Source organism: Ottowia sp. (assembly GCF_047601385.1).
In the GTDB taxonomy this organism is placed as follows: Bacteria; Pseudomonadota; Gammaproteobacteria; order Burkholderiales; family Burkholderiaceae_C; genus Ottowia.
Window position 1 is genome coordinate 2,182,756 of sequence record NZ_JASGJP010000001.1, and the last position, 110,234, is coordinate 2,292,989.

Genomic DNA, 110,234 nt, shown 5'->3' on the forward strand with positions numbered 1-110,234 from the left:
GGTATTTGTTGAGCGCCCGCAAGCAGAGGCAAATCGGCGCTGAGGAGGAAGTATATCAACCCCACCCGAGCAGGGCGGCCAGCCCGAGCGCCAGGAAGATCAGCGCCGACACCACGTGCACCGCGCGGATCGGCACCCGCTTGACCAGCCGGTCGCCGAACCACACCACCGGTGCGTTGGCCAGCATCATGCCCAGCGTGGTGCCGGCCACCACGGCCGTCCACTGCGGGTACTGCGCGGCCAGCGCCACGGTGGCGATCTGCGTCTTGTCGCCCATCTCGGCCAGGAAGAAAGCCACCAGCGTGGTGCCGAACACGCCCAGGCGGGAGGTGGCGGCGGGCGCCTCGTCCTCGTCCAGCTTGTCGGGCACCAGCATCCACGCCGCCATGGCGACGAACGAGCCGCCCAGCACCCAGCGCAGCACGTCCGGGCCCAGCACCCGCGTCACCCAGCTGCCGACGGCGCCGGCCAGCGCATGGTTGACCAGCGTGGCCGCCAGAATGCCCCAGGCGATGGGCCAGGGCCGCCGGAACCGGGCCGCCAGCAGCAGCGAGAGCAGTTGCGTCTTGTCGCCCATTTCGGCCAGCGCGACGATGCCGGTGGACAGGAGGAAGGCTTCCATGCGCCGGTACTGCGAGGGAGGTTTGGGGGGAGCGCGCGGCGCCCCGGACTGGCGGGAAAATAGCCGACTGATTTTATCGGAAACAGCGCCCATGCTTGACTTTGGGCGATCTGACGCATAATCGCGCGGGTGTGCGTGCTGCACACATGCGGTTTTGCGGTGATCATAGTCAGTTGCCCTTTATGGCCCGGGATCAGGGCCCGCCAAAGGCGTTTTGCGGACTCCATCGCTTTCACTTTTTTGTCTTTCAGGAGTCCCTTTTAATGGGTAACAAACTTTACGTCGGCAACCTGCCCTACTCGGTGCGCGACGGCGATCTGGAGCAGGCGTTCGGGCAGTTCGGCTCGGTCACCAGCGCCAAGGTCATGATGGAGCGCGACACCGGTCGTTCCAAAGGCTTCGGCTTCGTCGAGATGGGCAGCGACGCCGAGGCGCAGGCCGCCATCGGTGGCATGAACGGCCAATCGCTCGGCGGCCGCAACGTGGTCGTCAACGAAGCGCGTCCGATGGAAGCGCGCCCGCCCCGCTCCGGCGGCTACGGCGGCGGCGGTGGTGGCTACGGCGGCGGTGGTGGCGGCGGCTACGGTGGTGGCGGTGGCGGCTACGGCGGCGGCCGTCGCGAAGGCGGCGGCGGCGGTGGTGGTTATGGCGGCGGCGGCGGCGGCGGTGGTGGCGGCTACGGTGGTGGCCGTCGCGAAGGCGGCGGTGGCGGCGGCTATGGCGGCGGCAACGACGGCAGCTTCCGCAGCCCCTACGGCTCGGGCCCGCGCGGCGGCGGTGGCCGACGTGACGGCGGTGGCGGCGGCCGGCGCGACGGCGGCGGCGGCGGTTACGACAGCGGCGGCCGCGACGACGACAGCTATTGATTAAATAGCACTCAGCGCTTACCCAGCAAGCGCCAGAGGCCAAAAAGGCTCCGATTTTCGGAGCCTTTTCTCATTCGAGCGGCCCGTCTTGTCGCGCCTTGCGCGGCCGGCCGGCCAGCAAGCGATCGAACAGCGCGTTGGGCAGCACGCGCAGCAGCTTGGCCGCCACGCCCATCTGCCACGGGATCACGCGGTAGCTGCGGCCGGCCTGGATGACGCGCAACGCCCGGTCGGCGAAGCGCGCAGGCGTCATCAGGAACGGCATCGGGTAGCGGTTGCGGCGCGTGAGCGGCGTATCGACGTAGCCGGGCAGGATGGTCACCACGCGCACGCCGCTGCCGCGCAGTTCGCCGCGCAGGCTTTCGCAGTAGCTGACCACGCCGGCCTTGCTGGCGCAATAGGCGCCGTGGCCGGGCAGCCCACGGATGGCCGCCACGCTGGCGATGCCCACCAGCCGGCCGCTGCCGCGCCGGCGCATGGGTTCGACGAAGGGGTGGAAGGTGGCCGCCAGGCCGAGGTTGTTGGTGGCGAAGGTGCGCGCCATCACATCCAGGTCCGCCCGCACCGCCGTGTCCATGCCGACGCTGATGCCGGCGTTGGCGACCACCACGTCGGGCAGGCCCTGCGCCGCCAGGCAGGCCTGGCCGGCGGCGACGATGCTGGCGGGGTCGGCCACGTCGGCGCCGTACACGCGCCAGTGCTCGGCCGGCCAGCCCTGGGCCTGTGCCCAGGCGGTGAGCTGGTCAGCGCGCCGCGCCACCAGGGCCAGGCGCCAGCCGGCGGCCGCGCAGCGCAGCGCCAGCGCCTGGCCGATGCCGCTGGAGGCGCCGGTGATGAAGGCCAGCCGGCGCTCTTCGCCTTCGGGCGGCCGGGCGGCGTTCACGACGGATCCTGGCCTGGCGCCTTGCCCTTGGGCAAGAGCGTGCCCCGCACGCGGCCTTGCAGGTTGGCCACGCCGCTCTTGTCGCTGTAGTCGAACACGTCGCCGGTGAAGACGTCGCTGCCGCGCCGCAGCTCCACGGGCTGGTCGGAGCTGACGCGCTGCTCGTCCACGAAGGCGTGCAGGAACTCGCCGCGGAACTCCAGCCGGGGGATCACCTCGCCGCTGGCCTTGGCCACCGGGTCGCGCACGACGAGGGCGTCGCCGTAGAGCTTGATCTCGGAGGCGTCGGCGTTGGAGATGCCGCGCCGCGCGGTGGCCACCGTGGGGTGGCCCTGCGTGTCGTAGGAACGCATGCGCGGCTGGGTGACCTCCAGCGTGTCGTCGGCCGGGAAGTGGCGGCCGTGGACGCCCGTCAGCTCGGACTTCAGGCGGCCGTTGGGCTCGAAGGTGCGCACGGAGAAGTCGCGCATGAAGTAGTCCGGCTCGGGCGACACCCGCGCATCGCCGGCGGCGTCGACGATGTGCGGCGCGCTGCGCACCAGCCACCAGGTGCCCAGCGCGAACAGCACCATCAGCAGCGCCGGCAGCCAGGCCGAGAGCTGGTCCCGGCCGTAGCGCAGCAGGCGGCCGCGGTCGATCACGCGGCGGCCTCCGCGGGAGCGCCGCAGGCCTCGTCGAACAGGCGGCGGTAGTGGCCGCCGGCGGCCAGCAGCAGGTCGCAGAACTCGCGCGCCGCGCCTTCGCCCGCGCGCGCGGCGGTGACGTGGTGAGCCATGGCGCGCACCTCGGCGTGCGCCTGCGGCGGCGCGCAGGCGAAGGCGGCGCGCCGCAGCACGGGCAGGTCGGGCCAGTCGTCGCCGATGGCGGCGGCCTGCGCCCAGTCCAGGCCCAGCCCGGCCAGCAGCGCCTCGGCTGCCGGAAGCTTGTCCTCGGTGCCCAGGCGCAGGTGCCGCACGCCCAGCGCTTGCAGGCGCAGGCGCAGCGGCGCCGAGTCGCGCCCCGAGACCACGCAGGGCGCGATGCCGGCGCGCGCCAGCAGCTTCAGGCCGTGGCCGTCCAGCGTGTGGAAGCGCTTGAGCGTCTCGCCCTCGGCGCTGAAGTACAGGCCGCCGTCGGTCAGCACGCCGTCGACGTCGAAGAAGGCGGCGCGCACACCCTGCGCGCGCAGCAGCAGCTCGGGGGGCCAGTTGAGGACGGGGGCTGGTGTCATCAGATAACCTTCGCACGCATCAGGTCGTTGCTGCTGACGGCGCCCACCAGCCGGCCGGCCGCGTCCAGCACCAGCAGCACGGTGATGCGGTGCTGCTCCATCAGCTCGGCGGCCTCGGCGGCCAGCGCGTCGTCGCGCACGGTGCGCGGGCTGGGGTGCAGCACGTCGCGCGCGGTCAGCGCGCGCAGGTCGCGCCCGGTCTCGACCAGGCGGCGCAGGTCGCCATCGGTGAAGATGCCGAGCACCCGGCCCTCGTCGTCGGCCACGGCGGTGGCGCCCAGGCCCTTGCGGGTGACCTCGCGCATCAGCGCGCTGAAGTCGGCGCCGGGGCCGACGCGCGGCACGGCGTCGCCGCCGCGCATGACGTCGGCCACGCGCGTGAGCAGGCGCCGCCCCAGCGCGCCGCCGGGGTGCGAGCGGGCGAAGTCCTCGGCACGGAAGCCGCGCGCGTCCAGCAGCGCCACGGCCAGCGCGTCGCCCAGCGCGAGCTGCGCGGTGGTGCTGGCGGTGGGCGCCAGGTTGAGCGGGCAGGCTTCCTTCTCGACGCCGCTGTCCAGCACCACGTCGGCATGGCGCGCCAGGGTGGACGCGGTGCCGCCGGTGATGGCCACCAGCGGCACGCCCAGGCGCTTGACCAGGGGCAGGATGGCCGTCAGCTCCTCGCTCTCGCCGCTGTTGGAAATGGCCAGCACCGCGTCCTGCGGCTGGATCATGCCCAGGTCGCCGTGGCTGGCCTCGGCGGGGTGCACGAACATCGCCGGCGTGCCGGTGGAAGCCAGCGTGGCGGCGATCTTGCGGCCGACGTGGCCGCTCTTGCCCATGCCCATCACCACCACGCGGCCGCTCACGGCCAGCAGCAGCGCCACCGCGCGGGCGAAGCCGCCCGCCAGCCGGCCCTTCAGGCCCAGCAGCGCGGCGGCCTCGATGTCCAGCGTCTCGTGGGCCAGGCGCAGCGCGCGGGCGGGGTCGAAATTCATGCGCGGATTCTATCGACGGCACTGCTAGCATCGACGCATGACCGCCCTGGAGCTGACGCTGCTGTACCTGCTGGCCGCCGTGATGGCGGTGGCGGCCTGCCGCTGGTTGAAGCTGCCGGCCATCCTGGGCTACCTGACGGCCGGCGTGCTGATGGAGCCGCACACGCTGGGCCTGGCGTTCGGGCAGGACGCCGAGAGCATCAAGTACCTGGCCGAGTTCGGCGTGGTGTTCCTGATGTTCGTGATCGGGCTGGAGTTCAACCTGCCCAAGCTGCGCGCCATGCGGCGCCACGTGTTCGGCCTGGGCCTGGCGCAGGTGGCGCTGACGATGGCGCTGGTCACCGCCGGCTCGGTGCTGCTGGCCTGGCTGGCGCCCACCGCCTGGCCGCTCGGCTGGCAGACCTCGCTGGCGCTCTCGGGCGCCATGGCGATGAGCAGCACCGCCATCGTCGTCAAGATGATCGCCGACCGGCTTGAGCTGGATTCGGAGCACGGCCAGCGCGTGATGGGCGTGCTGCTGTTCCAGGACTTGGCGGTGGTGCCGCTGCTGGTGCTGATCCCGGCGCTGGGCAGCCCGCCGGAGGCGCTGTTCGGCGCGCTGGCGCTGGCCGGCCTGAAGGCGGCGCTGCTGATCACCGTGCTGCTGTGGGGCGGCCAGCGCGTGATGCGCTGGTGGCTGACGGTGGTGGCGCGGCGGCGCAGCGAGGAGCTGTTCGTCCTCAACATGCTGCTGATGACGCTGGGCCTGGCCTGGCTGACCGAGCACGCCGGCCTGAGCCTGGCGCTGGGCGCCTTCATCTGCGGCGTGCTGATCTCCGAGACCGAGTTCCGCGTGCAGGTGGAGGCCGAGATCCGCCCCTTCCACGACGTACTGCTGGGCCTGTTCTTCATGACCATCGGCATGCTGCTGGACTGGCGGCAGGTGGTGCTGCAATGGCCGCTGGTGCTGGCGCTCACCACGCTGCCGGTGCTGTTCAAGCTGGGGCTGGTGACGGCGCTGGCCCGGCTGCTGGGCGCCAGCAGCGGCGTGGCGCTGCGCACCGGGCTATACCTGGCGCAGGCGGGCGAGTTCGGCTTCGTGCTGCTCACCCTGAGCCGGCGCGAGGGCCTGCTGCCGCCCGAGCTGTTCAACCCGGTGCTGGCCGCCATGGTGCTGTCGATGCTGGCCACGCCCTTCATCGTCATGGCCAGCAACCGCATCGTGATGCGGCTGGTGGCCGGCGAGTGGCTGCAGCAGTCGCTGCAGATGACGCGCATCGCCAGCCAGTCGATCAACACGCGCGGGCACGTCGTCATCTGCGGCTACGGGCGCAGCGGCCAGACCATGGCGCGCCTGCTGGAGCACGAGGACATCCCCACCATGGCGCTCGACCTCGACCCCGACCGCGTGCGCCAGGCGCAGGCGGCCGGGCAGTCGGTGGCCTTCGGCGACGCCGCCAAGTCTCAGGCGCTGGTGGCCGCCGGCATCAAGCGCGCCAGCGCGGTGGTCATCACCTACCTGGAGCTGCCCAGCGTGCTGAAGGCGCTGGCGGTGATCCGCGAGCTGGCGCCGCACCTGCCCGTGCTGGTGCGCACCCAGACCGACCGCGACCTCGACAAGCTGCGCGCCGCCGGCGCCACCGAGGTGGTGCCCGAATCGCAGGAAGGCTCGCTGATGCTGGCCAGCCACGCGCTGGCCCTGGTGGGCGTGCCCATGCGGCGCGTGATCCGCGTGGTGCAGGAGCAGCGCGAGCAGCGCTACGGCCTGCTGCGCGGCTTCTTCCACGGCGCCGACGACGCCAGCGACGACGAGATGGCCGAGGAACGCCTGCAGACCTTCGTGCTGCCCGACACCGCCGCCGGCCGCACGCTGGCCGAGTTGCTGGCCGGCGCCGGCGAGCTGCGCGCCATCCGCCTGCGCCGGCGCAACGGCCAGCCCGTGCCGCCTGACGACGGCGCGCCGCTGCAGGGCGGCGAGACGCTGGTGCTGTCCGGCAAGGCCGAGGCGCTGGCGCGCGCCCAGAAAGTCATCGGCGCCTGAGCCAAAGGAAACCCCCGATGAGCACACCTTTTGCCGTCGCCGACTACCTGCGCCAGCACATCCGCGCCGTGCATGCGGGCCAGCGCGTGCTGCTGGTCGACGACCTGATCGCCACCGGCGGCACCATGCTGGCCGGCAAGAAGCTGCTGGAGAAGCTGAGCGCCAGCGTGACCGAAGGCGCCGCCATCGTCGATCTGCCCGGACTGGGCGGCTCGGCGCGGCTGCGCGAGGCGGGGTTGAAGCTGTTCACGCTGATGGACTTCGGCAGGCACTGAGGCGCCGATGACTACTGTTTTTATAGCTGCCAGCGCTTGATGGTCGGGCGCCAGAGGCCGATTTGGCTTAGAAAACGACCTACTTCCCTATACAGAACCGCGCGAAGATCACCCCCAGCAGATCGTCCGCGCTGAAGGCGCCGGTGATCTCGTTCAGGGCGTTCTGCGCCAGGCGCAGTTCCTCGGCCAGCAGGTCGAGCATGGGCTGATCGCCTTCCAGCTGCGCCGTCGCCGCGTCCAGGTGCTCGGCCGCGCGGGCCAGCGCTTGCAGGTGGCGCTCGCGGGCGATGAACTGACCTTCGCCCGCGCCGGCCTGCCAGCCGGCCAGGTCCAGCAGACGCTGGCGCAGCGTGTCCAGGCCCTCGCCGGTCCTGGCGGACAGGGCGATGCCGTCGTCGCCGGGCAGCGGGCCGGGCGCAGCATCGTGCTTGTTCCACACGTGCAGCACGGGCACGCCGCGCGGCAGGCGGGCGGCCAATTCGGTGGCGATGCGGGCGTCCTCGGCGGCGTGGGCGGGCTCGTGCCGGCGCGTCAAATCATGCAGCAGCAGCACGGCGTCGGCCGATTCGATGTGCGCCCAGGCGCGCGCGATGCCGATGCGCTCCACCTCGTCGCCGCTCTCGCGCAGGCCGGCGGTGTCGAGCACGTGCAAGGGCACGCCATGGATCTGGATGGTCTGCTGCACCACGTCGCGCGTGGTGCCGGCGACGGGGGTGACGATGGCCAGCTCGGCCCCGGCCAGCGCGTTCAGCAGGCTGCTCTTGCCGGCGTTGGGCTGGCCGGCGATGACCACCTTGATGCCTTCGCGCAGCAGCGCGCCCTGGCGCGCGCGCGCCTGCACGCCGCGCAGGTGCTGCTGCAACTTCGATAGCTGCCCGCGCACGTCCTGCTTGCGCAGGACGTCGATTTCTTCCTCAGGAAAGTCGAGCGTGGCCTCGATCAGCATGCGCAGGTGGATCAGGCCGTCGACCAGCGCGTGCACCTCCTGCGAGAAGGCGCCCGCGAGCGAGCGGCTGGCCGAACGCGCGGCGGCGGAGGTAGAGGCGTCGATCAGGTCCATCACCGCCTCGGCCTGCGCCAGGTCGAGCTTGTCGTTGAGGAAAGCGCGCTCGGTGAATTCGCCCGGCCGCGCCAGCCGCAGGCGGGGCAGGCGCGGCGCGCCGGTGGCGGGGTCGGCTTCGGCGGCCGCTTGCAGGCAGCGCGCCAGCAGCAGTTGCAGCACCACGGGGCCGCCGTGCGCCTGCAGCTCCAGCACGTCCTCGCCGGTGTAGGAATGCGGCGCCGGGAAGTGCAGCGCCAGGCCGTGGTCGATGGCGCTGCCGTCGGCATCGCGCAGCGGGCCATAGGTGGCCATGCGCGGCGCCAGGTCGCGCCCGGTGAGCGCGCGCGCCAGCGCCCGCAGGTCGGGGCCGGACACGCGCACGATGCCGACGGCGCCGCGCCCGGGCGCGGTGGCGATGGCGACGATGGGGTCGCGCGGCGAGAGCGTCATGGCATGATTGTCCGCGACCCCGTGCTGCCCCACGCGCGCCATGAGCCTGACCCTGTTCAGCAACGTCCACGTGCTCGACGTGCGCGCCGGCCGGCGGCTGGAGGACCACCACGTGCGGGTGGAAGGCAACACGGTCCGCGAAGTGTCGGACCGGCCGATCGCCACCACGGCCGCCCGCGTCATCGACGGCCGCGGCCGCACGCTGATGCCGGGGCTGATCGACTGCCACGTGCACGTCACCTTCTCGCAGACCAACCTGGGCCTGCTGGCGGACATGCCCGACACCACGCTGGAGGTGCTGCAAAGCGCCTCGCTGATCGGTGCCGAACTGCTGGGCCAGGGCGAGCGCATCGCGCTGGTGATGCAGGGCGGCGTGGTGCGGGTGGACCGGCGCGGCGCCTGAGGGTGCCGCGCCGCCGTTCTTAGGCCAAAATAGCCCGCAGCGCGCACGGATATTGCGCTGATAGCTATCTATAGGATAGCAACCCGCGCGGCAGCCGCAGGCCCGGGCCACCGCCCTGCCCGCTCGGGTTCAGGCCGCTGCCGCGGCACGCCGGTTGCGGCTGTCGTTCTGGATGCCGGCGGCCAGCTCGTCCAGCAGGGCTTTGCGCGCCTTGAGCTTGGTGTTGCGGTGCGCGGCCATGTTGAGCTTCCTCAGCCGCTCAGCGGCGGCGCGCGCGGCGGCCATCAGGTCGTCGGGCGCGGCCAGGGCATCGAGGAAGCCGGCGGCCAGCGCGCCGGCCGGGTCGAACATCTCGCCGCAGACCACCGAGCGCTCGAAAGCCGGGCGGTGCAGGCGGTGGCGGGCCAGCGCGATGCCGGCGTCGTGCATGGTCATGCCGATGGCGACTTCGTTGAGGCCGATCTTGTAGGGGCCTTCGACGCCGATGCGGTAGTCGGCCGACAGCAGCAGGAACGCCCCCTTGGCGACGGCGTGGCCGGGGCAGGCGACGATGACCGGGTAAGGGTGGGCGAGCATGCGCAGGGAGAGCGAGGAGCCGCCCGTGACCAGCGCGTCGATGGCCGCGGCGCCGGCCTTCATGACCGAGAGGTCGTAGCCGCCCGACAGCATGCCGGGCTGCCCGGTGAGGATGACGACGGCCTGGTCCGCGATGGCGCGGTCGAGGCCGGCGTTGAGCCCCTCCAGCACGGCATGGGACACGGCATTGGCCTTGCCGTTGTTCAGGGTGAGGGTGGCGACGCCCTCGTCGAGCTGGTAGCCGACGACGCCGTTCATCCGAGCACCTTGCCGGCGCGCAGTTGGGCGATCTCGTCGGCGCCGTAGCCGGCCTCGCGCAGGACCTCTTCGGTGTGCTGGCCGATGGCGGGCGCCTTGCGCGGCGCGACCTTCGGCTGGCCATCCACGTGCAGCGGGCTGGTGATGGTCATCAGCGTGTCGTTCTCGAACGGCACCAGCACGCCGGCGTCGATGGCCTGCTGGTCCACGGCGCAGTCCTGCGGGCTGGCGACGATCTCGAACACCAGGCCCGCGTCGGTGAGGATCTGGCGCCATTCGCTGCGGTCGCGCTCGGCGAAGGCGGCGTCCAGCGTGGCGATCAGCTCGCCCGCGTGCTTGAAGCGGTCGGCCTGCTTGAGGAAGCGCGGGTCGCTCACCAGCGCCTCGCGGCCCAGGCACTTGGCCAGCACGGGCCATTGGCGCTCTTCGTTGAGGATGGTCAGGATCAGCCACTTGTCGTCGCGGCACTTGTAGTAGGCGGTGAGGGCGTTGAACAGCTTCTCGCGCGGCGGCCGGGGGTAGAAGGTGGCGTCGCACAGCGCGGCCTGCACGTTGAAGCCGTTGGCCCAGAAGCCGTTGGCGATGAGCGAGGAGCCCACCTGCGAGCCGCGCCCGGTGCGCTCGCGCTGGTACAGCCCGAGCATGACGGCGCCGAACAGCGAGATCGCCGACGGGTGGTCGCCCATGCCGACAAGCGCGCGCGCCGGCGGCAGGCTGGCGTCGGGGCGGCAGCCGTCCATCAGGCCGGAGCGCGCCCAGTAGGCGGTCATGTCGAAGCCGGGCTTGGACGCCTCGGCGCCGCGCTCGCCGTAGCCCGTGAAGGAGCCGTAGACCAGGCGCTCGTTCAGCTTGGACAGCGTTTCGTAGCCCAGGTTGAGCTTCTTGCGCACGGCCAGCGGGTAGTTGGTGATGAACACGTCGGCCGTGCCGGCCAGGCGGTGCAGCACGGCCTGGCCCTCGGGCAGGGCCAGGTCGAGGACCATGCCGCGCTTGTTGCGGTTGTCCAGCAGCCAGCCGTAGGTCTGGTCGGTCTTGGGGTTGCCGGGCAGGCGCGAGAGGTTGCGGCCGGCGTCGCCGGCGCCGGGCGGCTCGATCTTGATGACGTCGGCGCCGAAGTCGGACAGCACGGCGGCCGCGCCGGGCGCGGCGATGAAACTGCTGCAGTCGATGACCCGCAGGCCCTCAAAAAGTCTGGTCATGGTTTGTCTCGCTGGTTGTACTGGTTGTGTCGGCTTGGCTTGAAGGAAACCCGGCGCCGGAACCGGGTTTCAGATGAAACAGGTCTCCAGCCGGCGCCTAGCTTGCGCCGGCAGCTCTTTATTTGATAGTGGCCCAGATGGCCGCCGGGCGGTCGTCGGCGCGGTGCACGGTGGTCACGCCCTTGCGCATGGCCCAGGGGCGGATCTGGTCGTGCAGGGGCAGGTAGTTGTAGTTGTCCTTCGCGGTCTGCAACGCTTCGTGGATCATGGCGTCGCGCTTCCTGGCGTCCATCTCGGTCTTGATCTGCTGGATCAGGCCGTCCCCCTTCGGGTCGCTCATGCGGCCGCTGTTGAAGTTGCCGGCCGCGCCGCCCTGGGGATCGACGGTGCCGATGAGCGAGTACAGCGCGTCGAACGTGGCCACGCCCCAGCCCGGCAGGTAGGCGCTGACCTCAAGCTTCTCGTTGTAGCGCACCAGGCCCTCGTCCACCATCCGCTGGTAGGCCCGCGTGGTCTGGTGGTTCTGCGCGTGGGGGTCGAAGGTGAGGATGTCGTTGGCGCCGACGATGCGCAGCGTCGCCGCCTGCGACAGCCCGGCCGCCGCCAGAACGGCCAGTGCCAGCGCGCCGCGGACGAAGGAAGGTCGTGCCATGAGAGATCCCTTTGCAACGGAGGTCGTGAAGGGATGCATGCTACATCGGGCCGGCGCATATGCCGCGCCCGATATACCCTCAGGGAGTAATATCCTCCAGCGCTTATAAGACGGGCGCCAGAGCATCATACTCTCGGGGAGTATCGGAAGGCCGCGGAGCAGGCCACCCCAGTGCACCCGCGGCCGGGGCTCCCCCGGTCTCCGGGTGCGTCCCCCTGGGGGGAAGGCGCGCCAGCGCCTCAGGGGGTCAGAATTTCGGCAGGTTGAACTGCGGCGGCACGCCCATGCGCGTGTTGATGAGCCACTGCTGCGCGATGGTCAGGATGTTGTTCGTGATCCAGTACAGCACCAGGCCGGACGGGAAGAAGAAGAACATCACGCTGAAGGCCAGCGGCATGATCCACATCAGCTTGGCCTGCATCGGGTCGGGCGGCGCGGGGTTGAGCGCGGTCTGCAGCAGCGTGGTCAGCGTCATCACCACCGGCAGGATGAAGTACGGGTCTTTCGCCGCCAGGTCGTGGATCCACAGGATCCAGGGCGCGCCGCGCATCTCCACGCTGGACAGCAGCACCCAGTACAGCGCGATGAACACCGGGATCTGCACCATGATGGGCAGGCAGCCGCCCATGGGGTTGACCTTCTCCTCGCGGTAGACGCGCATCATCTCCATCTGCATCTGCTGCGGGTTGTCCTTGTGGCGCTCGCGCAGCTCCATCACGCGCGGGTTGATGGCCTTCATCTTGGCCATGCTGGCGTAGGCCTTGGCGTTGAGCGGGTAGAACAGGATCTTCAGCAGGAACACCAGCGCCACGATCGCCCAGCCCCAGTTGCCCAGCACGCCGTGCAGCTTGTCGAGCAGCCAGTACAGCGGCTTGGACAGGATGGTGAAGAAGCCGTAGTCCTTGACCAGCTCCAGCCCGGGGGCGATGCTCTCCAGCACCTTCTCCTCCTGCGGGCCGACGAACAGGCGCGCGTCGGCGCTGTGCGTGGCGCCGGGCGCCACCGTGCCGGCCGGGGCGATCATGCCGGCGGCGTACAGGTTGGCGTCCACCTTGCGCGCGAAGTTCTCGTGGCCCTGGCCCGGCGCCAGCAGCCAGGCGCTGGCGAAGTAGTGCTGCACCATCGCCACCCAGCCGTCGGGCGAGGAGGCGGCGAACTCGGCCTTGCCCTTCTCGATGTCGGTGAACTCGACCTTCTGGAACTTCTTGGTGTCGGTGTAGAAGGCCGGCCCGGTGAAGGTGGAATAGAACGACGACTCGCCCGGCGGCTTGTTGCCGTCGCGCACCAGCTGCACGTAGAGCTGCGGACTGACCGGCTGGCCGCCGGCGTTGACCACCTCGTGCCTCACGTCGACCAGGTACGAGCCGCGCTTGAGCGTGTAGATCTTGTTCAGCCGCACGCCGCCCAGCTCGGGCGACTCGAAGCGCAGCACCAGCTCGCCCGCGCCGTCGGCCAGCGCGCGCTCGCCGACGAACCTCATCGGCGTCTTGTGGTTGGGGAACGGCCCGCCGATCAGGCCCGACTGCGCCTGATAGACGCGCGCGGCACTGGTGTCCAGCAGCACGAAGGGCTGCTCGGGATGATCCTGTTCGGGGTACTTGAGGAACTCGCTCTTGACGATCGAGCCGCCCTCGGTGTCGAACACCAGCTTGAGCACGTCGGTGCGCACCTCGATGCGCTCGCGCGCGACGGCAGCGGTGTCGGGCGCGGCGGCAGCCGGCCCGCCGGTGGGCGGCGCCGCCGTCGCCACGGCGGAACCAGGCGTGGCGGCGGGCACCGCGGCGGCCGGCGCGCTGGCCGTTTTCGCCGGCGCCGAGGCGCTGGGGAAGAAAGTGGCCTTGCGGCCGTTGTGCACCTGCCACTGGTCCCACAGCATGACCAGCGAGAAAGCGAAGACCACCAGGAGGATGGCGCGGCGAATGTCGTTCATGACGGGCGGTGAGGCTGGTCCGGCGCGGTGCGCGCGGCGCCCGCCAGGGGGGTGAATAAACGGGGCTTGCCGGCCGGCACCGGATCGCAGCCGCCCGCGCACCATGGGTGGCAGCGCGCCAGCCGGCGCAGCGTCAGGTAGCTGCCGGCCGCCGCGCCGTGGCGCTCCAGCGCCTCGATGCCGTAGCGCGAGCAGGTCGGCTCGAAGCGGCAGGCCGAGCCCAGCCAGGGCGAGAGCAGCAGGCGGTAGCCCTTGAGCAGGCCGATCAGCAGGCCGCGGATCATGCGCTGCCCCGCTCGAACAACTGCTGCAGTTCGGCCCGCACGGCGCGCCGCAGCGCGTCGGAGCGCGCGCTGGGGAACTGCGCCGGCGCGAACGCCGACCGCAGGCGCACCAGGTGGGCGCCCGCGCCGAGCGGAGGAATCAGGGCATCGCCCACGGCGTAGATCTGTCTGCGGATGGCGTTGCGCGTCACGGCCCGCCGCGCCCAGCGCTTGGGCGCCATGGCGCCCAGCCAGGCCGCGTCGGCCGGGGCGAACAGCGCCGGGCCACCGCCAGCGGCCGACGGCAGCCGATGCAGGGCGAAATGGGCCGTGCGCGCGACCGCCGGCGTGCCGAGCAGGGCCTGGAACTGGGCCCGCGTGCGCAGGTGCCGGGCGTGCATGCGGGCTGGGTCACGCGCGTGGCGGGCAGCGCGGGCGGGCCGATCAGACGGCCAGGCGCTTGCGGCCCTTGGCGCGGCGCGCCTTGATGACCGCGCGACCGCCGCGGGTCTTCATGCGGACCAGAAAGCCGTGCGTGCGGGCGCGGCGCGTCTTGGAAGGCTGGTAAGTGCGTTTCATGATGAGAAGCGTCCTGGAGGGAAGGCGGACCGGGCGCGCGGGCGCGGTCGTGGCTTGCTTGCCGGAGCCCGCAGCCAGCCGATGCCCGGCCGCGAGAAGGAAAACCCCGCATTATCGCAGAGAACGCCGCCGCCTCAAAGCGGCGGGCATCGCACCGGGGGCCGCCCCGCGATCCCGGGTTGTGGATAAGCCGGCCGCCCCGTAGAATCGCCACAGCCTCTCGCCCGATCTTGTCCACAATTCCCGCCTTCCCGTATGCATGAGCAACTCGCCGCCCCGCCGGCGGCCGGCGCCAGCGCCGCGCTGTGGCCGGCCTGCCTCGACCGGCTGGCCCAGGAGCTGCCCGAGCAGCAGTTCAACACCTGGATCAAGCCGCTGGCGGCGCAGCTCGCGCCCGACGCCTCCCGGCTGACCCTGTTCGTCGCCAACCGCTTCACGATGGACTGGATGCGCGCGCAGTACACCCAGCGCATCGCCGGCATCCTGGAGCAGCTGCAAGGCCACCCGGTGCAAATTGAGTTAGTGCTCGCTCCCAAAAAATCAACCGTAAAACAAGGGTTTTCAGATTCCGTTCGCGCGCCGAGCACCTCGGCGGAGCCCGCCCCGGCCGAGCCCGCGCCGGCCGCCGACGACGGCCGTGACGCCGGCGCGCCGCGCAGCCGGCTGAACACGGGCCTGAGCTTCGGCACCCTGGTCGAAGGCTCGGCCAACCGCATGGCGCGCGCGGCGGCGCTGCACGTGGCCGGGGCGCCGGGGCAGCTCTACAACCCGCTGTTCATCTACGGCGGCGTCGGCCTGGGCAAGACGCACCTGATGCACGCCGTGGGCAACAAGCTGCTGGAAGACCGGCCGGGCGCCAAGGTTCTCTACATCCACGCCGAGCAGTTCGTCTCGGATGTGGTCAAGGCCTACCAGCGCAAGACGTTCGACGAGTTCAAGGAGCGCTACCACTCGCTCGACCTGCTGCTGATCGACGACGTGCAGTTCTTCGCCAACAAGGAGCGCACGCAGGAGGAGTTCTTCAACGCCTTCGAGGCCCTGCTGGCCAAGAAGTCGCACATCGTGATGACCAGCGACACCTACCCCAAGGGCCTGGCGGACATCCACGAGCGCCTGGTGTCGCGCTTCGACTCGGGCCTGACGGTGGCGCTGGAGCCGCCCGAGCTGGAGATGCGCGTGGCCATCCTGATCAGCAAGGCCGCCGCCGAAGGCGCCGAGATGCCGGAGGAAGTGGCCTTCTTCGTCGCCAAGAACGTGCGCAGCAACGTGCGCGAGCTGGAGGGCGCGCTGCGCAAGATCCTCGCGTACTCGCGCTTCAACCAGAAGGAGATCTCCATCCCGCTGGCGCGCGAGGCGCTGCGCGACCTGCTCTCCATCCAGAACCGCCAGATCAGCGTCGAGAACATCCAGAAGACCGTGGCCGACTACTACAAGATCAAGGTCTCGGACATGTACAGCAAGAAGCGCCCGGCCAGCATCGCCCGGCCGCGCCAGATCGCCATGTACCTGGCCAAGGAGCTGACGCAGAAGAGCCTGCCCGAGATCGGCGAGCTGTTCGGCGGGCGCGACCACACCACCGTGCTGCACGCCGTACGCAAGATCGCCGCCGAGCGCCAGCAGCTGACCGAGCTGAACCAGCAATTGCACGTGCTGGAACAGACCCTGAAGGGTTGATCGGTGCGGCTCCGGCGCCCGAACCATTTGCGGCGACAATGCAGGGTTGCCCATCGCGCGCGCGACGTGGCGGAAAACTAGAGGGAAGACATGATCGTTCTGAAGACCACCCAACACCAGTTGCTGTCGGCGCTGCAGTCGGTCGCCGGCATCGTCGAGCGGCGCCACACGCTGCCGGTGCTGGCCAACGTGCTGATCCGCAAGAACGGCGGTGCGCTACAGCTCACCACCAGCGACCTCGAAATCCAGATCCGCACCGTCGCCGAGCTGGGCGGCGACAGCGGCCACTTCAGCACCACGGTGGGGGCGCGCAAGCTGATCGACATCCTGCGCACCATGCCGGCCGACCAGACGGTGAGCCTGGAGTCGCAGCAGTCCAAGCTGATCCTCAAGGGCGGCAAGAGCAAGTTCACGCTGCAAACCCTGCCGGCGGAAGACTTCCCGCTGGTGCAGGAGGCGCCCAGCTTCGGCCCCGCCTTCCAGGTGCCCCAGAAGACGCTGAAGAACCTGCTGGACCAGGTGGCCTTCGCCATGGCGGTGCACGACATCCGCTATTACCTGAACGGCATCTTGTTCGTGGCCGAGGGCAGGCAGCTCAGCCTGGTGGCCACCGACGGCCACCGCCTGGCCTTCACCAGCGCCACGCTGGACGTCGAGGTGCCCAAGCAGGAGGTGATCCTGCCGCGCAAGACCGTGATCGAGCTGCAGCGCCTGCTGTCCGACACCACGGCGCCCGAGGGGCAGGAAGCGCCCATGATCGAGATGCAGTTCGCCGCCAACCAGGCCAAGTTCAGCTTCGGGGGCATGGAGTTCGTCACCAAGCTGGTCGAGGGCAAGTTCCCCGACTACAACCGCGTCATCCCCAAGAACCACAAGAACAGCGTCACCCTGGGCCGCGCGCCGCTGCTGGCCAGCCTGCAGCGCACCGCCATCCTGACCAGCGAGAAGTTCAAGGGCGTGCGCCTGAACTTCGAGCCCGGCGCGCTGCGCGTGGCCTCCAGCAACGCCGAGCAGGAAGAGGCGGTGGACGAGCTCGACATCGACTACGGCGGCGACGCGATCGAGATCGGCTTCAACGTCACCTACCTGATCGACGCGCTGGCCAACATGAACCAGCAGGAGATGGTAACGGTCGAGCTGCAGGACGCCAACAGCTCGGCCCTGATCACCGTGCCCGACAACGCCCACTTCAAGTACGTGGTGATGCCGATGCGGATCTGAGCTTGCTCTTGATCTGAGAGCAACCAACGCCGACAACCCGCCCGCCAAGGCGGGTTTTGGCCTTCAAATGAGCGAAAAAGAAGTCATGACCGAACCCAGCCAGACCCCCGACAACCCGCAGCCTCAGGCCCCGCAAGGCGGCGAAGGCGGCTACGGCGAAGGCGCCATCCAGATCCTGGAAGGCCTGGAGGCGGTGCGCAAGCGCCCCGGCATGTACATCGGCGACACCAGCGACGGCACCGGCCTGCACCACCTGGTGTTCGAGGTGGTGGACAACTCCATCGACGAGGCGCTGGCCGGCTACTGCGACGACATCGTCGTCACCATCCACAGCGACAACTCGGTCAGCGTGGTGGACAACGGCCGCGGCATCCCCACCGGCGTGAAGATGGACGACAAGCACGAGCCCAAGCGCTCGGCCGCCGAAATCGCCCTGACCGAGCTGCACGCCGGCGGCAAGTTCAACCAGAACAGCTACAAGGTCTCCGGCGGCCTGCACGGCGTGGGCGTGAGCTGCGTGAACGCGCTGTCCAGCTCGCTGCGGCTGGTGGTGCGGCGCGACGGCAAGAAGCACGAGCTGGAGTTCAGCCGCGGCTTCGTGCAGGACCGCATCGTCGAGACCGTGAACGGCGTGGAAATCTCGCCCATGAAGATCACCGGCGACACCGAGAAGCGCGGCACCGAGGTGCGCTTTCTGCCCGACACCGAGATCTTCAAGGAGAACCATGAGTTCCACTACGAGATCCTCAGCAAGCGCCTGCGCGAACTCAGCTTTTTGAACAACGGCGTGCGCATCCGCCTGGTGGATGAGCGCAGCGGCAAGGAAGACGACTTCTCCGGCGCCGGCGGCGTCAAGGGCTTCGTGGACTTCATCAACGGCGGCAAGCGCGTGCTGCACCCCAACGCCTTCCACGCCACCGGCGCGCGGCCGGCCGACACCTACGGCGGCATCCCTGGCACCGAGATCGGTGTCGAGGTGGCCATGCAGTGGAACGACGGCTACAACGAGCAGGTGCTCTGCTTTACCAACAACATCCCGCAGCGCGACGGCGGCACCCACCTGACGGGCCTGCGCGCGGCCATGACGCGCGTGATCGGCAAGTACATCGCCGACAACGAGCTGGCCAAGAAGGCCAAGGTGGACGTGTCCGGCGACGACATGCGCGAGGGCCTGACCTGCGTGCTGAGCGTGAAGGTGCCCGAGCCCAAGTTCAGCAGCCAGACCAAGGACAAGCTGGTCAGCAGCGAAGTGCGCGCGCCGGTGGAAGACATCGTCGCCAAGGCGCTCACCGACTACCTGCAAGAGCGCCCGGGCGACGCCAAGATCCTGTGCGGCAAGATCGTCGAGGCCGCCCGCGCCCGCGAGGCCGCCCGCAAGGCGCGCGAGATGACGCGCCGCAAGGGCGTGCTCGACGGCTTCGGCCTGCCCGGCAAGCTGGCCGACTGCCAGGAGAAAGACCCGGCGATGAGCGAGATCTACATCGTCGAGGGCGACTCCGCCGGCGGCAGCGCCAAGCAGGGGCGCGACCGCAAGTTCCAGGCCATCCTGCCGCTGCGCGGCAAGATCCTGAACGTGGAGCGCGCGCGCTACGAAAAGCTGCTGACCAGCAACGAGATCGTCACCCTCATCACCGCGCTGGGCACCGGCATCGGCAAGACCGCCGCCGACTCCGGCAAGAGCGCGGCCGACGACTTCAACATCGACAAGCTGCGCTACCACCGCGTCATCATCATGACCGACGCCGACGTGGACGGCGCGCACATCCGCACCCTGCTGCTGACCTTCTTCTACCGCCAGATGCCCGAGCTGGTCGAGCGCGGCCACATCTACATCGCGCAGCCGCCGCTGTACAAGGTCAAGGCCGGCAAGGAAGAGCTGTACCTGAAGGACGGCGCCGCGCTGGACGGCTTTCTGATGCGCGTGGCGCTGAAGGACGCCGTGGTGCACACCGGCGCGCATGCCGACGGTTCGGCGCCGCAGCAGATCAGCGGCGACACCCTGGCCGAGCTGGCGCGCAAGTACCAGCTGGCCGAGGGCGTGATCGAGCGCCTGTCGCAGTTCATGGACGCCGAGGCGCTGCGCGCCATCGCCGGCGGCGTGGCGCTGAACCTGGACAGCACCGAGGCCGCCGAGGCCAGCGCCGCCGCGCTGCAACAGCGCCTGACGGCCATGCAGGCCAACGGCAGCGCGCCCGAGGTGGCCAGCGAGTTCGACGTGCGCAGCGACAAGCCCATCCTGCGCATCAGCCGCCGGCACCACGGCAACATCAAGAGCAGCGTCATCACGCAGGACTTCGTGCACGGCGCCGACTACGCCGCGCTGGCCGAAGCCGCGCAGACCTTCAAGGGCCTGCTGGGCGAAGGCGCCCGCGTCACGCGCGGCGAAGGCGAGCGCCAGCGCGAGGAGCGCGCCGGCGACTTCCGCCAGGCCATGCAATGGCTGCTGGCCGAGGCCGAGCGCACCAGCAGCCGCCAGCGCTACAAGGGCCTGGGCGAGATGAACCCCGAGCAGCTGTGGGAAACCACGATGGACCCCGAGGTGCGCCGCCTGCTGCGCGTGCAGATCGACGACGCCATCGAGGCGGACCGCGTGTTCACCACGCTGATGGGCGACGAGGTGGAGCCGCGCAGAGTCTTCATCGAGACGAATGCGCTGAGGGCGATGAACATCGACGCGTGAGTGCGTTGGGCGTCACTGAATATTGGAGACTCCTCACCTCAAAGCTGCCACATGTGGTGCTGTCAAGCCGGCGCCGCCATGTCTTGGAAGATTGCGCTCTTGCCGCAGGGTAGCCCGCCCGGAAGCCGGTTCAGGTCGAACGCACCGTTGCCCTGATCTCATCACGGACGCACCAGGCTCCTTCCCACATCATCTTCCTCCCCGGCCCTTGCAAACGGCTTTGGCCCAGTTGCGCAGCCGTCTGCTCCGCTATGGCCAGCGCTCTTGCAGCACATCGAACAGCGGCCTTTCTTCCATCCCTTCAGCGAACCTTTAGACGGAACAAGGGCGTTGGCCATTGCAAATGCGAGACCCCCTTGCGGAGCATCGGCGCCCAGCCGAGTTGAGCGATGGGCAACCACAAGTACCCATCGGGGCTCAGCCAAGGCGCGTCTGCCCAGCGGAGACGATCGTCCTGGATGATCGTCTCCATGGTGCCGTTGGGTGCGAGTCTGCGAATGGAGCAGTCGTTGATCGCATTCAGATAGAGCACGCCATCGGAGTCGATCGCCGAGCCGCTCAGGGGTGGGGTATCCACCCAGAATCCAAGTCCATGGCTGAGCTGCTCTGGAGTAGCAGCCGCAGAAGTCAGTAGTGCGACGTCGATGCGCGCGAGGCCGCCGTTCAGCGGTTGGATGTAGAGCCAGCGCCCATCGGGAGAAACTTCCAGTTGGTTCGCGCTGGTACCGAACGGCTTGCCGTTTGGCCACATGAGAGGTTCGCCGTCCACCATGACGGGGCGCTTCTCCGCGTCCATCACCAACAGGGGATGCTGAACAAGCACACGGCGAAGCAAGCCGGAGCCCAGATCCATCAGCACGACAGAGCCCATGCCACTTTCCGATATGAATGCATGCTGCCCGTGGAATCGAATATCGTTTGGCGATGCGCCGGGATCTGCAAGCACACGATCCAGCGAATGCACGCGCTTGACAGTGCCACTGGAAACGTCGAAGACCACGAGCTTTGCCCCTCTCTCCAGTCGGGGGCTCGCCGCCGGTAAACCAGCATCCACCACCCACAACTCATCGCCTTTGGAGTTCAACCGGACCGCGTTGACGTTGACGAGAGATTTGAATGCGTCGCCGCCCGCCCGCCAGTTATTCCATTCATTTCCCGGCCATGGATGAAGTGCGCCTTGGCGGTCGATCTCTCCAACCCCGGCAGAGGGGCCCAGCCAATTGGGCAGCGCGACGAAGCGCCGCCCCTCTGGGGTGATGGCAATACCGTTCCACAGCGCATTGTGGCTGACAGCCATAGTCTCCAGCCTGTCGCTCGCAGAAAACGCCAGCGAGGTAGAAAGCCCGACGGTGGCAGCGCCAACCAGGAATGCGCGCCGATCAACATATGGCATAGATGTCTCCTTTGAAATCCACGCGGATGATCCGCGTCGGGATGTATTCAATCAGCAGAAAGCCGCCGCTCGAACGATCACGGGCGGCGGGCGTTGGTGCACTGGACTCGGCCGCGGACGATGCCCGCCTCAAGCAAAATCACTCTGCCTTGATGCCGGCGGCTTTGATCAGTTCTTTGGAGCTGGTGTATTCGTCCAGGATCATCTGACCCATGACTTGGGGCGTGCCGCCGCTGGCGTTCATCCCTTGGCTGGCCAGGGCCTCGCGCAAGGCCGGAGCCTCCAGCACTTTGTTGATCTCGGCGTTCATGAGTGCCACCACGTCCGCCGGGGTGCCACGTGGCGCAAGGATGCCATGCCAGGTCAGATGGGTGCAATCGACCTGGATGATCTCCGTGACGGTCGGAATATCCGGGGCGCTTTCCCAGCGTGCCGATGACGTGACGGCCAGCGCCTTGAGCTTGCCCGCCTTGATGTGCGGCATGGCTGCCGCCAGCGTGCAAGCAGCCAGCGGGATCTGACCCGCCACGGCATCGAGCAATGCGGGGCCTGATCCGCGGTACTGAATGGCGAGCAGCTTGATCTTTGCCACGTACTGGAACAACTCGCATGCGATGTGGCTCGGCACCCCAATTCCCGGACTGCCGTAGGCGATCCTGCCCGGCGATGCCCTCGCCTGGTCGATCAGTTCGCGCAGCGACCCGAAAGCTGCGTTCGGCGATGCCACCAGCACGGAAGGACCGCGCGCCAACTCAATCACCGGAACGAAATCGTCCAATTGATAAGCGGACTGCGGCAGCAGCGTGACGTTCACTGGATAGTTATTGCCCGTGAACAGGAATGTGTGGCCATCATGCGCGCTCTTTGCGGCCTGAATGCCCACATTGCCTGCGCCACCGGGCTTGTTCTCCACGAAAACCTGTTGGCCCAGTGCCCTGGACAAGCGCTCAGCCACCATCCGGGCATTGGCGTCGGCCGCCCCACCCGGCGCAATGGGAACGACGATGCGCACGGGCCTCTGGGGCCAGTTCTGCGCCCACAGCGGGCCGCTGCCGGCAAATGCCGCACTGCCAAGCGCGCCCAGGGCGGCGCGACGATTCATGGTGCTTTTCATTCGTTTGTCTCCTTTGGTTTTGTGATTGATCTCATGCGGGCTACGCAGCCGCGTGCAGATGCACGACATTGGCCTGCGCCAGGGTCTCTATCTCGTCGTTTCCAAAGCCGGCGGCCTGCAGGACTTCGCGCGTATGCTCACCGTAGAGAGGCGCGCCGCGCCGCGTCATGCCGTTGCCATGCGAGAACTTGATGGGCAGGCCCAGCGCCTGCATTTCGCCGGCAACGGGATGGTCCACGTGGATCACCATGTCCCGCGCCTGGGTCTGCGGGTCTTCCAGCGCCTGTTTGATGGTCTTCACAGGCCCCGCTGGCACGCCTGTCCGCTCGAAGGCGGCCACCCAGTGGTCTGTGCTCCGCATCCTCAGGACTGCCGTCATGAGCTCGACCAGCTCCTTGCGGTTCCGCATGCGCGCCGCGTTGGTGGAAAAGCGCTCGTCGTCCGCGATCCATGGCATGTCCAGGGCCTGGGCGGTACCGCGCCAGGTCGGCTCGGACATCGCCCCCACGTTGATCCAGCCGTCGGCCGTCGGAAACGCCTGGTAGGGAGCCGCCACGGGATGTGCCGACCCCATCGGCCCGGCGCATTCGCCGGTGGCGAAAGCCATAGCCGCCGGCCAGTAGGTATGGATCAGCGAGGCTTCCAGCAGCGACGTATCCACGTACTGGCCCAGGCCCGTTCTCAGCCGTTCGATGTACGCGGCGAGCGCGCCCGTCGCAGCGAGGATGCCCGCCGTGACGTCGCCGACCGGCACCCCCACCTTCACCGGCGGCCGGCCTTCGCCCTCGCCGGTCAGACCCATGAGGCCCGAGAGGCCCTGGGAGATCAGAATCCAGCCCCGCCCGCTGCGCATAGGGGCCGTTCGTGCCGAAACCGGTGATCTTGCAATAGACCAGGCGGGGGTTTGACTCACTCAGCGCCGCATAGCCCAGGCCCATTTTTTCCATTGTTCCGGGGCGGAAGTTCTCGATCACGATGTCCGCCTGGTCGAGCAGCCTGCGCGCGACATCACGCCCCTGCGCCGTCTTCAGATTCAGCGCGATGGCGCGCTTGTTGCGGTTCAGGATCATGAAGGAGGCCGACTGCCCGCCCAGTGCCGGCGGCGTCGTGCGGCGGGTGTCGTCCCCGCCTGGAAGCTTCTCGACCTTGACGACGTCCGCCCCCATGTCGGCCAATAGCAGCCCGGCTACAGGCCCTGCCATGATGTGCGCGAGTTCGATCACCCGAACACCCGCCAGCGGCCCTTTTCTTGTCGGATCCACAGTCTTCATGGCTGTTAGCGCCCCTCGAATCTCGGCGCGCGCTTGGCCAGGAACGCACGGGACCCTTCGTGGAAGTCGTAGGTCTCGAAACATTCGTAGGCTTCAGCGTGCTCAGCGGCGCTCAGCGGCGCCGGGTTGCGCAGGCGGTTCACGAACTTCTTGTGCCACTGCGCGGACAAGGGCGCCATGGATGTGATGCGGTCCACGGCCTTGCGAACCTCCTCCTCGAAGTCCGCAACGGGCACCACGCGCGTCAGCATGCCCTTCGCGGCCGCCTCGGCTGCGCCGAAAATGCGCCCTTCGAGCAAGATCTCGAGCGCGACCACAGGCCCGAAGGAAAGAACCACCCCTTCGAGTTCCGGATAGGCCAATGCGCCACCGAGCTTGCCGATCGGAATACCGAAGCGGGAGTTGTCGGTGGCAATGCGCAAGTCGCAGCAAGCCGCCAGTTCCAGACCGCCACCGACGCACACGCCGCGGATGGCCGCCAGCGTGGGCACCGGACAATCCAGCAAGGCCCGAAGAGCCGGGTGCACGCGACGCATGGAATTGGTTGCCGTCGCCTTGTCCGACCGGATCCGCTCGAACTCGGAGATGTCGAGACCGCTGCCGAAGGCTTCTTCGCCCTCTCCGCGAAACACGATGCACCGGAGTGTGGGATCCTGAGCGAGAGCCGCCATCTCCTCACTCAATTGTTCGCACATCGCCAGGTTCACCGCATTGCGCTTGGTCGGGTTGTCCAGGGTCACCGTCGCCACGTATCCGGCGCGGTCAACCTTGATGCGTCCAGTCATTTCTCTGTCTCCTTGGGATGATGTCGTCACATGCAACTCACACCCTGATCACCGCTTCTCGTTCACGAAACGCTGGATTGGCCCGCCGCTCGATGGCCGTGCAAGGATGCTCTGGACTCAATGTAGGGCGTTCGCACGGCGGCGGCCAATACGATCTAGGACACGCGGTATTCCCGCCGAGAATGACCCGCCGCACTAGGATCGCCCCATGGACCTCCGTCAGCTCAAATACTTCACTCGCATCGTGGAAGCCGGCAGCCTCTCGCGGGCTGCGGAGGTTCTGTACGTGGCGCAGCCGGCCCTGTCCAAGCAGATCGCGCAAATGGAAAGCAGCCTGGGTGTCCAGCTGCTGTCGCGCAGCGTGCGCGGCATGACGCCAACCGAAGCCGGCCTTGCCGTCTATCGGAGCGCAAAAATCATCCTGAAGCAGATCGAGGCGACCTACTCGCTGGCCAATGCCGCCAAGGGTCAGGTTCGCGGCAGCGTCGCGGTAGGCCTGCCCTGGACTCTTTCGGTCACGTTGGGGCTGGCGCTGCTGCGGCGCGTCAATGAGCGGCTGCCAGGCGTACGCCTGGAATTGACTGAAGAACCTACCTTCACGCTCTCTCGATCCCTGAGCCTGGGGAAACTGGATATGGCCCTGATGCTTGCGACGGACCGGCACGTTGGCCTGGCGTTCAAACCGCTCGTGCGTGAGCGCCTGTATCTCACGGGCGCCAAAGGCTCCCTGGCAGGTCGGCTCGAGTGCCAGGCAAAAGATCTGGTGGACTATCCGCTGCTGCTACCGAGCCGCCCCAATGCCACGCGCGAGGCGCTTCAGAAAATCTGGGATGCCCAAGGCGTGCAGCCAACGATTCTGGCCGAGATCAACGCCCAGTCGATCGCCATCGAGGCGATGCACAGCGGCTATGCCTTCAGCATCGTGCCCGCCTGTGTAGTGAGCGCGAAATGGCAGGCAGGTCTCTTGGATGCGGCTGTGCTGACCGATCCGGGGCTGGACCGGACCGTCTGCCTGGCTACGGCCGTCGAGCTTCCGACGACCGAAGCCGCGGAGCGCGTCAAGGAACTGATTTTGGAAGTTATCGCGGATGCAGTGAACGAGGGGCCCTGGGAAGCCACCTTGGCAGCCTGAGTCCAAGCGCGTCCGCCCCGCAATGGCCGAGACGCGCTTGGAGTTGAAGTGGAATCGAATGACCGGCGCGCAGGTACGCGCCCGGGCTTTTGCGAGCTGGCGCGCATGCCGGAGCGACGCAGAGCGTGTTCGACCAGATGGACGCCGTGCGCGACAGCCAGTGCAACCGGGTGCCGCCAGGCGAGGTCAGCGGACTTCTGGCCGCCGCAGGCAGGTTTCATGAATGAAATAGAGCTTCAGCGCCCGTCCAGCAATCGTCAGCAGCTATAAAAACCATATCAACCGGCGGCATCAAACCCCCAGATACGCCCGCCGCGCCCCCTCATCCCCCGCCAGCTCCGCCATCGTCCCCGCAAAGCGGATCTGCCCCTTCTCCAGCACGCAGGCGCGGTCGCTCACCAGTTCGGCGAAGTGCATGTTCTGCTCCGACAGCAGCACGCTCACGCCCTGCGCCTTCAGCGCCAGGGCGATCCGGGACGATTAGACGGCCCACGCGAGGAGCCAGCGGTTGCCGATGGCCCTGGGGCATCACGAGTACCTAGGGTCGGGGCAACGCGGCCTCCGGGTTGAAAGGAGTTCCTTTTGTGATGTGCATTCAACATCAATGGATGTACAATGCACAACAAAACAACCCAAGGCAGCCATGAACACCCAGATGCTTTCCGAGCTGTTCGGCGGCGCGGAGCGCTACAAGGCGCTGCAATGCCTGTTCGCCCACCCCGCGCGCGACTTCGGCGCGCGGGATCTGGCGGGCGCGGCGCGCATCGACCCCGGCAACGCTTCGCGCTGGCTGCGGCGCTGGGCGGACGCCGGGCTGCTGGAGCGCAAGGAAGTCCTCAAACGCCCCCGCTACAGCGCGTCGCGCGACCCGGCGCTGGCGCACCTCAGGCTGTTCTTCCAGCAAGGCAGCGAGCTGGCCCAGGTGCTCGGCGCGCGGGTCGCCGAGCTGGGTGATCGGGTCGAGGCGGCGGCCATCTTCGGCTCCACCGCGCAGGGCACCGACGGCACGGACAGCGACATCGACCTGCTATTGCTCACCGGCATGCCCAAAGTGGAAGCCCAGGCGCTTTTCAAGCCCGCCGGCCGCAAGCTCAAGCGCCCGGTCAACGTGCTCACCTACGAGCCCGGCCGCTGGCGGGAAGCCGTGGCAAGCGGCAATCCATTCACGCGCGAAATCCTGAGCGGCGCGCTCATCCCCCTGAAGGGAGACCTGCATGCCGCTGCGTAAACCCGAGGACTTTCTCGCCGAGGGCAGCAAGGTTTTCCGCCGCGCCCCCGTGAACCGCGAATCCATACAGGGCTGGGTGGCGATCTCGCAGGCCAAGGCCAAGGATTCGCTGAACCCCGACAACTCCACCAGCACCCGCCTGGGCGCGGCCTACGACGCCGTGTTCAACCTGGCGCTCGCCGTGCTGGCCGCCCAGGGCTGGCGCTGCACCGCCGCGGACGGGCATCATGCGCAGGCGTTGGAAGCCGCCTGCGCCCATGCCGGAACGACGCAGGGCGTGTTCGACCAGATGGACGCCGTGCGCGACGTGCGCAACAGCCAGTACAACGGCGTGCCGCCAGGCGAGGGCGATGTGGCGCTCGCCCAGGCGTGCATGAACCGCCTGGTGCCGCAGCTGCTGGCGTTGCTGGCGCCGGTGCTGGGAAAGAAATAGCGCGGCGGCGAGGTCGATGCACTGCTGGCCGCCGCAGGCAGGTTTTTATGAATTAAACAGGGCTACAGCGCCCGTCCAGCAAGCGTCAGCAGCTATAAAAACCATATCAACCAGCGGCATCAAACCCCGAGATACGCCCGCCGCGCCCCCTCATCCCTCGCCAGTTCCGCCATCGTCCCCGCAAAGCGGATCTGCCCCTTCTCCAGCACGCAGGCGCGGTCGCTCACCAGTTCGGCGAAGTGCATGTTCTGCTCCGACAGCAGCACGCTCACGCCCTGCGCCTTCAGCGCCAGGATGGCCTGGGCCATCTGCTCGACGATGACGGGGGCCACGCCTTCGCTGGGTTCGTCCAGCAGCACGAGGGTGGGGTTGCCCATCAGCGTGCGGGCGACGGTGAGCATCTGCTGCTCGCCGCCGCTCATCTGGCCGCCGGGGCGCTCGGGCATCTCGGCCAGGTTGGGGAACAGCGCGAACAACTGCGCCTCGGTCCACGCGGGGGCGGCGCTGCCGTCGGGCCAGCGGCGCGGCGGCTGGCGGCCGACGGCCAGGTTCTCGCGCACCGTCAGATCGGTGAAGATGCGGCGGTTCTCGGGCACGAAGCCCAGGCCCAGGCGCGCGCATTCGTGCGGCTCGGCGCGCGAGAGGTCGCGCCCCATGAAGCGCACGCCGCCCTTGCGGCGCGGCACCAGGCCCATCAGGCCTTTCAGCGTGGTGGACTTGCCGGCGCCGTTGCGCCCCATCAGCGCCACCACCTCGCCGCGCCGCACCTCCAGATCGACGTCGAACAGGATCTGCGCGGCGCCGTACCAGGCGCACAGGCGCTCGGCTTGCAGCAGCACTTCAGCCATGTTCGGCCTTCCGCCGAACCTGGAAACGGCAGTTGAACGCGCTCGCCAGTGCCGCGCTCGCCGTGCCAGGCAAGGCGCGAGGACGCGGCAGGCTCGCGCCTGCAAGGACGAGCAACGCCGCATGGCGCGGCGAGCGCGGCACTGGCGAGTGCGTAGCGCTGTCACCCCACAGGTGAACGTGATCGAAGCACCGAAACTCCATATGCATGTGGCCTTGATGAGGTTGGCAAGCGGTCAGCTGCCGTTTCCAGGTTCAAAGGTCTTGCCGGTGCCCAGGTACACGGCCTGCACCTCGGGGTGCGCGCGGATCTCTTGCGGCGAGCCGGCGGCGATCAGGCGGCCGCGCGCCAGCACGATGACGCGGTCGGCGTGGGCGAAGACCACGTCCATGCTGTGCTCGGTGAACAGCACGGCCATGCCGCGCTCCCGCACCAGGCGGCGGGTCAGCGCCATCAGCGCGTGGCGCTCGGCGGGGGCCATGCCGGCGGTGGGCTCGTCCATCAGCAGCAGGCGCGGGCCGGCGGCCAGGGCGATGGCCAGCTCCACGCGCTTGACGTCGCCGTAGGCCAGGGCGCTGCACGGCCGGTCGGCCTGCGCGGCCATGCCGACCTGGTCGAGCAGGGCCAACGCGTCGGCGCGCCGGTGGTCGGCGGCGCGGCGCCAGGGGTTGAACACGTGGCCGTCGTGCGACAGCAGCGCCATCTGCACGTTCTCGGCCACCGTCAGCGAGGCGAAGGTCTCGGCGATCTGGAAGGTGCGGCCCACGCCCAGGCGCCAGATCTGGCGCGGCTTCAGGCCCAGCAGCTCGCGCCCGGCCAGGCGGACCGAGCCGCGGTCGGCCGCGAGCTGGCCGTTGATGATGTTGAAGGTGGTGCTCTTGCCAGCGCCGTTGGGGCCGATCAGCGCCAGCAGCTCGCCGGGCGCCAGCGTGAAGTCGATGCCGTCCACGGCCTTCACGCCGCCGAAGGACTTGCCCAGGCCCTGCACCGTCAGCAGCGGTTGGTCGCTCATCGCGCGAACCTCCGCGCCAGCTTCTGCACGCCGCCGGCGATGCCGTCGGGGAACAGCAGCACCAGCACCAGCATGACGGCGCCCAGCAGCGCGCGCCAGTAGTCGGTGTGGCGCGCCACGGCGTCGCTGAGCCAGGTGAAGCTGACGGCGCCCACCACCGGCCCGGCCAGCGCGTGCACGCCGCCCAGCAGCACCATCACCAGGCCGTCGATCGACTTGCCCACCGCCATCGACTCGGGCGAGATGCTGCCCTTGGAATACGCGTACAGCGCGCCCGCCGCGCCGGCGAACAGCCCGGCGATGACGAAGGCGACCCACTGCACGCGGTCCACGTCGATGCCGATGGCCTCGGCCCGCAGCGGCGCGTCGCGCCCCGCGCGCAGCGCGTAGCCGAAGGGCGCGAACAGCAGGCGGCGCAGCGCCCACAGGCCGACGGCGACCAGCGCCAGCGTCAGCCAGTAGTAGCGCGCGCCCCCATCCATACCACTCGTCAGCCACTCGGCCGGCCACACGCCGGTGAGGCCGTTGCTGCCGCCGGTCAGCTCGTCCCACTGGTAGGTGACGGCCCAGGCGATCTGCGCGAAGGCCAGCGTCAGCATCGCCAGGTACACGCCCGACAGCCGCACCGCGAACCAGCCGAACACCAGCGCCGCCAGCGCCGCCAGCAGCGGGCCGGCGAGCAGCGTGGCCTCCATCGGCAGGCCCAGGTTCTTCAGCGCCAGCGCGGCGCCGTAGGCGCCCAGGCCGAAGTAGGCCGCGTGCCCGAACGAATGCATGCCGCCCGGCCCCATGATGAAGTGCAGGCTGGCGGCGAACAGCGCGGCCACGGCCAGGTCGGTGGCGAGCACGGTGGTGTAGTCGGAGCGCGCCAGCCAGGGCACGGCCACCAGGGCCAGCGCCAGCACCGCCAGCGCGGCGCGGTAGGCGGGGCCGGCGCGGCGCAGCGGCGCTTCCGCTTCGCCGGTGGCGCGGCTGGGCGCCTGCGGCCGGCCCAGCAGGCCCCAGGGGCGCCAGATCAGCACGGCGGCCATCACGGCGAAGTCCACCACCAGCGTGGCCTTGGAGAAGTTGATGTCGTGCCCCGCCAGCGTCACCACGCCCAGCCACACGCACAGCGCCTTGACCAGCGAGATCAGCAGCGCCGCCAGATAGGCACCGGGCAGCGAGCCCATGCCGCCCACCACCACCACCACGAAGGCGGCGCCGATGGTGTTCAGGTCCATCTCCAGGTGCGCCGGCTCGCGCGGCAGTTGCAGCGCGCCGCCCAGGCCGGCCAGCGCGGCGCCCAGCGCGAACACGGCGGTGAACAGCCAGGCCTGGTTGACGCCGAGGGCGCTGACCATCTCGCGGTCTTGCGTGGCGGCGCGCACCAGGGTGCCGAAGCGCGTGCGCGTGAGCAGCAGCCACACCCCGCCCAGCACCAGCGGGCCGGCGACGATCAGCAGCAGGTCGTAGCTGGGGAACTGGCGGCCCAGCACGGTGACCGAGCCGGCGAGGCCGGGGGCGCGCGGGCCGAGCAGCTCTTCGGGCCCCCAGAGCCACAGCGCCGCGTCCTTGATGACCAGCACCAGGGCGAAGGTGGCGAGCAGCTGGAACAGCTCGGGCGCCTTGTAGATGCGGCGCAGCAGCAGCACCTCGACCAGCGCGCCCAGCACGCCGACGGCCAGCGCGGCCAGCAGCAGCGCGGGCCAGAAGCCCAGGCCGGCGCCGAGCCAGCGTGTGAGCGACCAGGCGAGGTAGGCGCCCAGCATGAAGAAGGAGCCGTGCGCGAAGTTGACGATGCGCGTGACGCCGAAGATCAGCGACAGGCCGGCGGCGACCATGAACAGCGAGGAGGCGCTGGCCAGGCCGCCGAGCAGCTGGACGAGGAGGCCGGACCAGTTCATGCTATTGCTTTGATAGCTGGTGGCGCTTGTCTGGCGGGCACTGGGGGCTGATTTGGCTTGTAATTCTTTTGTTGGTGCTGGATGCGCTGTCGGCCGGGATGTGCGCCCGGTGGGCGACCGGCCAGCAGCGCAACCAACACCCCAGCAAAACTCACGGCGCCGAACGCGACTTCTTCACCTCTTCAGCCGACGGCTGGAACTTCGCCCCGTCCATGTACTGATAGCCCACCATCACCCCCTTGCCCTGCTCCAGCGCCGTGCGCCCCACGAACGCACCCATCGTGGACTGGTGGTCCTCCGCCCGATAGGTGATGCGCCCGAACGGCGTATCCACCTCCAAGCCCTTGAACGCCGCCACCATCTTGGCGCTGTCCGCACTGCCCGCCTTCTTCAAGCCGGCGGCCGCCGACTGGATCATCGCGTACCCCACCACCGAGCCCACGCGCGGGTAGTCGCCCCACTTCTTCTGGTAGGCGTCCAGAAACGCCTTGTGCTCGGGCGTGTCGATGCCGTACCAGGGGTAGCCGGTGACGACCCAGCCCACCGGTGCCTCGCCTTGCAGCGGGTCCAGGTACTCGGGCTCGCCGGTCAGCAGGCTGACCACGGCGCGGTCCTTGAACAGGCCGCGCGTGTTGCCCTCGCGCACGAAGCGCGACAGGTCGGCCGCGAACAGCACGTTGAAGATGGCGTCGGGCTTCGCGTCGCCCAGCGCCTGCACCACGCTGCCGGCGTCCAGCTTGCCCAGCGGCGGCGCCTGCTCGGCGACGAACTCGACGTCGGGCTGCGCCGCCTTCAGCAGCGTCTTGAAGGCCGCCACGGCCGACTGCCCGTACTCGTAGTTGGGGTAGACGATGGCCCAGCGCTTCTTGTTCAGCTTCACCGCCTCGGGCACCAGCATGGCCACCTGCATGTAGGTGCCGGGCCGCAGGCGGAAGGTGTAGGCGTTGCCGCCCTGCCAGGTGAGCTTGTCGGTCAGCGGCTCGCCGGCCAGGAAGAAGCGCTGCTTCTGCTGGGCGAAGTCGGCCACCGCCATGCCGGTGTTCGACAGGAACGTGCCGGTCAGCACGTCCACCTTCTCCTGCGAGACCAGCTCCTCGGCCACGCGCACGGCGTCGCCGGGGTTGCCGTTGTCGTCGCGGGTGACGAGGGTGAGCTTGCGGCCGTCCACGCCGCCGGCCGCGTTGATCTGCTCGACGGCCAGTTCCATGCCCTTCTTGTAGGGCTCCAGGAAGGCCGGCTGCGCCTTGTAGCTGTTCAGCTCGCCGATCTTGTAGTTCTCCGCGGAGGGGCCCTTGGCCTGGTCGCACCCGGCGGACCACAGGGCGGCCGCGGCGAGCGGGGCCAGGCAGAGCAGGCGGCGGGTGGTCATGGCGGGGTCACTCCTCGGGTGGTGGGTTGGGGGGCCAACCATAACGCGAAAACGCGGCGGCGCGCGGACAAAAATCGCCCCCACGCTCCGCTGCTTCGCATGCTGCGCTGCCCCCCGAGGGGGCCGTTTTTGCCTTGGGAGCGGCCCGGCGGCAAAAACCGGCGTTCAGGCGGCGGCCTGTTCGCGCGCCACCTTCAGCGCCAGGCACAGGTCCTGCCAGGCCTTGGCCTTCTCGGGCAGGGCGCGCAGCAGGTAGGCGGGGTGGTAGGTGACGATGACGGGCACGCCCTCGTACCGGTGCACGCGCCCGCGCAGGCGGCCGATGGGCTCGGTGGTGTGCAGCAGCGACTGCACGGCGAAGCGCCCCATCGCCAGGATGATGCGCGGCTTGACGAGCGCCACCTGCCGGCGCAGGTAGGGCTCGCACTGCGCCACTTCCTCGGGCTGCGGGTTGCGGTTGCCGGGCGGGCGGCACTTGAGCACGTTGACGATGTAGACGCCCTGCTTTTCGGCGTCTTTCGGGCCGCCGGCGCTTGGCGGAACTGCGCCGGCAGCTTCCGTTTCAGGCGCATCGACGCGGCGCGAGAGCCCGATGGCGGCCAGCATGTTGTCCAGCAGCTTGCCGGCCTGGCCGACGAAGGGCTGGCCCTGGCGGTCCTCGTTCTCGCCCGGGGCCTCGCCCACCACCATCCAGTCGGCGCGGCGGCTGCCGACGCCGAACACCGTGCGCGTGCGGCCGGCGCACAGCGCGCAGGCGCGGCAGCCGGCGACGGCGGCTTCGAGCGCGGGCCAGTCCATGATCTCGACGCCCTGGGGACGCGGGCCGAGCGCGGTGGCGGCGGGTGCGGGTGTTGGCACGGGCGCCGGCACGGCGGGCGGCGGCGCCGTGCGCGCGGCCGGCGCCTGGGCATGTTTTTGGGCTCCAGCGCTTGCCTGGCGGGCGCCGGCAGCTATTGTTTCAGGAGCATCCGGGGCGCGCGGCGCCCACAGCCTGATGCCCATCTCGGCCAGCATGGCGCGCTGGCGCTCGTCGAGGATGTGGCCCCCACGCTCCGCTGCTTCGCATGCTGCGCTGCCCCCCAAGGGGGCCCTCGCGCCTTCGGGCGGCCGGGCGGCGCTCACACCTGCTCCAGCAGCCGCAGGCTCATCACCACGGCGTCCTCGCGCTCGCCCTGGCCCAGCGGGTAGTAGCCCTTGCGCACGCCGACGCGGGCGAAGCCCCGTTCCAGGTAGATCTTCTGCGCCCGCGCGTTGCCGATGCGCACCTCCAGCCACAGCCATTCGGCCCCCTGGCCGCGCGACCACAGCGCCAACGCGTCCAGCATCACCAGCGCCCAGCCCTGGCGCTGGAACGCGGGCGCCACGGTGATGTTCAACAGGTGCACCTCCTGGAAGCCCGGCATGGCGACGAAGTAGCCCAGCAGCTCGCCGCCCGCCAGCAGGCACTGCGCCTGGTGGCCGGCGGCCAGCGTGCCTTCGAAGTTGCCGCGCGTCCAGGGGTGGCTGTAGGCGGCCTGCTCGATGGCCAGCACGGCGTCCAGCAGCGCCGGCGTCATCGGCTCGAAGCGCGCCTCGACGGCCTGGGCCGCGGCCAGCGGCGCGGGCTCGGCGAGGGGGGCGGAGAGGACGGCGGCGCTCATGGGGGTGCTTTCAGCGCGCTGCGGCGGCGCGTTCAGCGGTAGTCTGCGCCACCTTGTCGCGGATGTAGAGCGGCAGCGCCTGATCGGCGGGCACCGCCCGACCGGCGGCCAGCAGCGCCGGCGCCAGGCCGAGCAACGCGGCGGCCGTGGGCAGCGCGTCGATGCGCGGCCAGGCGCGCAGCGCGGGCGGCAGGCGGCCGGCGTATTCCGCGCCGAAGGCGTTGCCGGCCAATACCCAGCCGTCACCCGGCGGCGCGGCCAGCGCCTCGGGCGGGGCGACGGCCATGTCGCGCAGGGGCTGCCAGCCGCCGGCGCCATGCGCGTAGGCGGCGCTGTACAGCTCGCCCATGCGCGCGTCCAGCAGCGCCAGCACGCGCGCGGCGCCGTGCGACTGGCGGGCGGCCTCGGCCACGGCCAGCAGCGTGTCCACCGGCAGCACCGGCACGCCGGCGCCGAAGGCCAGCCCCTGCGCCACCGAGCAGGCGGTGCGCAGCCCGGTGAACGAGCCCGGCCCGCGCCCGAAGACGATGGCGCGCAGATCGCCCAGCGCCAGGCCGGCCTCGGCCAGCAGCGCCAGCGCGGCCGGGATCAACGCCGCCGAGGCCTGCGCGCCGCCCGGCCCCTGGTGCTGCCAGCGCCGCCCGTCGGCGCGCTGCGCGGCGACCGACAGGTGCTCGGTGCTGGTGTCGAAGGCGAGCAGGTTCACGCGGCCAGCCTTTCAGTGTCTTTTTGGCCTACAGCGCCCGTCTGGCAAGCGCTGGCAGCTCTCTTTTGCGTAGCACCGCGGACGCCGAACAGGATGCCCGCCGTCACCAGCGCCAGCCCCGCCAGCAGGTTCCCGCCCAGCGGCTCGCCCAGCAGCAGCACGGCGGCCAGCGCCGACAGGCCGGGCACCAGGGCCGTCAGCATGGTCGAGCGCACCGGCCCGAAGGCGCGCACCATCTGCACGAAGGCGATGCCCGAGACCACCACCGAGCCCACGCCCTGGAACAGCGCCTGGAAGGCGATCTCGCCCCACGGCGCCTGTGCCAGCCGCGTCGGCAGCCCGCCGGCCCCCACCGCCAGCGCGAACGCCGGCACGTAGGTGAAGCAGGCGAACACGGTGATGGCGACGGTGGCGCGCACCGGGTCCAGCCCGTAGCGGCGCGCCAGCACGCTGTACACCGACCAGCAGAACGCCGCCGCCATGAAGATCACGTCGCCCTTCCACAACTCGCCGCCGCTGAACGCGCCCAGCAGGCTGGCGCCGCCCACCAGCAAATCGCCCGCCACGATGCAGGCCAGCCCCAGCGCCCGCGCGGGCGTGATGCGCTCGGCCAGCAGCGCGGCCGCCAGCAGCGTGGTCCACAGCGGCAGGCTGCCCGGCATCAGCACCGAGGCGTGCGCCGCCGGCGCGAAGAAAAAGCCCGCGTAGGCCAGCACGGCGTACACCAGGCCGCCGGACAGCCCGGTCAGCACCGTCTGCCGCGGCGGCAGCGGCGAGAAACCCAGCAGCGAGGTGGCCTGCCCAGCCGCCGCCGCGCGCCGCGCCAGCACCCAGCCCCAGGGCAGCAGCACGGCGCCCGCGCCCAGCACGCGCAGCAGGGCGATGTCGAACGGCAGCAGGGTGAGGCCGGCGGAGGCGCGGCCGATGACGATGAAGCCGGTCCAGATGGCCACCGTGACGACGGCCGCCGCGATGCCTTTGCGGCGGGCAGTGAAACGCATCGCCCGGATTATCGGCGGGCGCGCGCAAACACCCCCCAAAACGCCTGGCACGGCCTAGAATCCACCCTGTTCGTCAACGCCGCAAGGGCTATTCCATGAAGCCGACCGCCGACCCGCATGCATCCCGCCCGGGCGCCCTCGCGGCGCTGGCCGCCCTGGCCCTGGCCAGCGGCACTTCCGCGCTGGCCCAGTCCGCGCCCACCGGCATCACGCTGACCTGCTCGGCCCCCACCAGCACCAACGTCGTCACGCTGGACACCGCCGCGGACACCTGGGGCGTGGCCACCGGCTCGCCCCCCGGCACCCCCACCGCCGCCGTGGCCTATTACCACGGATCGGCCTGGGTCAACGCCCCTGCGACCTGGATCGGCGCCGACAACGCCGGGAATCCGACCAGCGTGACCTACACCCTGACGGTGAACGTCACCGACCCCAACATCGACCTGACTTCCGCGCAGATCGACTATTCCTACCGGGTGGACAACTACGTCGCGGGCATCACCTGGAACACCACGGCGCTGGATTACGACGCCTCCACGACCTACAGCTCGTCCACGCCAGCGGCCTACAGCGGCATTTCGGTGCCGCTCGTGTCCGGCGCCAACACCCTGAGCTTCACCACCACCAACCAGGCCGACCCGTACGGCCTGAACGCCGCCATCACCCTGGCGTACAACTGCGCCCCGCCGGTGGCGTCCAGCGTCAGCGCGGTGCCCATGGACAGCCCCTGGGCGCTGGCCGCCCTGGCGGCGGCGCTGGGCGCGGCCGGCGCGGGCCTCGCGCGGCGGCGCAAGCCGGCCGCCCGGCGCGGCTGAAGCGCCAGGCGACGTGACCCCGCGCCCGCCCACCCCGCGCCTGCCGGCCGGGCTGGCCCTGGCGGGCCTGCTGGGCCTGGCGCTGCCGGCGCGCGCCGACACGCCGCTGCCCGCCGACATCGCCCAGGCCCTGGCGCGCGCCGGCGTGCCGGAGAGCAGCGTGGCGATGGTGGTGGCGCCGCTGCCGCCGCCGCCCGGCGCCGTCAGCCGCGCGCCCGGGCCGACCAGCCCCGGCGGCGAGGCCAGCGCCCAGCCGGCGCCCGCCGCGCCGCCCGCGCCGCGCCTGGCCTGGCAGGCCGACGCGCCGATGAACCCGGCCTCCGTCATGAAGCTGGTGACCACCTACGCCGGGCTCGACCTGCTGGGCGCTGGCTACTTCTGGAAGACGCGCGTGTTCACCCAGGGCTACGTGCAGGACGGCACGCTGCACGGCAACCTGCTGATCCAGGGCAGCGGCGACCCCAAGCTGGTGCTGGAGCGCATCAACAGCCTGCTGCGCGCCATCCAGGACAAGGGCGTGCGCCGGGTGGACGGCGACATCCTGCTGGACAACAGCGTCTTCCGCCTGCCGCCGCACGACGCCGCCGCCTTCGACGACGACCCGCTGCGCCCCTACAACGCCGGGCCGGACGGCCTGCTGCTGAACTTCAAGGCGCTGGTGCTCAAGTTCATCCCCGAGCCGGCCCAGCGCCGCGTGCGGGTGGAGAGCGAGCCGCCGATGGCCGGCGTGGCGGTTCCCCCCGAGGTGCCCGCCGCCGCCGGCGCCTGCGGCAACTGGCGCACCCGGCTGGCGGCCGACTTCACCGACCCGGACCGCGTCAGCTTCGCCGGCCGCTACCCGCTGAGCTGCGGCGAGCAGAGCTGGGGCGTGGCCTACGTGCAGCCGGCCAGCCACGCGCCGCGCGTGATCGACGCCATGTGGCGCGCCGCCGGCGGCCAGCTCACCGGCCAGGTGAAGTGGCTGGACGGCGTGGCCACCGGCCAGCCGCTGGTGACGGGCTATTCGCTGCCGCTGGCGGACATCATCGCGGACATCAACCGCTTCTCGAACAACGTGATGGCGCAGCAGCTCTTCCTCACGCTGTCGGCCGCCGGCGACCGGCGCGGCAGCTTCGGCGAGTCGCGCAACCTGCTCGCGCGCTGGTGGCGCCAGCGCTTCGGCCTGCGCGCCACGCCGGTGGTGGACAACGGCTCGGGCCTGTCGCGCAGCGAGCGCATCACCGCCGCCTCGCTGGCGGCCCTGCTGCAACAGGCCGCCGCCAGCCCGCAGGCGGCGGCGTTCGAGCAGTCGCTGCCCGTCGCCGGCATCGACGGCACGGCGCGCGCGCTGGCGGCGCGCAGCCCGGGCTCGGAGGCCATCGGCAACGCGCGCCTGAAGACCGGCACCCTGCGCGACGTGGCCGCCGTGGCCGGCTACGCCTGGGGGCAGGGCGGCCGGAAGTACGTGGTGGTGGGCCTCATCAACCACCCCAACGCCGGCGCCGCGCGGCCGGCGCTGGACCGGCTGGTGGAGTGGGCGGTGCGCGATGGATCCTGAGCACCCCCGTTGCTCCACTCGCCGCGCGATCTTCCGGCATCCCCCCCTCAAGGGGGCACCGCCGGCGGCCGGTGCAAGCCCGTCCGCGGCGGTCGCTGGCATGGCCTGCTCCGCGGCCTCTAGGCTCGTTGGGTCTCAGGCCTCGCCGTGACCGCGATGCCGTGAGGCATTGACATATACTCCCATACCAAGATGGCCGCCAGCGCTTGTCCAACAAGCGCCAGGCATATGCTACTCTCAGGGAGTATCTGTCAAATCAGCGCCGCGATGGCCTCGCCCATGTCGGTGGTGCTGGCGCTGCCGCCCAGGTCGGGCGTGCGCGGGCCGCTCGCCAGCACCTGCTCGATGGCGCGCAGCATGGCGTCGTGCGCGGCCTGCTCGCCCAGGAACTGGAGCATCAGCGCGGCCGACCAGATCATCGCCACCGGGTTGGCGATGTTCCGGCCATAGATGTCGGGCGCCGAGCCGTGCACGGGCTCGAACAGGCTGGGGAACTTGCGCTCCGGGTTCAGGTTGGCGGACGGCGCCAGGCCGATGGTGCCGGTGCAGGCGGGGCCCAGGTCGCTCAGGATGTCGCCGAACAGGTTGCTGGCCACCACCACGTCGAAACGCTGCGGCTGCAAGACGAAGCGGGCGGTGAGGATGTCGATGTGGTGCTTCTCCACCGCCACCTGCGGGTAGCGCCGGTGCATGGCGTCGGCGCGGCCGTCCCACCAGGGCATGCTGATGGCGATGCCGTTGCTCTTGGTGGCGACGTCGAGCTTGCGGCGCGGGCGCGCGGCCGCCTGCTCGAAGGCGAAGCGCAGCACGCGGTCGGCGCCGAAGGCGCTCATCACCGTCTCCTGCACCACGATCTCGCGCTCGGTGCCGGCGTACATCACGCCGCCGAGGTTGGTGTACTCGCCCTCGGTGTTCTCGCGCACGACGAGGAAGTCGATGTCGCCGGGCTTGCGGCCCGCCAGCGGGCAGGGCACGCCCTCGAACAGGCGCACCGGGCGCAGGTTGATGTACTGGTCGAACTCGCGCCGGAACTTCAGCAGGCTGCCCCACAGCGACACGTGGTCAGGCACCGCGGCCGGCCAGCCGACGGCGCCGAACAGGAGGGCGTCCATGCCTTGCAGCTGCGCCTTCCAGTCGTCGGGCATCATCTGGCCCGTTTTGGCGTAGTGGTCGCAGCTGGCCCAGCCGATGGGCACCAGCTCCAGCGCCGTGCCGAAGCGGGCGGACGCAGCCCGCAGCGCGCGCAGCGCCTCGGGCATCACTTCCTTGCCGATGCCGTCGCCGGGGATGACGGCGATGCGGTGGGCGCGGCGAGCGGATGGGGGCGGGGCGGCGGCCACGGCGCGCGCCCGCTCACCAGCGCTGCTTGAGCTTGGTGTAGGCGTTCTCGGCGTAGGTGTCGTAGACGAACTTGCGCTGGTTCTCGGGCGTGAAGTGCAGGTCGTCGGCGAACAGGTAGGTGTTGTAGTCGGTGACCTTGACGGTGCTGGTGTTGCAGGTCAGCGCGGTCTCCGTGGTGCAGACGGCCTCGAGGGCGTTGTCCAGCCCGTAGTTGTCGGGCTCGCCGGCGAGGAAGTTGAAGAAGATCTCGGCGTCGAAATACAGCACGTTCTCGCCCAGGTCGGCGATGGACACCTTGAGCCCGTTGTTGTTGAAGGTGTTGGACAGCTGGGTGAGCAGCGCGTCCTCGTCGAAGCCCTCCGTCGTGGAATAGCCGGTGGCGCGGCCCCAGGGGGTGATGCCGGGGTTGTAGATGCCGGTCACCACCACGTGCTTGGCGCCGGCCTCCACCAGCCGCCGCGTCTGCGCGCCCAGGGCCGCGCCGGCGGCCTTGACGGCGGCGAAGGCTTCGTCCGAGACGCCGTAGGCCGTCACCGCATCGACGAAGTCGTGCAGGCCGCCGTTGATGAACACCAGGTCGTCGTCCTCGAACGCCGCGACGTCGGTCAGCAGCTGGTCGATCTGCTCCTTCACGCTGGGCGCGTTGGTGCCGCTGGTGGTGTCGGTGCCGTCGACGCGGGCGTAGACCTGGGCGTAGCCGGTGCCGCCGCTGGCCGCGGGCGTGACGGTCAGGCCGTAGTACGCGGCCAGCTGCTGGATCCAGATCAGCGTGCCGTCGTTGACGGTGGCCACGGCGCCGGTCTGGCCGACGTCGGAGAAGCCGTCGCCGACGACGTAGAAGTGCTGGGGCTCGATGGCCGACACGACGGAGCCCGAGCCGCAGCCGGCCAGCGCCACGGCGGCGCCCGCTCCGGCCAGTTTCAAGAAGCCACGGCGAGAGGATGCGAGATTCATGAAGGGGTACTCCGAAAACAGCCCGCTAGTGTAGAGCGTGTCACCCGCTGGCGGCGGCGCGTTGCAAGCGGTCACGCACGCCGTCCCAGGCCGGGTCGTCGGGCGGCGTCTCGACCCAGATGAGCTGGGCGCCGGCGTCGTCGAAGGCGCGCAGCACGCCGAACAGCTGCCGCGCCGCGCCCGCCGCGTCGCCCGGCATGCGGCGCAGCACGATGGCGCTGGCGGCCGAGCGCAGCGGCGCGCGCGACCAGACGGCGATGTGGCGGCCTTCGGCGCCCAGCAGCTCCAGCGCGGCGCGCAGTTCGCGCACGTCCATCAGCCGCAGCTTGGCGCGCGGCGCATAGTGGGCCGAAAGCGTGCCCGGCGCTTGCGGGCCGGGCGCCGACAGCTCTTCTTTTGAGAGCAAACGCTGGCCCGCCGCGCGCTCGATGTCGGCGCGCGCGAGCTGGCCCGGGCGCAGCAGCACGGGCGCGCCGCGCGTGCAGTCGATGATGGTCGATTCGATGCCCACGGCGCAGGCGCCGCCGTCGAGCACCAGCAGGTCGCTACCGAACTCGGCCGCCACGTGCGCCGCCGTGGTGGGGCTGACGCGGCCGAAGCGGTTGGCGCTGGGCGCCGCCAGGCCGTGCACGCCGCGCGCCGCGCAGGCCGCCAGCAGCGCCCGGGCCACCGGGTGCGCGGGGCAGCGCAGGCCGATGGTGGGGTGGCCGCCGGCCGCCGCGTCGGCCACGCCGGGGCGGCGCGGCAGGATCAGCGTCAGCGGGCCGGGCCAGAAGGCGTCGATCAGTTTCTGCGCGAAGGCGGGCACTTCGGTGGCGAAGGTTTCCACGGCCGCGGCGCTCGCCACGTGCACGATCAGCGGGTGGTCGGCCGGGCGGCCCTTGGCGGCGAAGATGCCGCGCACGGCGGCGTCGCTGCCGGCGTCGGCGGCCAGGCCGTAGACGGTCTCGGTCGGCAGGCCGACGAGCTGGCCGGCCGCCAGCGCGGCGGCGGCGCGGGCGATGCCGTCGGGCTGCGGGCCGTCCAGGATCATCAGAACGGCTCGATGCCCAGCAGCGCGGCGGCGCGCAAGGCATTGGCGCGCACGGCCTCGGCGCTGGCGCCGGTGAAGGTCAGGTGGCCCATCTTGCGGCCCGGCCGCGCCTCGGCCTTGCCGTACAGGTGCAGGTGGGCGCCGGGCAGGGCCAGTATTTCAGCCCAGGGCGGTGTGCGCGGGGCGCCGGCGGCGCCGAACCACAGCTCGCCCAGCAGGTTCAGCATGACGGCGGCGCTGTGCTGGCGCGGCGGCGCCAGCGGCAGGCCGGCCAGCGCGCGCGCCTGCAGCTCGAACTGCGAGGCGTCGCAGGCGTCCACGCTGTAGTGGCCGCTGTTGTGCGGGCGCGGCGCCATCTCGTTGACGACCAGGCGGCCGTCTTGCAGCACGAAGTATTCGACGCACAGCACGCCGACGTAGGCCAGCTCGTTTGCTATGTTTATAGTAGCTTCCCGCGCTTGGCTGGCAAGCGCTGGAGGCATATTTCCTTCATGAACCTCGGTCACGGCGAGGATGCCGCCGCGGTGCAGGTTGCGCTGCACCGGCAGGCTGACGACCTGGCCATCGCGCCCGCGCGCGACGATCACCGAGCATTCGGCGGCCAGCGGCAGGAGCTGCTCCAGCACGCAGTCCACCCGGCCCAGACGCACCCAGGCGGCGGCCAGCGCATCGCGGCTGGCCACGCGCGCCTGGCCCTTGCCGTCGTAGCCCAGGCGGGCGGTCTTCAGGACGCCGGGCAGCAGGCCGTCGGGCACGGCGGCCAGCGCGGCCTCGCCGTCGATCACGGCATGGGGCGCGGGCGCCACGCCGCTGGCCGCCGCGCAGCGGGCGAAATGCGCCTTCTCGCGGATGCGGTCCTGCGCGATGGCCACCGCCTGGGCGGCGGGCGCCACGGGGCGCGTGCGCGCCAGCGCGGCCAGCGCGTCGGCGGGCACGTTCTCGAACTCGGTGGTGACGGCGTGCGCCAGGTTCGCCAGCCGGCCGAGCGCGTCGGCGTCGGTGTAGCCGGCCTGGATGAAGTGGTGGCTGACGCGGCCGGCCGGGCTGGCGGGGTCGGGGTCGAGCACCACCGTCTCGTAGCCCAGCGCCTGCGCGGTGTGCACGAACATGCGGCCGAGCTGGCCGCCGCCCAGCACGCCGAGCGTGGCGGGGCGGCCGTCGACGACGGTTCCGGGGAGGAGCGGCGTCATGTCGGCGGCAGCGTCATCGCGCGCGCCGCCTCGGTCTGGCTGGCGCGGAAGGCTTCCAGCTTCGCGCGCAGCGCCGCGTCGCCATTGGCCAGCATCGCCACCGCGAACAGCGCCGCGTTGGCCGCGCCGGCCGCGCCGATGGCGAAGGTGGCCACCGGCACGCCCTTGGGCATCTGCACGATGCTGTGCAGCGAATCCACGCCCTGCAAGTGGCGGCTGGCGACCGGCACGCCCAGCACCGGCACCACCGTCTTGGCCGCCAGCATGCCCGGCAGGTGCGCCGCGCCGCCGGCGCCGGCAATGAGGGCGCGCAGGCCACGCCCCTGGGCCGCTTCGGCGTAGGCGAACATGTCGTCGGGCATGCGGTGGGCCGAGACCACGCGCGCCTCGTGGGCGACGGCGAACTGTTCGAGGATTTGCACGGCGTGCTGCATGGTGTCCCAGTCGCTGCTGGAACCCATCAGCACGCCGACGAGGGGAGTCGTCATGACACAATGCCCAGGGTGTTTTTCCCCGATTTTGCCCGCAGACAGCACCCATGATCGACGTCACCGTTCAAAACTTCGAAGCCGAGGTCATCGCCGCCTCGATGCACACCCCCGTGCTGGTGGACTTCTGGGCGCCCTGGTGCGGCCCATGCAAGACGCTGGGCCCCATCCTGGAGAAGCTGGAAGCGGAGTACGCCGGCCGCTTCAAGCTGGTCAAGATCGACTCCGACCAGGAGCAGCAACTGGCCGCCGCCTTCGGCATCCGCAGCATCCCGACCTGCATCCTGCTGAAGAACGGCCAGCCGGTGGACGGCTTCATGGGCGCGCTGCCGGCCGGGCAGGTGCGCCAGTTCCTGGACAAGCACGTGCCGAGCGAAGGCGCCGTGGCGGCCGAAGCCGAGGTGGACGAGGCCGAGGCGCTGCTCGAATCCGGCGACACCGCCGCCGCCCTGGCCAAGCTGGCCGACGCGCTGGCGCAGGATCCGGGCAATGACGACGCGCGCTACGACTACGCGCGCCTGCTCATCATCACCGGCGCCTTCGAGGAAGCCGCCGCCACGCTGGACGAGCCGCTCAAGCGCGAGCCGCGCCCGCTGCGCTTCGACGCCTTGCGGCGCTGGCTGGACGCGATGGAGTTCGTGGAACAGGACGAGCGCGGCAACTGGCCCGTGGAGCAGTTCGACGCCAAAATTGCCGAGAACAAGCGCGACTTCGACACCCGCTTCGCCAAGGCGCGCGCGCTGATGGCCGAGGGCCAGTGGACCGCCAGCATGGACGAGCTGCTGGAAATCATCCTGCGCGACAGGAAGTGGAACGACGAGGCCGCGCGCAAGACCTACGTCGCCATCCTGGAGCTGCTGACCCCGCCGCCGGCCCGCCCGGGCGCCGGCGAAGGCGGCAAGAGCGCCGGCGGCATCGAGCTGACCGGCAAGGCCGCCGCGCAGGAAGACCCGCAGGCGGCGCTGTTGTCGAGCTACCGGCGCAAGCTGTCGATGGCGTTGAATTGACTCCCCCTGAGGCGCTACGCGCCTTCCCCCCAGGGGGACGACGCCAGTGGCCGGTGCAAGCCCGTCCACGGCATCCGCGGGCCTGGCCTGCTCCGCGGCCTCCCGGCTCGTGCCTTGGTCAATGCGGGAGAGCCGTGGCGAGAGCTACATACTCCTGCACCGGCACCTCCTCGGCGCGCCGCTGCACGTCGAAGTCGCCGGCGAAGCCCCGCGCCTCCAGCCACTTGCCCAGCGTGTGGCGCAGCAGCTTGCGGCGCTGGCTGAAGGCGACCTGCACCAGCGCTGAGAAGGCGCCCACGTCCAGCGGCGCGAACGCGGGCAGCGGGCGCATGCGCACGACGGCGCTGTCCACGCGCGGCGGCGGCTCGAACGCCTCGGGCGGCACGAACAGCACGTTCTCCATCGCGTAGCGCCATTGCAGCATCACCGACAGGCGGCCGTAGTCGGCGGTGGCCGGCGCGGCGACCATGCGGTCGATGACTTCCTTTTGCAGCATGAAGTGCTGGTCCTCGATGCCGCCGGCGAACGGCAGCAGGTGGAACAGGATGGGCGTGGAGATGTTGTAGGGCAGGTTGCCGCACACTCTCAATTTGGTAGCTGGCGGCGCCGGCTGGATGCGCGCGAAGTCCACTTTCAGCACGTCGGACTCGATCACGTCGAGCCGCGGGTGCGCGCGCAGGCGGGCGGCCAGGTCGCGGTCCAGCTCGATCACCGTCAGGCGGCCCAGGCGCTCGGCCAGCGGCTGCGTCAGCGCGGCCAGGCCGGGGCCGATCTCGACCATCGCCTGGCCGGGGCGCGGGTCGATGGCGCGCACGATGGCGTCGATGATGGCGGGGTCGCTCAGAAAGTGCTGGCCGAAGCGCTTGCGGGGGATGTGCTTCATCGATCCAGATTACTTCTGAATTGATAGCTGTTGGCGCTTGCCTGGCGGGCGCTAACGGCCTTTTTAGCGCGGATTGTCGCGGTACTCGACGTAGGCGCGGCCGCGCACTTCCTGCGCCCAGGTGTCGAAGGCTTCCTGCGCCTTCTTCTCGCGCAGCATGTTGCGCGCGAGCTGGCGCTGCTCGGCGACGGTCAGCACCTGCTCGCGCCGGCCGTCGACGCGGATCAGGTGCAGGCCGAAGCGGCTGGCCACGGGGTCGCTGACCTGGCCCGCGCCCAGGCTGTTCATGGTCTGCTCGAACTCGGGCACGAACTGGCCCGGGGTCGCCCAGCCCAGGTCGCCGCCGTCGCGGGCGCTGTCGTCCTGCGAGTACTGCTGCGCCAGCTGCTCGAAGCTGGCCTGGCCGGCGGCGATGCGGCGCTTGAAGTCGGCCAGCCGCTCGCGCGCCACCTGCTCGCTCTGCGCGGGGCCCACGCGCAGCAGGATGTGGCGCACGCGGGTCTGCGGGATCTTGACTTCGGGCAGTTCGTTGTTCTGCTTGCGCTCCAGCACCTTCAGCACGTGGAAGCCGGCATCGGATTTGACCGGGCCGACGACGTCGCCCACGCGCGCGCGCTGGGTGCTGCGCACGAACAGCTCGGGGTAGCGGTCGGCCGGCCGCAGGCCCAGCACGCCGCCGTCGCGGCCGCGGTTGTTGGCGTCGGAGAATTCCCCGGCCAGCTTGGCGAAGTCCTCGCCGGCGCGGGCGCGCCGCGCGGCCTCCTCGGCGCGCGCCTGCAAGCGGGCGGCGTCCTCGGGCGAGGCGCGCTCGGGCACGGCCACCAGGATCATCGCCAGGTTCAGCTCCATGGCGGCGGGGCGGGCGCCGGTCTGCTCGCGGATGAAGGCATCGACCTCGCTGTCGGTGATCTTCAGCCTGGGCTCGATCTCGCGCTCGCGCAGGCGCGCCAGCAGCACCTGGTTGCGCACGTCGTCGCGGAAGTCCTTGACCGTGAGCCCCTCCTGCTCCACGCGGCGGTGCAGCACCTCGACGCTGGGCAGCTGGTTCTGGCGCGCGATCGCCAGCTCGGCCTGGGCCAGCGCCGCGTCGTCGATCTTCAGGCCCTGCTCGCGCGCGTACTGCAACTGGGCGCGTTCGCCGATCAGGCGCTCGAGTATCTCCTTGCGCAACTGCCCGGTGGGCGGCGCGGACAGGCCGCGCTCGGCCATCTCGCGCTGCGCGCGCGCCATGCGGGCGCGCACCTCGTTGTTGGTGACGGGCTCGGTGTTGACCACGGCGACGATGAAATCGGCCTCGCGCGGCCCCACGCTGATGGGCGGCGGGGCGGGGGGCCGGGGCGCGGCGGCGGGCGCCGGGGCGGCGGGCGCGGGCGCGGCGGCCGGCGGCGCCTTGCGCGCGGCGGGCGGCTTGGCGCGCGGCTTGGCGGCCTTGGCCGGCGCGCGTTTGGTGGCCGCGGGCTTGGGCTGGGCCTGGCGCGCGTCGGCGTCGCCGGTCTGCGCCGGCGCGGGCAGGGCGATCAGGGCGCCGAGCACCGGCGCCAGGGTCAGGACGGAGCGAAGCGGGTTAGTCATAGGCGGTGAAACGGCTCGGGGAGGGAACGTCCTCGCGCAGGTTCTGGTAGCGCGGGACGTTGTTGCGCAAGGTGCTCATCAGGTTGCTGCCGACGCGCGAGAGGCCGATGAACTCGATCTGGAACATGATGCGCCGCGTGGCGGAGCTGGTCGAGCTTTGCAGCTGCTCCAGCACGACGCGGCCGATCCAGCAGCCGGCGTCGTACTCCAGCCCCAGCACGGCGTCGACCACCTTGCGGTCGCTCAGGCTGTAGTTCAGCCGGCCCATGGTGTACCACTGGCCGCGGCAGCTGCCGCCGCCACCGGTGCTGCGCGTGGCCCCCAGCTCGCCGCGCCCGCCGCCCCACAGGCCGCTGAGCGGCCATTGCCAGCCGACGTCGATCGACTCGCTCTGCAGGTCGCGCTGGTGGCGGTAGGCCATGCTGAGGGTGCGGTACGGCCCGGGCGACCAGCGGGTCTGGATGGTGGTGCGGGTGGAGCGCCGGGTGTCGGGGTTGTACTGCACCACGGTGTCGAGCGACCAGCGCGGGTCCCAGTTGATGCCGGCGCCCAGCATGATGTCGGACCAGCCGGCGCTGGTCGGGGTGCCGCCGGGCAGCACCACCTGCTGGCCGGAGAAGCGGTAGCGCTGGGCGATGGCCAGGCGCACCGCCTCGGCGCCGCTCTCGGGGTCGAGCAGGCGGGTGGTGAGGCCGCCGGTGACGAGGTTGTTGTCCACCACGCGGTCGTGGCCGGCGAAGGCGTTCTCGGCCCAGATGGTGGCGAAGTTGAAGTCGTACAGCCCCGAGTCGTAGTTGGGGATCAGGCTCTGGTCGCGGTAGGGCGTGTAGACGTACATCAGGCGCGGCTCCAGCGTCTGCCGGAAGGCGCGGCCGAAGTAGCGGGCGTCGCGCTCGAACACCAGCCCGCTGTCGAGGCTGAGCGTGGGCAGCACGCGGCTGGCCGAGCTGGCGCCGTTGGACAGCACGCCGTCGAAGGTGTAGCTGGTGGCGTGCAGCTGCACCTTGGGCGTGAAGAAGCCCCAGGGCCGCGTGAACGGGCGCGCCAGCTGCGCGTGCAGCAGCGCGCGGTCGGCGTTGGGCTGAAGCGTGTACGCGGGATCGCCCCGGAAGCGGGTGAAGTCGGCGTCCACCGAGTAGTCGAACCCGTGGTCGTTGGTGCGCGCCCAGCGGCCGGAGAACTGGGGCAGGCGGTCGTAGGGCGGCACGATGGGCGCGTCCACGTCCTGCAGCGTCTGCCACTTGAGCGCGCGGACCGAGAGCGAGAAGTCGCCGCGCGACCAGCTGACGGCGGCATCGTTGGCCAGCAGGCGGGTGGTCAGCGACAGGCCGCGGCGGGTGAAGTCGCTCCAGTAGTCGTTGTCGCTGACGCGGTTGAGGTTGAGGCCGACGCCGAGGGCGCCGATGCTCTCCAGCCCGGTGTCGTGCTGGCCGTTGTGGCGCACGAACAGGGCCCAGCGGTCGCGGTCGCGCAGGCGGTCGTCGGGCATGTAGCTGGCTTCGACGCGGCCCTGGTAGTTGCGCTCCAGGTAGCGGAAATCGCCCGTGGCGCCGACGCCGCGCCGCACCATGACCTCGGGCGTGAAGGTGGCGTCGCGGTTGGGGGCGATGTTCCAGTAGTAGGGCACCGACAGGTTCAGGCCGCTCTTGTTGTCCAGCCCGATGGTGGGCGGCAGCCAGCCGGAGCGGCGCCGCTCGCTGAGCGGGAAGCTCATGCTCGGCAGCGGCAGGATCGGCACGCCCTTGAAGCGCAGCACGGCGCCCTGGGCGCGGCCCTCGTCCTCCTCCTGGTCGATGTCGAGCCGGTCGGCGCGCAGGATCCAGTCGGGCCGCCAGTCGTCGCCGTCCTCGCGCCGGCAGGTGGTGTAGGTGCCGGCCAGCACGCTGGCGCGGTCCGGGCCGTGGAAGTCGACGCGCTCGGCCTCGCCGTGGCCGCCGGTGGCCAGGAACTGGTAGCTGGGCCGCAGGAAGAAGCCCTCGAAGGCGTCGACCTGCAGCCGCCCCTCGGCGGCGGTGTAGCGGTCGCCCAGCTTGTTGACGCGCACGTGGCCGTCGAAGGTGGCCACGCCGCTGGCCTGGTCGTGCGTGATCCTGTCGCCGCGCGCCGCGAGGCCGGGGCGGCGCAGCTCGGCATCGCCCTCGATCACCACCTCCAGGTCGGGCCGGCCGGTGATGCGGTCGCCCTGCACGAAGGCGGGCGCCTGGGTGGCGTCGGGCGGCTTCTCGGCCAGCAGGGGCGTGGCACGCAGCTCCAGCGGCGCCTCCTGCGCGGCGGCCGCGCCGGCCAGCAGCGCCAGCGCGGCCGCCGCCACGGGGCGCAACGCGGCCATGCGCCGGTCAAGGCGCGCGCGGGCAGCGGCGGGAAGGGGCGGGTGGAGGTGCACTGCGAAAAGAGGGGCTGCAAGCGCGCCCGGGTGGGCAAGGCGGGGGGCGCGCTCCATAGAATCGATTATCTATGAGCAACGCCGCCCCCCCGCCCCGCCCCGCCCCGGTGCCCTGGCCCGACCCCGCGCGCCAAGCCGCCTTCGGCCGCTGGCTGGCCCGCGTGGCGCCGGCCCACGGGCTCGACGCCGCCAGCCTGCGCATCGCCTCGGCCGACGCCAGCTTCCGCCGCTACCTGCGCATCGACGCCGCCGGCGGCGCCACGCGCATCGTCATGGACGCGCCGCCCGCGCACGAGAACTGCGCCCCGTTCGTGCGCGTGGCCGGCCTGATGGCCGATGCCGGCCTGCACGTGCCGCGCGTGCTGGACTGGGACGAGGCGCAGGGCTTCATGCTGCTGACCGACCTGGGCACGCGCACCATGATGGAGGCCATCGACCGCGAGCGGCCCGAAGCCAACATACCGCTCTACCTGCAGGCGGTGGACGCGCTGCTGGCCTGGCAGCAGGCCTCGCGCCCCGGCCAGCTGCCGCCCTACGACGAGGCGCTGCTGCGGCGCGAGCTGGCGCTGTTCCCCGACTGGTACCTGGCCCGGCACCGCGGCGTGGCGGTGGAGGGTGCGCTGCGCGAGACGCTGGACAGGACCTTCGACCTGATCGTGGCGCGCAACCTGGCCGCGCCGCAGGTGTACGTGCACCGCGACTTCATGCCCCGAAACCTGATGGTGAGCGATCCGCTCGGTGTGCTGGACTTCCAGGACGCCGTGCACGGCCCCGTGACCTACGACATCGCCAGCCTGATGCGCGACGCCTTCCTGAGCTGGGACGAGGAGTTCGTGCTCGACATCACCGTGCGCTACTGGGAGCGCGCGCGCAAGCTGGGGCTGATGGACTTCGAGGACTGGCACAGCGACTTCGGCGGCTTCTGGCGCGCGGTGGAGTGGATGGGCCTGCAAAGGCACCTGAAGGTGGCGGGCATCTTCGCCCGCCTGACGCTGCGCGACGGCAAGCCCCGCTACCTGGCGGACGCGCCGCGCTTCATCGGCTACATCCGGCATACGGCGGGGCGCTACCGGGAGCTGGCGCCGCTGCTGCGGCTGGTGGATGAGGTGGAGGGGACGCAGGCGGCTGCGGGCTGGGCGTTTGGGCGGATGTAGTTTTATGAGCCTGAATGGCCTCTGGCGCGCTTCCATCAAGCGCTGGCAGCTATCTATTTGATAGTTGGCTGCTGCTGTTTGATTGTGCGTCGGAGGCCGGGATGTGCGCCCGGCGGCGCACCTACTTTTCTTGCTCGCACAAGAAAAGTAGGCAAAAGAAGTGCGCCCCAAGTCTGCGACCCCTTCGCTGCGCTACGGGGCAAACCTGCGTCGCGGGGCTTGCGGGGTGCGCCGCAGAACTCACTGCGCGCCTGCGGCGCTCCGTTCAGACAACCGCGGCGAGTCAGTTCACGAAGCGCGTGCATGCTGCGCTGCACGCGCCACCCCGCAAGCCCCGCGCCGCAGGCGCAGCCACAGGGGGTTTGAAGTCCACACGGGCCATCGCTGCGCTCGGCCTCCAAGGCGCGGGCGCTGCGCGCCGCGTGTACGGGGCCGAGCGCAGCGATGGCCCGTGTCGGCTCCCCTCCCCTCTGCGCGTGCCGAGGAGCGCAGGGCGTGGGGCGGGCATGGGCAGCGCAGCATGCCCATGCTTCGTGCTCTGACTCACTGCGGTTGTTTGAACGGAGCGCCGAAGGCGCGAAGTGAGTTCCGCAGTGCCGCACCACGACCGAGCACCGCAGGTTGCCCGTAGCGCAGCGGAGGGACACGCGAAGTGGGGTCGCCTTTTCTTTGCCTACTTTCTTTTGGCGACGCAAAAGAAAGTAGGTGCGCCGCCGGGCGCACATCCCGGCCAGCAGCGCCTCCGGCACAAACAGAAAATACAAGCCAAATCAGCCTCCAGCGCCCGCCCATCAAGCGCAGCCAGCTACATTTCAAATAGCAATCACCGCGCCAACCACCGCTCCGCCACCCGCACCAGATAACTCGCCCCCACCGGCAGCAGCGCATCGTTGAAGTCATAGCTGGTGTTGTGCACCAGGCACGGCCCCTGCCCGTGCCCCGCCTCGCGGTGGTCGCCGTCGCCGTTGCCGATGAAGCAGTAGCTGCCGGGCACCTGCTCCAGCATGAAGGCGAAGTCCTCGGCCGCCATGATGGGCGTCTGCGGCAGCAGGCGCTCGGGGCCGACGAGGTCGGCCAGCACCTCGCGCACGAAGGCGGTCTCGGCGGCGTGGTTGACGGTGGAGGGGTACAGCCGCGTGAACGCGAAGTCGCACTCGGCGCCGTAGGTCGCGGCGGTGCCGCGCGCCACCTCGCCCATGCGCTGCTCGACCAGGTCCAGCGTTTCGCGCGTGTAGGTGCGCACGGTGCCGCGCAGCTCGCAGGTGTCGGGGATCACGTTGGGCGTCTCGCCGGCATGGATCATGGTGACGGAGATCACCGCCGTCTCCGACGGCTTGCGGTTGCGACTGACGATGGTCTGGAAGCCCTGCACGATCTGCCCGGCGATGGGGATCGGGTCCACCGCCAGGTGCGGCATGGCGCCGTGGCCGCCCTTGCCGCGCACCAGCACCCGGAACTCGTTGCTGGAGGCCAGCACCGGCCCGGCCGACGCGGCGAAGTGGCCGGCCGCGATGCCGGGCATGTTGTGCAGGCCGAACACGGCCTCGACCGGGAAGCGCTCGAACAACCCGTCGCGCATCATCTCGCGCGCGCCGCCGCCGTGCTCCTCGGCGGGCTGGAAGATCAGCACCACGGTGCCGTCGAAGCGGCGCGTGCGCGCCAGCTCCTGCGCGGCGCCCAGCAGCATGGTGGTGTGGCCGTCGTGGCCGCAGGCGTGCATCTTGCCGGGGTGGCGGCTGGCGTGGGCGAAGGTGTTGGCCTCGGTCATGGGCAGCGCGTCCATGTCGGCGCGCAGGCCGACGGTGCGCGGCGAGTCGCCGTTCTTCAGGACGCCGACCACGCCGGTCCGGCCCAGGCCGCGGTGGATGGGGATGCCCCACTGCGTGAGCAGGCCGGCCACCAGGTCGGCGGTGCGCGTCTCCTCGAACGACAGCTCGGGGTGGGCGTGGATGTCGCGCCGGATGCGTTGCAGCTCCGGGGCCTCGGCGACGATGTCTTCGATCAATGGCATCGTGGGGTCGTTTACTATGTAATTAATAGCTGCTTGCGCTTGTCTGGCGGGCGCTGGAGGCCGATTTTATATAAATTCAGTTCGCCGCCAGGTTCAGCTTCTGGAGGATGGGGGTCCACAGCGCGCGGTCGGCGGCGATGCGCTCGGCGAAGGCGGCGGGCGAGGCGTGCCAGGGCAGCGAGCCGTGCGATTCGAACGCCTTGGCCAGCGCCGCGTCGCCCAGGGCGGCGCCGATCTCGCGGTTGAGCCGCTCGACCACCGCCGGCGGCACGCCCGCGTTGGCCACCACGCCCAGCCACACGGCGCTCTCGAAGCCCTTGTGGCCGAGCGATTCCAGCGTCGGCGCGCCCGCGAAGACGGGGCTCTTGACCGACGGGCTGACGGCCAGCACGCGCAGCCGGCCATCGCGCACCATGGGCTCGACCAGCGAGGTGCCGGCCAGGTACATCTGCGTGTCGCCGCCGACCACGGAGGTGAGCGCGTCGGTGCCGGTCTTGAACGGCACGTGCACGATGTCGGCGCCCGACTGCGCCTTGAACAGCTCGAACAGCACGTGCGGCGGGCTGCCGGTGGAGGAGGAGGCGTAGTTCAGCTTGCCCGGCTGCTGCTTGGCGAGCTGCACCAGTTCAGCGACGTTCTGCGCGGGCAGCCTGGGGTGGACGGCCAGCGCCATCGGGATCACCGCGACGGGGCTGACGGGCAGCAGGTCGGCCTGCGGGTCGTAGCTGAGCTTGGGGAACACGAAGGGGTTCCACACGACGTGCGCGTTGGTGACGATGGCCAGGGTGTGGCCGTCGGGCGGGCTCTGCCTGAGGGTTTGCAGGGCCACCATGCCGCCGGCGCCGGGCTTGTTGTCCACCACCACCGGCTGGCCCAGCGCCACGCGCAGCTTGTCGGCCAGCGGGCGGGCGAAGCTGTCGGGCAGGCTGCCGGGGCCGCCGTTGACGATGAGGGTGAGCGGGCGGCTGGGCCAGGGGTCGGCGGCCAGGGCCGGGGCGGCGGCGCCCAGGGCGGCGGCGGCCAGCGCGGCGGCGAAACGGCGGCGGGATGCGAGGGTCATGCGGGCTCCGGGCGTCGGGGGGGGTCAGTCCAGCCGCAGGTGGGCGGTCTTGATGATCTCGCCCCAGCGCGCGGTTTCGCGGCGGATGAGGGCGTCGAGGCGGGCGGGCGGCAGGTCGGGCGCCTCGTAGCCGAGGGTCTCGTAGGCCCGCGCCACGTCGGGCGCGGCCAGCGCCTGCGCGATGTCGGCGGCGATGGCGTTCTGCCGCGCGCCGGCGATGGCGGCGGGGCCGAACAGCGCCGCCCAGGCGCTGATCTCGTAGCCCCGGGTGGACGGCGACTCGGCGGTGGCGGGCACGCCGGGGTAGAGCGGGTCGCGCCGGGGCGCGGCCAGCGCGATGAAGCGCAGGCGGCCGGCTTTCTCCAGCGGCCCGGCGGTGGCCGCGCTGGCCAGCGCCCAGTCCACGTCGCGGTTGGCCACCGCCGTGTAGAGCTGGCCGAAGTCGCGGAACGGCACGTGCAGCATGCTCAGGTCCATCTGCCCTTGCAGGAGCAGCCCGCCCAGGTGGCCGGGGCTGCCGTTGAACCACGAGCCGTAGCTGACGCGGCCGGGCCGGGCGCGCGCGGCCCGGATCAGGTCGCCCAGGCCGCGGTACGGGCTGCCGGCGCCGACCGCGACGAAGAACGGCGTGCGCAGGATCATGCGCAGCGGCGCGAAGTCGCGCTGCACGTCGTAGGGCAGCTGCGCGAAGGTGCTGGGGTGCGCGGTGACGTGCGTGCTGTCGAGCTGGATCAAATCGTGCCCGTCCGCCGCGCCCTGCTTGAAGGCGGCCACGGCGATGAAGCCGTTGCCGCCCGGCCGGTTGTCCACCACCACGGGCTGCTTCCAGCGCCGCGACAGCTGCTCGGCCACCAGGCGCAGCGAGGCGTCGGGCCCGCTGCCGGCCGGGAAGGGCGTGAACAGGCGCACCGGGCGGACGGGAAAGTCCTGCGCGCGGGCCGCGCCGCCCAGGGCCAGCGCCCCGGTGGCGGCCAGGCCCTGGCGCAGCAGCGCGCGGCGGTCGATGAGGTTCATGGCGGCTCCAGTGTGCAGGATTCAGGCGGGCGCCACGCGGGCTTGCGGCGCGTCGGCGCGGGCCATGCGGCCGGCGAGCCAGGGCGCGACGAGCGCCGTGGCCTCGGCGCCGGTCATCTGCGCGTGCAGCAGGGGCACGGACAGCGTGTCGATGTGTTCGGCATACGGTGCCCAGGCGGCGGCCTGCAATTGCGGTTTGGCCGCGTGGTCGCTGGCGGCGCGCACGTGGGTCAGCGTGCCGCGCATGCGCGCGTGCGGGTGCTGGCGGATGAGGCGGTTGGTGTCCGTCACCACGCGCACCACGCCTTGCAGCGCCTGCGGCGGCAGGTGGCCCAGGGCGCTGTCGCCGGCGCGCAGGAAGGCGATGAGCTTGTCCTGGGTGTCGAGTTCGGGGTGGCCCTCGGGGTCGTAGCCGGCGATGGCGAGCAGCGCGCGCAGTGCCTGCTGCGGCGTGGGTTCGGGTTCGCCCCGCCAGCAGTCGGCGGGGTAGGCGTCGAGCAGCGCGACCAAGCCTGTCGCGCGGCCGCGCTGTTGCAGCGCCACCGCCATGGCTTGGGCGATGATGCCGCCGACCGACCAGCCGGCCAGGTGCACCGGGCCTTCGGGCTGCAAGGCTTCCACGCGGTCGGCGTACGCCTTGGCCAGCGCGGCAATGCCTTCCGGCAGCGGCTGCGCGGGATCGAGCGCGGGCGACTGGATGCCCCACACGCTGCGCGGCGCCTGGCCGCCGGCCACGGCGCGCGCCAGCAAGCGGTAGCCCCAGGCGATGCCGCCGGCCGGGTGAATGACGAACAGCGGCGGCCGCGCCGCGTCGCCCGTGGCGAGCGGGATCAGGGGCTTGAGGCCGCTGTCGAAGCGCACCTCTTCGCTGTCGATGGCGGCGGCCAGCGCGGCGATGGTCGGCGCCTCGAACAGCGCGCCCAGGCCGGGGTTGCGGTGGCAGTCCTCCTCGACGCGCAGCAGCAGCTGCACGGCCGAGAGCGAATCGCCGCCCAGGCTGAAGAAGTCGGCGGAGGTAGCGAGCACGGTGCCGGGCGGCAGGCGCAGCACCTCGGCGAACAGCGCGGCCAGCGTCTGCTCGGTGGGCGTGGCGGGCGCGGGGCCGCCGCTGCTGGCGCCGTCGAACACGGGCGCGGGCAGGGCCTTGCGGTCGAGCTTGCCGTTGGCCGTGACGGGCCAGTCGGCCATGACGACGATGGCGGCGGGCACCATGTAGTCGGGCAGGCGCGCGGCCAGGCGCTGGCGCAGCGCGGCGGCGAGGTCGTCCGTGCCTGCGGCGTCGGGCGCGGCCTGCACGTAGGCGACGATGCGGCCGTCGCCACTGTCCTGGCGCAGCATGACTTCGGCGCGCGCGACGAGGCCGGTGGCTTGCAGCGCGGACTCGATCTCGCCCAGCTCGATGCGCAGGCCGCGCAGCTTGACCTGATGGTCGCTGCGGCCCAGGAAGACGACGGCGCCGTCGGCCAGCCGCCAGCGCGCCACGTCGCCGGTCTTGTAGATGCGCTCGCCGGGGCGGTGCGGGTCGGGCAGAAAGCGTTCGGCGGTCAGGTCATCACGCCCCACATAGCCGCGCGCCAACTGCACGCCGCCCAGGTACAGGTCGCCGGGCACGCCGGGCGGCAGCGCGCGCATGTGCGCGTCCAGCACGTAGAGGCGCGTGTTCCAGGTGGGAAAGCCAATGGGCACGGGACGGCTGTGGTCGTCGGGGGCGGCATCCCACCAGCTCACATCGACAGCGGCTTCGGTGGGACCGTAGAGGTTGTGCAGCGCGCTGCGCAGCGTGGCGTGCAGGCGGTCGCGCAGCGCGGCGGGCAGTTCCTCGCCGCTGCAGAAGATGCGCTGCATGGCGATGCCGCGCGCGTCGGGGTGGGCCAGGAAGGCGGCCAGCATCGACGGCACGAAGTGGCAGGTGCCGATGCGCTGTTCGCGGATGATGCGCGCGAGCCAGGCCGGATCGCGGTGCGCCTCGGGCGGCGCGACGACCAGCGTGGCGCCCGTGAGCAGCGGCAGGAAGAACTCCCACACCGAGACGTCGAAGGTGGCCGGCGTCTTTTGCAGGATGCGCTCGCCGGGCGCGAAGCCGTAGTGCGTGCGCATCCATTCGAGGCGGTTGACTATTGATCGGTGCTCGATCAGCACGCCCTTGGGCTCGCCGGTGGAGCCGGAGGTGTAGATGACGTAGGCGGCATCGCCGGGCGCGGGCGGGGTGGTGAGGGCTTCGCCGGTTTGCAGCGGCCAGTCGGGCGGTTGCAGTTGCGGCAGGCTGGCGGGCAGGCGCGCGGCGTCCTCGGCGCGCACCAGGGCGCAGACCGGCTGCGCGAGCTGCGCCACGCGCGCCAGGCGCTCGGGCGGGTGCGCCAGATCCAGCGGCAGGTAGGCGCCGCCCGCGCGCAGCACGGCGACCAGCGCCACGGGCAATTCCAGCGAGCGTGGCAAGGCGACCGCGACAAGCGTGTCGCGGCCCACGCCGCGCGCGCGCAGGGCCAGCGCCAGGGCGCGCGTGCGCTGCTCCAGCGCGGCGTAGGTCAGCGTCTGGCCCTCGAATTCGAGCGCGATGGCTTCGGGCCGCTGCGCCATCTGCACCTCGATCAGCGCCGCCAGCGTGGTGGCGGGCACGGGGTGGTCGGTGGCGTTCAGCGTGAACAGGTGGCGCTGGGCCTCCTGCGGGCTGGCCAGCGGCACGTCGTCGGTGTTGCCGCCGGCGGCCAGCACATCGAGCGCGGCGTGCAGGAAATGGGGCAGCCGCGCCAGGTGCGCCTGCACGGTGGGCAGGTCGTACAGGTCGGGGTTGGCTTCGAGTTCCAGCTCCAGGTGCGCGCCGTGGCCGCGATAGCCGATGGTCAGGTCGTCAATGGGGCCGGTGCCCAGCACCTCCAGCCGCGCTTCGATGCCGGGCAGCACGAGCGGCTGGTAGAAGGGCTGCACGTTGATGAGCGCCGCATGCAGCCGGCGCTGGCCGCCGAGCAGGCCCAGCGCGCGGCGCAGTTGCTCGCTGCGGTAGCGGCCGTGGCGGCGCGCCTTGGTCTGGGCGACGGCGGATTGTTCGATGAATTCGGCCAGCGGCTGGCCGGGCTGTGCGGCCACGTGCAGCGGCAGCACGTTCATGACGATGGCGCTGGCGCGCGCGCTGGCGTTGCCCAGGCGCCCCATGTAGGGCATGCCGAGCACGGTGGATTCGGCGCCGGCCATGCGCTGGCAGTACAGGCCCGTGAGCGCGGTGAGCAGGTCGGGCCAGCCCAGGTCGGCGCGCTGGGCGGCTTCGCGCAGGCGCGCGTGCAGCGCATCGGGGAGCGCGGCGCTGATGCGGTGGCAGTGGTGCGCGGCGACGGCGCGCCCGCTCGCCAGGCCGGCCACTTCGGGCATGGGCGTGAAGGCTTCGCGCCAATAGGCGGCGTCCTGCTGGCGCTTGTCGCCGGCCTGGTAGGCCAGGTCGTCGGCGATCACGGGGGCCAGCGGCGCCAGGGGCTGGCGCGCGGGGCCACCCGCCGTCTGCTGCGCGTACAGGTCGGCCACGCGCTGGCTCCACAGCGCCATGGCGTAGCCGTCGGTGGCGAGGTGATGCGCGCGCTGGTACCAGCAAAAGCGCCGGGCGCCGAGCGTGAACAGGATCTGGCGGCCCAGCCGGTCGCGCGTGGGGTCGATGGGCGTGCGCATGTCGGCCCACATGGCCTCGCGCGCGGCGGCCTCGGGGTCGGGCGCGCTGCTCAGGTCGATGCGTTCGAGCGCCGGCGCGCGCGCCGCGTCCAGCCATTGCTCGGGGCCGGCGGGCGTGTCGCGCAGCGCCAGGGACAGCGACTCGCACTCGCGCGCGGCCTGCGCGGCGGCGTGGACGAAGGCGTCCAGATCGAGCGCGCCGTCCAGCCACAGCGCATGGCCGCAGTTGAAGCCGGGGTTGGCGGGGTCCAGCCGCTGCGCGTACCACAGGCCCTGCTGGGCTTCGGTCAGCGGCCAGCGGGGAGCACCGCAAGGCATGGGATCGGGCACGCGGATCCCCGGCCTCAGCGCGGCCGGTGCTGCTGGATGACGCGCCACCAGCCGTTCAGCGAGGTCTCGGCGCCGATCTCCATCACGTCCACGTTCAGGCCGTCGGCGTTCCAGCCCATGACCAGGTCCAGCAGGCGCATGGAGTCCAGGCCCCAGTCCATCAGGTTGTCGTCCAGGCCGATGGCCTCGGGGTCCTCGCGCAGCATGCGCGCGACGTCGGCGCGCAGGCGTTCGAGCGTGAAGGCGCTCATGGCTCACTCCTCCTTCTGGCTGGCCAGGTAGCCGGCGCGCAGGCGGGCGCGCAGCTCCTTGCGGCTGGTCTTGCCGACCGCGGTGGTGTCGAACGCGTCGACGAACACGATCTGGTCGGGGATCTTGAACGCGGCCACGCCGCGCCCGCGCATCCAGGCCTTGATCTCGGGCACGCGCGGCTTGGGTTCGCCCTGCGCGATGACGAAGGCGCAGATGCGCTCGCCCAGGTACTCGTCCGGGATGGAGACCACGGCCACGTCGAACACCTGCGGGTGGGCCAGCAGGTGGTCCTCCACCTCCTCGGCGGAGATCTTCTCGCCCGCGCGGTTGATGTGGTCGCCCGCGCGGCCCTGCACCACCAGGTGGCCGCCGGGCCGGCGCAGCACCATGTCGCCGGTGCGGTAGAAGCCGTCGGCGGTGAACGAGCGTGCGTTGGCGGCGGGTTCGTTGTGGTAGGCGCGGATGGTGTAGGGCCCGCGCGTGAGCAGGTGGCCCACCTCGCCGTCGGGCACGGGCTGGCCCGCGTCGTCCACCACCAGCACCTCGTCATCGGGGCTGATCGGGCGGCCTTGCGTGGCGAGGATGGTGTCCTCGTCGTCGTCCAGCCGCGTGTAGTTGACCAGGCCCTCGGCCATGCCGAACACCTGTTGCAGCTTGACGGGCAGGCCCGCGACCACGCGGCGCGCGGCCTCGGGCGTGAGCTTGGCGCCGCCCACCTGCAACACGCGCAGGCTCGACAGGTCGTGCTTCGTCGTCGCGGCGGCCTGCGCCCACAGCAGCGCCAGCGGCGGCACCAGGCCCAGGTCGGTCACGCGCTCGCGCTCGATCAGCGCGAAGGCCACGTCGGGCGAGGGCGAGGGCGACAGCACCACGGTGCCGCCCGCGTGGAACACGCCGAAGGCGCCGGGCGAGCTCATGGGGAAGTTGTGCGCGGCGGGCAGCGCGACCAGGTAGACCGTGTCTTCGCGGATGCCGCAGATCTCGTTGCTGGCGCGGAAGCTGTAGATGTAGTCGTCGTGCGTGCGCGGGATCAGCTTGGACAGGCCGGTGGAGCCGCCCGAGATCTGCAGGAAGGCGACGGACTGCGGGTCGGGGTCCTGCGCGGGCAGCAGCGCGGGGTCGCCCTGCAGCGCATCGAGCGCCGGGAACTCGGCGCCATCACCCGCGATGACGACGTGGCGCAGCGTGGGCACGTCGGGCAGGGCGCGCAGCTCGCGCGCCAGCACGCGGTAGTCGTAACCCTCGTAGCGCTCCACGGCCACGTAGGCGCTGGCCTGGGCCTTGCGCGCGAAGTGCGCGATCTCGGTGATGCGGTGCGCGGCCAGCGCATAGACGGGTATCAGCCCGGCGCGGAACAGCCCCCAGATGGTGGCGTAGAAGGCCGCCGTGTTGCCCAGCTGCACGACCACGCGGTCGCCGGGCGCCAGGCCCAGCGCCAGCAGGCCGGCGGCGATGCGCTCGGCGCGCTGCCACAGCGCGGCGTAGCTCCAGCGCTCGTCGCCCGCGACGACGGCGGTGCGGTCGGCGAAGCGCCGCGCGCGCTCGCGCAGCAGGGCCGGGAAGGTCTCGCCGCGCCACCAGCCCGCCGCGCGGTAGCGCGCCGCGAACTCGGGCGGCCAGGTTTGCCGAAGGGGGGGAAGGGCTTCGCTCATGTGGGCGATCTGTGCTGATTTTTTGGGGAGTATCGTGTTGAAATTCTTGATGGACGAGCGCCAACGGTCTTATGTATTGGGAGTATGTCGGCGGCGCAGGCGGATGAAGGTGAACAGCGCCAGCGCCCACAGGCCGGCGCCCACCAGCAGGTAGGGTAGCGCGGGCGCCTGGCGGTACAGCAGCGTGCCGGCGATGGGCCCCAGCACCATGCCCAGGCCCTGCGCGGCCGACAGCGTGCCGGCGGCCGCGCCCTGCTCGTGCGGCAGCACGGCGTTGGCCGCCATGGCCTGGAAGTTCGGAAAGATCAGCCCCATGCCGAAGGCCATGACGGCGTAGCAGGCCAGCAGCATGGCCTGCGACCGCACGGCCGCCACGGCGGCGAAGCCGCAGCCGGCGATCAGCGCGCCCAGCGCGATCCAGCGCGCCAGCGGCACGGTCTTCAGGCGCATCACGAACTGCTGCGACACGATCAGCGCGATGCCCACGCAGGTCAGCGCCAGGCCCGCCACGCGCGCGCCCTGGTCCACCGGCAGGCCCAGGCGGTCGATGGCGAAGAAACCCACCAGCACCTGGGCGATGGCCACCGAGCCCATGGCGGCGAAGCCGGTGAGGGCGGCGGGGCGCAGGCGCGCATCCAGCAGCCGCAGGGGCGGCGCGCCCGGCGGGCGCCGGGCGGCGGCGGGCGGCCCGCCCGGCAGCATCAGCCCCACCACGGCCAGCGCGAGCACCGGCAGCGCGGCGGCCGCGTACAGCGACCACGCCAGGTCATAACCCGCCAGCCAGCCGGCGGCGGCCGGCCCCAGCACCAGCCCCAGGGCGTTGGCCGAGCCCAGCCGCGCCATGGCGCCGGGGCGCTCGGGCGGCGGTGTGTGGTCGGCGACGACGGCGGCGGCGGTCGGCGGCACGGCGGCGTAGAACGCGCCGATCAGCGCCCGCGCGGCCACCAGCAGCACGATGGCCGCCGGCGCGCCGAGCTGCCGGCGCAAGGCCAGGTCGATGCCGAACGCCAGCGCCCAATAGACCAGCGCGAACGCCGCGAAACCGATCAGCAGCACCGGCTTGCGCCCGCGCCGGTCGCCCACGCCGCCCCACCAGCGCGCCAGCAGCATCCAGAGCACGCCGCCGGCCGTGACCGACAGGCCGGCCACCCATTCCGGCAGGCCCAGCCGGCGCACGATGGGCCCGACCACGGCGACGAAGGCCATCATGGCCATGGTGCCGGCGAGCGCGGCGATCACCAGCGGCGCCATCGGGAGCGGCGCGGCGGCGCGGGCGAGGGGCGCATCCGTGCTGGTCATGCGACAGCCGCGCCGGAATGCGAGGGCGCACCGCGCGCCGAACCGGGCGCGGCGGGAAAAAGGGTCAGAAAGGTCACGGCATCTCGGCGGCGATGGCGCCAAATGAGAATGATTTCCAGTGACTGATTTTAGAATGCCCAACGCCCCATGGCTACGGCAGGCCCTTGCTTCGCAATACTTTGCATGGGCACCGGCCAAGGGCCCTGTGGCAACATGCGCGGCTGGCGCTGCAATCAGGAATCGTTCGTGATCGAAAAGCTACACCGCCTCATGGCCGCTTGCGGCCTGGCGCTCTCCCTCCTGGCCGGCGGCGGCGCGGCAGCGCCGGCCGCGGCGGCCCAGATCACCGACCTGCGCGGCCGCACGGTGACCGTGCCCGACCAGGTGCGCAGGATCTCCATCGACGACGGCCGCTTCCTGGTGGCGCTGGCCCTGATCCAGCCCGACCCGGTCAAGCTGCTGGCGGCCTGGCCGCGCGACGTGCACCGCATCGGCGACGCAACCTACGCGCAGTTCGTCGAGAAATTCCCCGCCCTGCGCAGCGTGCCGCAGGTGGCCAGCTCGGCTGGCAGCTTCAGCCTGGAAGCGGTGCTGGCCGCCGCGCCCGACGTCGCCGTGGTGTCGCTGGAAAGCGGCCCGAGCGAGGCGCAGATCGCGCAGTTGCAGAAGGCCGGCATCCCGGTGGTGTTCATCGACTTCTTCAACAACCCCTTCAAGAACCAGGAGCGCAGCCTGCGCATCCTCGGCCAGCTGACCGGCGCCGCGGCCAAAGCCGACGCCTTCATCGCCTTCCGCCGCCAGCACATGGACAGGATCGCCCAGCGCGTGGCCAGGATCGCGCCCAAGGCCCGGCCGACCGTGCTGCTGGAGGCCCACGCCGGCATGACCAAGGACTGCTGCAACTCCCCCGGCAGGGGCAACATGGGCGACTACATCGACTTCGTGGGCGGCCACAACATCGGCGCCGACGTGCTGAAGGGCTCCACCGGCAAGCTCAACCTGGAGTACGTGATGTCGCGCGACCCCCAGGTCTACATCGCCACCGGCGGCGCGCACCTGGAAAAGGCCGGCGGCCTGGTGCTGGGCGCCGGCTACGACGCGGCGCGCGCGCGCGCCTCGCTGGCGGCCGTCACGCAGCGCCAGGGCATCGCGCAGCTGTCGGCGGTCAAGGGCGGCAGGGCCCACGGCCTGGCGCACCAGCTCATCAACTCGCCGATCGACATCGTCGCCATCGAGGCCTTCGCCACCTGGGTGCACCCCGAGCTGTTCGGCGACGTCGATCCCGCCAGGACGCTGGCCGAGATCAACCAGCGCTTCCTCGCCGTGCCCTACCAGGGCACGGGCTGGATCAGCCTGCGATGAGCGCCGCCCGGCCGCTCCGAAGGCGCTCGCGCCCGCAGTCCGAAGGACGGAGGGTGGTCCAATGAGCGCCGCCCTGCCCCTGAACGCCGACGAGGTGCTCGCCAGCTACCGGCGCCTGGTGGCGCGCCGGGTGCTGATCGTCGCCGCGCTGGCGCTGCTGTGCGCGATGGCGTTCGTGCTCGACCTGGTGACCGGCCCCTCCGCCCTGACGCCGGCCCAGGTGCTGGGCGGCCTGTGGTCGGACGAGGGCCTCACGCCGCCGCAGGTGGCGATCATCTGGCAGGTGCGGCTGCCTTACGCGCTGATGGCGGTGCTGGTGGGCGCCGCGCTGGCGCTGGCCGGCGCCGAGATGCAGACCATCCTCAACAACCCGCTGGCCAGCCCGTTCACGCTGGGCGTGTCCTCGGCCGCCTCGTTCGGCGCGGCGCTGGCCATCGTGCTGGGCCTGAGCCTGCCCTTCGTGCCGGGCGAATGGATGGTGCCGCTCAACGCCTTCGTGTTCGCCTTCGGCTCGGTGCTGCTGCTGCAGGCGATGGCGCGGCGGCGCAGCGGCGGGGTGGAGACCGTGGTGCTGCTGGGCATCGCGCTGGTGTTCGCCTTCAACGCGCTGGTGGCGCTGGTGCAGTTCGTGTCTTCGCAGGAAGCCTTGCAGCAGCTGGTGTTCTGGAGCATGGGCTCGCTCTCGCGCGCCACCTGGCAGCACGTCGGCGTGCTGGCCGTGGTGCTGGCCGTGGTGACGCCGTTCTCGCTGCTGGCGGCCGGGCGCCTGACCTCGCTGCGGCTGGGCGAGGACCGCGCGCGCAGCTTCGGCGTGGACGTGGGCCGGCTGCGCTTTTTGGCGCTGGTGCGCGTGAGCCTGCTGGCCGCCACCTCGGTGGCCTTCGCCGGCACCATCGGCTTCATCGGGCTGGTGGGGCCGCACATGGCGCGCATGCTGCTGGGGGAAGACCACCGCTTCCTGCTGCCGGCCAGCGTGCTGTGCGGCGCGCTCATCATGTCGCTGGCCTCGGCCGCCAGCAAGACGCTGGTGCCGGGCGCGCTGATGCCGGTGGGCATCGTCACCGCCATCGTCGGCGTGCCGGTGTTCCTGTTCCTGATCTTCCGCAGCCCGGGGCGCACATGAGCGCCGCCCGGCCGCTCCGAAGGCGCTCGCACCGCAGTGCGAAGCACGAAGGTGTCCCCATGACCGCGACGCTGAACGTGCACGGCCTGTCCACCGGCTACCGCGACCGCAGGATCATCCAGCAGCTCGATCTGCCGGTGTTCCGCGCCGGCGAGGTGCATTCGCTGGTCGGCCCCAACGCCGCCGGCAAGAGCACGCTGATGCGCGCGCTGGCCGGCCTGCAATCGGCCACCGGCTCGGTGAAGCTGGACGGGCAGGAGCTGATCGGCCTGCCGCTGGCCGAGCACGCCAAGCGCGTGACCTACATGCCGCAGACGCTGCCGCAGGGCGTGGCGCTGTCGGTGCTGGAGAGCGTGCTCGGCGCGCTGCGCGCCTCGGCCACCGGCGACCCCGCGCGGGACGGCCACGACGCCAGCGAGCAGCGCGCCGTCGCCATCCTCGAACGTGTGGGCATCCTGCATCTGGCGCTGGAGGGGCTGGACCACCTGTCGGGCGGCCAGCGCCAGCTCGTCTCGCTGGCGCAGTCGCTGGTGCGCGAGCCGCGCGTGCTGCTGCTCGACGAGCCCATCAGCGCGCTCGACCTGCACCACCAGCTGCGCGTGATGCGGCTGGTGCACGAGCTGGCGCGCGAGCGCGGCATGATCGCCGTCATGGTGCTGCACGACTTGCAGATCGCCGCGCGCTGGTCGGACGGCATCGTGATGCTGTCCCAGGGCGCGGTGGTGGCCACCGGCACGCCGGGCGAGGCCATCACGCCGGCGACGCTGGCGCGCGTCTACGGCGTGCAGGCGCGCGTGGAGCGCTGCTCGCGCGGCGGCCTGCAGATCATGGTGGACGACGTGTCGTGAGCGCCGCACGGCCGCTCCGAAGGCGCGCGCACCCGCAGTCCGAAGGACGGAGGGTGGCTCAGTGAGTTCGGCCGCCTGGCCCGCCGTCGAGCTGCCGGGCACGCAGGCGCGGCGGCTGCGCGCCGCCGCCAACGGCACCGGCTACCGCGTGAACGTCTGGCTGCCGCCGGGTCCACCGCCGCCGGCCGGCTTTCCCGCCCTCTACGTGCTGGACGGCAACGCGCTGTTCGGCACCTTCGTCGAGGCGGTGCGGCGCGGCAGCCGCCGGCCCGACGCCACCGGCATCGGCCCGGCGGCGGTGATCGGCATCGCGCACGACGGCGACGAGCTGTTCGCCGACGCCCTGCGGCGGCGCGACTACACGCCCGGCCCGCCGGCCGGCGAGGCAGCGCCCGGCGCCGTGGGCGGCGCGGCGGCTTTCCTGGCCTTCATCGCCGACGAACTGGCGCCGCTGCTGCGCAGCGAACTGCCGCTGGACGGCACGCGCCAGACGCTGTTCGGCCATTCACTGGCGGGCTTCTTCGTGTTGCACGCGCTGGCCGCGCGGCCGCAAGCTTTTCGCACCTGGGCGGCGATCAGCCCGTCGATCTGGTGGGACCCGGCGGGCCTGCACGCCGCGCTGGCGGCGGCGCTGAAGGATGCCCACGGCCCGCGCGTCTTCATGGCCGTGGGCGAATGGGAAGACGCCGTGCCGCCCTGGCAGCGCGAGCACCCCGGCCACGCGCAGCTGGTGGCCCGGCGCGCGCAGCGCCGCATGGTCGGCAACGCCCAGGCGCTGGCGGCGGCGCTCGCCGGCTGGCTGGGGCCGGCGCAGGTGGCGTTCCGCGTGTTCCCGGAAGAAGACCACGCCTCCATCCTGATGATCGCGGCGCAGCGCGCGCTGCGTTTCGCGTCTGCCTAGGAGTCTGCGCGGCAGAAGCCGCCGAAGCGAAACGCGCGAAAAACGAGGACAGCGTGGTGATACCGACAAGCCCAGGGTAGGCCCCCTGGGCGCAGGCGGTAGCGCCGCGATGGACCGTTTTCTCGCGCGTTGCAGCCGGCGCAGGTTCTGCCGCGCAGACTCCTAGCGCGTTTTCGGCTCAAGTGCTGACGTTGCCGTCGTCACCGTCATTCCCGCGCAGGCGGGAATCCAGAGGGCGTTGAACGGGTGCGCGGGGATGACGGTGCACGGTCATCGTCTTCGTCGCAAACGCTCCAAAGAGAAACGGCTCCGGGCTTGCCCGCCCAGGGCCGTTCGATCCACCAGCGTGCGTGGTCAGCGCGCCGTGATGCGCCCGATGCGGTCGCCCTCGGGGTCGTTCTCGCCGCGCGCCTTGTTCACGGCCAGCACGCCGCCCTTGCCGTCGGCCAGCACGTGGTTGGGGAAGGTGCCGCCGCCCAGGTTGCCGACGATCCTGCCGTTGGCGTCCACCACCGTGACGGTGCCGGCACCGCGGTTGGCCACGTAGGCCAGGCGGCGCGCCGGGTCGAAGGTCACGCTCAAGGCGCCGGCGCCGGTCTTCACGTCGTGCAGCGTCTTGCCGGTCTTGGCGTCCACGATCAGCAGGTTGTCGGTGCCCTGCGAGGCCACCAGGATGCGGTCGCCCTGCGCGTCGTAGGCCACGGCGGAGGCGCGGTCCACACCCTCCAGCGGCCACACCTGCTTGACGGTGTCGGTCCTGGTGTCGATGACCGCCACCTCGTTGGTCGTCATGCTGACCGCGAACAGCTGCGCGCTGGCCTCGTCCACGAACAGGCCGAGCGGGCTGAAGCCCTTGACGTCGGGGCCGCGGCGCGTGGTGGCGACGGGGATGTTCCTGGTCTTGGCGAGCGTCTTGGTGTCGAACACCGCGACGTACGCCTCGCCGAAGGGCGACGCGTAGGCCTTGCCCTGCTTCTCGTCGACCACCACGTCGCGCCCGTGCTTCACCAGGCCGGGCTCGAACTGCTTCACCAGCTTCAGGTCGGCCTGGCTGTAGACGGCGACGGTGTTCTGGCTCGTGTTGGTGACCCAGACGGTGCCGTTGGCGTCGTCGACGCCGACGCCGAACACCGAGAACACGGCGGCGGGCGCGTTGGCCGGGGCGTTGGCGGCGGCCGGGGCCTGCGGCGGCGTCACGCGGGCCTCGATCTCCAGCGTCTGCGGATTGACCTTGACCAGTTCGCTGCGCGGGTTCGGCGGCCGGCTCAAGGTGGAGGTGACGAAGGCGCGGTCGTTCCTGGCCGAGTAGGCCACCTGGTACAGGCCGGGCACCAGCGGCTTGAACTGCGCGCTGAAGCGGTCCTGGCCGGACAGCGGCACGTCGGGCGAGATCTTCAGCGGCACCAGCAGCGAGGCCGCCGGGTTGGCGGCGCTGGCCACCAGCTGGTAGCGGCCGACGGCGGCGCTGGCCGGCAGCGTGAACCGGGTGCGGAAGGTGCCGTCGGCGCCGACGGTGGCGGTTTCGCCCAGCGCCACGCCGCCGTAGCTGAGGCTGACCTTCTGGCCCGGCGTGAAGTCGCGCCCCGCCAGGGTGACCGGCTTGCCGGCCAGCACCACCGGCGTGTCGGTCACGCTGACGCGGCCCTTGAAGGCCGCGTCCTGCGCGCCGAACTGCGGTGCGCCGCCGGACTGCGGGCCCGAGGCGCAGGCCGCCAGGGCCAGGGCGGCGGACACGGCCAGAACGCCGCGCAGCAGCCGGCCTTGCAGGGCACCTTGACGTGAGGAAAGGTTGGGATACATGCAGACTCCGCGTGCAGTTGATGAAAGGAATCGTCGGCGGCGCGGCACGGCGCGCGCCAAAGATGAGAATGATTCTTAATGTTGCATTGTATGCCGAGAAATGCCCCGGGCAAGAATCAATGGTCTTTTTGGCCTCCAGCGCTTATCCAGAAAGCGCCGGCAGCTACTAAATACATAGCAATCGGCCCGGGCGGCGGAAGCCGGCGCGCGGGCCGGGCGCCCGGCAACGCCGGCGGATGGGTCCTGGCGGCGCTCAGCCGCCGGCCGAGCGCGCCAGGCGCGTGCTGCGCCAGTACACGTCGTCGCCCGCGCTGCCGTCGGGGCGGTGGCGGTTGAGCACGCGCGCCAGCACGAACAGCAGGTCGGACAGGCGGTTGAGGTACTGGCGCGGCGCCGGCCGCAGCGCCTCCTGCTCGCCCAGCGCCACCACGGCGCGCTCGGCGCGGCGCGCCACGGTGCGGCACACGTGGGCCTGGGCGGCGGCGCGCGTGCCGGCGGGCAGGATGAATTCCTCCAGCCTGGGCAGGCGCGCGTTGTGGTGCGCCAGCGCGGCGTCGAGCTGCGCCAGCGCCTCGTCCTTGAGCAGCTCGAAGCCGGGGATCGACAGCTCGCCGCCCAGGTTGAACAACTGGTGCTGCACGTCGACGAGCAGCTCGCGCACGTCGGCCGGCACGTCCTCGGCCAGCAGCAGGCCGATGTGGCTGTTGAGTTCGTCCACGTCGCCCATGGCCTGCGGGCGGCCGCTGGCCTTGGACACGCGGGTGTTGTCGCCCAGGCCCGTGGTGCCGTCGTCGCCGGTGCGGGTGGCGATCCGCGTCAGGCGCTTGCCCATCGTCTTCTGCTCAGTTTTTGGTAGCTGCCGGCGCTTGTCCCGCAAGCGCCCGCAGCCCCAGAAGGTAGGAATCCACGCCGAAGCCGCAGACCTGCCCGCGCGCGATGCCGGCAATGTACGAGTGGTGCCGGAACGGCTCGCGCGCGTGGATGTTGGACATGTGCACCTCGACGATGGGGCACTTGAGGATCGCCAGCGCGTCGCGGATGGCGATGCTGGTGTGCGTCCAGGCGCCGGCGTTGATGACCACGCCGTCCACCGCGTCGCGGTGCGCCTGGTGGATGCGCTCGCACATCGCGCCCTCGTCGTTGGTCTGGAAGCACGCGACGGCCGCGCCCAGCTCGCCGGCCAGGCCGTGCAGCGCGGCGTCGATGTCGGCCAGCGTGGCCGTGCCGTACTGCGCCGGGTCGCGCTGGCCGAACATGTTCAGGTTGATGCCGTGCAGGACGAGGAGCTTCATGGGCGGGATTGAATCACAGTCAGTGCCTCGCGCGTGTCGGGCCGCACGCCGCGCCACCAGGCGAAGGCCTCGGCCGCCTGCTCGACCAGCATGCCGGCGCCGTCGGCCACGCGCGCGCAGCCGGCCGCCTGCGCGCGCTGCATGAACGGCGTCAGTCCCTTGCCGTACACCATGTCGTAGGCCAGCGCGCCGGGCGCGAAGGCGCCGTCCGGCACGGCGGGCGCCTCGCCGCCCAGGCTGGCGGAGGTGGCGTTGATCACCACGTCGAAGGCGCCGTCCGGCATATCGAGCCCACCGCCTTGCAGCGCGCACGCGGCGGGCAGGTGCGGCGCCAGCGCGCGCGCCAGCGCCTCGGCCTTGGCGGCGGTGCGGTTGGCGATGAAGAGGCGCGCGGCGCCCGCGCGCGCCAGCGGCAGCAGCGCGCCGCGCGTGGCGCCGCCGGCGCCCAGCAGCAGCACGCGCCGGCCCGCCAGCGGCAGGCCCAGGTTGACCTCGATGTCGCGCACCAGGCCGATGCCGTCGAAGTTGCGCGCCTCGACGCGGCCACCGTCCCAGCGCAGCGCGTTGGCGGCGCCGGCCAGGCGCGCGTCGTCGCTGGCCTTGTCGGCGGCGGCCAGGGCGTCCAGCTTGAAGGGCAGCGTCACGTTCACGCCGCGCCCGCCGGCGGCGCGGAAGGCGGCCAGCGCGCGCGCGAAGCCGCCGGGCTCGGCGCCGCCGTCGATGGCCTCGTACGCCATGTCCTGCCCGGTGGCGCGCGCGAACAGGCCGTGGATCAGCGGCGACTTGCTGTGGGCGATGGGGTGGCCGATGACGGCGTAGCGGTCGGGCATGGTGGCTCGGGATTCAGAGGGCTGGAATCTTAAAAGAAATCGGCCTCCAGCGCCCTATGGGCAAGCGCCAGCAGCTACGTTATTCATAGTAGACGCCAGCTTCGCCGCCCCGCGGCGCGCGCCGTACACTGGCCGCCTGCACCCACGCCGAGGAGACATGCCATGAACGCGCCCACCCAACTCGCCCACGTCGCACCCGAGATCCGCCCGCGCCCCGCGCCGCAGGCGCTGCTGGACGCGCTGGCCCGCCGCTTCGGCGCGCGCTTCTCCGCCGCGCTGGCGGTGCGCGAGCAGCACGGGCGCGACGAGTCGGCCTTCACCACCGTGCCGCCGCCGGCCGCCGTGGTGTTCGCCGAGAGCACGGCCGACGTGCAGGACGCGGTGAGGCTGTGCGCGCGGTACAAGGTGCCCGTCATCCCCTACGGCGTCGGCTCCTCGCTGGAAGGCCACCTGCTGGCGGTGCAGGGCGGCATCAGCCTGGACGTGTCGCGCATGAACCAGGTGCTGAGCGTGAACGCCGAGGACCTGACGGTGACCGTGCAGCCCGGCGTGACGCGCAAGCAGCTCAACGAGGAACTGAAGAGCGCCAGCCTGTTCTTCCCCATCGACCCTGGCGCCGACGCCAGCCTGGGCGGCATGACGGCCACGCGCGCCAGCGGCACCAACGCCGTGCGCTACGGCACCATGCGCGAGAACGTGCTGGCGCTGGAGGTGGTCACCGCGCAGGGCGAGGTGATCCGCACCGGCACGCGCGCCAGGAAGAGCAGCGCCGGCTACGACCTGACGCGCCTGTTCATCGGCAGCGAGGGCACGCTGGGCGTGGTCACCGAGGTCACGCTGCGCATCTACCCGCTGCCGGAGGCGGTGTCGGCGGCGATCTGCTCGTTCCCCACCATCGCCGACGCGGTGAACGCGGTGATCCAGACCATCCAGCTCGGCGTGCCGATCGCGCGCGTGGAGCTGATCGACGCGCGCAGCGTGCGCTGCGTCAACCAGCACAGCAAATTGAATCTGCGCGAGGAGCCGCTGCTGCTGATGGAGTTCCACGGCTCGCCGGCCAGCGTGAAGGAGCAGGCCGAGGTGGTGCAGGAGCTGGCGCGCGATCAGGGCGGCAACGACTTCGAGTGGGCCGACACGCCCGAGGAGCGCACGCGCCTGTGGACGGCGCGGCACAACGCCTACTTCGCCGCCGTGCAGAGCCGGCCGGGCTGCCGCTGCATCACCACCGACGTGTGCGTGCCCATCTCGCGCCTGGCCGACGCGCTGCTGGACAGCGTGCGCGAGGCCGACGACAGCGGCATCCCCTACTTCCTGGTGGGCCACGTGGGCGACGGCAACTTCCACATGGGCTACCTGATCGACCCCGACGACGCCGACGAGCGCGCGCGCGCTGAAGCGCTCAACCACCAGGTGGTGGCGCGCGCGCTGGCGCTGGGCGGCACCTGCACCGGCGAGCACGGCGTGGGCCTGCACAAGATGGGCTTTCTGCGCGACGAGGCCGGCGACGGCGCCATGGCCGTGATGCGCACCATCAAGCACGCGCTGGACCCGGACAACATCATGAACCCGGGCAAGGTGTTCGCCTGGTAACCCGCGATCGCTATGATTTCAGGAGCTGCCAGCGCTTGCTGCACAAGCGCTGGAGCCCGATTTCATCAATAAACAGCAGGCTAGGAGTCTGCGCGGCAGAACCTGCGCCGGCTGCAACGCGCGAGAAAACGGTCCATCGCGGCGCTACCGCCTGCGCCCAGGGGGCCTACCCTGGGCTTGTCGGTATCACCACGCTGTCCTCGTTTTTCGCGCGTTTCGCTTCGGCGGCTTCTGCCGCGCAGACTCCTAGCTCAATAGCCCACGGTACGCCCATCCGGATTGCGCGGATCGGAGTAGCCCCACAGTTCCTTGCCCTGCACCTGGATGGTCTGCGTGCGGCCCATGCTGGGCTTGACGGCCACGTTCTGGCCCTTCTGGCGCAGCAGGTTCAGGGTGTCGGGCGAGAAGCCTTTTTCCACCCGCAGCTCGTCCGGCGTCCACTGGTGGTGGAAGCGCACCGTGGAGGCGGCCTCGGCCGGGTTCATGCCGAAGTCGATGCCGTTGACGATCTGCTGAAGCACGGTGGTGATGATGCGCGCGCCGCCGGGGCTGCCGGTGGCGAGCCAGGGCTTGCCGTCCTTGTCGAGCACGAAGGTGGGCGTCATGGACGACAGCGGGCGCTTGCCGGCCGCCACGGCGTTGGCGTCGCCGCCGACCAGGCCGTAGGCGTTGGGCACGCCGGGCTTGGCGGAGAAGTCGTCCATCTCGTTGTTCAGCACGATGCCGGTGCCGGGCGCGACGATGCCGGTGCCGAAGTTGGTGTTGAGCGTGTAGGTGACGGCCACCATGTTGCCGGCCTTGTCCACCACCGAGTAGTGGGTGGTCTGGTCGCTCTCGTAGGGCTGCGGCCTGCCGGGCTTGATCTCCTTGGCGCTGCGGGCCTTGTTGGCGTCGATCGCCTGCGCCAGCGCGTCGGCGTACTTCTTGGAGGTGAGGCCGGCCAGCGGGATCTTCACGAAGCCGGGGTCGCCCAGGTATTCGGAGCGGTCGGCGTAGGCCAGCTTCATGGCCTCGGCCACGTGGTGCACGGTCTGCGCGCTGTTCACGCCCCAGTCCTTGATCGGCCAGCGCTCCATGATGTTGAGGATCTGCACCAGGTGCGCGCCGCCGGAGGACGGCGGCGGCATGGTCACGATCCGGTAGCCGCGGTAGGTGCCGCGCACCGGCTCGCGCTCGACCACCTTGTAGCCGCGCAGGTCGGCCAGCGTCATGGGGCTGCCGTGGCGCGCCATCTCGGCGGCGATCTTCTGCGCGATCTCGCCCTGGTAGAAGGCCCGGGCGCCGTCACGGGCGATCAGCCGCAGCGAGCGGCCCAGGTCCTTCTGCACCAGCGGGTCGCCGGCGCGCAGGGGGGCGCCGTCCTTCCAGAAGATGGCCTTGGTGGCGTCCCACTTGCCCATGTTGGCCTTCTCCTGGTTCAGCACCTTGGCGAGGGTCTCGCTCACGGGGTAGCCCTTCTCGGCCAGCTCGATGGCCGGCTGCACCACGCGCGACAGCGGCAGGGTGCCCCATTTTTTTAGCGCATGCTCCAGGCCGGCCACGGTGCCGGGCACGCCGACGGCGTGGTGGGTGTAGAGCGACTTGCCGTCGACCACGTTGCCCTTGTCGTCGAGGTACATGTTGCGGCTGGCGGCGGCGGGCGCCACCTCGCGGAAGTCCACCGCCACGCTCCTGGCGGTCTTGGCGTCGTACACCATCATGAAGCCGCCGCCGCCGATGTTGCCGGCGTTGGGCAGCGCCACCGCCAGCGCGAAGCCGACGGCCACCGCCGCGTCCACCGCGTTGCCGCCGGCCTTGAGCACGGCGAGGCCGATGTCGGAGGCCAGCGCCTGCTCGGTCGCCACCATGCCGTTGCGCGCCACCACGGGGTGGAACACGTCCATGTCGAAGTCGTAGGCGGCCGCGGCCTGCGCGGCGGCGGTGGTCTGCGGCGGCGCCGTCGCGGCGGCCTGCGGCGCGGGCGCGGCCGCGGGCGGCGAATGCGCCGTGCCGCAGGCGGTGAGCGCCGCCAGCACCAGGGCGGCCAACATCATTTTGGGGGCGGGTGGGGACATGGAACCTCCTCGTTGAAAAACGGCGTGGCGCGCCTGCGTGACGTCGGCGAGCGGCTTCCGCGAGCGTACGCGGGGCAGGTCCTGGCGTGGCGAACGCAATGCAACCGTGTGTATCGGCATCGCCGCCGGCACGCGTTTGCAGGTTCATCCGCCGCATGCAAGGCACATGCCCGCGCACTGTCCGCAAGGCAGGAAAAAGGGGCCGCTGCAAGCGGCCCCCGGTTGGTTGATATGCGGCGGCGCGCGCCGCGGCCGATCACTTCTTCTTGGTGGTGGCGCGCTTGGGCGCGTTCTGCGGCGTGTAGGTCTGCTGCGGCGCGGCGCCGCCGTCGACGCCCAGCCGGCCGCCGCCGCCCAGGCCCTGGCCCTGCACGCTCTGGGCGCGGTAGTTGCGCAGGCTGCGCACCATCTGGTTGAAGGCGTCCATGAAGGCGGCCGAGATCACCTTGCCCTGCGGCGTGTTGGTGTAGCCGCCCAGGCCGGCGCCGCCGCTGCCGCCGGCCAGGCCTCCGAACAGGTTCAGGTCGGTCTTGGAGGCGCTGCCCTCGGAGGCCGCCACCTGCACGCCGGAGCGGTTGTCCACCAGGGTCAGCAGGGCGCTGGCCTGGCGGGTCTGCATGCTGCCGCCGATGGCGGCCACGGCGCGCCCGCGCCCGCCGCCGACCAGCCCGCCCAGCACGCCGCCGATGCCGCCGGCGTTGTCGGCGGAAAAGACGATCTCGGGCGACAGGCCGTAGTCCGACGCCACCATCTGGCCGCCGCCGAAGTTGCTGCCCTGGCGCATCTGGCCCGACTGCATCAGCTCGCGCTCGCGGCTCATGGCACGCATGCCGGCGGCGCCGCGCTCGACGACGACGAAGCAGTTGGACTGCTGCACCAGCAGGCGCAGCAGGTTGGCGGTGGGCGGCAGCTTGTACTCACCCGTCAGGATGGTGTACCAGCCGGCGGACTGGTTCTCGACCAGCGACACGGTGCCCAGGGGCGAGGCGCATTTTTCCAGCGCGCCGCTCTCGCCCGAGGTGGCGGCGCCGGCGGCCGAGCCGGTGGCCACGGTCTTGGCATCCTGGCTGCCCATCTTCATGTCGGTGGTTTCGCAGCCGGCCAGCAGCATGGCGGCCCCTGCGGCGGCCAGCGCCGCCAGTTTCCTCTTGGACATTCGATTCCTCTCTAGAAAAAGGAATCATACGCTCCAAGCGTAACCAAAAGCTACCCCCATGGAGGGATCCGCGCAACCTGCATGCGCGTCTGCAAAACCGCCGTCAGCGGCGCGCGGCGTGGCCCAGCACGTCGATGCGCGCCGGCGGCAGGTTGGCGAGCACGCGCTCGCTGTGCAGCCGCGCCAGCCCGGCGTCCTGCCAGGGCGAGGCGCCGCGCAGCGCGTAGGTGAACTGCAGCAGCCGGCCGTGCGGCGCCAGCGCCTGGACGCCGGCCCGCAGGATGTGCTGGCGCGCCGGCGGCGGGATCGACAGCAGCGGCAGGCCGGAGACGATGCAGTCGATCGGCAGCGGCGCGCCGTCCGCGCCCGGCGGCAGCAGGCCCTGGGCGTGCAGCCGCGCCAGCTCGGCGGCGTCGCCGTGGATCACGCCCACCTGCGGAAAGCGGCGCGCCAGCAAATCCGCCAGCGCGGCCGAGCGTTCGATGACGACCAGCCGCTCTGGCGCCACGCCGCGCGCCAGCAGCGCCGAGGTGATGACGCCGGTGCCGCCGCCCAGTTCCACCACCAGGCCGGCGGCGGGCTCGACGTGGCCGGCCATGCGCGCCGCCAGCCGCGGCGAGCTGGCGCAGATCGCCCCCACCGCGCCCGGCTGCGCCACCAGCTCGCGCAGGAACAGCGACTGCGGCGAGCGCGCGACCGCGCGGCGCACGCGCGCCACGCCGATGCGGGCGGCGCGCGGCAGCGCGCGGCTGGCGGCGAACGGTGCGGGGTGCTCGGTGTTGGAATCCATCGTCTCTCGTCCAGCACGGCTGGCGGGCAAGGCGGCAGCCAGCTTACACGTTGCCGGGCGCGGGCTTGTAACAGCGCCCGCGCGTCAGCCGCCGCGCAGCCGCTCGATCAGGCCGTTGAGCGCCTCCAGCGAGCCGAACTGGATCGCCAGCTCGCCCGCCTGCTCCAACCGGCCGCCCTGCTTGGTCTTCTTCTTGACGCGCACCTCGACCTGGGCCGTGAGCAGGTCGGACAGCTCCTCTTCCACGCGCCGCACGTCGCCGGACTTCTCGGCGCCGCTGGCGGGCTTGCGCGGCGCGGTGAGGTTGAACTCGGCGTTCAGCCGCTTGACCAGCGCCTCGGCCTCGCGCACCGAGAGCTTGCGCGCCGACACCTGGTTGGCCGCCGTGATCTGCGCCGCGCCGTCGAGCGCCAGCAGCGCGCGGGCGTGGCCCATGTCGATGTCGCCGGCCATCAGCATGGTCTGCACCGGCTCGGTGAGGTTGAGCAGGCGCAGCAGGTTGCTGGCGGCGCTGCGGCTCTTGCCCACGGCCTGAGCGGTCTGCTCGTGCGTCAGGCCGAAGTCGTCGATCAGGCGCTTGAGGCCCTGGGCTTCTTCCAGCGGGTTCAGGTCCTCGCGCTGGATGTTCTCGATCAGCGCCATGGCGGCGGCGGCCTCGTCGGGCACCTCGCGCACCAGCACGGGCACCTCGGCCAGGCCCGCCAGGCGCGCGGCCCGGAAGCGCCGCTCACCGGCGATTATCTCGTAGTCCGCTCCTGATTCAGGAGCTGTCGGCGCTTGCCCTACCTGCTCTGGAGGCCGATTTGACCCTGAAACCCGGCGCACCAGAATGGGCTGCATGATGCCCTGCGCCTTGATGCTCTCGGCCAGCTCGTACAGCGCGCCCTCGTCCATGCGCGTGCGCGGCTGGTACTGGCCGGGCGCCAGCGCGTCCAGCGGCAGCAGCATGGGCGTGCCGGCCGGCGTGGCGGGCGCGTCCGCATTCACCGGATCCAGCGCCGAAGGCGCCAGCAGCGCTTCGAGGCCGCGGCCGAGGCCTTTGGGTTTCTTGGTGACCATGGTGAGCAATCCCCTCAGGTGGTGCGCCGCGCACGCGCGCGACGGCGACGGCGCCAGAGGCGCAGGACTATACCGAACGCGACCAGCCCCAGCACCCCGGCCAGCGCGAACTGCCCGATCGCCGCCACCACGGCAGCCGAACCGCCGAAACCCACGGCGATGATGGTGGAAAGTGCGTCAGCCAGGCCAAGCAGCAGGCTGTCGGCACCGGGGCGGCGCTTGTCTGGGGCGGGCGAGCTCATGCGGTGGCGCTATCCAATGGAATGCGTCAAAGTTGTTCCGGCGGATAGCCGGATTCACGCTGGTGACGGACGCGCAGTACCAGCACCACATTCCGAACAGGGTCCAGCCGGTATTGAGCCAGATAACCGGATGCGCCCCGGCCGATGATCAGTTCGCGTTGGCCGCCACGAAGGGGACGGCCGATGCCGGGCTGGTGCGTCAGCACGTCCAGCGCGTCGGTCACGAAGTCCAGCAAGTCCGCCTCCAGCGGATCACTGGACTCGCGCAGGAAATCCTGCAAGCGCTCCAGATCCCGAAGGACCGCCGCCGACAGGCTGAGCACATGGCGTTTCATCGCCACGGCCGAAGCGGCGGGCGCGGGGCTTGCGGATCGCGGGCACGGGCGCGCAGGTAGTCTTTCACTTCATCCCAGTCGTAGCCCATTCCGGTGGCCTGCATCTCGTCCAGGGCCTCCAGCGCATCGCGCTGGAACTGCTCGCGCAGGCGCGCGCGCTCGGCTTCCTTGCGCAGCACGTCCACCATGTAGGCGTGCGGGCTGACGCCGGCCGCACGGGCGGCCTCGTCGATGTCGTGCTTGACGCTGGCGGGCAGCTTCAGGCTGGTGGGCACGGCTTTCTCGGCGGCGGGCATGGTGGCTCTCCTTGCAGGTAGTCAGGATGGACTACCGGCCAAGTCTAGCAACAGCTGCCAGCCCTCGTCCCAGTCGCCCAGGCCCGATTCGGCGTTGACGTGGCCGCGCGGCCCCAGGTTGTAGAGCGTGGCGCCCCAGTCCTGCGCCAGCCGGCTGGTGTAGCTGGCCGCGCCGTAGGGGTCGTCGCTGCTGATGACGACGACGGCCGGGAACGGCAGACGCTGGCGCGCCGGCGGCGACCAGCCGGGAATGGCCTGGCGCAGGTCGTCGCGCTCGATCTCGGGCGGGGCGACCAGCAACGCGCCGGCCACGCGCCGCGCCTCGGCCGAATGCGCGGCCCACCACGCGGCGAGCAGGCAGCCGAGGCTGTGCGCGGCCAGCACCACGGGGTCGGGTTCGGCCAGCACGGCGTCTTGCAGGCGCGCCGTCCAATCGCCGCGCAGCGGGCGCATCCAGTCGTGCTGCTCGACGCGCGTGCAGCCGTGTTTGGCCTCCCAAAGGGTCTGCCAGTGCCCTGGCCCGCTGCTCTGCCAGCCGGGCAAGGTGAGAATGCGGGGGATCGGCATGGTGGACTATTAAAACAATAGCTGCCAGCGCTTGCCAGACAAGCGCTGGGGGCCTATTTCATCCCTCGTTCCACCAGCTCGTTGGCGAACTCGACGAAGGCCTTGCTGCCCTTGGCGGAGGGGTCGAACACCACGCCCGGCAGCCCGTAGCTGGGCGCTTCGGCCAGGCGCACGTTGCGCGGGATGAGGGTGTCGAACACCTTGTCGCCGTAATGCGACTTGAGCTGCTCGCTGACCTGCTGCTGCAAGGTGATGCGCGCATCGAACATGACGCGCAGCAGGCCGATCAGGCGCAGGTCGCGGTTCAGGTTGGCGTGCACCTGCTTGATGGTGTTCGTCAGGTCGGCCAGGCCCTCCAGCGCGAAGTACTCGCACTGCATGGGCACGATCACGCCCTGCGCGGCGCACAGGCCGTTGAGGGTGAGCATGCTCAGGGACGGCGGGCAGTCGATCAGGATGAAGTCGTAGTCGGCCTCCACCCCGGCCAGGGCCTCCTTCAGGCGGCGCTCGCGGCGCGCCTCGCCCACCAGCTCGACCTCGGCGCCGGCCAGTTCGCGGTTGGCGCCCAGCACGGCGTAGCCGGCGCCGGCCTCCTTCAGCTTCTCGGGTACGGTGGCGGCCTCGGGCACGCTGGCCGATTCCAGCAGCACGTCGTACACCGACAGCGCCATCGCCCGCTTGTCCACGCCCGAGCCCATGGTGGCGTTGCCCTGCGGGTCCAGGTCCACCAGCAGCACGCGCTGGCCGATGCGGGCCAGGCCGGCCGCCAGGTTGACCGTGGTGGTCGTCTTGCCGACGCCGCCCTTCTGGTTGGCAATGCAGAAAATATGAGCCATAGAAAGAGAGTGTGTGCTGACTTTATTTGCTGAGCGCCAAACGCAGCCCGAAGCCCAGCAGGAAGACGCCAGCCAGCTTGGTCAGGGCAGATGACAGGCGCGCGCTGCCGCGCACACGCTCGGCCAGGCGGTGCGCCAGCAGCGTGGCGGCCAGGCCGTAGAGAAAGGTCAGCACCGCGATGGTCAGCGCCATGGCGGCGAAGGTGGCCACGCCCGGCTGCCGGGCCGGGTCGATGAACAGCGGGAAGAAGGCCATGTAGAACACGATGGCCTTGGGATTGAGCAAGGTGATGAAGAAGGACTGCCGCGCGAAGTGGTGCGGCGCCAGTTTCAGCACCGCGCCCTGCCCCGGCTTGGCCAGCAGCATGCGCACGCCCAGCCAGGCCAGGTAGGCCGCGCCCAGCCACTGCACCGCGGCGAACGCCGCCGGAGTCGCCTTGAGCAGCGCCGCCACGCCGGCCACGGCGCACCACAGCAGAATCTGGTCGCCCGCGATGATGCCCAGTGTCGAAGCCAGCCCGCCGCGCACCCCGCCCTGCGCCGTGCTGGAGACGATGGCCAGATTTCCGGGGCCAGGAATGGCCAGGAACAGCAGGATGGCGACCACGAAGGCCGGGTAGTCGGCGATGGCGAGCATGGAAAACGGTTGGGCGGGACGGGCTGAGTTTACGCTGGGTTGGCGGCCTATTCGTCTTCCCCATGTCCTTCCGTCATCCCCGCGAAGGCGGGGATCCAATGCCTCCCACACACCGCCCTACTGGATTCCCGCCTTCACGGGAATGACAGGAGGGGGCGCAGCCAGATCAGGCAACGCTCCGCATCCAGCCCGGGCACGGCCAGTTGTTCCACGTGAAACACGTCGATCGACGGCGGCAGCGCGGCCAGTTCGTCGGCCGGGTGCTTGCCTTTCATCGCCATCCACACGCCACCTTCCGCGAGTGCACCGGCCGACCAGGCGGTGAAGTCGGCCAGCGTGGCGAAGGCGCGCGAGGCGATCACGTCGAAGCGCTCGGCCACCGCCTCCACCCGGGCATGCAAGCCACGCAGATTCGGCAGACCCAATGCACCGGCGGCCTGCTGGATGAAGGCGGCCTTCTTGGCGACGGTATCGACGCAGGCCACCGCCATCTCCGGGCAGCAGATGGCGATGACGACGCCGGGCAAGCCACCGCCCGAGCCCACGTCGAGCAGCCGGATCGGCCGGCCCTGCGTCTGCCGGCGCAGCGGCGCGACCACGGCCAGGCTGTCCAGCAGATGGTGCGTCAGCATCTCGGCCGGGTCGCGCACGGCGGTCAGGTTGTAGACCTTGTTCCACTTGGCCAGCAGGTCGAGGTAGGCCAGCAACCGATCGATCTGCCCGTCGGCGAGCGCCAGGCCCAGCGCCCGCGCGCCGTCTTGCAAGGGCGCGCGCAAGGGATGCGTCACCCTAGAAACGGTAGTTGAACGCGCTCGCCAGTGCCGTGATCGGCGTGCCAGGCAAGGCGCGAGGACGCGGCAGGCTCGTGCCTGCAAGGACGAGCAACGCCGCATGGCGCGGCGAGCGCGATGCTGGAGAGTGCGTAGCGCGCTCACCCAAGAGGTGAGGGTGAACGAGGCGGCGAAAGTCAATATCCATGCGGCTTTCCTGAAGGCGTCAAGCGGTCAATTGCCGTTTCTAGGGTCATGCCGCCTTGGGCTGCGCGAACCCCTTGAAGCCGCCCTTCTTCAGGTGGATCAGCAGCAGCGAGATGGCCGCCGGCGTGACGCCGCTGATGCGGCCGGCCTGGCCCAGGGTCTCGGGGCGGTACTTTTGCAGCTTCTGGCGCACCTCGATGGAGAGCGCGGGAATCTGCATGTAGTCCAGCTCGGGCGGCAAACGCAGGTTCTCGTAGTGCGCGGCGCGCTCCACCTCGTCGCGCTGGCGGTCGATGTAGCCGGCGTACTTGGCGGCGATCTCCACCTGCTCCACCACCGCCTCGGCCAAGTCGCCCAGCGTTTCACGTGAAACATCGGCGGTGGCATGGCGACCGCCGTCCAGGCTCATCAGCGCGGCATAGTCCACACCGGGGCGGCGCAGCAAGTCGAACAGGTTGTGCTCGTGCTCGATGGCCTTGCCCAACACGCGCTCGGATTCAGACGCCGGCAGGTTGCGTGGGTTGACCCAGGTGGACTTCAGCCGCTCGGTTTCACGTGAAACAGCGTCGCGCTTGCGGCTGAAGGCGTCCCAGCGCGCGTCGTCCACCAGGCCCAGCTGGCGGCCGGTCTCGGTCAGGCGCATGTCGGCGTTGTCTTCGCGCAGTTGCAAGCGGTATTCGGCGCGGCTGGTGAACATGCGGTAGGGCTCGGTCACGCCCTTGGTGATGAGGTCGTCCACCAGCACGCCCAGGTAGGCCTCGTCGCGGCGCGGCAGCCAGGCGGCTCCGAACGCACTGGGTTCGCCTTTGATTTCCCGGCACAGCAGCGCGGCGTTGATACCGGCGAACAGGCCCTGCGCCGCCGCCTCCTCGTAGCCGGTGGTGCCGTTGATCTGGCCGGCGAAGAACAGACCCTGGATGGCCCGGGTCTCGAAGCTGCTCTTCAGCGCGCGCGGGTCGAAGTAGTCGTATTCGATGGCGTAGCCGGGCCGCAGGATGTGGGCGTTCTCCAGCCCGGGCATGGAGCGCACCAGCGCCAGCTGGATGTCGAACGGCAGACTGGTGGAAATGCCGTTGGGGTAGACCTCGTGCGTGTCCAGTCCCTCGGGCTCCAGGAAGATCTGGTGGCTGTCCTTGTCGGCGAAGCGGTTGACCTTGTCTTCCACGCTGGGGCAGTAGCGCGGGCCCACGCCCTCGATCCGGCCGGTGAACATGGGGCTGCGGTCGAAGCCGCTGCGGATGATCTCGTGCGTGCGCGCGTTGGTGTGCGTCACCCAGCACGGCACCTGGCGCGGGTGCATGTCGGCCCGGCCCATGAAGCTGAACACGGGCACCGGGTCGAGGTCGCCGGGCTGCTCCTCGCATTTCGAGAAATCGATGCTGCGCCCATCCAGGCGCGGCGGAGTGCCGGTCTTCAGGCGCCCCTGCGGCAGCTTCAGCTCCTTTAGCCGGGCCGAGAGCGACACCGCCGGCGGGTCGCCCGCGCGGCCGGCGGCGTAGTTGTCCAGCCCGACGTGGATGCGCCCGTCCAGGAAGGTGCCCGCCGTCAGCACCACCGCGCGGCCGCGGAAGGCGATGCCGACCTGGGTGACGGCGCCGGTCACGCGGTCGCCCTCCAGCAGCAGGTCGTCCACCGCCTGCTGGAACAGCCACAGGTTGGGCTGGTTCTCCAGCATCCGGCGGATGGCGGCCTTGTAGCGCACGCGGTCGGCCTGGGCGCGGGTGGCGCGCACGGCCGGGCCCTTGCTGCCGTTGAGGATGCGGAACTGGATGCCGCCCTCGTCCGTGGCCAGCGCCATCGCGCCGCCCAGCGCATCGACCTCCTTCACCAGGTGGCCCTTGCCGATGCCGCCGATGCTGGGGTTGCAGCTCATCTGGCCCAGCGTCTCGATGTTGTGCGTCAGCAGCAGCGTGGCCGCGCCCATGCGCGCGGCGGCCAGCGCCGCCTCGGTGCCGGCATGGCCGCCGCCGACGACGATGACGTCGAAGGCCCGCGGATGGAAGTAGGTCGGGATGGCCACGTTGCGAATGCGCTGGAAGGAATCCCGGGATTTTAAGCGTTTTGGGCCCTCAGCGCTTGCCTGGCATGCGCCGGCAGCTATAAAAAAAAGAGCGACAGCGCCCGGCGCGCCGGCTCGGGTATGCTGGCGAGGCACATCCGGCATCCGTGACCGACCATCGCAAGGAGAAACCATGGCCAGTACCGCGTCCAAGAGCGTCAAGCCTGCCCAGGCGGCCACGCACGCCCTGCCTTCCTACCTGGATCCTGCCCACCTCGGCCCCTGGGGCATCTACCTCCAGCAGGTGGACCGCGTCACGCCCTACCTGGGCCATCTGGCGCGCTGGGTGGAGACGCTCAAGCGCCCCAAGCGCGCGCTGATCGTGGACATCCCGATCGAGATGGACAACGGCACCATCGCCCACTTCGAGGGCTACCGCGTGCAGCACAACACCTCGCGCGGCCCGGGCAAGGGCGGCGTGCGCTTCCACCAGGACGTGACGCTGTCGGAGGTGATGGCGCTGTCGGCCTGGATGAGCGTCAAGAACGCCGCCGTCAACGTGCCCTACGGCGGCGCCAAGGGCGGCATCCGGGTGGACCCGCGCACGCTCAGCACCGGCGAGCTGGAGCGCATCACGCGCCGCTACACCAGCGAGATCGGCATCATCATCGGCCCTTCCAAGGACATCCCCGCGCCCGACGTCAACACCAACGAGAAGGTGATGGCCTGGATGATGGACACCTACTCCATGAACGAGGGCGCCACCGCCACCGGCGTGGTCACCGGCAAGCCCATCGCCCTGGGCGGCTCGCTCGGACGGCGCGAGGCCACCGGGCGCGGCGTGTTCACCGTCGGCGTCGAGGCGGCCAAGCAGATCGGCCTGCCCATCGAGGGCGCGCGCGTGGCCGTGCAGGGCTTCGGCAACGTCGGCGGCATCGCCGGCAAGCTGTTCGCCGAGGCCGGCGCCGTGGTGGTGGCGGTGCAGGACCACACCGGCGGCGTCGCCAGCGACAAGGGACTGAACGTGCCCAGGCTGCTGGAGCACGTGGCCAAGACCGGCGGCGTGGCCGGCTTCAAGGGCGGCGAGGCCATCACGCTGGCGGAGTTCTGGTCCACCAAGTGCGACATCCTCATCCCCGCCGCGCTGGAGGGCCAGATCACCGCGGCCAACGCCGGCAAGATCAAGGCCAAGATGGTGATCGAAGGCGCCAACGGCCCCACCACGCCCGAGGCCGACGACATCCTGCAGAGCAAGGGCGTGCTGGTGGTGCCCGACGTCATCGCCAACGCCGGCGGCGTGACGGTGAGCTACTTCGAGTGGGTGCAGGACTTCTCCAGCTTCTTCTGGAGCGAGGACGAGATCAACCAGCGCCTGGTCAAGATCATGAAGGACGCCTTCGAAGGCGTGTGGAACACCGCGCAGCAGCACAAGGTCAGCCTGCGCACGGCCACCTACATCGTGGCCTGCACGCGCATCCTGACCGCGCGCGATTTGCGCGGGCTGTACCCTTAACCGGCCGGCGCTACTTCATGCTGTCGCTGATGGCCTTGCCCCCCATCAGCGCCAGCACCACCATGACGGCGGCGACGACCAGGAACAGCACGAACAGGATCTTGGCGATGCCCGCCGCGCCGGCAGCGATGCCGGTGAAGCCGAACAAGCCCGCGACCAGCGCGACGACGGCAAAAATGATGGCCCACTTCAGCATGGCGCACTCCTTGGTTGGTTGGAGCCCCGATGGTGCGGCCGGCGGCGCGCCGGCGCTGTCGTCCGGCCCAGCGGCGCGGCGTAGGACGGCAGGCGCACCGCCCCACCGCATTCCGCCCGAGCGCTCCTGTTTCAGGAGCTGCCAGCGCTTGCTGGGCGGGCGCTGGAGGCCAATTTGACCCATAATCTTTCACCCGCCATCGAGCCCCGCTGCCACCCCGGCTGCGGCGCCTGCTGCACCGCGCCCTCCATCAGCTCGCCCATCCCCGGCATGCCGCGCGGCAAGCCGGCCGGCGTGCCCTGCGTGCAGCTCGACGAGCGCCTGCGCTGCCGCCTGTTCGGCCGGCCCGAGCGCCCCGCCGTCTGCGCCGGCCTGCGCCCCTCGGCCGAGATGTGCGGCCCGCCCGGCGACGGCGGCGCGCACGCCCGCCTGTACCTCGCCCGGCTGGAGCAGGCCACCGCCCCGCGGTGAAGCCATGCGCCGTGCAAACCGGCGGCGCCGGTGGTAACTTCAGCCCGCCGCGCGGCGCCTGACACGACCGGCGGCGGCACCCTCCCAGACCACCGAAAGACACCCGACATGAAGCTCTACTACTCCCCCGGCGCCTGCTCCCTCTCGCCCCACATCGCGCTGGAGGAAGCCGGCCTCCAGTACGAGGCCATCTCCGCCCCCACCAAGACCAAGGTACTGCCCGACGGCTCCGACTTCCGCAAGGTCAACCCGCTCGGCTACGTGCCCTACCTGGTGCTCGACGACGGCACCGGCCTGCGCGAAGGCCCCGCCATCGTGCAGTACATCGCCGACCAGGCGCCGGACAAAAAGCTCGCGCCGCCCAACGGCAGCCTCGCGCGCTACCAGCTGCAAAGCTGGCTCAACTTCATCGGCACCGAGGTGCACAAGAGCTTCAGCCCGCTGTTCGCCCCCGGCACGTCCGACGACGCCAAGCAGGCCGCCAAGGACCGCATCCTCGGCCGCCTGACCTGGGTCGACGGCGAGCTGGCCGGCAGGCAATACCTGATGGGCGACGACTTCAGCGTCGCCGACGGCTACCTGTTCACCGTCACCAACTGGGCCAAGCCTACCGGCCTGGACATCTCCGGCCTGAAGAACCTCGCCGCCTACCGCGAGCGCGTGGCAGCCCGCCCGGCGGTGCAGGCGGCGATGAAGGCCGAGGGGCTGCTCTGATCCGGCGCCCCTTCAGAAGGCGCGAATGAACTCTGCATGCGCGAAAGCCTGAGCGTACTCAGCCGTCCGTGCTCAGCCCCTGCGCCAGCGCTTCGAATACCACCCGGATCCGCCGCGAGGTACGCAGTTCGCGGTGGGAAACCAGCCAGATCGGGAAACACACGGGTGGCACGTTGTCGAGCACGCGGACGATGCCCGGCGTGGCGCGGGCGATCTCGTCCATCATGGTCCCTATGCCCATGCCCTGGCGCACCAGGGCCCAGTGGGCCGTGTTGTGGTCCGCATAGCAACTGAAGTTGCTTTCGCTCAGAGACAGGCCGTGCTGGCGCAGGTAGTACAGGAACTGGCCTGAACGGTCGGAGCCGACGAAAGGCAGATGGACCGCGTCTTCTGCGTCGCGCGGATGGCCGTGGGTCTTCACCCAGTCCTCGGATGCATAGAAGCTCGCCCGGGCCTCGCGGATCAGGCGGCCGATCAGCTCGGGCTGCTCCGGCTTGACATGGCGGATGGCAATGTCTGCCTCGCGCCGCAACAGGTTGCTCAGCGCATTGGACGGAATCACCTCGACGACGATCCCCGGTTCCTGTTCGCGCAGTTGCCGCACCAGGGGCGGGAGCAGGTGCGCCGCCACCATGTCGGTGGCCGTGACCGACACGACACCGCCCACGGCCTCGGAGCGGCCCGTGGCGGCCAGGTCCAGGGCCTCGGCGGCCGCCCCCATGGCGCGGGCGTGTTCCAGCAGGTCAAGTCCGGTAGGGGTCAGGGCCATCGCTTTGCCCACGCGCTCGAACAGGGTCACGCCCATGCGCTGCTCGATCGCCGCCACCTGGCGGCTCAACGTGGGCTGGGTCAGGCCCAGCTTGCGGGCCGCCGCTGACAGCGAACCTGTTTCGGCAGTTTCCAGAAACGCTTTCAGCTGGTTCCAATCGAGATTGCTCATGCATAAATGTATATGTTCCCTGCGTTAATCGCAGTTTCCTGTGGCATCACGCATGGATAGCATCCATGCATCGTTCAACGCATGACTTTTCTGGCCCATGTCATCTCCAGCCCTTGCTCCGGTCGACAACGCCCTGCCCAGCGCTGACTCGGTGGCGTCAATGGGCCGCAAGGCACGCTTCTGGGACCGCATTGCACGCAAATATGCCGCTGGTCCGATTGCGGACATGGCGGGCTACGAAGCTACCCTGCGGCGCGTGCAGACGTTGCTGTCCAAAGCGCACGATGTACTGGAGATCGGCTGCGGCACCGGCAGCACCGCCTTGCGCCTGGCGCCTTTCACGCGGCACATGCTGGGCACGGACATCTCGTCCGGGATGATTGCCATCGCCCGGGAGAAGCTGGCGGCCCAGCCCGTGCCGCAGCTGAGCTTTCTGGTGGCCGACGCCGATGTGCCGGTGTTCGGACAGGGCCGTTACGACGTGGTGCTGGCCCTCAATATGCTGCACCTGGTCGATGACCTCGACCACGCGCTCAAGCTGGCGATGCAAGCCCTGCGGCCGGGTGGCCTCCTGATCTCCAAGACACCTTGCATCAGTGAGATGAATCCGCTCATTCCCCGCGTCGCGCTGCCGCTGATGCGCGCCATCGGCAAGGCGCCGTCCGTGCTGTGCTTCGATGCCGAACAACTCCGGTCGGCCATCGTCCGGCAGGGCATGCAGATCGTCTCCGTCGAGCGGCACGGCACCCGCGGCAAGGACATACGGGTCTTCATCGTGGCCCGCAAGCCGGCCTAACTTCCCCTCTGTTCAGAAAACCATGGCTGTGCCCAAGCCCGTGGGGGCTCGGGTTCGGCTGCTCGCTGCTGCGCAGCTTTTTTCTCGCTTCAGTTCATAAAGGAGTCCATCTATGCTTGCTCACCACCGTCTCGCCCGCCCGGTTGCTTTGCTCCCCGTCCTTGTAGGTTTGCTGGCCTTGAGCGCTTGCGGAGGCGGGGATGACGACAACCCCCCAGACGATGGCGGCAGCGTGCCGCCGCCGTCCATCACCGAGCTGGAAGGCGATTGGGTGCAAAGGGGCTGTACCAGGGCGGGTGCGCAGTCGTTCAAGAGGACGCTCAGAGCGCGCATCACAGGGCAGGCCGCGCTCGACTACTACGAAGGGGTGTTGACCTTCAATGGCGGTGAATGCGCAGGGACTCCCCAACAGGCCGGCCCGTCCAGGCTGGGAACGGTGACCTTTGCGCGATCGGAAGCCAACCAGACGCTGGCTGCGCATTGGGGCGAGTTCCGAACCGTGACGGGTACCCGCTTCGGCGCCATCTGGACCCTGCGGCAGGCCAATACGCTGTGCCTGCTCGGCGACGAAATACCCACCAATCAGCCATCGCTTTCCGCGGTGGCCTCCAGCGTGGCCACCATTCCTCTGGACAACTGCTTTACCCGATGAGCTTTCCAAAGGCATCCCCTATGCATCTCCGATCCATCACCCCCGTCGTAGCTCTTTTGGCACTCCTCACGGGATGCGCATCCACCCTCGACCAGGAAGGACTGGAGCAGCGCACGGCGCAGGCCATCGGTCGACCCGTGGGCCAGTTCTCCATTGCCGATCGCAAGGAGGAAACCGGCGGCCGCATCAACTACACCGTCAGTACGCGTGACGGCGCCGTCTACCGCTGCTACCTCTATGGCGCGACGGGCTTCCAGAAGGCGATGAGCTTCGGACAGACACCGCATTCCGATGCCGTCTGCACCGCCATGGTCGGCAGCCAGACCAACCGCGGAAATCAAGGGGCCGCAACCCCCGGTCCGCGTGGCCGCAATGCAGGCCAGGAATGCAATGCCTTGCTGCGGTCGGCCGGGCGCTGCTGAGTTTGTCGGTCCAAAGGAAACCGTCATGAAGTTGACGCACGCCCTGCTGCCGCTCGCAGCCGCGTTGCTTGCCCTGCCAGCCAGCGCGGTCGACCTGCAAGTCACGGTGCTGGAAGGTCCGGCCGCGCCAGCGATGTACTACCTTGCGCTCTTCGATTCCGCGGAGGCGCTTGCCAACAACCAGGCGCTGCTCTCGCGAAAAGCCGAGCTGCGGGATGGAACCGCGCAACTGCTCATTCGCGACCTGCCGGCTGGACGCTATGCGATCAAGTCGTTCGCCGATGAGAACGGCAATGCCAAGCTGGATACCAACATCCTGGGACTGCCCACGGAGCGCTACGGGTTCTCCAACAACGCCATCGGCCGAATGGGCCCGCCAACCTTCGACGCCGCAGCCGTGGAACTCGATGCCGACAAGCGCATCACCATCCGCCTGCGCTGATCGGAATGAAGACCCCCGTGACGCGCCGGGATCTCCTGTGGCGGCTGATCGCCAGCGGCGGCGGCTCGTTGCTGGTGCCGCCTGACGGGCGAGCGGAAGACGCTTCCAGCTGGCAGTCTCGGTTCGATGCATCCACGGCGCCCTGGAAGTCGGCGTTTGCCACCCCAGCCGCGGACTTTCCGTTGACCGAGGTATCCGTGCGCGGGCGCTTCCCCGATGCCGTCGCCGGCACGCTGTACCGCATCGGGCCAGCGGGTCATGACCTGGGCGGGGAACGGTACCACCACTGGTTCGATGGCGACGGCATGGCGCACCGCTTCGTGATCGCAGGTGCTGCGGTTCACCACCAGGGCCGCTACGTGGCGACCGCCAAGCGGGTGGCCGAGGTCAAGGCCGGTCGGCGGTTGACGCAGGGTTTCGGCACGGTATTCAAAGGCAGGCCGGAGCCCGGCTCACCCGACAGCATGAACGCCGCCAACACCAGCCTGCTGTCCGTCGGAGGCGATCTGCTCGCGCTGTGGGAAGGCGGGTCGGCAACCCGCCTGGACCCGCTCACGCTGGAAACACGGGGACTCAAGACCTGGCGTGCAGACCTTGCGGGGGCTCCGTTTTCGGCCCATCCCCGGGTTGAGGCCGACGGAACGATCTGGAATTTTGGCGTCGATGCCCATCGCGGCATGCTGCTGCTCTACGAGATCGGGCCGGGCGGCGTTCTCCGGCGTGCCGAAGCGCTTTCCATCAGCGACATGCCGATGGTCCATGACTTCGCCGTCACGGCCGGGCATCTGGTGTTCCTGCTGCCGCCCCTCGTGTACGACGGGCGGCGCAGATCGGCGGGGGCGAGCATGCTGGACGCCTACGTGTGGCGTCCCGAGCTGGGCATGCGCGCGCTGGTGCTCGACAAGAAGGATTGCAGGCGCCAGCAGATGTTCCATCTGCCGCCCGGTTTCCTGTTCCATCTCGGCAACGCCTGGGAGCAGGAAACCACCAGCGGCGCGGTGATTCATCTGGACTATGCACGCGCCTGCGATGCGTCGAGCGTTCTCGAAGATACGCGCGAAGTGATGCGCGCCCAACTCTCGGGCAGAGCGGGCCCCAGCCTGACCGTCGTGAACCTGCACTTGCGCTCCGGCAAGGCAAGCCAGGTGGACCTGGGGATCGAGGCGGAGTTTCCGCGCATCGATCCCCGCCGAACGGGGTTGCGGCATCGCCAGGTCATTCATGCCACAAAGACCCACGGCGGTCTGCCCATGTGGAACGGCGTTGCATGCACCAACGTCGAAACCGGGGCTACGCAGGGCTTCAGCTACGGCCCGCATGTGATCGTGGAGGAGCATGTGTGGGTGCCCGGCGGGCGCGATACGGGCTGGGTGATCGGCACCATCCTCGACCACGCGCAGAACAAGACCGTGCTGTCGTGCTTTGCCGCCGACGCGTTGGCCGACGGCCCCGTTGCACAGGCGACGCTGCCGTATGCACTTCCGCTGGGGCTGCACGGCATGTTCGTCCCGGCACAGGGATGACCGGCCCGCACGCCGGCGGCACCTTCGTCCGCGCGACGCGCGGCCAACTCACCCGAGCGGCTTCTGCCGCCACGCCAGCAGCGCGCCCAGCCACAGCGCCGCCGCCGACACCACCAGCCCGCGCGCCAGCCCGCCCGGGCCGTCGGCGATCCAGCCGACCACCGTGGGGCCGACGATCTGCCCCGCCGCGAAGATGATGGTGAAGGCGCTGATGCCCGCCGCCCACTCGTGCGCCGGCAGGTTGTGGCGCACGAAGGCGGTGGTCGAGGCCACCACCGACAGGAACACCGCCCCGAACAGCAGCCCCGAGGCCAGCACCACCGGCCAGGCGCCCGTCAGCGCCGGCAGGATGGTCGCCACGCCCAGCAGCGCGTTCAGCAGCGCCAGCGCCCCGCCGCCCCGCGCGCGGTCCAGCAGCCCGGCCCAGATGCGCGCCGACGCCACCACCGCCAGCCCCAGCAGCGCGTAGAACGTGGTGATGGCCCCGGCGCCCACGCCCCGCTCGCGCAGCAGCGCGATCACGAACGTCATGTAGCCGATGTAGCCCACGCCGAACAGCGCATAACCCGCCAGCGCCGCCCCCATCGCCCGCAGCGGCGTGCGTTTGCTTTTATGCGCCGAATCGGCCTCAAGCGCTTTACTGGCGGGCGCCGGCAGCTCATCTTTTTGCAGCACCCTGGCCGGCCACCAGAGCGCCGCCGTGCCCAGCACGCAGGCCAGCGCCAGCCCCCACCAGGCCCAGGCCCACGCGTGCGGCGCGCCCTCTGCGGCGTGCAGCAGCGCCGGCACGCCCAGCGCCGAGGCGGTGATGCCCCAGCCCGTGCCCCCGTAGTACAGCCCCAGCAGCAACCCGCCGTGCGTCGGCGCCCGCGCCCCCAGCCGCGCCGCCAGCAGCCCGCCGGCGATGAAGACGAAGGCGCTCGCCACCCCCGCCAGCAGGCGCTGCGCGAGCAGCGGCGCGGCGGCGGTGAAGAAGCCCGACGCCGCCATGAACACGCTCGCCAGCAGCGCCCCGCCCAGCAGCAGGCGCGCCGCGCCCCAGCGCCGCATCAGCGCCGGCGTGGCCAGCGCGCCCAGCAGGTAGCCGGCGGCGTTGACGGTGTTCATGGCGCCGGCCAGCGTGTAGCTCCAGCCCAGGTCCCCGCGCATCACCGGCAGCAGCAGCCCGTAGGCGAAGCGCGTGATGCCCAGCGACAGCGCCGCGCCCACCGACAGGGCCAGCGCCAGCCCCAGCAATGACCCGAGCGACTTGGGAGGCGAATGCATGCACCGCATTGTGCCGAGGCGCAGCGGCGCACAATGCGGCGAAGACTTTCCGCGAAGGAGCCGCCTCCATGAGCCCGACCCTGTTCTCCCCCCTGCGCGCCGGCGCGCTGGACTTAGCGAGCCGCATCGTCATGGCGCCGCTCACGCGCAACCGCGCGCCCGGCGCCATCCCCACGCCGCTGATGGCCGAGTACTACGCCCAGCGCGCCGACCCGCGGCGCGGCGCCGGCCTGATCGTCAGCGAGGCCACCGCCATCAGCCCGCAGGGCCAGGGCTACGCCGACGTGCCGGGCCTCTACGGCACCGAGCAGCTCGACGGCTGGAAGCGCGTCACCCAGGCCGTGCACGCCGTGGGCGGCACCATCGTCTGCCAGCTGTGGCACGTGGGCCGCGTATCGCACCACCTGCTGCAGCCCGACCACGCCGACCCGGTGGCGCCCTCGGCCCTCCGCGCCAACACCAAGACCTACCTGATCGACAACGAGGGCCAGGGCGGCTTCGCCCCCACCAGCGAGCCGCGCGCGCTGCACCGCCACGAGATCCCCGCCATCGTGCACGACTTCGCCGCCGCCGCGCGCAACGCCGTGCAGTCGGCCGGCTTCGACGGTGTGGAAATCCACGGCGCCAACGGCTACCTGCTGGACCAGTTCCTCAAGACCGGCGCCAACCAGCGCCAGGACGACTACGGCGGCCCCATCGAGAACCGCGCGCGGCTGATGCTGGAAGTCACCCGCGCCGTGGCCGACGCCGTGGGCCACGACCGCGTGTGCATCCGCCTGTCGCCCGTCACGCCGGCCAACGACATCGTGGACGCCGACCCGCAGCCCCTGTTCGATTACCTCGTCCGCCAGCTTGGCCCCCTGGGCCTGGCCTACGTGCACGTCATCGAAGGCGCCACCGGCGGCCCGCGCGTGGTGGACGGCCGCCCGTTCGACTACGCCGCCCTGAAGGCCGCCTACCGCCAGGCCGGCGGGCGCGGCGCCTGGATGGTCAACAACGGCTATGACCCGGCGCTGGCCGAGGAGGCGGTGGCCAGCGGCCGCGCCGACCTGGTGGCCTTCGGCAAGGCGTTCATCAGCATGCCCGACCTCGCCGAGCGCATCCGCCGCGGCGGCCCCTACCAGGGGCTGGACAAGGCCACCATGTACGGCGGCGGCGCGCGCGGCTATACCGACTACCCGGCGCTGCCGGCCTGACACTTCATTTTTAATAGCTGCCGGCGCTTTCCGGGCGGGCGCTGGGAGCATTTTTCATCATCCTCCCGTCCTCCCGGAAGCGACACGCGTCGCGGTCGCGCGAGGACCTCTTCGAGGTCCGTTTTTAAAACGAACTTCTTAGGCCCAACGGCCTATGGCGTGCAGCGCTCTGGTGCGGTCCAATACAACCCGCCCCGCAAGAAGGCGAGGGGAGTCCAACCGATGAATATGCCGCGCGTCCTGTTTTTCGTTCTGTCCTGCCTGCTCGTCGTCGGCGTGTTCTACGCCGCGGTGAAGCCCGCCGCACCCACGCCGGCCGAGCGCGCCCCGGCCGCCGTCGCGCCCTCGGGCGGCGCCATCCCTGCCACGGCCACGCGGCGCTGAGCCGTCAGGCCGCCAAGCGCGGGCGGGCGCGGGCTCAGGCCGGCAGCGCGCGCACCAGCGCGCGCCAGCTCTCCAGCTCGGGGATGCCGGGCTTGCGCGCGCCGAAGAACATCGCCATCACCTCGCCCTGGCGGTCGAACGCCTCGACGGAGGTGACCAGGCCCTCGGTGGTGGGCTTCTCCACCACCCACACGCGGTCGATGGCGTCCTCGCGCAGGTGCAGGTTGAAGCCGGGGTCGAGCACGTTCAGCCACCGCGTGCCGCGGATGTCCATCGGCTCGATGCGGCGCACCGGCCCGGTGTGGATCTGCGTGCAGCCCCCGCTGCCGACGAAGCACATGATCGGCGTGCCCTCCAGCGCCGCCGCCAGCAGCAGCGCGCGCACCGCCTCGGGCGCCAGCTCGCAGGTGAAGCGGCCGTCGGCCAGGCGCAGCGCCTGCTGGCGCTCGACCTCGTGCAGCTTGAGCAGGCCGAAGAAGTCGTGCGTGTCCTCCAGCGCCGCCCAATCGCGCAGCAGCGCGTCCCGGTCCACCGCGCCGTCGTCGCGGACCGGCGCCGGCGGCGGCGCGGGCGTGAAGGCCGCCGGCGCGCCCGAGCGGTCCTCGAAGCGCTCCAGCACCGCGTGCCAGGCCGCCAGGTCGGTGGCTTCGCGCACGTAGATCTTGTGCAGGGCCAGGCCGTGCGCGTCGAAGAACTGCAGGCTGGGCTCGGCGCGGTTGCCGGGGTTGGCCGCCAGCTCGGTCACGGCGAAGGCGGCGTGCCAGCGGCTGAAGAACAGGCGCAGGTCGATGTCCTCGCCCAGCGCCAGCCCGATGCGCTGGTTGTGGCCCGACACGTTGCGGTAGACGCCGGTCTTCTCGTGCACCGTGGTCTCGTTGCGCGTCAGCGCCAGCAGCGGGCCGCAGGGCTCCAGCGCCCGCAGCAGGCCCACCCAGTCGCGCCGCATCGCGCGCGCGGCGGCCCTGCCGGCGCTGCTCGGCGAAACGCTGGCGGATCTGCTCGAGGCTCGGGTCGGTCATGCGGAACGCCCCCCAACAAATGCAAATGGTTTTCATTTTATGTGCGCGCCCGGCCGCCCGTGCATCGGCCACAATCGGCAGGGCTCAACCACTGCCCTCGCCACGCCCCATGCACCCACGCCCCTCTCTTCTCGCCCGCGCGCTGCCGCGGCTGGCCTCGCTCGCGCTGGCCTGCGCCGCCACCGCGCAGGCGCAGCCCACCTTCAGCGGCTACCTGTGCTGCAACATGCGCACCGACGGCCGCTGGATCAGCGACATCAACTACGTCGAGAGCGGCAAGCGGGTGATCCCCGCCGGCACGCCGGTGACCGTCATCGGCTACGGCCGCCAGCGCGTGCTCGTCACCATCGACGGGCAGCAGCAGGCGCTGGGCAACGACTACAGCCGCGAGCTCGACCTGGAGACCTTCGCCAGGCGCTACGTGGTGCCCGAAGACCCCCGGCGCGCCCTGGCCGCCGCGCCGGCCCAGGTCCGCCGCGCGATCGAGTCGCAGCGGCTGGTCAAGGGCATGACGCGCGAGCAGGTCGCCATGTCGGTCGGCTGGCCCGTCACCAGCGAGAACCCCCACCCGGACGCCAGGCTGTGGCGCTTCTGGCTCGGCAGCTTCGAGGAGTTCCAGGTCAGGTTCGACGACCGGGGCCGCGTGGCCGAGATCGAGGGCGAGCCGATGACGCTGAACCGCGTGCGGCTCGATTGACGGGGTGGCCGGCCCCGCCGCATGCTTTATTTTTAATAGCTGCCGGCGCTTGCCACATGCGGCCTAGGGCGTGTTTTGATCAGAAACTGCCGCCAGCGGCACTCTCCACGCGACCGATGGCGGCTGGTCGAACCGGCTTCAGGAGACACACATGAAATTGGCACGCCACGGCCCGCCCGGCCAGGAAAAACCCGCCCTCGTGGACGCCCAGGGCCAGCTGCGCGATTTGTCCGCCCACGTGGCCGACATCGACGGCGCGGCCCTCGCGCCCGCGTCGCTGCGGCGGCTCGCCGCCCTCGACCCGGCCGGCCTGCCCCTGGTCGTCAGCCCGGCGCGGCTCGGCCCGCCGGTGGCGCGCATCGGCAAGGTCGTGTGCATCGGCCTGAACTACGCCGACCACGCCGCCGAGGCGAACGCGCCGATCCCGGAGGAGCCGATCATCTTCCTGAAACCCAGCTCCTGCATCGTCGGGCCGGACGACGACGTGGTGATCCCGCGCGGCTCCGCCGCGACCGACTGGGAGGTGGAGCTGGGCGTGGTCATCGGCCGCAAGGCCTCGTACGTGAGCGAGGCCGAGGCGCTGGACCACGTGGCCGGCTACACCGTGGTCAACGACGTGTCCGAGCGCACGTACCAGCTGGCGCGCGGCGGCACCTGGGACAAGGGCAAGGGCTGCGACACCTTCGCGCCCATCGGCCCCTGGCTGGTCACCCGCGACGAGGTGCCCGACCCGCAGGACCTGGCGCTGTGGCTGGAGGTGAACGGCCACCGCTGCCAGAACGGCCACACGCGCACGATGATCTTCGGCGTGCGCAGGCTGGTCAGCTACGTCAGCGAATTCATGTCGCTGCTGCCCGGCGACGTCATCGCCACCGGCACGCCGCCGGGCGTCGGTATGGGGCGCAAGCCCCCGGTCTTCCTGAAGGCGGGCGACGTGATGCGGCTGGGCATCGACGGGCTGGGTGAGCAACAGCAAGCGCTGCGCGCCTGGTCGCGGGAATAGAACGCACCCCCCTGAGTCGCCTACGGCGCCATCCCCCCTCTCCTGCGGGAGGGGGGACAACGCCGATGCCCGGCACAGGTCCGGGCATGGCGTTCACTGGCATGGCCTGCTCCGCGGCCTTTCGGCTCGTGGTGTTTCGTGCGTTGCAGGCGGGCACGGCGGAGCGTGCGCAGTGGTCCGCGTCAACCCGCCCGCAGCGCCGCCGCGTGGTGCGCCACGTGCTCGCCCATGAAGCTGGCGATGAAGTAGTAGCTGTGGTCGTAGCCCGGGTGCAGGCGCAGCGTCAGCGGCTGGCCGGCGGCGGCGCAGGCGGCCTGGAGCAGCTCGGGGCGCAGCTGGGGCAGGAATTCGTCCGCCTCGCCCTGGTCCACCAGCAGGGGCAGGCGCTCCGTCGCCGTCCTCACCAGTTCCACCGCGTCCCACTCGCGCCAGGCGGCCGGGTCGGCGCCCAGGTAGGCCGCCAGCGCCTTCCGCCCCCACGGCACCTGCGTGGGCGCGGCGATGGGCGCGAAGGCGCTGACGCTCCTGTAGCGCCCCGGGTGGCGCAGCGCCGTCACCAGCGCGCCGTGGCCGCCCATCGAGTGGCCGAAGATGCCGCGCGCGCCGCTGGCCGCGAAGTGCCGCTCGACCAGCGCCGGCAGCTCCTCGGCCACGTAGTCCTGCATGCGGTAGTGCGCGGCCCAGGGCGGCTGCGTGGCGTTCAGGTAGAAGCCGGCGCCCTGGCCCATGTCGTAGGCCGCGTCGTCCGCCACGCCCAAACTGCCGGTGGGATCGCGCGGGCTGGTGTCGGGCGCCACCACGATCAGGCCGTGCCGCGCCGCGTGCTGCTGCGCGCCGGCCTTGGTGATGAAGTTCTGCTCGGTGCAGGTCAGGCCCGACAGCCAGTACAGCACCGGACACCGCTCGCCCCGCAGCGCCGCTTCGGGCAGGTAGATGCCGAACTTCATCGTGCAGCCGAGCGTGGCGCTGGCGTGCTGCCAGACTTCCTGCCGGCCGCCGAAGCTGGCGTGCTGTTCGATGCGTTCCATGGTGTTTTAGCTCCTGATTATATAGCTGCCTGCGCCCGTCTGGCGGGCGCTGGAGGCCGATTTGGCTTAAAAATCAGGCGTAGTGCACCACGCTGCGGATCGATTGGCCCGAGTGCATCAGATCGAACGCCTCGTTGATGCCCTTGAGCGGCATGGTGTGCGTGACGAAGGGCGCGAGCCGGATGCGGCCGGCCATCGCGTCTTCCACCATGCCGGGCAGCTCGCTGCGGCCCTTCACGCCGCCGAAGGCCGTGCCCAGCCACTTGCGGCCCGTCACCAGCTGGAACGGGCGCGTGCTGATCTCCTGCCCCGCGCCGGCCACGCCGATGACCACGCTCTGGCCCCAGCCGCGGTGCGCGCATTCGAGCGCGGCGCGCATCACGCCCACGTTGCCGATGCACTCGAAGCTGTGGTCCACGCCCCAGCCCGTCATCTCCACGATCACCTGCTGGATGGGCTTGTCGTAGTCCTTGGGGTTCACGCAGTCGGTCGCGCCGAAGGTGCGCGCGAGGTCGAACTTGCCCGGGTTCGTGTCGATGGCGATGATGCGCCCGGCCCGGGCGATCTGCGCGCCCTGGATCACCGCGAGGCCGATGCCGCCCAGGCCGAACACGGCCACGGTGTCGCCGGGCTGCACCTTGGCGGTGTTCTTCACCGCGCCCAGGCCCGTGGTCACGCCGCATCCCAGCAGGCAGACCTGCTCGGGGTTGGCGTCGGGGTTCACCTTGGCCAGCGACACCTCGGCCACCACCGTGTATTCGCTGAACGTGGAGCAGCCCATGTAGTGGTAGATGGGCTTGCCGTTGTAGCTGAAGCGCGTGGTGCCGTCGGGCATCACGCCCTTGCCCTGCGTGGCGCGCACGGCCACGCACAGGTTGGTCTTGCCGCTTTGGCAGAACAGGCACTGGCCGCATTCGGCGGTGTAGAGGGGGATGACGTGGTCGCCGGGCTTCACGCTGGTCACGCCTTCGCCCACTTCCACCACGATGCCCGCGCCCTCGTGGCCGAGCACGGCGGGGAACACGCCCTCCGGGTCGTCGCCGCTCAGCGTGAAGGCGTCGGTGTGGCACACGCCGGTGTGGGTGATCTTGACCAGCACCTCGCCCTTTTGCGGCGGGGCGACGTCGATCTCGACGATCTGCAGGGGTTCTCCGGCCTTGAAGGCGACGGCGGCGCGGGATTTCATCGGCGGTTTCTCCTGGTTCCTGGCTCGAAACCCGCGAGCGTACCAGCCGGGGCCTAGGCCCCGGGCGCCAGGACGACAGGCGCCGTCAGCGTCGAATAGTGGCCCGGGAAGTGCCGCTCGTGGCCGGCCACCGAGCTGTAGCGCAGCCCCAGGTCGAGGTGGGAGTCGGCGACGCGGTGCGGAAACGCGCCCAGCCCCCGGCCCAGCGCCAGGGTGTACATCACGGGGCCGGTGGTCATCAGCACGCCGGGCTTGCCCGCCACCGCCGGATCGCCCGCGTGGGCCTGGATGCAGTGCAGCATCATGCTGATGACGTAGCGCAGCAGCGGATGCCCGGGCGCCGCCATGACGTGCCAGTTCTGGAACTCGCCGCGCAGGAAGCCCCGGTCCAGCAGCAGCGGGTGCATTCCGGCGCCGGGCATCGACTGGTGCCGCTGATTCGGCCAGTAGGACAGCACGTAGTCATCGTCGGGCCGCAGGCTTTCGTCCAGCGGACGCGCCGTGGCGCTCTTGAGGTCCAGGTACACGCCGCCATACCGGTACACCGCCAGATAGCGGAAGAAATCAGCCCGCGCCGGCCCGTAGACGGGATTGATGCGGCCATAGGCCTGGTGGAACTGGGGCGGGAACTCGTGCCGGATGAAGTCCGCCACCGCGTCGTCGTCGTAGAAGCGGTAGTCCCAGCCCGGGTTCATGGCCCGCAGCTCGGCGATGCCGCCGCGCAGCGCCTCGGGCACATCGGCGCCGCGGTAGGTCTGGTGGATGATCCTGGGTATGGCCACGGCGTTTCTCCCCCGGCTCAAGCCGCCCGCGGGCCGGCGCGGCCATAGCGGTCGTCCAGCCGCTCGATGTCGTCCTCGGTGATGAGCGGGCCGGTCTGCACTTCCAGGATCTCCAGCAGTTCCTCGCCGGAGTTGGCCAGCCTGTGCGTCTGGCCCCGGGCCACGAAAGTCGAGGAATCGGGCGTCAGCCTGAAATGGCTGCCGTCGCGCCAGACGTCCGCCACGCCGCGCACCACCACCCAATGCTCGGCCCGGTGCCGGTGGCGCTGCAGGCTCAGGCTGGCGCCCGGGCGCACGGTGATGCGCTTGGCCAGCCAGCCCGGGCCGCGCCCGACCACGTCGAACCAGCCCCAGGGGCGCTGCACCGCCGTCTGGCTGTGCAGAGCCTGGTCCTGCCCGCCGTCCTTCAGCGCCTGCACCAGCGACTTGACGGCCTGCGTTTTCGAGCGGTGCGCCACCAGCACGGCATCGGCCGTCTCGACCACCACCACGTCGCGCAGCCCGACGGCGGCCAGCAGGCGGCCGCTGGACATCAGCAGGGTGCCGGCGCAGTCCACCGCCACGCTGGCGCCGACGGCGGCGTTGCCGTGGGCATCGCTCGGCAGCCGTTCCATCACTTCGTCCCAGGCGCCCAGGTCGCTCCATCCGGCGGAGGACAGCTCGCGCATGGACAGCGGCGCGCTCGCTGGCGCCTCGGCCGCCAGCGGCTCGATCACGGCGTGGTCGATGGACCGCGGCGGGCAGCGCAGGAAGGCCTCGGCTCCCGGACGGACGAAGTCGCCGTCGTCCCGGGCGCCCTGCATGGCGCCCTGGCATGCCCGCAGGATGTCCGGCCGGTGCCGCCCGAGCGCCGCCAGCCAGGTGTCCGCGCGCAGCAGGAACAGGCCGCTGTTCCAGTAGTGGCCCTCGGCGCGCCACAGCGCCAGCGCGCGCTCGGAATCCGGCTTTTCCACGAAGCCGCGCACGGGGTACGAGCCGTCGCCCCGGCCGCCGCCCGCATGGATGTACCCGTAGCCGGTCTGCGGGCGGCTGGCCGCCACGCCGAACAGCACCACCGCGCCCGCGGCCGCTTCGTCCAGGCCGGCGTCCACCGCGGCCCAGAAGGCGGCCTGGTCGCCAATGTGGTGGTCGGCCGGCGACACCAGCATCGGCGCGTCCGCCTGGCCGGCGCGCTGCAGCGCCAGCGCGGCCAGCGTCAGCGCCGGCGCAGTGTCGCGGCCTTGCGGCTCCAGGATCAGCGGCCCGCGCGGCAGGCCCAGCTCGGCCAACTGCTGGCCGGCGATGAAGCGATGCCCTTCGTTGGCCACCACCAGCGCCGGCCGCGCGGGGCCGTCCGGCCGACTCGCCAGCCGCAGCGCGGTCTGCTGGAGCAGGCTGCGCTGCCCGCCCAGCGCATGGAATTGCTTGGGATGATCGCGGCGTGACAGCGGCCACAGCCGCATGCCCGCGCCACCGCACAGAATGACCGGTACGAGAGCAGGCTTGAGCGCCATGTGAGATGGGTTCCCGCCAGGCCGCCAGGCCGGCCGCAGGCTATGAAGCGCGTCATGATACACATGATTACGATTGGGCTGGCGGCGCCTGCGGCCGCCAGCGCCGCAGCAGCAGCGCGTTGCTCATCACGCTGACCGACGACAGCGCCATCGCCGCGCCGGCCACCACGGGGCTGAGATAACCCAGCGCCGCCAGCGGGATGCCGGCCACGTTGTACGCGAAGGCCCAAAACAGGTTCTGCCGGATCTTGGCCACCGTGCGGCGCGAGACGTCCAGCGCCGCCGGCACCAGGCCCACGTCGCCGCGCATCAGCGTGACGCCGGCCGCGTGCATCGCCACGTCGGTGCCGCTGCCCATGGCGATGCCGACGTCGGCGGCGGCCAGCGCGGGGGCGTCGTTCACGCCGTCACCCACCATCCCGACGGTGTGGCCGCCGGCCTTCAGTTCACTCACCGCCGCCGCCTTGCCCTCCGGCAGCACCTCGGCCATCACCTCGCCGGCCTCGGGGTTCAGGCCCAGGCGCCGCGCCATCGCCTCGGCGGCGCCGCGGTTGTCGCCGGAGATCATCACCGTGCGCACGCCCACCGCATGCAGCCGCTCGATGGCCGCGCGCGCGCCGGCCTTGGGCTCGTCGCCGAAGGCCAGCAGGGCCACGGGGCGCGGCGGCTGGCTGTCGTCCTGCTGCACGGCCACTACGGAAACCGTAGCGCCTTGCGCTTGGCTGGCAAGCGCTGCGGCCTGAAAAGGCTTCAAATCCGCAGCCAGCTCATTCATCCAGCGCTGGCTGCCGATCAGCACGCGGTGGCCTTCCACGCGGCCCTCGGTGCCGCGCCCCGGCACGGCACGCACGTCCTGGGCGGGTGCCAGCGCGACGCCGCGCTCCCGCGCCGCCGCCAGCACGGCGCGCGCCAGCGGGTGCTCGCTGCCGCTCTGCAAGCTGGCGGCGGTGCGCAGCGCGGCAGTCTCATCCACGCCCGGCGCCGGCACCAGCGCCAGCAGGCGCGGGCGGCCCTCGGTCAGCGTGCCGGTCTTGTCGAAAGCCACGGTGTCCACCTGGTGCGCGATCTCCAGCGCCTCGGCGTCCTTGATGAGGATGCCGAAGCGCGCCGCCACCCCCGTGCCGGCCATGATGGCGGTGGGCGTGGCCAGCCCCAGCGCGCACGGGCAGGCGATGACCAGCACCGCCACGGCGCGGATCAGCGCCGTCTCCAGCCCCAGGCCGGCCAGCCACCAGCCGGCGAAGGTGAGCAGCGCCACGCCGATCACCACCGGCACGAACACCGCGCTGACCTTGTCCACCAGCCGCTGCACCGGCGCCTTGACGGCCTGCGCGTCCTGCACCAGCCGGATGATGTGCGCCAGCACGCTCTCGCTGCCGGCGGCCGTCACCTGCATCAGCACGCGGCCGTCGCCGTTGATCGAGCCGCCGGTGAGCTGCGCGCCCACGCCCTTGGCGACCGGCAGCGGCTCGCCCGTGAGCATGGATTCGTCCACCTGCGTGGCGCCCTCGGCCACGGCGCCGTCGGCCGGCACGCGCTCGCCCGGGCGCACGGCCACGCGGTCGCCGGCGCGCAGTTCGTCCACCGGGATGTCCTTCTCCTGCCCGTCCCAGTCGATCAGGTGCGCCACCTCGGGCCGCAGCGCGTGCAGCGCGCGGATGGCGGCGGTGGTCTGGCGCTTGGCCCGCTCTTCCAGCCACTTGCCCAGGCGCACCAGGGTGACGACCACGGCCGCGCTCTCGAAGTACAGGTGCGCGTGCCCGCCATGCCCGGAGAACAGCCACAACCACACCGACAGCAGCCAGGCCGCCGTGGTGCCGATGGACACCAGCAGCTCCATGTTGCCGCTGCCCGCCTTCAGCGCGCCCCAGGCCGCCTTGTAGAAGCGCGCGCCCAGGCCGAACTGCACCGGCGTGGCCAGCGCGAACTGCACCCAGGCCGGCGGCATCCACTGCACGCCGAACGGCATCAGCAGCATGGGCAGCACCAGCGGCGCGCACAGCAGCAGGCCGATGCCCACGGGCGCGAAGCCGGCCCAGCGCGACGCGTCGGCCGGCCCGGCCAGCGCCGCGTCGGCCGCGCGCGGCTCGTAGCCGGCGTCGCGCACGGCGCGGCGCAGTTGCGGCGCCAGGTCTTCGCCGCCCGCGTAGGCCACGCGGGCGGATTCGGTCGCCAGGTTGACGGCGGCGTCCCGCACGCCGGGCACTTTCTTCAGCGCCTTCTCGACGCGGGACACGCATGAAGCGCAGGTCATGCCGCCGATGCCGAGGTCCAGGGTGGTGGTGGCCGTATCGCTCATGTCCGCAGTGTGAACCTTGCCATCATGGCAATGTCAAGCCGGCGGAATGATTTCAAGGAGAATCGGCCTCCAGCGCTTGCTGCACAAGCGCTGGCAGCTATCAAAAAAATAGTAACCTCGGCGCCGCTTGACTCTGCCACGGTGGGAAGGTCCATCATGGCGGCATCTTCTTCGACAGGAGTCCTCGGATGGAACCCCAACGCTTCACCGTCGCCGGCATGACCTGCGGCCACTGCGAGCAGGCCGTGCAGCGCGCCATCAGGCAGCTCGACGCCAGCGCCCAGATCCAAATCGACCGCGCGCAGAACCTGGTGCAGGTGCAGTCCAGCCAGCCGCGCGCCGCGCTGGCCACCGCGATCCGGGACGCCGGCTACGCCGTCAGCGCATGATTCCCGCACAAAAATACCGCGCCGCCGCCCGGCCGCCCACAGGCGGCGCACACCCCTCGGGGGGCAGCGAGCCACGCGAAGCCGGGGAGCGCGCAGGCCCCATCCCCATCGGCGAGGCGGCGCGCGCCTGCGGCGTGTCGGCCAAGATGGTGCGCCACTACGAAGCGCTCGGCCTGCTGGGCGCCGTGGCGCGCACCGGCGGCGGCTACCGCCAGTACGGCGCGGCCGACATCCACACCCTGCGCTTCATCAAGCGGGCGCGCGAGCTGGGCTTCTCGATGGCCGAGATCGCCGGGCTGGTCGGCCTGTGGCACGACCACCAGCGCGCCAGCAGCGAGGTCAAGCGCATCGCCGAGCAGCACCTGGCGGAGCTGGAAAAGCGCATCCAGGGCTTGCAGGACATGCGCCAGACGCTACAGAAACTGGTGCACGACTGCCACGGCGACGCGCGCCCCGACTGCCCCATCCTCGACAGCCTGGCGGGGCCGGCGCCGCCCTGCCACTGAGGCCGCGCTTCATCCGCGTTTGCTCATCTTTACGCGCCGTCATCGTCCCGTGATGCGGGCGATACAAGCGCGACCGACACTGCGTTTCACCTTGTTCTTCCATCCAGTGTGAAAGGAAACCGCCATGGAACGCACCCCCCGCCACCTGCTGCTCGCCACGCTGCTCGCCACCTCCGGCGCGCTCGCCTTCGCCCAGACCCCGCCGCCCCCGGCCGCCAGCACCGCGCCCCACGCCGCCCAGGCGCACCAGCGCATGGCCGAGCACCGCGACAAGCGGCTGGCCGAGCTGAAGGCCCAACTGAAGATCACCCCCGCGCAGGAAGCCGCCTGGGCCGCCTGGACCCAGGCCACGCAGCCGCCCGCCCCGGCGCAGCGCCCGCCCCAGGCGCGCGGCGAGTTCGCGCGGCTGACCACGCCCCAGCGCATCGACCTGATGCAGCAGCGCCAGGCCGAGCGCAGCGCCCGCCTGCGGCAGCGCGGCGACGCCACCAAGGCCTTCTACGCCCAGCTCGCGCCGGAGCAGCAGAAGACCTTCGACCAGCAAGCGCTGCGCCACGGCTCGCGCGAGGGCCGGCCCGGCCCGGGCCATGGCAAGGGCCACGGCCCGGCCTGACCGGGCCGCCCGCCCCGAAAGCCGCCCGGCCCGCGCCGGGCGGTATTTTCTTGACGCGGATCAAAAAGGGCGTGGAAAGCCCACCCCTCGCCCGGCGGCGGGCTTTCATCCAGCTATCGGATTGTCTAAGCTGCCCGCACCGTGCCCACCGCTGCCCCTTCTCCCCTGCCGCCCCGGCCGCCTCGTGGCACCCTGCACCTGCCGGACGTGCGCCACGTCGCCCTCTCGGCGCCGCTGCACTGGCTCGCGCTGGGCTGGCGCGACCTCTGGCGCATCGGCTGGCCCAGCCTGCTGCACGGCCTCGTGCTGGCGGCGTTCGGCGCGCTGCTGGCCTGGGCCGCGCGCGGGCAGTTCTGGCTGCTGGCCGGCGCCTTCTCGGGCTTCATGGTGGTGGCGCCGGTGCTGGCCACCAGCCTGTATGCGCTCAGCCGCGCGCTGGAGCACGGCGAGCCGGCCAATATGCGCACCATCTTCAAGACCTGGACGCGCTGGCAGTATTCGCGCTTCGCCGCACAGGGCGGCTACTGGGCGCTGGTGCGCTTCGGCCTGCTGCTGTCGCTGGCCGGCACCGGCTGGGTGCTGACCTCGGCCGCGCTCATCACCGCGCTGGCGCCCGCGCCGGTCCACACGCCGGCGGACTTCGTGAACCACGTGGTGCTGGCGCGGCAGGGCTACCTGTTCGAGCTGTGGCTGTTCATGGGCGGGCTGATGGCGGCGCCGCTGTTCGCCTCCAGCGTGGTGGCCATGCCGCTGCTGCTGGACCGCCGCGTGGACGTGATGCAGGCCGTGCTGACCAGCTGGCAGGCCGTGCTGACCAACCCCGCCGCGCTGGCGCTGTGGGCGGCGCTGATCATGGGCCTGACGCTGCTGGGCATGGCCACCGCGCTGCTCGGGCTGATCGTCGTCGTGCCCTGGCTGGGCCACGCCAGCTGGCATGCCTACCGCGCGCTGGTGGACACCCGCGCCCTGCCCGAGCGGCTGCCGCCCGAAGGGGGGCGTTGACCCATGTTCGGCTTCAGCGAAGAGCAGATCGCCTGGTTCGGCCTCACCATCGGCGTGGGCGCGTTCATGCTCTACATGGTGTTCATCGTCGCCCAGCTCGCCTGGGAATCCAAGGCCGGCAAGTTCGGCACCTTCGTGCTGTTCCTGGCGCTGGCCTTCGGCATGGTGGGGTTCATCGCCAAGTCCGTCATCCAGTGGGTGATCGAAAAATAGCCTGAACAAGGCTGTGGACAGATCCGGCACAAGTGCCGGCTTGTCCACAGGCCGAGGCCGCGGCGCCGGGTTGTCCCGTCCCGCGCACCCCTGCCGCCCTGGCTTTCCCACAACGGTGAATCCTCTGCAAGTGCTTGCGGCTGCTGAGGAATCCGAGCTTGCCCACAAAACGGCAGGGCCTCTACTACGACTACTATTCTTTCAAAGAAGAAAAGAAGACCAATACCGCGCAGCCGTCCATCGGCGGTTACATCACAGCACATCGCCAGCCCGTCGCGGCGCATAGCGACTGTTAAGATCGCCCGGCTTACCCGAACCCTGCTCGCGCAGGACGTCCCTACCGCCCGCCGTTCGCGCCCGCCATGTCCGTTGCCCTTGCCGGCCGCAGCCCCAGCACCTTCGAGATCAAGAGCGCCAGCCTGCCCCTGCTGGCGCTGCGCCTGAAGTCGCCCGACCTCGACGCGCTGGCGGACGAGCTGGCCGTGCAGTACGGCGACAGGCCCGATTTCTTCGAGAACGACGCCGTGGTGCTGGACCTGTCGGCGCTGGAAGCCGGGCACGCCGAGGCCGGACTCGACTTCCAGCGCCTGGGCGAGCTGCTGCACCAGCGCCGCCTGCGCCTGCTGGCCGTGCGCGGCGGCAGCCCGGCGCAGCGCGACGCCGCCAGCGCCGTCGGCCTGCTGCTGGCGCCCGACGTGCTCGTGCAGGCCGCGCCCCGCGCGCCAGAGCCGGCGCCCGCCATTCGACGGCCCGAACCGGTGGCCAGCGAGCTGCCCGCGCCTGGCGCGATGGTGGTTGCGCGGCCGCTGCGCTCCGGCCAGCAGGTCTACGCGCGCGGGCGCGACCTGGTGGTGCTGGCCATGGTCAACGCCGGCGCCGAGGTGGTGGCCGACGGCCACGTCCACGTCTACGCGCCGCTGCGCGGCCGCGTCATCGCCGGCGCGCGCGGGTGGCCCGAGGCACGCGTCTTCGCGCGCGAGATGCGGCCCGAGCTGGTGTCCATCGCCGGCGTCTACCGCACCAGCGACGAGCCGCTGCCCGCCGAGGTCTGGGGCCGCGCCGCCAGCGTGCGCCTCGAATCTAGCGAGGCCGGCGACAAACTGGTGTTCGAACCTACATCCGATTGAACAAGGTGATTTCCGACATGGCAAAAATCGTCGTCGTGACTTCCGGCAAGGGCGGGGTCGGCAAGACCACCACCAGCGCCGCGTTCTCCTCCGGCCTGGCGCTCAAGGGCCACAAGACGGCCGTGATCGACTTCGACGTCGGCCTGCGCAACCTCGACCTCATCATGGGCTGCGAGCGCCGCGTGGTGTATGACCTGATCAACGTCATCCAGGGCGAGGCCAACCTGCACCAGGCCCTCATCAAGGACAAGCAGTGCGAGAACCTCTACGTGCTGGCCGCCAGCCAGACGCGCGACAAGGACGCGCTGACCAGGGAAGGCGTGGAGAAGGTGCTGAAGGACCTGGCCGAGATGGACTTCGAGTACATCGTCTGCGACTCGCCCGCCGGCATCGAGACCGGCGCGCTGCTGGCCATGCACTTCGCCGACGAGGCGATCGTCGTCACCAACCCTGAGGTCAGCTCGGTGCGCGACTCCGACCGCATCCTCGGCATGCTGGGCAGCAAGACCAAGCGCGCCATCGAGGGCAAGGACCCGGTCAGGGAGCATCTGCTCATCACCCGCTACAACCCGGGCCGCGTGGCCGACGGCCAGATGCTGAGCCTGCAGGACATCCAGGACATCCTGCGCATCAAGCTGATCGGCGTGATTCCCGAGAGCGAGGACGTGCTGCAGGCTTCCAACCAGGGCCTGCCCGCCGTGCACCTGCAAGGCAGCGACGTGGCCGGCGCCTACCTGGACGTGATCGAGCGCTTCCTCGGCGCCGAGGACAAGCCCATGCGCTTCATCGAGGCCGAGAAGCCCGGCTTCTTCAAGCGCCTGTTCGGAGGCAAGTGAAGCCATGTCCTTCCTCTCATTCTTCCTGGGCGAGAAGAAGAAGACCGCCAGCGTCGCCAAGGAGCGGCTGCAGATCATCCTGGCGCACGAGCGCTCGGGCCGCAACGCCGCCGAGCCCGACTACCTGCCCGACCTGCAGCGCGACCTGATCGCCGTCATCAGCAAGTACGTCAAGATCGACCCGAAGGACATCAAGGTGAACCTGGAGCGCCAGGACGACCTGGAGGTGCTGGAGGTCAAGATCGAGCTGCCGGAGAAGGAAAAAGACAAGAAATAGCGGCCGGCGCTTTCCTGCATTGGGCGGATTCAAGTCCAAGTGCAACATTGATTCAATGCACGGAGTCCCCGCGCTGGGTCAATAGTTGTAGGTGCTGAGCATAGACCTCAAGCGGAGTGCGGTAGCCCAAGGTCATCCTGGGACGGCCATTGAGCTCATCGGCGACGGCATCAAGCTGCTCCTGCGTATAGCCGCTCAGATCGGTGCCCTTGGGGAAGTACTGGCGCAGCAGTCCGTTGGTATTCTCGTTGCTGCCCCTCTGCCAAGGGCTGTGGGGGTCGCAGAAGTACACCCTCATGCCCGTGTTCTCGCTCAGCCTGGCGTGCTCGGCCATCTCCGAGCCTCGGTCATAGGTCAGGGTTTTGCGCATAGGGCTGGCAATGCCATTGAGCTTGTCGCTGAACGCCTGCAGCACGTGCGCGGCCGTGGCCGGGTTGGGATGTGGCAGCTTGACCAGCAGCACCAGGCGCGTGGTGCGCTCCACCAGCGTGCCGATGGCGCTGGCGTTGGCCGCCCCCTTGATCAGATCACCCTCCCAGTGGCCGGGAAGCTGGCGATCCTCGACCTCGGGCGGGCGTACGTGGATGCTCATCAGATCCTGGATCTCCCCGCGCCGATCCTTGCCCTTGGAGCGGGGCCAGCGTTTGGCATGGGCCATGCGCAAGCACGACACCAGCTCTTTCTTCAGCTCGCCCCTGGGCTGGGCATAGATGCAGGTGTAGATGCTCTCGTGTGACGCTCTCATGCGCTTGTCATCGGGGTGCAGGGCCTTCAAGTGTCCTGCAATCTGCTGGGGTGACCAGTGCTGGCGCAGATGCGCGCACACCAGGGGGAACAGGGGGCCGTCGCGGTGCAGTTTGGGCAAAGCGCGGGCGAAGTGCCTGCGCCTGTCACAGCGCTGCTGGGCGTACTTGGAGGTGTAGCCCTGGGCACCTCCATTGCGCTTGCACTCACGGCTGATGGTGCTCTTGGAGCGGCCCAGCGCTCTGGCTATGGCGCTCTGGCTCTGCCCTTGCTGCAGGCCCAGCGCTATCGCGTAGCGCTCCATCTCACTGAGCTGCTCGTAGGTTCTTTCGGTCATGGATGCCTCAATTCTGAAGGGGGTGTTGCACTTCAGATTTGAGGCCGCCGGGCGCTGCTGCGCCGGGAATGCAGTGTGGCGGGAGGGTAACAGCACATTCGGCGTTGCGTTCACGCGGCGCGAGGCGCCCGCAAGCGATCAAATGCCACAGCCATTTGCGCGGGGTTCATCCCCTCCGCGCGGCGGCGCTGCATGAGCTGGTCGAAGCGCTTGCCCAAGTCCGGCACATCGGCACCGTGCGCCAGGGCCAGATTGACAAGATAAGCCTTGACATAGATGGGATGGCGAGGCTCTGCCAGGTCATACGCGAGGAAATCCTCCAGTGTCTTGCACTGGTCGAGTACGGGCACCAGATCGGCTACGAGCCAGTCGCCCAGCGCGGACAACAGACGATCCAGCCCTGCCACCCCGGAAGCGAGGTATTTGCGCAATGTGGCTTGCTTGGGCGAGAAGCCGTGCAGGAAGGTGTTCAACTGCGGCGCGTCCACCACATCGAAGATGATGCGGGTCTGCGGAGCACACACCGCAGCCACCGGCTCAGGCAACTGCGGCTCAATGCGGCAAATCAAATACGCAACAAAGTCGCTGTCCGGATCACCCCTCCAATCGATCTCGATGCGCTGCTCGCCCAGCGGCGTGTCCCGAACCAGCAGGGTCAGCACCTGGTTGCCGCGCGGCGGCGGTGCTTCCAGCGCAAAGCCATGGCCTTGCAGACGGGGCAGAACAAGCGCCTGAAAGCGCCCTTGGACATCGAGCTGCGCCGATGGCGCGGGCGGGGTGGCCGGTGGATGAACCAGGCGCTCCCGGCCCGCATCGGAAAGGCGCCAGGGGCCCGGCACGAAACACTCGCCAGCCTGCTCGTCATAAACGCTCAGCCCCAGATTCACCGCCTCATCGATCAGGCGCGGGTAGAAGCTGCCAGGCAGCGTGTTGGCCAAGCCCAATGACCAGACAACTTCTTCAACGGCACCATCCGGCGCATCCAGCGTCCAGTCAGCCGCAAGCTCCGGCATGGCGGCCTGGATGCGCCGCGCAAGCTCTACAAAACGCGGGTTGGGCGGTGCGGGCTGATGGACCCGCTCGGCGAAGAATGCCTGGGCCTGGGCCCATGTTGCGGGGGTGGGTTGGTGCCATAGGTGAATGACATAGCTCACAAAAACTCCTCTCGCAGCCAGGGTGTCTTAGAAGGTGTTCAAGATCTTGGGGCAGAGCCCCATGGTGTTCACGGAAAATACTACAAAAATAGTAGCTGCAAGCGCTTTATGGAAGGGCGCTAGAGGCCAATTTGGCTCATATCTTTGCCAGCCAGTCCACGCTGCCTGGTCTGCCCGGCAGATTCAGGTTTGCCACGGGCGCGGGGCTGCTTGCCACGCGCCGCCCGCGCCGCCACACGCCCAGGCGCGCGGCGCGCAGGCGGATCGCTTCCACCGGGTTGCGCGCGTGCAGCAGCACGAAGTCGGCATGGCAGCCAGGAACGATGCCGTAGCCTTCCAGGCCCAGCAGTTGCGCGGGGTTCACCGTCACCGCATCGAAGCACTGGCGCATGGCCTGCTGGCTCGTCATCTGCGCCACGTGCAGGCCCATGTGGGTGGCCTCCAGCATGTCGGCGCTGCCGCCCGCGTACCACGGGTCCATCACGCAGTCGTGGCCGAAGGCGACGGTGAGGCCTGCGGCCATCAGCTCGGGCACGCGCGTCATGCCGCGGCGCCTGGGGTAGCTGTCGTGGCGGCCCTGCAGCGTGATGTTGATGAGCGGGTTGGCCACCACGCCGAGCTGCGCCTCGGCCATCAGCGGGATCAGCTTGCTCACGTAGTAGTTGTCCATGCTGTGCATGGAGGTCAGGTGCGAGCCGGTCACGCGGCCGTGCAGGCCCAGGCGCTGGGTTTCGTACGCCAGGGTTTCGACGTGGCGCGAGAGCGGGTCGTCGCTCTCGTCGCAGTGCATGTCCACGCGCTTGCCCTGGTTCGCCGCGATCTCGCAGAGCACGCGCACGCTCTCCGCGCCCTCGGCCATGGTGCGCTCGAAATGGGGAATGCCGCCCACCACGTCCACGCCCAGCGCCAGCGCGCGCTTCAGGCTGTCCAGCGCGCCCGCGCGGCGCAGCACGCCGTCCTGCGGAAAGGCGACGAGCTGCAGGTCGAGGTAGGGCGCCACGCGCCGCTTCACGTCGAGCAGGGCATGCACCGGCAGCAGGCCCGGGTCGCTCGTGTCCACGTGGCTGCGGATGGCGAGCAGGCCGCGCGCCACG

108 protein-coding genes and 2 pseudogenes (1 of these 110 running past the window's edge) are annotated in these 110,234 nt (G+C 70.7%); 40 read left to right on the forward strand and 70 right to left on the reverse strand.

Translation table 11 applies throughout. The features are described from left to right. Positions 1-55: 55 nt before the first annotated feature. On the reverse strand, positions 56-622 hold the full coding sequence (locus QM772_RS10660) for a TMEM165/GDT1 family protein (RefSeq protein WP_415136237.1): 567 nt from the start codon (positions 620-622) through the stop codon (positions 56-58). 263 nt (positions 623-885) lie between these two features. Here QM772_RS10660 and QM772_RS10665 point away from each other — a divergent pair, with 263 nt between their 5' ends. Continuing rightward, positions 886-1,488: an RNA recognition motif domain-containing protein gene (locus tag QM772_RS10665; RefSeq protein ID WP_415136239.1), complete on the forward strand. Its 603-nt coding sequence runs from the start codon at positions 886-888 to the stop codon at positions 1,486-1,488. 70 nt (positions 1,489-1,558) lie between these two features. Here QM772_RS10665 and QM772_RS10670 read toward each other — a convergent pair whose 3' ends face one another. Genes QM772_RS10670 through QM772_RS10685 form a run of 4 tightly spaced genes read right to left on the reverse strand, consistent with a single transcriptional unit; the run spans position 1,559 to position 4,558 of the window. After that, positions 1,559-2,371 carry an SDR family oxidoreductase gene (locus QM772_RS10670; protein WP_415136241.1) on the reverse strand — a complete coding sequence of 271 codons (813 nt, stop codon included), beginning with the start codon at positions 2,369-2,371 and terminating at the stop codon, positions 1,559-1,561. After that, positions 2,368-3,012 (reverse strand): LPS export ABC transporter periplasmic protein LptC, encoded by a 645-nt coding sequence (gene lptC, locus QM772_RS10675; protein ID WP_415136243.1) that lies wholly within the window; start codon positions 3,010-3,012, stop codon positions 2,368-2,370. Before lptC ends, QM772_RS10670 begins: the two co-directional genes overlap by 4 nt. Continuing rightward, entirely contained in the window at positions 3,009-3,581 is a 573-nt protein-coding gene (locus QM772_RS10680) for a KdsC family phosphatase (protein WP_415136245.1), read from the reverse strand. Before QM772_RS10680 ends, lptC begins: the two co-directional genes overlap by 4 nt. Then, positions 3,581-4,558 carry a KpsF/GutQ family sugar-phosphate isomerase gene (locus tag QM772_RS10685; RefSeq protein WP_415136248.1) on the reverse strand — a complete coding sequence of 326 codons (978 nt, stop codon included), beginning with the start codon at positions 4,556-4,558 and terminating at the stop codon, positions 3,581-3,583. Before QM772_RS10685 ends, QM772_RS10680 begins: the two co-directional genes overlap by 1 nt. A gap of 37 nt (positions 4,559-4,595) precedes the next feature. On the opposite strand from QM772_RS10685, the gene QM772_RS10690 reads away from it, so the two are divergent. Both QM772_RS10690 and QM772_RS10695 read left to right on the forward strand, forming a co-directional pair. Then, a complete protein-coding gene (locus QM772_RS10690) occupies positions 4,596-6,578 on the forward strand; it encodes a cation:proton antiporter (protein WP_415136250.1) in 1,983 nt (660 codons plus the stop codon). Between the two features lie 17 nt (positions 6,579-6,595). After that, positions 6,596-6,853, forward strand: coding sequence for a phosphoribosyltransferase family protein (locus QM772_RS10695; RefSeq protein WP_415136252.1), 258 nt, complete (start codon positions 6,596-6,598; stop codon positions 6,851-6,853). Positions 6,854-6,932: 79 nt separating this feature from the next. Here the strand turns inward: QM772_RS10695 and mnmE are convergent, their stop codons facing one another. Continuing rightward, complete coding sequence (gene mnmE / locus QM772_RS10700; protein ID WP_415136254.1) at positions 6,933-8,345, reverse strand: tRNA uridine-5-carboxymethylaminomethyl(34) synthesis GTPase MnmE; 1,413 nt, start codon at positions 8,343-8,345, stop codon at positions 6,933-6,935. 40 nt (positions 8,346-8,385) lie between these two features. Here mnmE and QM772_RS10705 point away from each other — a divergent pair, with 40 nt between their 5' ends. Further along, positions 8,386-8,748: a hypothetical protein gene (locus tag QM772_RS10705; protein ID WP_415136256.1), complete on the forward strand. Its 363-nt coding sequence runs from the start codon at positions 8,386-8,388 to the stop codon at positions 8,746-8,748. 129 nt (positions 8,749-8,877) lie between these two features. Here the strand turns inward: QM772_RS10705 and QM772_RS10710 are convergent, their stop codons facing one another. From QM772_RS10710 to rpmH, 7 genes are all read right to left on the reverse strand, one after another. Continuing rightward, positions 8,878-9,582: a crotonase/enoyl-CoA hydratase family protein gene (locus QM772_RS10710; protein ID WP_415136258.1), complete on the reverse strand. Its 705-nt coding sequence runs from the start codon at positions 9,580-9,582 to the stop codon at positions 8,878-8,880. Next, positions 9,579-10,781, reverse strand: coding sequence for a CaiB/BaiF CoA transferase family protein (locus QM772_RS10715; protein WP_415136260.1), 1,203 nt, complete (start codon positions 10,779-10,781; stop codon positions 9,579-9,581). The genes QM772_RS10710 and QM772_RS10715 overlap by 4 nt, the downstream gene beginning before the upstream one ends. Positions 10,782-10,899: 118 nt before the next feature. Continuing rightward, positions 10,900-11,433 (reverse strand): hypothetical protein, encoded by a 534-nt coding sequence (locus QM772_RS10720; RefSeq protein ID WP_415136262.1) that lies wholly within the window; start codon positions 11,431-11,433, stop codon positions 10,900-10,902. A 247-nt stretch (positions 11,434-11,680) separates the two neighbouring features. Then, positions 11,681-13,363 (reverse strand): membrane protein insertase YidC, encoded by a 1,683-nt coding sequence (yidC, locus tag QM772_RS10725; RefSeq protein ID WP_415136264.1) that lies wholly within the window; start codon positions 13,361-13,363, stop codon positions 11,681-11,683. Beyond that, positions 13,360-13,647, reverse strand: coding sequence for a membrane protein insertion efficiency factor YidD (gene yidD / locus QM772_RS10730; protein ID WP_415136266.1), 288 nt, complete (start codon positions 13,645-13,647; stop codon positions 13,360-13,362). The genes yidC and yidD overlap by 4 nt, the downstream gene beginning before the upstream one ends. Continuing rightward, positions 13,644-14,027 (reverse strand): ribonuclease P protein component, encoded by a 384-nt coding sequence (locus tag QM772_RS10735; protein ID WP_415136268.1) that lies wholly within the window; start codon positions 14,025-14,027, stop codon positions 13,644-13,646. The genes yidD and QM772_RS10735 overlap by 4 nt, the downstream gene beginning before the upstream one ends. A gap of 43 nt (positions 14,028-14,070) precedes the next feature. Continuing rightward, complete coding sequence (gene rpmH / locus QM772_RS10740; RefSeq protein ID WP_124223019.1) at positions 14,071-14,205, reverse strand: 50S ribosomal protein L34; 135 nt, start codon at positions 14,203-14,205, stop codon at positions 14,071-14,073. Between the two features lie 255 nt (positions 14,206-14,460). On the opposite strand from rpmH, the gene dnaA reads away from it, so the two are divergent. The 3 genes from dnaA (at position 14,461) to gyrB (ending at position 19,780) form a co-directional block, all read left to right on the forward strand. Then, a complete protein-coding gene (gene dnaA, locus QM772_RS10745; RefSeq protein WP_415136271.1) occupies positions 14,461-15,879 on the forward strand; it encodes a chromosomal replication initiator protein DnaA in 1,419 nt (472 codons plus the stop codon). A gap of 90 nt (positions 15,880-15,969) precedes the next feature. Then, positions 15,970-17,100, forward strand: a complete 1,131-nt coding sequence (dnaN, locus tag QM772_RS10750) for a DNA polymerase III subunit beta (RefSeq protein WP_415136273.1) — start codon at positions 15,970-15,972, stop codon at positions 17,098-17,100. An 85-nt stretch (positions 17,101-17,185) separates the two neighbouring features. Then, entirely contained in the window at positions 17,186-19,780 is a 2,595-nt protein-coding gene (gene gyrB, locus QM772_RS10755; RefSeq protein ID WP_415136275.1) for a DNA topoisomerase (ATP-hydrolyzing) subunit B, read from the forward strand. A 301-nt stretch (positions 19,781-20,081) separates the two neighbouring features. On the opposite strand, the gene QM772_RS10760 is transcribed toward gyrB, so the two are convergent. The 5 genes and pseudogenes from QM772_RS10760 to QM772_RS10780 form a co-directional block, all read right to left on the reverse strand. Beyond that, the gene (locus QM772_RS10760; protein ID WP_415136277.1) at positions 20,082-21,173 is read right to left on the reverse strand and encodes an SMP-30/gluconolactonase/LRE family protein; all 1,092 of its coding nucleotides are present in this window, start codon (positions 21,171-21,173) and stop codon (positions 20,082-20,084) included. Positions 21,174-21,312: 139 nt separating this feature from the next. Beyond that, a complete protein-coding gene (locus tag QM772_RS10765; RefSeq protein ID WP_415136279.1) occupies positions 21,313-22,287 on the reverse strand; it encodes a tripartite tricarboxylate transporter substrate binding protein in 975 nt (324 codons plus the stop codon). Between the two features lie 40 nt (positions 22,288-22,327). After that, positions 22,328-23,089, reverse strand: a complete 762-nt coding sequence (locus tag QM772_RS10770; protein WP_415136281.1) for a CaiB/BaiF CoA transferase family protein — start codon at positions 23,087-23,089, stop codon at positions 22,328-22,330. Between the two features lie 88 nt (positions 23,090-23,177). After that, a pseudogene (locus QM772_RS10775) lies at positions 23,178-23,642 on the reverse strand (CoA transferase); the annotation flags it as partial. Beyond that, entirely contained in the window at positions 23,564-24,343 is a 780-nt protein-coding gene (locus QM772_RS10780; RefSeq protein ID WP_415136283.1) for an enoyl-CoA hydratase-related protein, read from the reverse strand. The gene QM772_RS10780 and the pseudogene QM772_RS10775, both read right to left, overlap by 79 nt. 208 nt (positions 24,344-24,551) lie before the next feature. On the opposite strand from QM772_RS10780, the gene QM772_RS10785 reads away from it, so the two are divergent. Continuing rightward, positions 24,552-25,475, forward strand: a complete 924-nt coding sequence (locus QM772_RS10785) for a LysR substrate-binding domain-containing protein (RefSeq protein ID WP_415136285.1) — start codon at positions 24,552-24,554, stop codon at positions 25,473-25,475. 291 nt (positions 25,476-25,766) lie between these two features. On the opposite strand, the pseudogene QM772_RS10790 reads toward QM772_RS10785, so the two are convergent. Beyond that, a pseudogene (locus QM772_RS10790) lies at positions 25,767-25,940 on the reverse strand (ABC transporter ATP-binding protein); the annotation flags it as partial. A 178-nt stretch (positions 25,941-26,118) separates the two neighbouring features. On the opposite strand from QM772_RS10790, the gene QM772_RS10795 reads away from it, so the two are divergent. Both QM772_RS10795 and QM772_RS10800 read left to right on the forward strand, forming a co-directional pair. Further along, a complete protein-coding gene (locus QM772_RS10795) occupies positions 26,119-26,703 on the forward strand; it encodes a nucleotidyltransferase domain-containing protein (protein WP_415136287.1) in 585 nt (194 codons plus the stop codon). Next, positions 26,690-27,136 carry a hypothetical protein gene (locus tag QM772_RS10800; protein ID WP_415136289.1) on the forward strand — a complete coding sequence of 149 codons (447 nt, stop codon included), beginning with the start codon at positions 26,690-26,692 and terminating at the stop codon, positions 27,134-27,136. The genes QM772_RS10795 and QM772_RS10800 overlap by 14 nt, the downstream gene beginning before the upstream one ends. Positions 27,137-27,255: 119 nt before the next feature. Here QM772_RS10800 and QM772_RS10805 read toward each other — a convergent pair whose 3' ends face one another. The 8 genes from QM772_RS10805 to QM772_RS10840 form a co-directional block, all read right to left on the reverse strand. Continuing rightward, positions 27,256-27,984 (reverse strand): ABC transporter ATP-binding protein, encoded by a 729-nt coding sequence (locus QM772_RS10805; RefSeq protein WP_415136291.1) that lies wholly within the window; start codon positions 27,982-27,984, stop codon positions 27,256-27,258. A gap of 234 nt (positions 27,985-28,218) precedes the next feature. After that, positions 28,219-28,995, reverse strand: a complete 777-nt coding sequence (locus QM772_RS10810) for an ABC transporter ATP-binding protein (RefSeq protein WP_415136293.1) — start codon at positions 28,993-28,995, stop codon at positions 28,219-28,221. Beyond that, positions 28,992-30,881: an ABC transporter permease gene (locus tag QM772_RS10815; RefSeq protein ID WP_415136295.1), complete on the reverse strand. Its 1,890-nt coding sequence runs from the start codon at positions 30,879-30,881 to the stop codon at positions 28,992-28,994. The genes QM772_RS10810 and QM772_RS10815 overlap by 4 nt, the downstream gene beginning before the upstream one ends. A gap of 151 nt (positions 30,882-31,032) precedes the next feature. Beyond that, on the reverse strand, positions 31,033-32,250 hold the full coding sequence (locus QM772_RS10820) for an ABC transporter substrate-binding protein (RefSeq protein ID WP_415136297.1): 1,218 nt from the start codon (positions 32,248-32,250) through the stop codon (positions 31,033-31,035). A gap of 165 nt (positions 32,251-32,415) precedes the next feature. Further along, entirely contained in the window at positions 32,416-33,264 is an 849-nt protein-coding gene (locus QM772_RS10825) for a uracil-DNA glycosylase (protein ID WP_415139560.1), read from the reverse strand. Between the two features lie 104 nt (positions 33,265-33,368). Continuing rightward, on the reverse strand, positions 33,369-33,890 hold the full coding sequence (gene rimI / locus QM772_RS10830; RefSeq protein ID WP_415136299.1) for a ribosomal protein S18-alanine N-acetyltransferase: 522 nt from the start codon (positions 33,888-33,890) through the stop codon (positions 33,369-33,371). Between the two features lie 10 nt (positions 33,891-33,900). After that, on the reverse strand, positions 33,901-34,596 hold the full coding sequence (tsaB, locus tag QM772_RS10835) for a tRNA (adenosine(37)-N6)-threonylcarbamoyltransferase complex dimerization subunit type 1 TsaB (RefSeq protein ID WP_415136301.1): 696 nt from the start codon (positions 34,594-34,596) through the stop codon (positions 33,901-33,903). Beyond that, a complete protein-coding gene (locus tag QM772_RS10840; protein WP_415136303.1) occupies positions 34,593-35,597 on the reverse strand; it encodes a DMT family transporter in 1,005 nt (334 codons plus the stop codon). The genes tsaB and QM772_RS10840 overlap by 4 nt, the downstream gene beginning before the upstream one ends. 95 nt (positions 35,598-35,692) lie before the next feature. Between QM772_RS10840 and QM772_RS10845 the strand changes: the two genes are divergently transcribed. Together QM772_RS10845 and dacB are read left to right on the forward strand one after the other, a co-directional pair. Further along, on the forward strand, positions 35,693-36,412 hold the full coding sequence (locus tag QM772_RS10845; RefSeq protein WP_415136305.1) for a hypothetical protein: 720 nt from the start codon (positions 35,693-35,695) through the stop codon (positions 36,410-36,412). A 13-nt stretch (positions 36,413-36,425) separates the two neighbouring features. Then, positions 36,426-37,949, forward strand: coding sequence for a D-alanyl-D-alanine carboxypeptidase/D-alanyl-D-alanine-endopeptidase (gene dacB / locus QM772_RS10850; RefSeq protein WP_415136307.1), 1,524 nt, complete (start codon positions 36,426-36,428; stop codon positions 37,947-37,949). 251 nt (positions 37,950-38,200) lie between these two features. On the opposite strand, the gene QM772_RS10855 is transcribed toward dacB, so the two are convergent. From QM772_RS10855 to purE, 5 genes are read right to left on the reverse strand one after another with little or no spacing between them, the layout of a single operon-like run. Continuing rightward, on the reverse strand, positions 38,201-39,289 hold the full coding sequence (locus tag QM772_RS10855; RefSeq protein WP_415136309.1) for a tartrate dehydrogenase: 1,089 nt from the start codon (positions 39,287-39,289) through the stop codon (positions 38,201-38,203). Positions 39,290-39,302: 13 nt separating this feature from the next. Then, positions 39,303-40,244: an SGNH/GDSL hydrolase family protein gene (locus QM772_RS10860; protein ID WP_415136311.1), complete on the reverse strand. Its 942-nt coding sequence runs from the start codon at positions 40,242-40,244 to the stop codon at positions 39,303-39,305. A gap of 40 nt (positions 40,245-40,284) precedes the next feature. Next, complete coding sequence (locus QM772_RS10865) at positions 40,285-41,277, reverse strand: L-threonylcarbamoyladenylate synthase (protein WP_415136313.1); 993 nt, start codon at positions 41,275-41,277, stop codon at positions 40,285-40,287. Then, a complete protein-coding gene (locus QM772_RS10870) occupies positions 41,277-42,467 on the reverse strand; it encodes a 5-(carboxyamino)imidazole ribonucleotide synthase (protein WP_415136315.1) in 1,191 nt (396 codons plus the stop codon). The genes QM772_RS10865 and QM772_RS10870 overlap by 1 nt, the downstream gene beginning before the upstream one ends. Then, positions 42,464-42,955, reverse strand: a complete 492-nt coding sequence (gene purE / locus QM772_RS10875) for a 5-(carboxyamino)imidazole ribonucleotide mutase (RefSeq protein WP_415136317.1) — start codon at positions 42,953-42,955, stop codon at positions 42,464-42,466. Before purE ends, QM772_RS10870 begins: the two co-directional genes overlap by 4 nt. 50 nt (positions 42,956-43,005) lie before the next feature. Between purE and trxA the strand changes: the two genes are divergently transcribed. Beyond that, positions 43,006-43,962 carry a thioredoxin gene (gene trxA, locus QM772_RS10880; RefSeq protein ID WP_415136319.1) on the forward strand — a complete coding sequence of 319 codons (957 nt, stop codon included), beginning with the start codon at positions 43,006-43,008 and terminating at the stop codon, positions 43,960-43,962. 118 nt (positions 43,963-44,080) lie between these two features. Here the strand turns inward: trxA and rsmA are convergent, their stop codons facing one another. The 3 genes from rsmA to QM772_RS10895 all read right to left on the reverse strand — a co-directional run bounded on the left by rsmA (position 44,081) and on the right by QM772_RS10895 (position 48,746). Then, positions 44,081-44,845, reverse strand: a complete 765-nt coding sequence (gene rsmA, locus QM772_RS10885) for a 16S rRNA (adenine(1518)-N(6)/adenine(1519)-N(6))-dimethyltransferase RsmA (RefSeq protein WP_415136321.1) — start codon at positions 44,843-44,845, stop codon at positions 44,081-44,083. Between the two features lie 63 nt (positions 44,846-44,908). Continuing rightward, complete coding sequence (locus tag QM772_RS10890) at positions 44,909-46,417, reverse strand: peptidylprolyl isomerase (RefSeq protein WP_415136323.1); 1,509 nt, start codon at positions 46,415-46,417, stop codon at positions 44,909-44,911. After that, on the reverse strand, positions 46,410-48,746 hold the full coding sequence (locus QM772_RS10895; protein WP_415136325.1) for an LPS-assembly protein LptD: 2,337 nt from the start codon (positions 48,744-48,746) through the stop codon (positions 46,410-46,412). Before QM772_RS10895 ends, QM772_RS10890 begins: the two co-directional genes overlap by 8 nt. 125 nt (positions 48,747-48,871) lie before the next feature. Between QM772_RS10895 and QM772_RS10900 the strand changes: the two genes are divergently transcribed. Then, positions 48,872-49,954: an aminoglycoside phosphotransferase family protein gene (locus QM772_RS10900; protein WP_415136327.1), complete on the forward strand. Its 1,083-nt coding sequence runs from the start codon at positions 48,872-48,874 to the stop codon at positions 49,952-49,954. Positions 49,955-50,777: 823 nt separating this feature from the next. Here the strand turns inward: QM772_RS10900 and QM772_RS10905 are convergent. From QM772_RS10905 to QM772_RS10935, 7 genes are all read right to left on the reverse strand, one after another. Further along, positions 50,778-51,965, reverse strand: coding sequence for a M20 aminoacylase family protein (locus QM772_RS10905; RefSeq protein WP_415136329.1), 1,188 nt, complete (start codon positions 51,963-51,965; stop codon positions 50,778-50,780). A 76-nt stretch (positions 51,966-52,041) separates the two neighbouring features. Then, positions 52,042-53,025: a Bug family tripartite tricarboxylate transporter substrate binding protein gene (locus QM772_RS10910; protein ID WP_415136331.1), complete on the reverse strand. Its 984-nt coding sequence runs from the start codon at positions 53,023-53,025 to the stop codon at positions 52,042-52,044. Between the two features lie 24 nt (positions 53,026-53,049). Then, entirely contained in the window at positions 53,050-54,039 is a 990-nt protein-coding gene (locus tag QM772_RS10915) for a Bug family tripartite tricarboxylate transporter substrate binding protein (RefSeq protein ID WP_415136333.1), read from the reverse strand. A 21-nt stretch (positions 54,040-54,060) separates the two neighbouring features. Further along, entirely contained in the window at positions 54,061-58,023 is a 3,963-nt protein-coding gene (locus QM772_RS10920) for an amino acid adenylation domain-containing protein (protein WP_415136335.1), read from the reverse strand. Between the two features lie 14 nt (positions 58,024-58,037). Further along, a complete protein-coding gene (locus tag QM772_RS10925; RefSeq protein ID WP_415136337.1) occupies positions 58,038-58,274 on the reverse strand; it encodes a phosphopantetheine-binding protein in 237 nt (78 codons plus the stop codon). A 3-nt stretch (positions 58,275-58,277) separates the two neighbouring features. Beyond that, entirely contained in the window at positions 58,278-59,927 is a 1,650-nt protein-coding gene (locus QM772_RS10930; protein ID WP_415136339.1) for a (2,3-dihydroxybenzoyl)adenylate synthase, read from the reverse strand. A gap of 69 nt (positions 59,928-59,996) precedes the next feature. Beyond that, entirely contained in the window at positions 59,997-61,226 is a 1,230-nt protein-coding gene (locus QM772_RS10935; protein ID WP_415136341.1) for an MFS transporter, read from the reverse strand. A 246-nt stretch (positions 61,227-61,472) separates the two neighbouring features. Between QM772_RS10935 and QM772_RS10940 the strand changes: the two genes are divergently transcribed. The 4 genes from QM772_RS10940 (at position 61,473) to QM772_RS10955 (ending at position 65,460) form a co-directional block, all read left to right on the forward strand. After that, positions 61,473-62,588, forward strand: a complete 1,116-nt coding sequence (locus tag QM772_RS10940; RefSeq protein ID WP_415136343.1) for an ABC transporter substrate-binding protein — start codon at positions 61,473-61,475, stop codon at positions 62,586-62,588. Between the two features lie 61 nt (positions 62,589-62,649). After that, positions 62,650-63,711 carry a FecCD family ABC transporter permease gene (locus tag QM772_RS10945; RefSeq protein ID WP_415136345.1) on the forward strand — a complete coding sequence of 354 codons (1,062 nt, stop codon included), beginning with the start codon at positions 62,650-62,652 and terminating at the stop codon, positions 63,709-63,711. A gap of 59 nt (positions 63,712-63,770) precedes the next feature. Then, on the forward strand, positions 63,771-64,559 hold the full coding sequence (locus QM772_RS10950; RefSeq protein WP_415136347.1) for an ABC transporter ATP-binding protein: 789 nt from the start codon (positions 63,771-63,773) through the stop codon (positions 64,557-64,559). A 61-nt stretch (positions 64,560-64,620) separates the two neighbouring features. Beyond that, the gene (locus QM772_RS10955) at positions 64,621-65,460 is read left to right on the forward strand and encodes an alpha/beta hydrolase (protein ID WP_415136349.1); all 840 of its coding nucleotides are present in this window, start codon (positions 64,621-64,623) and stop codon (positions 65,458-65,460) included. Positions 65,461-65,814: 354 nt separating this feature from the next. On the opposite strand, the gene QM772_RS10960 is transcribed toward QM772_RS10955, so the two are convergent. Continuing rightward, positions 65,815-67,260 (reverse strand): YncE family protein, encoded by a 1,446-nt coding sequence (locus QM772_RS10960; RefSeq protein WP_415136351.1) that lies wholly within the window; start codon positions 67,258-67,260, stop codon positions 65,815-65,817. An 11-nt stretch (positions 67,261-67,271) separates the two neighbouring features. Between QM772_RS10960 and QM772_RS10965 the strand changes: the two genes are divergently transcribed. Next, positions 67,272-67,430 carry a hypothetical protein gene (locus QM772_RS10965; RefSeq protein ID WP_415136353.1) on the forward strand — a complete coding sequence of 53 codons (159 nt, stop codon included), beginning with the start codon at positions 67,272-67,274 and terminating at the stop codon, positions 67,428-67,430. Between the two features lie 83 nt (positions 67,431-67,513). Here QM772_RS10965 and QM772_RS10970 read toward each other — a convergent pair whose 3' ends face one another. The 3 genes from QM772_RS10970 to aroE are packed head-to-tail and all read right to left on the reverse strand — an operon-like array spanning position 67,514 to position 69,382. Next, the gene (locus QM772_RS10970) at positions 67,514-68,092 is read right to left on the reverse strand and encodes a cob(I)yrinic acid a,c-diamide adenosyltransferase (protein ID WP_415136355.1); all 579 of its coding nucleotides are present in this window, start codon (positions 68,090-68,092) and stop codon (positions 67,514-67,516) included. A gap of 10 nt (positions 68,093-68,102) precedes the next feature. Next, complete coding sequence (aroQ, locus tag QM772_RS10975; RefSeq protein ID WP_415136357.1) at positions 68,103-68,552, reverse strand: type II 3-dehydroquinate dehydratase; 450 nt, start codon at positions 68,550-68,552, stop codon at positions 68,103-68,105. Continuing rightward, positions 68,549-69,382, reverse strand: coding sequence for a shikimate dehydrogenase (gene aroE, locus QM772_RS10980; protein WP_415136359.1), 834 nt, complete (start codon positions 69,380-69,382; stop codon positions 68,549-68,551). The genes aroQ and aroE overlap by 4 nt, the downstream gene beginning before the upstream one ends. 162 nt (positions 69,383-69,544) lie before the next feature. Between aroE and QM772_RS10985 the strand changes: the two genes are divergently transcribed. Further along, entirely contained in the window at positions 69,545-70,972 is a 1,428-nt protein-coding gene (locus QM772_RS10985) for an FAD-binding oxidoreductase (RefSeq protein WP_415136361.1), read from the forward strand. A 251-nt stretch (positions 70,973-71,223) separates the two neighbouring features. Here the strand turns inward: QM772_RS10985 and ggt are convergent, their stop codons facing one another. From ggt to mnmG, 12 genes are all read right to left on the reverse strand, one after another. Further along, positions 71,224-73,026 (reverse strand): gamma-glutamyltransferase, encoded by a 1,803-nt coding sequence (ggt, locus tag QM772_RS10990; RefSeq protein WP_415136363.1) that lies wholly within the window; start codon positions 73,024-73,026, stop codon positions 71,224-71,226. A 256-nt stretch (positions 73,027-73,282) separates the two neighbouring features. After that, the gene (locus QM772_RS10995; protein WP_415136365.1) at positions 73,283-74,182 is read right to left on the reverse strand and encodes a CsgG/HfaB family protein; all 900 of its coding nucleotides are present in this window, start codon (positions 74,180-74,182) and stop codon (positions 73,283-73,285) included. Between the two features lie 103 nt (positions 74,183-74,285). Continuing rightward, positions 74,286-74,972, reverse strand: a complete 687-nt coding sequence (locus QM772_RS11000; protein WP_415136367.1) for a class I SAM-dependent methyltransferase — start codon at positions 74,970-74,972, stop codon at positions 74,286-74,288. Between the two features lie 84 nt (positions 74,973-75,056). After that, on the reverse strand, positions 75,057-76,031 hold the full coding sequence (locus tag QM772_RS11005; RefSeq protein WP_415136369.1) for a ParB/RepB/Spo0J family partition protein: 975 nt from the start codon (positions 76,029-76,031) through the stop codon (positions 75,057-75,059). A 14-nt stretch (positions 76,032-76,045) separates the two neighbouring features. After that, complete coding sequence (locus tag QM772_RS11010; RefSeq protein ID WP_415136371.1) at positions 76,046-76,273, reverse strand: hypothetical protein; 228 nt, start codon at positions 76,271-76,273, stop codon at positions 76,046-76,048. Between the two features lie 26 nt (positions 76,274-76,299). Beyond that, positions 76,300-76,608 (reverse strand): type II toxin-antitoxin system RelE/ParE family toxin, encoded by a 309-nt coding sequence (locus QM772_RS11015; RefSeq protein ID WP_415139562.1) that lies wholly within the window; start codon positions 76,606-76,608, stop codon positions 76,300-76,302. Next, positions 76,605-76,904, reverse strand: coding sequence for a hypothetical protein (locus QM772_RS11020; RefSeq protein ID WP_415136373.1), 300 nt, complete (start codon positions 76,902-76,904; stop codon positions 76,605-76,607). The genes QM772_RS11015 and QM772_RS11020 overlap by 4 nt, the downstream gene beginning before the upstream one ends. A 21-nt stretch (positions 76,905-76,925) precedes the next feature. Beyond that, a complete protein-coding gene (locus QM772_RS11025; protein ID WP_415136375.1) occupies positions 76,926-77,471 on the reverse strand; it encodes an RBBP9/YdeN family alpha/beta hydrolase in 546 nt (181 codons plus the stop codon). Positions 77,472-77,524: 53 nt separating this feature from the next. Then, entirely contained in the window at positions 77,525-78,307 is a 783-nt protein-coding gene (locus QM772_RS11030) for a ParA family protein (protein WP_415136377.1), read from the reverse strand. A gap of 22 nt (positions 78,308-78,329) precedes the next feature. Beyond that, positions 78,330-78,944, reverse strand: a complete 615-nt coding sequence (locus QM772_RS11035) for a LysE family transporter (protein ID WP_415136379.1) — start codon at positions 78,942-78,944, stop codon at positions 78,330-78,332. 134 nt (positions 78,945-79,078) lie between these two features. Then, entirely contained in the window at positions 79,079-79,732 is a 654-nt protein-coding gene (rsmG, locus tag QM772_RS11040) for a 16S rRNA (guanine(527)-N(7))-methyltransferase RsmG (RefSeq protein WP_415136381.1), read from the reverse strand. A 235-nt stretch (positions 79,733-79,967) separates the two neighbouring features. Further along, entirely contained in the window at positions 79,968-81,941 is a 1,974-nt protein-coding gene (mnmG, locus tag QM772_RS11045) for a tRNA uridine-5-carboxymethylaminomethyl(34) synthesis enzyme MnmG (RefSeq protein ID WP_415136383.1), read from the reverse strand. A gap of 172 nt (positions 81,942-82,113) precedes the next feature. Between mnmG and QM772_RS11050 the strand changes: the two genes are divergently transcribed. After that, the gene (locus QM772_RS11050) at positions 82,114-83,433 is read left to right on the forward strand and encodes a Glu/Leu/Phe/Val family dehydrogenase (protein WP_415136385.1); all 1,320 of its coding nucleotides are present in this window, start codon (positions 82,114-82,116) and stop codon (positions 83,431-83,433) included. A gap of 10 nt (positions 83,434-83,443) precedes the next feature. Here QM772_RS11050 and QM772_RS11055 read toward each other — a convergent pair whose 3' ends face one another. Continuing rightward, the gene (locus QM772_RS11055) at positions 83,444-83,629 is read right to left on the reverse strand and encodes a DUF1328 family protein (RefSeq protein ID WP_415136387.1); all 186 of its coding nucleotides are present in this window, start codon (positions 83,627-83,629) and stop codon (positions 83,444-83,446) included. Between the two features lie 174 nt (positions 83,630-83,803). On the opposite strand from QM772_RS11055, the gene QM772_RS11060 reads away from it, so the two are divergent. Next, the gene (locus QM772_RS11060) at positions 83,804-84,100 is read left to right on the forward strand and encodes a YkgJ family cysteine cluster protein (RefSeq protein ID WP_415136389.1); all 297 of its coding nucleotides are present in this window, start codon (positions 83,804-83,806) and stop codon (positions 84,098-84,100) included. A 108-nt stretch (positions 84,101-84,208) separates the two neighbouring features. Continuing rightward, the gene (gene gstA, locus QM772_RS11065; protein ID WP_415136391.1) at positions 84,209-84,814 is read left to right on the forward strand and encodes a glutathione transferase GstA; all 606 of its coding nucleotides are present in this window, start codon (positions 84,209-84,211) and stop codon (positions 84,812-84,814) included. 58 nt (positions 84,815-84,872) lie between these two features. Here gstA and QM772_RS11070 read toward each other — a convergent pair whose 3' ends face one another. Further along, positions 84,873-85,754: a LysR family transcriptional regulator gene (locus QM772_RS11070; RefSeq protein ID WP_415136393.1), complete on the reverse strand. Its 882-nt coding sequence runs from the start codon at positions 85,752-85,754 to the stop codon at positions 84,873-84,875. Positions 85,755-85,851: 97 nt separating this feature from the next. Between QM772_RS11070 and QM772_RS11075 the strand changes: the two genes are divergently transcribed. From QM772_RS11075 to QM772_RS11095, 5 genes are all read left to right on the forward strand, one after another. Next, positions 85,852-86,550 (forward strand): class I SAM-dependent methyltransferase, encoded by a 699-nt coding sequence (locus QM772_RS11075; RefSeq protein ID WP_415136395.1) that lies wholly within the window; start codon positions 85,852-85,854, stop codon positions 86,548-86,550. A gap of 112 nt (positions 86,551-86,662) precedes the next feature. Beyond that, positions 86,663-87,202, forward strand: coding sequence for a hypothetical protein (locus QM772_RS11080; protein ID WP_415136397.1), 540 nt, complete (start codon positions 86,663-86,665; stop codon positions 87,200-87,202). A gap of 20 nt (positions 87,203-87,222) precedes the next feature. Further along, positions 87,223-87,624, forward strand: a complete 402-nt coding sequence (locus tag QM772_RS11085) for a hypothetical protein (protein WP_415136399.1) — start codon at positions 87,223-87,225, stop codon at positions 87,622-87,624. Positions 87,625-87,649: 25 nt separating this feature from the next. Next, positions 87,650-88,066 carry a DUF2141 domain-containing protein gene (locus QM772_RS11090; protein ID WP_415136401.1) on the forward strand — a complete coding sequence of 139 codons (417 nt, stop codon included), beginning with the start codon at positions 87,650-87,652 and terminating at the stop codon, positions 88,064-88,066. 5 nt (positions 88,067-88,071) lie between these two features. Then, positions 88,072-89,589: a carotenoid oxygenase family protein gene (locus tag QM772_RS11095; protein WP_415136403.1), complete on the forward strand. Its 1,518-nt coding sequence runs from the start codon at positions 88,072-88,074 to the stop codon at positions 89,587-89,589. A gap of 48 nt (positions 89,590-89,637) precedes the next feature. Here QM772_RS11095 and QM772_RS11100 read toward each other — a convergent pair whose 3' ends face one another. Next, positions 89,638-90,855: a YbfB/YjiJ family MFS transporter gene (locus tag QM772_RS11100; RefSeq protein ID WP_415136405.1), complete on the reverse strand. Its 1,218-nt coding sequence runs from the start codon at positions 90,853-90,855 to the stop codon at positions 89,638-89,640. A 68-nt stretch (positions 90,856-90,923) separates the two neighbouring features. On the opposite strand from QM772_RS11100, the gene QM772_RS11105 reads away from it, so the two are divergent. Beyond that, positions 90,924-92,051, forward strand: a complete 1,128-nt coding sequence (locus tag QM772_RS11105) for an alkene reductase (protein ID WP_415136407.1) — start codon at positions 90,924-90,926, stop codon at positions 92,049-92,051. Positions 92,052-92,273: 222 nt separating this feature from the next. After that, entirely contained in the window at positions 92,274-92,435 is a 162-nt protein-coding gene (locus QM772_RS11110) for a hypothetical protein (RefSeq protein WP_415136409.1), read from the forward strand. A gap of 34 nt (positions 92,436-92,469) precedes the next feature. Here the strand turns inward: QM772_RS11110 and QM772_RS11115 are convergent, their stop codons facing one another. After that, positions 92,470-93,381, reverse strand: a complete 912-nt coding sequence (locus tag QM772_RS11115) for a hemin-degrading factor (RefSeq protein WP_415136411.1) — start codon at positions 93,379-93,381, stop codon at positions 92,470-92,472. A 182-nt stretch (positions 93,382-93,563) separates the two neighbouring features. Between QM772_RS11115 and QM772_RS11120 the strand changes: the two genes are divergently transcribed. Continuing rightward, positions 93,564-94,151 carry a hypothetical protein gene (locus tag QM772_RS11120; protein WP_415136413.1) on the forward strand — a complete coding sequence of 196 codons (588 nt, stop codon included), beginning with the start codon at positions 93,564-93,566 and terminating at the stop codon, positions 94,149-94,151. 151 nt (positions 94,152-94,302) lie between these two features. Then, positions 94,303-95,154: a fumarylacetoacetate hydrolase family protein gene (locus QM772_RS11125; protein ID WP_415136415.1), complete on the forward strand. Its 852-nt coding sequence runs from the start codon at positions 94,303-94,305 to the stop codon at positions 95,152-95,154. Positions 95,155-95,336: 182 nt separating this feature from the next. Here QM772_RS11125 and fghA read toward each other — a convergent pair whose 3' ends face one another. The 5 genes from fghA to QM772_RS11150 form a co-directional block, all read right to left on the reverse strand. After that, positions 95,337-96,182 carry an S-formylglutathione hydrolase gene (fghA, locus tag QM772_RS11130; RefSeq protein ID WP_415136417.1) on the reverse strand — a complete coding sequence of 282 codons (846 nt, stop codon included), beginning with the start codon at positions 96,180-96,182 and terminating at the stop codon, positions 95,337-95,339. A gap of 73 nt (positions 96,183-96,255) precedes the next feature. Then, a complete protein-coding gene (locus QM772_RS11135) occupies positions 96,256-97,368 on the reverse strand; it encodes an S-(hydroxymethyl)glutathione dehydrogenase/class III alcohol dehydrogenase (RefSeq protein WP_415136419.1) in 1,113 nt (370 codons plus the stop codon). A 53-nt stretch (positions 97,369-97,421) separates the two neighbouring features. Continuing rightward, positions 97,422-98,150: a glycosyltransferase family 32 protein gene (locus tag QM772_RS11140; RefSeq protein WP_415136421.1), complete on the reverse strand. Its 729-nt coding sequence runs from the start codon at positions 98,148-98,150 to the stop codon at positions 97,422-97,424. A gap of 17 nt (positions 98,151-98,167) precedes the next feature. Beyond that, complete coding sequence (locus QM772_RS11145) at positions 98,168-99,643, reverse strand: mannose-1-phosphate guanylyltransferase/mannose-6-phosphate isomerase (RefSeq protein WP_415136423.1); 1,476 nt, start codon at positions 99,641-99,643, stop codon at positions 98,168-98,170. Between the two features lie 67 nt (positions 99,644-99,710). After that, entirely contained in the window at positions 99,711-101,942 is a 2,232-nt protein-coding gene (locus tag QM772_RS11150; protein WP_415136425.1) for a heavy metal translocating P-type ATPase, read from the reverse strand. Positions 101,943-102,130: 188 nt separating this feature from the next. Here QM772_RS11150 and QM772_RS11155 point away from each other — a divergent pair, with 188 nt between their 5' ends. The 8 genes from QM772_RS11155 to minE all read left to right on the forward strand — a co-directional run bounded on the left by QM772_RS11155 (position 102,131) and on the right by minE (position 106,905). Further along, positions 102,131-102,331: a heavy-metal-associated domain-containing protein gene (locus QM772_RS11155; protein ID WP_415136427.1), complete on the forward strand. Its 201-nt coding sequence runs from the start codon at positions 102,131-102,133 to the stop codon at positions 102,329-102,331. A gap of 146 nt (positions 102,332-102,477) precedes the next feature. Continuing rightward, on the forward strand, positions 102,478-102,837 hold the full coding sequence (locus tag QM772_RS11160; RefSeq protein WP_415139564.1) for a MerR family DNA-binding protein: 360 nt from the start codon (positions 102,478-102,480) through the stop codon (positions 102,835-102,837). A gap of 124 nt (positions 102,838-102,961) precedes the next feature. Further along, complete coding sequence (locus tag QM772_RS11165) at positions 102,962-103,450, forward strand: Spy/CpxP family protein refolding chaperone (RefSeq protein WP_415136429.1); 489 nt, start codon at positions 102,962-102,964, stop codon at positions 103,448-103,450. 141 nt (positions 103,451-103,591) lie between these two features. Beyond that, positions 103,592-104,452 carry a DUF2189 domain-containing protein gene (locus QM772_RS11170; RefSeq protein ID WP_415136431.1) on the forward strand — a complete coding sequence of 287 codons (861 nt, stop codon included), beginning with the start codon at positions 103,592-103,594 and terminating at the stop codon, positions 104,450-104,452. Positions 104,453-104,455: 3 nt separating this feature from the next. Then, on the forward strand, positions 104,456-104,665 hold the full coding sequence (locus QM772_RS11175; RefSeq protein WP_415136433.1) for a DUF2788 domain-containing protein: 210 nt from the start codon (positions 104,456-104,458) through the stop codon (positions 104,663-104,665). Positions 104,666-105,027: 362 nt separating this feature from the next. Continuing rightward, positions 105,028-105,792, forward strand: coding sequence for a septum site-determining protein MinC (gene minC, locus QM772_RS11180; RefSeq protein ID WP_415136435.1), 765 nt, complete (start codon positions 105,028-105,030; stop codon positions 105,790-105,792). A 17-nt stretch (positions 105,793-105,809) separates the two neighbouring features. Beyond that, entirely contained in the window at positions 105,810-106,628 is an 819-nt protein-coding gene (gene minD, locus QM772_RS11185; RefSeq protein WP_415136437.1) for a septum site-determining protein MinD, read from the forward strand. A 4-nt stretch (positions 106,629-106,632) separates the two neighbouring features. Next, a complete protein-coding gene (gene minE, locus QM772_RS11190) occupies positions 106,633-106,905 on the forward strand; it encodes a cell division topological specificity factor MinE (protein WP_415136440.1) in 273 nt (90 codons plus the stop codon). Positions 106,906-106,957: 52 nt separating this feature from the next. On the opposite strand, the gene QM772_RS11195 is transcribed toward minE, so the two are convergent. From QM772_RS11195 to QM772_RS11205, 3 genes are all read right to left on the reverse strand, one after another. After that, positions 106,958-107,986 (reverse strand): IS30 family transposase, encoded by a 1,029-nt coding sequence (locus QM772_RS11195; protein WP_415133647.1) that lies wholly within the window; start codon positions 107,984-107,986, stop codon positions 106,958-106,960. A 110-nt stretch (positions 107,987-108,096) separates the two neighbouring features. Then, positions 108,097-109,140, reverse strand: a complete 1,044-nt coding sequence (locus QM772_RS11200; RefSeq protein ID WP_415136442.1) for a hypothetical protein — start codon at positions 109,138-109,140, stop codon at positions 108,097-108,099. Between the two features lie 136 nt (positions 109,141-109,276). After that, positions 109,277-110,234 carry the 3' portion of an amidohydrolase family protein gene (locus QM772_RS11205; protein ID WP_415136444.1) on the reverse strand. It continues 329 nt past the right edge of the window, so only the last 958 of its 1,287 coding nucleotides appear in the window; the start codon falls outside the window, past its right edge; the stop codon is at positions 109,277-109,279.

Excerpts from the sequence above, each read along its gene's own strand:
- QM772_RS10660 (WP_415136237.1), bottom strand. The coding sequence starts at position 622 with ATGGAAGCCTTCCTCCTGTCCACCGGCATCGTCGCGCTGGCCGAAATG.
- QM772_RS10665 (WP_415136239.1), top strand. The coding sequence starts at position 886 with ATGGGTAACAAACTTTACGTCGGCAACCTGCCCTACTCGGTGCGCGAC.
- QM772_RS10680 (WP_415136245.1), bottom strand. The coding sequence starts at position 3,581 with ATGACACCAGCCCCCGTCCTCAACTGGCCCCCCGAGCTGCTGCTGCGC.
- QM772_RS10685 (WP_415136248.1), bottom strand. The coding sequence starts at position 4,558 with ATGAATTTCGACCCCGCCCGCGCGCTGCGCCTGGCCCACGAGACGCTG.
- QM772_RS10690 (WP_415136250.1), top strand. The coding sequence starts at position 4,596 with ATGACCGCCCTGGAGCTGACGCTGCTGTACCTGCTGGCCGCCGTGATG.
- QM772_RS10695 (WP_415136252.1), top strand. The coding sequence starts at position 6,596 with ATGAGCACACCTTTTGCCGTCGCCGACTACCTGCGCCAGCACATCCGC.
- mnmE (WP_415136254.1), bottom strand. The coding sequence starts at position 8,345 with ATGACGCTCTCGCCGCGCGACCCCATCGTCGCCATCGCCACCGCGCCC.
- QM772_RS10705 (WP_415136256.1), top strand. The coding sequence starts at position 8,386 with ATGAGCCTGACCCTGTTCAGCAACGTCCACGTGCTCGACGTGCGCGCC.
- QM772_RS10710 (WP_415136258.1), bottom strand. The coding sequence starts at position 9,582 with ATGAACGGCGTCGTCGGCTACCAGCTCGACGAGGGCGTCGCCACCCTC.
- QM772_RS10715 (WP_415136260.1), bottom strand. The coding sequence starts at position 10,781 with ATGACCAGACTTTTTGAGGGCCTGCGGGTCATCGACTGCAGCAGTTTC.
- QM772_RS10720 (WP_415136262.1), bottom strand. The coding sequence starts at position 11,433 with ATGGCACGACCTTCCTTCGTCCGCGGCGCGCTGGCACTGGCCGTTCTG.
- yidC (WP_415136264.1), bottom strand. The coding sequence starts at position 13,363 with ATGAACGACATTCGCCGCGCCATCCTCCTGGTGGTCTTCGCTTTCTCG.
- yidD (WP_415136266.1), bottom strand. The coding sequence starts at position 13,647 with ATGATCCGCGGCCTGCTGATCGGCCTGCTCAAGGGCTACCGCCTGCTG.
- QM772_RS10735 (WP_415136268.1), bottom strand. The coding sequence starts at position 14,027 with ATGCACGCCCGGCACCTGCGCACGCGGGCCCAGTTCCAGGCCCTGCTC.
- rpmH (WP_124223019.1), bottom strand. The coding sequence starts at position 14,205 with ATGAAACGCACTTACCAGCCTTCCAAGACGCGCCGCGCCCGCACGCAC.
- dnaA (WP_415136271.1), top strand. The coding sequence starts at position 14,461 with ATGCATGAGCAACTCGCCGCCCCGCCGGCGGCCGGCGCCAGCGCCGCG.
- dnaN (WP_415136273.1), top strand. The coding sequence starts at position 15,970 with ATGATCGTTCTGAAGACCACCCAACACCAGTTGCTGTCGGCGCTGCAG.
- gyrB (WP_415136275.1), top strand. The coding sequence starts at position 17,186 with ATGACCGAACCCAGCCAGACCCCCGACAACCCGCAGCCTCAGGCCCCG.
- QM772_RS10760 (WP_415136277.1), bottom strand. The coding sequence starts at position 21,173 with ATGCCATATGTTGATCGGCGCGCATTCCTGGTTGGCGCTGCCACCGTC.
- QM772_RS10765 (WP_415136279.1), bottom strand. The coding sequence starts at position 22,287 with ATGAAAAGCACCATGAATCGTCGCGCCGCCCTGGGCGCGCTTGGCAGT.
- QM772_RS10770 (WP_415136281.1), bottom strand. The coding sequence starts at position 23,089 with ATGGGTCTGACCGGCGAGGGCGAAGGCCGGCCGCCGGTGAAGGTGGGG.
- QM772_RS10780 (WP_415136283.1), bottom strand. The coding sequence starts at position 24,343 with ATGACTGGACGCATCAAGGTTGACCGCGCCGGATACGTGGCGACGGTG.
- QM772_RS10785 (WP_415136285.1), top strand. The coding sequence starts at position 24,552 with ATGGACCTCCGTCAGCTCAAATACTTCACTCGCATCGTGGAAGCCGGC.
- QM772_RS10795 (WP_415136287.1), top strand. The coding sequence starts at position 26,119 with ATGAACACCCAGATGCTTTCCGAGCTGTTCGGCGGCGCGGAGCGCTAC.
- QM772_RS10800 (WP_415136289.1), top strand. The coding sequence starts at position 26,690 with ATGCCGCTGCGTAAACCCGAGGACTTTCTCGCCGAGGGCAGCAAGGTT.
- QM772_RS10805 (WP_415136291.1), bottom strand. The coding sequence starts at position 27,984 with ATGGCTGAAGTGCTGCTGCAAGCCGAGCGCCTGTGCGCCTGGTACGGC.
- QM772_RS10810 (WP_415136293.1), bottom strand. The coding sequence starts at position 28,995 with ATGAGCGACCAACCGCTGCTGACGGTGCAGGGCCTGGGCAAGTCCTTC.
- QM772_RS10815 (WP_415136295.1), bottom strand. The coding sequence starts at position 30,881 with ATGAACTGGTCCGGCCTCCTCGTCCAGCTGCTCGGCGGCCTGGCCAGC.
- QM772_RS10820 (WP_415136297.1), bottom strand. The coding sequence starts at position 32,250 with ATGACCACCCGCCGCCTGCTCTGCCTGGCCCCGCTCGCCGCGGCCGCC.
- QM772_RS10825 (WP_415139560.1), bottom strand. The coding sequence starts at position 33,264 with ATGCTGGCCGAGATGGGCATCAGGCTGTGGGCGCCGCGCGCCCCGGAT.
- rimI (WP_415136299.1), bottom strand. The coding sequence starts at position 33,890 with ATGAGCGCCGCCGTCCTCTCCGCCCCCCTCGCCGAGCCCGCGCCGCTG.
- QM772_RS10840 (WP_415136303.1), bottom strand. The coding sequence starts at position 35,597 with ATGCGTTTCACTGCCCGCCGCAAAGGCATCGCGGCGGCCGTCGTCACG.
- QM772_RS10845 (WP_415136305.1), top strand. The coding sequence starts at position 35,693 with ATGAAGCCGACCGCCGACCCGCATGCATCCCGCCCGGGCGCCCTCGCG.
- QM772_RS10860 (WP_415136311.1), bottom strand. The coding sequence starts at position 40,244 with ATGAATCTCGCATCCTCTCGCCGTGGCTTCTTGAAACTGGCCGGAGCG.
- QM772_RS10865 (WP_415136313.1), bottom strand. The coding sequence starts at position 41,277 with ATGATCCTGGACGGCCCGCAGCCCGACGGCATCGCCCGCGCCGCCGCC.
- QM772_RS10870 (WP_415136315.1), bottom strand. The coding sequence starts at position 42,467 with ATGACGCCGCTCCTCCCCGGAACCGTCGTCGACGGCCGCCCCGCCACG.
- purE (WP_415136317.1), bottom strand. The coding sequence starts at position 42,955 with ATGACGACTCCCCTCGTCGGCGTGCTGATGGGTTCCAGCAGCGACTGG.
- trxA (WP_415136319.1), top strand. The coding sequence starts at position 43,006 with ATGATCGACGTCACCGTTCAAAACTTCGAAGCCGAGGTCATCGCCGCC.
- rsmA (WP_415136321.1), bottom strand. The coding sequence starts at position 44,845 with ATGAAGCACATCCCCCGCAAGCGCTTCGGCCAGCACTTTCTGAGCGAC.
- QM772_RS10890 (WP_415136323.1), bottom strand. The coding sequence starts at position 46,417 with ATGACTAACCCGCTTCGCTCCGTCCTGACCCTGGCGCCGGTGCTCGGC.
- QM772_RS10895 (WP_415136325.1), bottom strand. The coding sequence starts at position 48,746 with ATGGCCGCGTTGCGCCCCGTGGCGGCGGCCGCGCTGGCGCTGCTGGCC.
- QM772_RS10900 (WP_415136327.1), top strand. The coding sequence starts at position 48,872 with ATGAGCAACGCCGCCCCCCCGCCCCGCCCCGCCCCGGTGCCCTGGCCC.
- QM772_RS10905 (WP_415136329.1), bottom strand. The coding sequence starts at position 51,965 with ATGCCATTGATCGAAGACATCGTCGCCGAGGCCCCGGAGCTGCAACGC.
- QM772_RS10910 (WP_415136331.1), bottom strand. The coding sequence starts at position 53,025 with ATGACCCTCGCATCCCGCCGCCGTTTCGCCGCCGCGCTGGCCGCCGCC.
- QM772_RS10915 (WP_415136333.1), bottom strand. The coding sequence starts at position 54,039 with ATGAACCTCATCGACCGCCGCGCGCTGCTGCGCCAGGGCCTGGCCGCC.
- QM772_RS10925 (WP_415136337.1), bottom strand. The coding sequence starts at position 58,274 with ATGAGCGCCTTCACGCTCGAACGCCTGCGCGCCGACGTCGCGCGCATG.
- QM772_RS10930 (WP_415136339.1), bottom strand. The coding sequence starts at position 59,927 with ATGAGCGAAGCCCTTCCCCCCCTTCGGCAAACCTGGCCGCCCGAGTTC.
- QM772_RS10935 (WP_415136341.1), bottom strand. The coding sequence starts at position 61,226 with ATGACCAGCACGGATGCGCCCCTCGCCCGCGCCGCCGCGCCGCTCCCG.
- QM772_RS10945 (WP_415136345.1), top strand. The coding sequence starts at position 62,650 with ATGAGCGCCGCCCTGCCCCTGAACGCCGACGAGGTGCTCGCCAGCTAC.
- QM772_RS10950 (WP_415136347.1), top strand. The coding sequence starts at position 63,771 with ATGACCGCGACGCTGAACGTGCACGGCCTGTCCACCGGCTACCGCGAC.
- QM772_RS10960 (WP_415136351.1), bottom strand. The coding sequence starts at position 67,260 with ATGTATCCCAACCTTTCCTCACGTCAAGGTGCCCTGCAAGGCCGGCTG.
- QM772_RS10970 (WP_415136355.1), bottom strand. The coding sequence starts at position 68,092 with ATGGGCAAGCGCCTGACGCGGATCGCCACCCGCACCGGCGACGACGGC.
- aroQ (WP_415136357.1), bottom strand. The coding sequence starts at position 68,552 with ATGAAGCTCCTCGTCCTGCACGGCATCAACCTGAACATGTTCGGCCAG.
- aroE (WP_415136359.1), bottom strand. The coding sequence starts at position 69,382 with ATGCCCGACCGCTACGCCGTCATCGGCCACCCCATCGCCCACAGCAAG.
- QM772_RS10985 (WP_415136361.1), top strand. The coding sequence starts at position 69,545 with ATGAACGCGCCCACCCAACTCGCCCACGTCGCACCCGAGATCCGCCCG.
- ggt (WP_415136363.1), bottom strand. The coding sequence starts at position 73,026 with ATGTCCCCACCCGCCCCCAAAATGATGTTGGCCGCCCTGGTGCTGGCG.
- QM772_RS10995 (WP_415136365.1), bottom strand. The coding sequence starts at position 74,182 with ATGTCCAAGAGGAAACTGGCGGCGCTGGCCGCCGCAGGGGCCGCCATG.
- QM772_RS11000 (WP_415136367.1), bottom strand. The coding sequence starts at position 74,972 with ATGGATTCCAACACCGAGCACCCCGCACCGTTCGCCGCCAGCCGCGCG.
- QM772_RS11005 (WP_415136369.1), bottom strand. The coding sequence starts at position 76,031 with ATGGTCACCAAGAAACCCAAAGGCCTCGGCCGCGGCCTCGAAGCGCTG.
- QM772_RS11010 (WP_415136371.1), bottom strand. The coding sequence starts at position 76,273 with ATGAGCTCGCCCGCCCCAGACAAGCGCCGCCCCGGTGCCGACAGCCTG.
- QM772_RS11015 (WP_415139562.1), bottom strand. The coding sequence starts at position 76,608 with ATGAAACGCCATGTGCTCAGCCTGTCGGCGGCGGTCCTTCGGGATCTG.
- QM772_RS11020 (WP_415136373.1), bottom strand. The coding sequence starts at position 76,904 with ATGCCCGCCGCCGAGAAAGCCGTGCCCACCAGCCTGAAGCTGCCCGCC.
- QM772_RS11025 (WP_415136375.1), bottom strand. The coding sequence starts at position 77,471 with ATGCCGATCCCCCGCATTCTCACCTTGCCCGGCTGGCAGAGCAGCGGG.
- QM772_RS11030 (WP_415136377.1), bottom strand. The coding sequence starts at position 78,307 with ATGGCTCATATTTTCTGCATTGCCAACCAGAAGGGCGGCGTCGGCAAG.
- QM772_RS11035 (WP_415136379.1), bottom strand. The coding sequence starts at position 78,944 with ATGCTCGCCATCGCCGACTACCCGGCCTTCGTGGTCGCCATCCTGCTG.
- QM772_RS11050 (WP_415136385.1), top strand. The coding sequence starts at position 82,114 with ATGGCCAGTACCGCGTCCAAGAGCGTCAAGCCTGCCCAGGCGGCCACG.
- QM772_RS11055 (WP_415136387.1), bottom strand. The coding sequence starts at position 83,629 with ATGCTGAAGTGGGCCATCATTTTTGCCGTCGTCGCGCTGGTCGCGGGC.
- gstA (WP_415136391.1), top strand. The coding sequence starts at position 84,209 with ATGAAGCTCTACTACTCCCCCGGCGCCTGCTCCCTCTCGCCCCACATC.
- QM772_RS11070 (WP_415136393.1), bottom strand. The coding sequence starts at position 85,754 with ATGAGCAATCTCGATTGGAACCAGCTGAAAGCGTTTCTGGAAACTGCC.
- QM772_RS11075 (WP_415136395.1), top strand. The coding sequence starts at position 85,852 with ATGTCATCTCCAGCCCTTGCTCCGGTCGACAACGCCCTGCCCAGCGCT.
- QM772_RS11080 (WP_415136397.1), top strand. The coding sequence starts at position 86,663 with ATGCTTGCTCACCACCGTCTCGCCCGCCCGGTTGCTTTGCTCCCCGTC.
- QM772_RS11085 (WP_415136399.1), top strand. The coding sequence starts at position 87,223 with ATGCATCTCCGATCCATCACCCCCGTCGTAGCTCTTTTGGCACTCCTC.
- QM772_RS11090 (WP_415136401.1), top strand. The coding sequence starts at position 87,650 with ATGAAGTTGACGCACGCCCTGCTGCCGCTCGCAGCCGCGTTGCTTGCC.
- QM772_RS11095 (WP_415136403.1), top strand. The coding sequence starts at position 88,072 with ATGAAGACCCCCGTGACGCGCCGGGATCTCCTGTGGCGGCTGATCGCC.
- QM772_RS11100 (WP_415136405.1), bottom strand. The coding sequence starts at position 90,855 with ATGCATTCGCCTCCCAAGTCGCTCGGGTCATTGCTGGGGCTGGCGCTG.
- QM772_RS11105 (WP_415136407.1), top strand. The coding sequence starts at position 90,924 with ATGAGCCCGACCCTGTTCTCCCCCCTGCGCGCCGGCGCGCTGGACTTA.
- QM772_RS11110 (WP_415136409.1), top strand. The coding sequence starts at position 92,274 with ATGAATATGCCGCGCGTCCTGTTTTTCGTTCTGTCCTGCCTGCTCGTC.
- QM772_RS11115 (WP_415136411.1), bottom strand. The coding sequence starts at position 93,381 with ATGCGGCGCGACTGGGTGGGCCTGCTGCGGGCGCTGGAGCCCTGCGGC.
- QM772_RS11120 (WP_415136413.1), top strand. The coding sequence starts at position 93,564 with ATGCACCCACGCCCCTCTCTTCTCGCCCGCGCGCTGCCGCGGCTGGCC.
- QM772_RS11125 (WP_415136415.1), top strand. The coding sequence starts at position 94,303 with ATGAAATTGGCACGCCACGGCCCGCCCGGCCAGGAAAAACCCGCCCTC.
- fghA (WP_415136417.1), bottom strand. The coding sequence starts at position 96,182 with ATGGAACGCATCGAACAGCACGCCAGCTTCGGCGGCCGGCAGGAAGTC.
- QM772_RS11135 (WP_415136419.1), bottom strand. The coding sequence starts at position 97,368 with ATGAAATCCCGCGCCGCCGTCGCCTTCAAGGCCGGAGAACCCCTGCAG.
- QM772_RS11145 (WP_415136423.1), bottom strand. The coding sequence starts at position 99,643 with ATGGCGCTCAAGCCTGCTCTCGTACCGGTCATTCTGTGCGGTGGCGCG.
- QM772_RS11150 (WP_415136425.1), bottom strand. The coding sequence starts at position 101,942 with ATGAGCGATACGGCCACCACCACCCTGGACCTCGGCATCGGCGGCATG.
- QM772_RS11155 (WP_415136427.1), top strand. The coding sequence starts at position 102,131 with ATGGAACCCCAACGCTTCACCGTCGCCGGCATGACCTGCGGCCACTGC.
- QM772_RS11160 (WP_415139564.1), top strand. The coding sequence starts at position 102,478 with ATGGTGCGCCACTACGAAGCGCTCGGCCTGCTGGGCGCCGTGGCGCGC.
- QM772_RS11165 (WP_415136429.1), top strand. The coding sequence starts at position 102,962 with ATGGAACGCACCCCCCGCCACCTGCTGCTCGCCACGCTGCTCGCCACC.
- QM772_RS11175 (WP_415136433.1), top strand. The coding sequence starts at position 104,456 with ATGTTCGGCTTCAGCGAAGAGCAGATCGCCTGGTTCGGCCTCACCATC.
- minC (WP_415136435.1), top strand. The coding sequence starts at position 105,028 with ATGTCCGTTGCCCTTGCCGGCCGCAGCCCCAGCACCTTCGAGATCAAG.
- minD (WP_415136437.1), top strand. The coding sequence starts at position 105,810 with ATGGCAAAAATCGTCGTCGTGACTTCCGGCAAGGGCGGGGTCGGCAAG.
- minE (WP_415136440.1), top strand. The coding sequence starts at position 106,633 with ATGTCCTTCCTCTCATTCTTCCTGGGCGAGAAGAAGAAGACCGCCAGC.
- QM772_RS11195 (WP_415133647.1), bottom strand. The coding sequence starts at position 107,986 with ATGACCGAAAGAACCTACGAGCAGCTCAGTGAGATGGAGCGCTACGCG.